Origin of the sequence: Chitinophaga solisilvae, from assembly GCF_009928525.1 — a bacterium.
GTDB classification, from domain to species: domain Bacteria; phylum Bacteroidota; class Bacteroidia; order Chitinophagales; family Chitinophagaceae; genus Chitinophaga; species Chitinophaga solisilvae.
The window spans coordinates 116,035-231,377 of the sequence record NZ_JAABOK010000005.1; the positions used below are offsets into that span (position 1 = coordinate 116,035).

Sequence of the window (115,343 nt, forward strand, 5' to 3'; positions counted from 1 at the left end):
ATCTCAAATAATAAAATAATAAAATAAACTGGTCTTCGCTTTTCATTCGTAATTCGTAATTCGTAATTAATTATTTCCGCTTTTCCTCATTCTCTTCTTTTCCATCTTCGCCTCCAGATGCTCTTTCTTCCTCATTTCCCAGTCGTTCCACTTTTTATATTGGGTGGCGGTCAGTACGCTTTTGAAACGCTGGCTGCGTTCGGAGTCCAGCGCCTTGAACTGCTGCATCCGTTCCTTTTTGGAGAGGGTGGTGTTGGTACGGATAGCATCTGTTCTGCGGATAATATCTTCGTTGATAGTATATATTTTTTTGTACTGATCTTTATTCAGGCCTACCTCACGGGAGATTTTATCGCTGATTTTATCGGCACGGCCTTCTACTCCCCATCTTCCTTTTACAATGGCGCTATCGGTGGCCTGGGCAAAGGTCTTTAACTGTAAACCGGTGGTCAGGCTCATCATCAGCAGAACGGTATATACGGAGAATATCTTCATAATCAGCAATTATAAAATGAAATATAGACAAACTTAACAGCTAAAGCTCTATTAAATTATCCCTTTTTCGTGTTAATGCAAAAACTTAATCTGCCTGCAGCCTGCTTACCACTCATAAAAAATCCTTGAATTTGCTTAGTGGTACTTCAATGATTTGCTACATTTAAGCTCAGCAACTAGAATCTGAATCGTAAAATAAAAAACTTTACATGAAAACAGCTTTTGAGAAACATGGGGCAGCCCTGCTGTCACGTGGTGTAGCCTATGCGCTGAGAAGACACCGCAGCAGCCTGCTGTTACTGTCTTTACTGATAGCCGGCTCCTATGCCCATGCACAGGAAACTTATCCTGTGAACGGAATTGCAGACCCTAAAGATGGCTGCTTTGCCTTCACCCATGCCACTATCGTAAAAGATGCGCAGACGACCCTGTCCAACGCCACCCTGGTGATCCGCGACGGTAAGGTAGTAGATGCCGGTCCTGCTGCCGCTATCCCTAAAGACGCCGTTGTGGTAGACTGCAAAGGAAAGTACATCTATCCCTCCTTTGTAGACATCTTCACTACCTATGGCCAGGCTGAAACCCGGCGTGGATCAGGCTCCTGGAATGCGCCGCCGCAGTTCCTCTCCAACACCAAAGGTGCATATGGCTGGAACCAGGCTATTAAAAGCGAAGTAAATGCCGCCGCCCTGTTCAGTACAGATGAAAGCAAAGCTGCCTCCCTGCGGGAAGCCGGCTTTGGTACCGTACTCACACAGCAGGCGGATGGCGTAGCACGCGGCACTGCTGCCGTGGTAACGCTGGCCGCTGCCAAAGAGAATAAGGTGATGATCCGCGAAAGAGCTGCCGCCGGCTACTCCTTTGATAAAGGTACTTCTACACAGAACTATCCTAATTCCGCTATGGGATATATCGCCCTGCTGCGCCAGACTTACCTGGACGCGCAATGGTATAAATCCCAGCCTGCCCGGGAAGGGGTAAACCTCAGCCTGCAGGCCTTTAATGCCAACCAGCAGCTGCCGCAGATATTTGAAGTGAAAGATAAATGGGATGCGCTGCGCGCAGATAAAATAGGCGATGAATTTGGCGTACAATACATCATCAAGGCTGGTGGTAACGAATACCAGCGTATTGCCGAAATGGCCGCCACCAAAGCTACTTTCATCCTGCCGCTCAGCTTCCCCGGCGCTATTGACGTGGAAGATCCTGCAGATGCCCGCTTCGTTTCCCTCGCTGAAATGAAACACTGGGAGCTGGCGCCCTCACAGCCCGGCGCTTTTGAAAAGGCTAATATCCCCTTCTGTATCACTGCTGCTGATCTGAAAGATGCAAAAACTTTTATGGGCAACCTCCGCAAAGCCATCGAATATGGCCTGTCTGAACAAAAAGCCCTGGAAGCACTCACCCGAACGCCAGCTACCACGCTGAAGATATATGATAAAGTAGGTAGCCTGGAAGCCGGCAAGCTGGCCAACTTCCTCATTACCTCCGGCCCGCTGTTCCAGGAAAATACCGTGCTGTTTCAGAACTGGGTACAAGGTAACCGCTATATCGTAAAACAGGATGGCTGGAATGATATCCGCGGCATATACACCATCACGCTCACACCAGGCAATAGTGTAACCGTGGAGGTGAAAGGATCTGTTACAGACCCTTCTCTGTCTGTGCTGGCAAAAGATACAGTTCCCGGTAAGATAGACATCAACGGTAAACTGGTGACGCTCTCCCTGTCAATGGCGAAGAACAGCAAAAAAACAGTGCGCCTGAGTGGTCTTATCGGCGTCAACAGCTGGAGCGGTACCGGTGTGGATACTGCCGGAGCAGTGGTAAGATGGGAAGCCGCCTTCTCCAGAGCTGCTACTGCAAAGGCTGATTCCGCGAAGAAGCCAGCCCCGCCAGCCCTCGGCCCCATTTACTTCCCCTTCAGCGGTTATGGTTGGGATAAACTGCCGCAACAGCAGGACATCCTGATTAAAAATGCTACCGTATGGACCAACGAAAAAGAAGGCAAACTGGAAAATACAGATGTGCTGATCCGTGCCGGTAAAATTGCACAGATAGGTAAAAGTATCGCTGCCGGTAATGCCCGCGTTATTGATGGTACCGGCAAACACTTATCTGCCGGCATTATCGATGAACATTCACATATCGCCATTTCCAACGGCGTCAACGAATCCTCACAGGCGGTTACCGCTGAAGTACGTATCGGCGATGTGCTCAACCCGGATGATGTGAATATCTACCGTCAGCTGAGCGGCGGCGTAACAGCTTCGCACCTGCTGCACGGCAGTGCCAACCCTATCGGCGGACAGTCGCAGCTGATTAAACTGCGCTGGGGACAATCAGCAGAAGATCTGAAAGTAACCAACTGGGATCCTTTCATCAAATTCGCACTCGGCGAAAACGTGAAGCAGTCCAACTGGGGCGATCGGAATACCGTACGCTTCCCGCAGACAAGAATGGGGGTAGAACAGGTGTATGTAGATGCGTTTACCCGTGCCCGTGACTATGAAAAACAAGGCCCCGGCAAACGCCGCGACCTGGAGCTGGACGCACTCGTGGAAATACTGAATGCCAAACGTTTCATCACTTGCCATTCCTATGTACAGAGTGAAATCAATATGCTCATGCATGTGGCAGACAGCTTCCACTTCCGCGTGAACACCTTCACCCACATCCTGGAAGGATATAAGGTAGCCGACAAAATGAAGGCTCATGGCGCCGGAGCAGGCACCTTCGCCGATTGGTGGGCATATAAAATGGAAGTACAGGATGCAATCCCTTATAATGCCGCCATCATGCATAAAGTGGGCGTAGTAACTGCCATCAACTCCGATGACGCCGAGATGGCCCGCCGCCTCAATCAGGAAGCCGCCAAAGTAGTGAAGTACGGTGGCGTGTCAGAAGAAGATGCACTGAAAATGGTAACCCTCAACCCGGCTAAACTGCTGCATGTGGATAACCGCGTCGGCAGCATCAAAGCAGGAAAGGATGCGGACCTCGTACTGTGGAGCGACCATCCGCTGAGCATCTATGCCAAAGCTGAGAAAACAATCGTTGACGGCATCGTGGAATTTGACCGTGATAACGACCTGCAGCTGCGTAAACGTATTGCCGACGAACGCACCAGACTTACACAGAAACTGCTGGGCGAAAAGAAAAAAGGTACGCCTACACAGAAAGCTGCTTTCACCAGGGAAGAAATGTATCACTGTGAAGACCTGCAGGGAGGCCATCAGGAAGGACTGGGCCTGTAGTTCATCTATCTAAACAAGCAATATCATGAAGAAACATATATTTTCAATGGTCCTCGTATTCGGCATTTATACCGCCCAGGCGCAGGAAACCATCTATCCGGCCAAGTCGCAGGAAAAGCCGGTATATCTTACCAACGCGGTGATCCACGTAGGTAACGGCCAGGTGATCGAAAATGGTACCCTCGCCTTTGCAAAAGGAAAAATTACCGCTGTAGGAGCTAATATCTCCGCCGGCAGCGACGGTACCGTGATTGATCTGAAGGGCCAGCATGTGTATCCCGGTATCATCGCACCTGAAACCAGCCTTGGCCTGGTGGAATTTGAGAGCGTACGCGCTACCATCGACGTGCGCGAAGTAGGAGAAATCAATCCTTCTATCCGCTCCATCATCTCTTATAATACAGATTCCAAGGTAATCAACACCCTGCGCTCCAATGGTGTGCTGCTGGCCGGCGTTACGCCCGAAGGCGGTATCATCAGCGGCTCCTCTTCCGTAGTACAGCTCGATGCCTGGAACTGGGAAGATGCTGCCTATAAAACAGATAACGCCCTCCACTTTTATATGCCCCGCCTCGTGGCCGTAAATAATGGCCGCGGATTTTCTTCCGGCCCGGCCAACGACCCGCTGAAAACCGGCCTGGAAAAGGTAGAAAACGTGAAAGCATTTTTCCGGGAAGCACAGGCTTATCTGCAGGAACCTAAACATGCCGCTACCAATATTAAGTTTGAATCTATGCGCAGACTGTTCAACAGAGAACAGAAACTGTTTATCCACTGCGAAGTGATAAAAGAAATGCTGATAGCCATTGATTTCGCCAAAGAATTCAAACTCGATGTAGCCATCGTAGGCGGCGCAGACTCCTGGCAGATTACAGACCTGCTCAAACAAAACAATATAGCCGTTATCCTGAATCAGCCGCACAGCCTTCCTGTCATGCAGGACGACGATATTGACCAGCCCTATAAAACCGCTGCCCAGCTGCAAAAGGCCGGCGTATTATACTGTCTGAGCAATGAAGGCTTCTGGCAACAGCGTAACCTGGGCTTTGAAGCCGGTACTGCCAGCACTTATGGCCTTACCAAAGAAGAAGCCCTGTCTGCCGTAACCTTAAATGCCGCTAAAATATTGGGCATTGACAAAATCACCGGCACCCTGGAAACCGGTAAAGACGCCAATATTGCCATTAGCGCCGGCGATATGCTGGATATGAAATCCAGTATCATCACGCGCGCTTATATACAGGGCAGGGAGATTAACCTGGATAATAAGCAGCACCAGTTGTTTGAGAGGTATGAGCGGAAATATGGTATAGCGCAATAGAATTACGAATTACAAATGATGAATGGCGAGTTGAGGCGAAGATCTAAGCAAATGATTATGTTGGTCATTTGCTTAGATCTTCGCCTCAACTCGCCATTCATCATTTGTAATTCGTAATTAATTCCTGATGATCGTCATTGCCATCTCTTTCGACATATTTCCACTGATCTGCACTATCCAGGTGCCTGCGGGAACGCGGCTGATGTCCATCTGTACGGTGTTCAGGCCGGCGTGGGAGGTAATGAACTGTTGCTGGGCCATGGGTTGCATGGTGGTGGTGTGTAGGAGGCGGAGGTATACTTTTTCTCCGGCTTTGGCATTGAATTGTACGTTCAGGGTGTTGCCGGATACCGGGTTAGGATATATCCGGAGGTCGGAGATGCTGTTGCTGGCGGCAATATTATCCTGGGCTGCCTGTCCGCAGTCGCGCAGGAAGGTCCAGGGTTTGCCTGCGCCGCTGTTAACATCGGGCGGATTGTTTTGTGTCCACCAGTTGGCTTTGTAGATTTTGGCTTTGTAAACAGCCTGTTCGTTGGTGCTGTATGCTTTGGAAGAAATCCATTCAGCGATGCCGTTGCAGCCGGTGTCTGTTCTGGGATTGCCGGTACATGCGCCGAGGAGTTCCCATGTATCGCTGCTGCCAGGTACGCTGGCGCTGCCTGCCCACCATTTATTGCGGTAGATATTGTTATTATGGAGTACAATATTGCCGGCAGCAGTGTAGTTCTGATTGGCCTGCCAGGCGGGGAGGTTGCTGCAGCCTTCGAAGGTGCTGCTGTTCCATACAGCGAAGGTGATGGTGGTGCTAACGGTATCCAGTCCGGTGCGCACACCCTTTGCCGTTGCTGTAAAGGATTTATATGCCGGTGGCGTCCAGAGGGCGGTGGAGTCGTTATATACCTGGCCGTTTACATTGATGATCACCCGGCTGATTTCTCCGCGGGGGTCGTTCTTTGCTACCCTGATGGCGATAGGGCTGAGGGATGTTACCGTCAGCAGCCCGTTGGCCGGTTGGGTAAAACGTACGGAGGTAAGGCTCGTACATTCTGTATTGTCTAACGTGAAACGGGCCATGTTAGCGCATCCGCAGTTAGCGGTGTTGTTGCCTCCGTTAAGTTCCAGGCTGACCTGTTTGATACCTGCATATCGCTGGAAGTGTGCAATACGGCTTAACACTTTGGTGTTTTCCTGTGCGCCGCCGCATTCAACGCCGCCGTTGATGATGTTGACAGTAGCGCCGAATCCGGGTTTGAGGTTACCTGCCAGCTGTGCGGCGGTGGGCGTCCATTTGCCGGGGATCATCACATCATGGCAGGAGGGTTTGGGGTACTGAGGTGTCATCCAGAACCACAAACCTGTCTGAAAAGCGATCACGCCGTCCTGTATTACCTTTTCGGGATTGGCAAGTAAAACATTCTTATCGCCGAAGAGCAGCTCGCTGGCTTGTCCGTAGTTATAGTTGTAGCTGAGCTGAATGGGGCCGCGGCCGTGGTAGGACTTTCCCGGTGCGGGTGGGTAGAGGGTATTGGTTTCATCGCGGTAGCCGACGTTGCTGGTGCCTTCATAGCCTTGTTCTTCGCGGAAGTAGAGGCCCCAGGAGTATTGTCCGCCGGGTGCGGTAGGCCAGCCACCGGTTGTTTCCTGGGAGATGTTGGCCAGGAATGCTACCAGCTCGCGCTTCCGGGCAGCGAGATCGCCTTCATTCGCAAAGGTGGCGTAGTCCATGTTTTGTGTGATGATGGCGTTGTTGCTCCAGGTGGGATCATTGAAGCCGGCATCATTGCGGATAACCGCAGACACGCCGGTGGTTTTATCAATCCTGGTGATCCTGTAATAATCGGTAGCACAGCGTCTTTCCATCACTATTTTAATGTTGGACATCCTTCTTACCGCCTCTACAAAATTATTGTAGGAATAAAAATCCTTGGCAGGCGTGGTAGGCAGCGTGCCTGCGCCGGTGCGGTCGTCGGGATTAAAACGGTGCGGGAACAATACATCCCATTCAGCGCTGCTGATAAGGGAGGTGACAGGCGTATCTGCTACAGCCGCTACAGTGGTCAGGATTCCTGATGAAGTAATTGTTGCATTTGCAAAAAGGAATGACAGGCAACAAAGAAGGCATACCAATGCCGGTTGATAAAGTTTTCGGGTTATCATATGTACAGCAATTATAGAGTGGGAAATGAAAGCGCAAGCTACAATTAGTCATTGCAGCATTGCCGCAGCCGAAAAAAATGCAGCGCTGCCAGCTGCTGCTGTTAAGGATTTGGAAGGAGGCTGCGGTGGTACGTGTATCGGAACAGCAGAAAAGTTAATTGCAACCGATAATTTTTGATGAGTAAAAAAAATATAGTGAAAACAGGAAGATGGATTTTTTTATGTTGACAGAATATAATAATTTAATGTGGATTTTTTTTAGCGTTCTACATTCTTCAACCTACAGGCACTTTCAGCTTTTCCGGCAATTAATCTATCGAAACAGTAAAGGGGCATCTGTCGTTAATCCGCGCCATATCAACATTTCATTGCTGTAAGCTGCCATTTTCATTGCGAACAAATCAGCAGGTCTTAGCTTGTATAAGTCCCGGGAAAACCTTTGTGTCAAAGGCTTTCCGGCACCTTCAGCAAAAGATACTGACCGGCAATTCCGGTTGCTGATGTAAGTAACATCAGCAGCTGTTTACATAAATACAATAGTGCTTCCCGTGAGTTATTGGGGGAAGGTACTGTGGAAATCTGTCTGGCACTGGACTTTACCGATTTATTGAAAACCTGGAGATCCATTTTGTAATCCATATAACCCGTATCAAACTAACGTCAAACAAAATCTAAAAGAAACATTTATGAAAACATCTTCTTTGTTGTTGCTATCACTGGCGGCAGTTTTTGCTATGTCCGCATGTCAGAAAAATAATAGTGTTAACCCATCCAACGATGACCCGTCTGCCCCTTCCGTTGTCAGCAAACATGGCATGGGTGCGAAACTGAATCCGGATGGATTTAAAAATATGCGGCGTATTAATTTTGATGAAATAAGAGCGCGTATGATACAGCAGGGATATGCTGATAAAATTCCCAATGGCAGAAGCAGCGGCCCGCTCGCACTTCCTGCCAGCATTATTCTGAATCACCCGCCGGTAGGCGATCAGGGCCAGACCGGCACCTGTGTTTCCTGGTCTTCCGGTTATGCATTGAGTGGTACATTAAACAATGAATTTCCCAAAGCCGGTGTTTCCAATCCCAGAAGCCCGTGGTATGTTTATCAGAAAGATCACTCCGCCAGCGGCAACTGTGATCCGAATGACGGCATGTATCTGGCTCCAGGCCTGGATATTCTGGTTAACAGCGGTGTGCCTACCTATGCTGCGGATCCTTACCTGGGCTCTCCCTGTACTCCGCCAACAGCGGCGCAGAACACCAGTGCTGCTACAGATAAAGTGGTAAACTATGCGGCCGTAACTACGGTGAATGAGGTGAAAACAGCGCTGAGCATGCATATGCCGGTAGAGCTGGGATTCAACGTATACAGCAGTTTTGAAACTGCTTTCAGCTATGGTACCGTATACAAAAGAGTGAGTGGTTCTTACCTGGGTGGCCATGCTGTTTGCATTATCGGTTACAGCGATGCTAAAAATGCGGTGCTGATACAGAACAGCTGGGGCACCGGCGGCGGCGATCCATCCAACCCCGGTTGCATGTGGCTCGACTACAGCACACTCACCAATCCTACTTTTGGCGCAGAAATGTATTCTGTGTGGAAATAGGTTAACCCGGAAGGATGCAGAATGGATAAAAACAAAGGGTGTGCTGCGGATAGCGGCACACCCTTTTATATTGTCTGTAAAGCGCTGTTATACGGCTTTTACAAGGAAGTGATTTTTTCCTTTCTGTAACAGCACATACTTATCTTTCAGTAAAGAAGAAGTATTGATAATAAAATCAACGCCTGGTACTTTTTCTTTATTCACGCTGATACCTCCGCCCTGCACCATTTTGCGGGCTTCGCCCTTGCTGGGAAGAAATCCGGATTCAGCCAGCAGGCTTACGATATCTTTACCTGCCGCAATATCCGCTTTGGAAATCTCCCAGGAAGGCAGTCCCTCCGTGAGGGTCAGCAGGTCTTCTTCATTGAGCGACAGCAGGAGAGAGGCCGTATCTTTATTGAACAGCACAGAAGATATTTCCAGTGCACGGTCATAATTTTCCTTTCCATGAATGAATAAGGTTACTTCTTCTGCCAGCCTCTTCTGCAGCAGGCGTTTTCCCGGATCCTGGCGGTGTTCCGCAATCAGTGTATCTACTTCCGGTTGTTCCATGAAAGTAAATATCCTGATGTAGCTCTCCGCATCCACATCGGTTGTGCGGAGCCAGAACTGGTAGAATGCATAGGGAGAAGTACGTGCAGGATCAAGCCAAACGGTGCCCTGTTCGGTTTTACCGAATTTGGTGCCATCCGCTTTTTTAATGAGCGGGCAGGTGAAGGCGAAGGCCTCACCACGAACCTTACGGCGGATCAGCTCTGTTCCGGTAACGATATTACCCCACTGGTCAGAGCCACCCATCTGCAGTTTACAGTTTTTGGCAGTATATAGATGATAGAAGTCGTATCCCTGAATCAGCTGATAAGTGAATTCTGTGAAAGACATACCGTTGTCGCCTTCGAGTCTTTTCTTCACAGAGTCTTTTGACATCATATAATTTACGGTGATGTGCTTGCCCGTATCGCGGATGAAATCCAGGAAGGAGATACCCTGAAACCAGTCGTAGTTATTCACCATCTCCGCGGCATTGGGTTTGGCAGGATCGAAGTCCAGAAAGCGTTCCAGCTGTTTTCTGATACCGGCAACATTTGTTTGCAGGGTTTCATCATCCAGCATTTTTCTTTCTTCTGCCTTGAATGAGGGGTCGCCAACCATACCGGTAGCGCCGCCCACCAGCGCCAGTGGCTTATGTCCTGCCTTTTGCAGGTGCACGAGCAGCAGGATAGGTACCAGGCTTCCAATGTGTAAAGACGCTGCAGTCGGGTCGAAACCAATATAAGCAGTGGTCATTTCTTTTTGCAGTTGTTCTTCCGTGCCAGGCATCATATCCTGTAGCATACCCCGCCAGCGCAGTTCTTCTATCAGATTCATGATTTTAATAACAATTTTTGCAAACCTACAGAAAAAATTGCGGACCTGGGGGAGATTATGGGCCCCCGGCCTTCCTGAAGGGCCAGGGCAGCCGGGGAACTGATTTTTACGGGAGATGGAAAAATCGTAATTTAGGTTTCCCCAAATTATATGATGTCATGAAGAATTTACTGCTACTGCTTTGTTTCTGTTGCTTCGCGGGTGCAGTGTCTGCCCAGCACTGCGAAGGATATTACTACCTGCTGAACAACGCTGAGGTAGAAATGAGCCTCTACGATGCCAAAGGCGGCGATGCCGGCAAAAACATCTACAAGATTACCAATGTACACAAGGAAGGTAATGGCACTGCTTCCGACTTCTCTTCTACCTTTTATGATAAAAATAATAAGGTGATTACCACCAGCACCGGGCATTTCAAATGCAGCGGCAATGGCGTGGCCATAGATATGAAGGTGGGTATGCCTTCCATGCCGCAGCTGAAAGACATGAAAATGGAAGCTAAGTCCTCAGAAACATTCCTGGACTATCCCGCCAATATGCACGAAGGACAGGAGCTGAAAGGCGGCTCCTTCGAAATGGCCGGCAACATGAACGGGATGGATATCAGCATCGGGTATGCGGTGACAGACCGCAAAGTGGCCGGCACTGAAAAAATTACCACACCCGCAGGCTCCTGGAACTGCATGAAAATTACCTATAACCTGGCATTCAAAATGAAGATGATGGGCGCCGGCGTTCCCATGAACATCAATGCGGTAGAATGGTTCGCCCCAGGCTTCGGCGTGGTAAAGTCCGCCTCCTTCAAGGATGGTAAACAAATGGGGAGTACGCTGATTACCGGATTGAAGAAATAACATATATTCTTATCTAGTATATTAGAATTAATGTTTATAATTCAGTGTATAGTTATAGCTTTAAATCTGCAATTATTTAAAGCTTATGAAAACACTATTACTGGCAGCAATGGGCGCCACGCTCTGTCTTGCTGCCTGCACCTCAAAAAAATCAGATGTTCAGCCGGACAACTCACAGGTTGAAATTGACCCGAAAAATACTGCCCAGCTTCAGGGAGCCATTAAAGTATATCACAGTTCCCTGGTAAAAGGCGAATTGCCTGCAGCCACCGGTGGCGCCACCCCGCTTGAACTTACCCTGGAAGCATATCCGGAATCATTACCCGGCCTTGCCGGCCGCTACGCCATGATACCGCTCATCACCGCAGAACCGATAGCCCTGAAAGGCGCCTATGTTAAAATTGCCGGCAGCGACAGCTACTTCAACGTAGATTTTACAAAGCCCAAGTACAACCGGCAAAGCAATAAAATCAGTAACGTCTTCTCCAGGAATGCCTATGCAAATGATTCTCTCATTGTCATTAAATTACCGGCCAACATTAAACCGGATACTATTCAGATGGACGTGGCAGCCTATTCAGATAACAACAGGGTGAGCAGAAGCATCAGGGTAAAGATAGTTATACAGAAGCCCGGAGGAGAAGGGGGCAGCCTGATGATGGGTACCTGGGATGCTGTGAGGTATAAGGATCCGGTAACCGGCTGGCATCCTATTACAGAAGTAACAGGTGATTCCGCCTACATCGGATGTGTAAACGGCGTACTCTCCTATGTAGCACCCGATGCTCCTGATGCGGTAAAGGTGCTGGATCATGAGGAAGGTATTCTTGGAAGTCAGCTGCTCATCAACGTTGACGGTACCGGCACATGGGTATTGCGCCGTAAGGAGAAAAACCTTGTTTTAAAGAATATGCCCTGTGGAACATGGGCCCATGATGAAGCCACTATGGTGGATAACTACGTATTCGGATGGGTATATAACAAAGCTGCAAAAACAGCTCTCTTCCTCTTTGATAATAATGGTTCTTCCGACCGGCTGGCATGGAGTATAGATATTATACCTGTTGAAATAGGGAATGGAAAAATGTTATTCAATAAGGAGACGCAGACTGAATGGAGTAAACAGTAGGATCATTTCCCCAAAACTGCTGCGCAGCCGGCTGTGCAGCAGTTTTTATTTCATACCGGGTTATCACCAGCATCTATCTGTTGTTCTATGAAAAAACTATTGCTTATGGCAGCTGTCGTATTGAGCTGCCTGTACGCCTGCAGGAAAAACGATGGCGCCTCACCTGATAGTGGTAACCCACCGGTAACCACGCCTGTGTTGCCGGATCCCCAGGATCCGGGCGCAATGACAAAGGCGGTAAAAGTAGCGCATGGTAAGCTCGTAAAAGGTGAGTATCCTACCGGTAGCGGCGCGTCCGCTCCCATGCTGAAGGAAGATGAGTACCTGGCAGTGCCGTCTGTTGCCGGCGGTCAGTATATCATTGTGCCGCTGATTACGCATACAGCCGCCGCCGTAAAAGGTGCCTATGTAAAAATAGCCGGCGCAGACAGCTATTTTGAAATCGACTTTTCCGCGCCATACAACGCCCGGAAGTCAGGTCAGCCATACCTTTCAGCCAGCGGCAATGCCACCGGGGTGGTAGCCGATTCTGCCATCTGTATCAGACTACCCGAACAGATAAAGCCGGCGCTCCTCACTATTGAATTCGCTGCCCGCTATAAGGATGATAAAATCAGTAATAAGGTGGTAGCTGGGTTTAATATTATTAAATAATTACGAATTACGAATTGCGAATTACGAATGTAAACGCGAAGAGCTAAACGTAGATTATCAGGGATATTTATTAAACATCACCTTTAATCTACGTTTAGCTCTTCGCGTTTACATTCGTAATTCGCAATTCGTAATTCGTAATTATTTCCTGAGGCATTGCGCCAGACTATCCCTCCAATATGGAATCGTTATTCCGAATGTGGATTTTATTTTTTCCTTGTTCAGAACGCTGTATGCCGGGCGGGTGGCGGCGGTTGGGTATTTGTCGGAAGTAACCGGCTGTATCTGTGTGGTAGCGCCGGTCAGTTCCTTGATAGCTACGGCGAAGTCGTACCAGCTGGTAACGCCTTCATTGCTGTAGTGGTAAATACCGCCGATAGCTGCGTCCGGGTTGGCGGATTTGTATTGCAGGATCCGGAAGATAGCATCGGCGAGGTCGCCGGCGTAGGTAGGTGTACCGGCCTGGTCGAATACTACGTTCAGTTCCTGTCTTTCCTGCATCAGTTCCTGCATGCGTTTGGCGAAGTTAATCGCGAATTCGGAGTACAGCCAGGAGGTGCGGAGTACAACGGTGTCGGCGTTGTAGCCGAGTGCTGCCGCTTCGCCGCGTAATTTGGAGGCGCCGTAAATGCCTTGCGGATCGGTATCGTCATCTTCCCGGTAGGGAACGTTCTGTTTGCCGCTGAATACATAGTCCGTAGAAATGTGAATCAGTTGGGCATTGGATGTGGCGCAGATTTCGGCCAGCAGCAGCACAGCCTGGAAGTTGAGCTGGAATGCCTTTTCTTCATCAGATTCCGCTTTATCCACTGCCGTATAGGCGGCACAGTTAATACAGGCATCTATCTGCTGTGCACCGAAAAAGGCGGCTACAGCGTCTGCATCGGTAATATCCAGTTCGCCGGAATCGGTGAATATCAGGTTAAACTCAGGATAGGCTGCTGCCTTTTGTCTGAGGGACTGTCCTAATTGTCCGTTTCCGCCGGTAATAAGAATATTCTTCATCATAGTAATCAGCTGTTAAAAACAAAGTTATGGGAGATGTCCGCCAGTTTGGGAAGTACGGCGTCTTTCTCCGAGATGAGTGCATCTTTCAGGTCTATGCCCCAGTCGATATTCAGCGCAGGGTCATTGTAGATAATGCCTCCTTCAGATGCTTTATGATAGAAGTTATCGCATTTATACATGACTTCGGCGGTTTCGCTGGTAACGGCATAGCCGTGTGCAAATCCTTTAGGGACCAGCAGTTGCAGCTTGTTCTCGGCAGTCAGTTCTATGGCAAAGGATTTACCGTATGTGGGAGAGCCCTGGCGGATATCTACCACTACATCGATGATACTGCCTTCCAGCACTCTTACCAGTTTGGTTTGTGCATATGGTTCCAGCTGATAGTGGAGGCCGCGTAAAACGCCATAGGTAGAACGTGCCTGGTTATCCTGTACAAATTTATATTCAACGCCTGCTGCCTGGAAAGCGGCAGCATTATAGCTCTCGAAAAAATATCCCCGGTGGTCGCCGAAAACCTTGGGCTGATAAACCAGCAGGCCAGGTATTCCTGTTTCAGAAAAGGACATATGTGTAATTATCTTTTTTGATATTGATCCTGGTAGTATGTCTTATAATCGCCGCTGGTAACATGTTCCAGCCATTCTTCATTAGCCAGGTACCAATCCACGGTTTTCTCAAGTCCTTCTTCGAATTGCAGGGAAGGCTCCCAGCCCAGTTCTTTCTGTAATTTGGTAGCATCGATAGCGTAGCGGAGATCGTGGCCGGCACGGTCTTTCACGTAAGTGATAAGTTGCGCGGAAGCGCCTTCTGCACGTCCCAGCTTTTTATCCATGATGCTGCACAACAGCTGTATGAGGTCAATGTTTTTCCATTCATTGAATCCGCCGACGTTGTAGGTTTCCCCGGTTTTGCCATGATGGAAAATAGTATCGATGGCACGGGCATGGTCATTTACGTATAGCCAGTCCCGTACGTTTTCTCCTTTACCGTATACCGGCACCGGCTTATTGTTTTTGATATTGTGGATAGCCAGTGGTATCAGCTTTTCCGGGAAGTGATGGGAACCGTAGTTGTTGGAACAGTTGGAAATCACAGCCGGCAGATGGTACGTATGGTAGTAAGCCATAACGAAGTGGTCTGAGCTGGCTTTGGATGCGGAATACGGGGACCGCGGATCATAGGCGGTGGTTTCATGGAAAAATCCTTCTTCTCCCAGTGAACCGTATACCTCATCGGTAGATACATGATAGAAGCGTTTTCCGTCCAGATTATCTTTCCAGTATTTACGGGCAACATTCAGCAGTACCGCAGTGCCTAATACATTGGTCTTGATAAAGGCCAGCGGTTCCATGATGGAGCGGTCCACATGGCTTTCAGCAGCGAGATGTATCACACCGTCAAACTGATATTTAGCAAAAAGCTGATCGATGAAGTGCTCATCTGTGATGTCACCTTTTTCGAAAATATAGTTTGGCTTATCTTTTATATCTGTCAGATTTTCCAGGTTACCGGCGTAGGTCAGCGCATCCAGGTTCACAATCTGGTAATCGGGGTATTTGTTTACAAACAGCCGTACCACGTGTGAACCGATAAAACCAGCTCCGCCTGTAATTAAGAGTTTACGCTTCATGAAAGAAATAATGAATGATTATGATAATAATGCTTTTTTAAAATATTCGTAGGTGATCCGTAGTCCTTCCTGCCGGTTCACTTTCGGCTCCCATCCAAGAATGGTGCGGGCCTTGGTGATGTCTGGCTGGCGTTGTTTCGGATCATCTTTCGGTAACGGATGATATACAATTTTCTGCTTGCTGCCTGTAAGCGCAATGATCTCTTCTGCAAACTGGTTGAGGGTAATCTCTTCCGGATTCCCCACATTAACCGGCAGATGATAATCGCTCAGCAATAAACGGTAAATACCTTCGATGAGGTCATCCACATAACAAAAGGAACGGGTTTGCGTACCATTTCCGAACACCGTCAGGTCCTGGCCACTCAATGCCTGTCCCATAAAGGCCGGCAGCGCGCGCCCGTCATTGAGGCGCATCCGCGGACCGTAAGTGTTAAAGATACGTACGATCCTGGTATCCACGCCATGAAAATTATGATATGCCATGGTGATGGACTCCAGGAAGCGTTTGGCTTCGTCATAAACGCCACGGGGACCTACCGGATTTACATTTCCCCAGTATTCTTCCGGCTGCGGATGAACCGTAGGGTCGCCATATACTTCTGAGGTAGAAGCAACCAGTATGCGCGCCTGCTTTTCTTTGGCAAGGCCCAGCAGGTTATGCGTACCCAGGGAGCCTACCTTCAGTGTCTGTATCGGCATCTTCAGATAGTCGATAGGACTGGCCGGCGATGCGAAGTTGAGTATATAATCCAGCTTACCCGGTACATGGATAAACTTGGTCACATCGTGATGATAGTATTCGAATTCGGGAAGTGGAAAAAGATGCTCTATATTTTTGATATTGCCGGTGAGCAGGTTATCCATGCCAATTACATGGTAGCCTTCTTTTATGAAACGGTCACACAGGTGCGACCCCAGGAAGCCGGCAGCTCCGGCAATCAGGATTCTCTTTTTTTCCATGCGTATTGGTTGTTGTAATCGTTAAGATATAACCGCAGTGCGGCCTACACTCTCGTAATGATATCCCAGCTCCCTCATACGCGATCCTTCAAACAGATTCCTGCCATCAAATATGGCATTATTCTTCAGGGCAGCAGAAATTTTATGAAAATCAGGTGTTCTGAATACACTCCATTCGGTAGCAATAATCAGTGCATCTGCATTTTCCAGGCAGGTATACTGATGTTCTGCATAATTGATTTTATCACCGAGCAGCTGTTTTACATTCTCCATCGCTTCCGGATCAAAAACCGTAACGGTAGCACCGGCAGCCAGCAATGCATCTATGATATACAAGGCGGGCGCTTCCCGGATATCGTCTGTATTGGGTTTGAAAGCCAGCCCCCACAACGCAAAATGTTTCCCTCTGATATCTCCTTTGAAATAGGCTTTTATTTTAGGAAGAAGAAAAAGTTTCTGTTTCTCATTCACATCCATGACAGCATTCAGTATTTTGAAATCATACTGTACATCTTCAGAAGATTTTACCAGGGCCTGCACATCTTTGGGAAAGCAGCTGCCGCCGTAACCGATGCCAGGGAACAGGAAACGCTTGCCTATACGGTCGTCGCTGCCGATGCCACGGCGTACCATGTCTACGTCTGCGCCCAGCTTTTCGCACAGGACGGCGATTTCGTTCATGAACGAAATCTTGGTAGCCAGGAAGGAGTTGGCTGCATATTTGGTCAGCTCAGCGGATTTTTCATCCATGAAAATGACAGGGTTTCCCTGTCTTACGAACGGGCCATACAGCTCTCCCATTATTTTGCGGGCACGTTCGGAATTGGTGCCGATCACTACCCGGTCAGGTTTCATGAAATCATCTACGGCAACGCCTTCCCGCAGGAATTCCGGATTGGACACTACATCGAACGGGGTACTGCAGTTTTTGGCGATGGCTGCCTGTACTTTTTCAGCGGTACCCACGGGTACGGTGCTCTTATCTACAATTACCTTATAGCTGGTGAGAAGTTTGCCCAGCTGATCTGCTACATTGAGTACAAAGGAGAGGTCTGCCGAACCGTCGGCTCCCGGTGGGGTCGGTAATGCGAGGAAAATCACTTCTGCATCCCTGATCCCGTCTTCCAGGCTGGTGGTGAAGAACAGGCGTTCTTCCTTGAGGTTACGTTCAAATAGTTTTTCCAGCCCCGGTTCGTAAATAGTGATCTGACCGGAGGATAGTTTCTTTACCTTATTGGCATCGATGTCTACGCAGGTTACTTCATTCCCTGTTTCGGCAAAACAGGTACCGGTTACGAGACCTACGTAACCGGTACCTACTACTGTAATCTTCATGCTGGGGGATTGTTTAGAAATGATTTGACGGATTGAATAATATGATCTAACTGATCATTGTCCATTTCAGTGTGTATCGGTAAGGAAATCACCCTTGTGGTGAGATTATCGGTTACGGGTAAATCGAATGCTGCGCCGCCGAAGTCTGCGAACATTTTCTGGCGGTGTGCAGGTACCGGATAATAAATCATGGCAGGTACATTTTTCTCCTGGAGGTACTGCTGTAATTTATTCCTGTCTGCATCGTGCAGCTGTAAAGTATACTGGTGAAATACGTGTGTGCTGTTGGCGGCACGGAATGGGGTGGTGATCTGCGGCATACCGGCAAATGCGGCATCGTAGGCATCAGCTACCGCGCGGCGGGCTTTGATATATTCGTCCAGCAGCGGCAGTTTGATACGTAAAACAGCTGCCTGGATGGTGTCGAGGCGGGAGTTGCAGCCTACCACATCATGGTAGTAGCGGGCAGACTGGCCATGGTTGGCTACCATTCTGAGCTGGGCGGCCAGGGCATCGTCGTTGGTGAAAATAGCGCCGCCATCTCCGTAACATCCCAGGTTTTTGGAAGGGAAGAAGGAGGTGCAGCCAATATGACCGATGGTACCGGCCTTTTTGGTGGTGCCGTCAGCAAAGGTATAATCAGCACCGATAGCCTGGGCATTATCTTCAATGACATACAGGTTGTGCCTGGCTGCCAGTGCCATCAGCGGTTCCATATCTGTAACATGACCATACAGGTGCACGGGCACGATGGCTTTGGTTTTTGGTGTAATGGCCTTTTCAATGGCGGCAACGTCCAGGCAGTAGGTCTGCGGATCAACATCTACAAATACAGGTTTCAGCTGCAGCATGGCTATTACCTCTGCGGTGGCAATAAAGGTAAAGGAAGGGGTAATCACCTCATCACCTGGCTGAAGGCCCAGGGCCATCATGGCTATCTGCAACGCGTCGGTACCATTGGCGCAGGGTATTACGTGCTTAATATCCAGATATTGTTGTAATTCTGCTGAGAACTTTTGTACTGCCCCTCCGTTGATAAATGCTGAGCTTTCCAGTACTTCCTGGATAGCAGCGTCTACCTGCGGTTTAATCTTATTGTACTGGCGTTTTAAATCAACCATCTGAATAGGCACCATATGAAATGTATATTTTTATTTTGTTTAAAGTGTGCAAATTTACAAATTTTGGGATTGGCGGGGGATTATCTTTGTACCGCCGATAAAATTCAGTAAAAGTACGGAGCCGGATGATAGCAACAGCAATTTATAATACAGGAATTCAATTATACCAGGCCGGCGTGCGGCTGGCTGCCGCCATGGGAAAGGAAAAGGCGGTTCGTTGGCTGAAAGGCAGACAGGACTGGCGTTTGCGGATGCAGGAGGCGGGCGTTGGCTCCGGGCCGGTGGTCTGGATACATGCTGCATCGCTGGGCGAATTTGAGCAGGGCAGGCCCGTACTGGAAGCTATCCGGGAGCAGTTTCCGGCATATAAAATTTTGTTAACTTTCTTTTCTCCCTCCGGGTACGAGGTCAGGAAAAATTATCCCGGTGCTGATTATATCTTTTACCTGCCCCTGGACACCGCCCGTAATGCCCGCGATTTCCTGGATATGGCAAAGCCTGCGCTGGCTATATTCATCAAATATGAATTCTGGTACCATTTCCTTACGGAACTGCATATACGAAAAATCCCTACCCTGCTGGTGTCGGGTATCTTCCGCCCCGGACAGGTCTTCTTTAAGGGCTATGGCGGTATGTTCCGCCGGTTGCTGCAGCAGCTGACGCATATTTTTGTACAGAATGAGGAGTCATTGCAGCTGCTGGAGCAAATAGGACTGCAGCAGGTGAGTATCAGCGGCGACACGCGGTTTGACCGGGTAGCGGCGCTGCTGCATGAAACGCGCACCCTGCCACAGGTAACACAGTTTGCCGGCGAGGCCCGCCTGCTGGTAGCCGGCAGCACCTGGCCGGAAGATGAGCAGCTGCTGGCCGACTGGTGGCTGAAAAACCGCCCTGCCGGCGTTAAGCTGATTATTGCGCCACATGAAATCCACGAAAGCCATATACGCAGCATCAGCAACCTGTTTCCGGATACCATCACCTGGTCGGCACTCAGCAAGGGGGCTGTCAGCGATGCGGGCGTGCTGATTATTGACAATGTAGGGATGCTCACCACACTGTACCGATATGCCCATATAGCCTATGTGGGCGGCGGTTTCGGAAAGGAGGGCATTCATAATATACTGGAACCGGCGGTATATGGAAAGCCGGTGCTGATAGGGCCGGAATACAGCCGCTATTTTGAAGCGGTTACGCTGGTAGCGCTGCAAGGTGCGCTGGTGGTAGCCGGCGCCGGAGATTTTACCCGCTATGTACAGGAGCTGCTGGGACAACCGGCATTTTACGGACATACCGCTGCGGTGGCAGGAGAATACGTAGCTGCCAGCAAAGGCGCTACAGATAAGGTTTTACATTATATTCAGGAGAATCGCTTTCTCAGCAGGGAATAGAAGTGTTTTACCAGGTGGTGGTCGTCCTGCCAGCCCTGGATGATTTTAATTTCCCGTTGTATCCAGTAGTCGGCTTCCTGCATAGAGCTGCACTCATTGATTGTTTTTACGGAACGCTCATACAGGTCAGTATCTCCGCGGAACAGCTCCTGGATGAACTGATACTTATCGTTGATGCCGATGGCGCTGCGCAGATCTTTTACAGGCATCTCACCCAGTTTCTGCGCTACTTCCAGTTGCTGCTGACGTAGCTTGTCATTGAGGGAAGTGCCGTAGCTGTGGGTTTTACCTACCAGTTCATTCAGATCTTTACGGATACCGTTGATTTCCGGTGTAGCGGTGGCCTGGCCGTTAGGCGGTGCGGGTATATGTTCCGGCTGATCAAAGAGGGTAGCCGGCGCAGGCGCTTTGGGCTTCTCTTTTTCAGGAGCGGGCGGTGGTGGTGTCGGTGGTGTGAAATGTTGTACCGGCGCGGGTGATGGCGGAGCCACCGGTTCCGGCGCAGCTGGTTGCGGAGCGGCCGCCGCTGGCGGGGCAGGAGTAGCTACCGGAGCTGGTTCCGGTTTTTCTGCCGGTATTGTTGTAGTTTGCGGCGCTATGGTAGTAACAGGCGCCTGCATCGGCATAATCACAGCAATCTGACTTTGCCTTTCCTGTACTTCCTGCTGATGTTGCCTGTTACGGGCATGCAATACCTCGGCCTGCAACAGCTGTACGTAGTACGAGATCGTTTGCAGGTCTGCACCGGAATTTTTCAATTCCTGCAATCTGTCAATTAATGCACTTATTTTATCCATGCCTTAATTGTTAACGCGTTATAAAAGAAATTATTTTATTTGCATAAAATTAGAATATTTTAATTAATTAATAATCAAAATAATACAATATGTTTATTGAACCTTCTCTTGCAGGAGGACGGAGAGGCTGGATCGAAGTAATATGCGGCTCTATGTTTTCCGGGAAAACCGAAGAGCTGATCCGCCGCCTGAAACGTGCACGTATTGCCAATTTAAAGGTAGAGATCTTTAAGCCCGCGGTAGACACACGTTACGAGGAAGGTAGCATTGTATCCCACGACGAAAACAAAATTGTCTCCACCCCGATAGAAAATTCTCAGCAAATATTGTTGCTGGCGCAGGAAGTAGACGTAGTAGGTATCGACGAGGCGCAGTTTTTTGATGAGGAACTGCCCAACGTCTGCGATCAGCTGGCGCTGCGCGGCATCCGGGTCATTGTAGCAGGGCTGGATATGGACTTCACCGGCAAGCCCTTCGGACAAATTCCCAACATGCTCGCGAAGGCAGACTATATCACCAAACTGCACGCCATCTGTGTAAAATGCGGCAACATCGCCAATTACTCCTACCGCAAATCCACCAGCAAGGAAACCCTTTTGTTAGGTGAAAAAGACCTGTATGAGCCGAGGTGCAGACAACACTATTATGAGAGTTAATTACGAATTGCGAATTGCGAATTACGAATTACGAATGTAGCCCGAAGATAAAAGCGAAGACCGAAGCGATAATACTATAAAGTATGCGCTTCGGTCTTCGCTTTTATCTTCGGGCTACATTCGTAATTCGCAATTCGTAATTCGTAATTACCCTGAATGCGTTACTTTAAACGTAAACTTCTTCTGCGTCAGGTAGCTGAAAGTGACTACCAATGCGGTGGTACATATCTTGCCTATGGTAGGGTAGAAGTGGAGTCTGTCTACAAAAAGTTTCATCAGGGCATAGTTCAGCAATACGCAGATGCCTACCAGTACGAAATAGCGGAACAGCTGCACGCGGCCGCGGAGGTTAGAGTCAGAAAATACTACGTATTTGCTCAGCAGGAACCCGGTGGGGAAGGTAACGGCCATAGACATGAACAGGGCCGCGATGTGGGCGCTGATGTTAATGACCGGGGTTACCACCATCTGCTGATGTAAAACAAAATTATAGCATATGAAGTACAGGAAGATATCCAATGCCGTATTGCCTCCGCCACACGCAAGGTAGCGGAAGGTTTGCCGGGGCATAAACCGGGCAAACGGCTGGTAGAAAAAGTCAATAATCTGTAGTATGATGCTGCGTATCATATAAAAAATTGGCGCAAAGTTACTTGAATTTCAGGTTTTCCGGAGCTACTTTAATCTTACCTTAACATATTCCTGTTTTTCCACGCGGATGCTTTACAGTTTTCGGAGTTGGCTTGTTGCTGTAAAGATAACTGTTGTTGCTGCCATACCTGCGCAGCCAGGATGGCGGCCAGTTTTTCCACATCAGGCTGCTCCTGTTGAAGCACCTGCGGCGTGAAATACTTACCGATAAAGTTAGTATCGAAATTTCCTTCAATAAATGCGGGCTGTTGCAGGGCCCAGCTGCCAAAGGGCAGCGTGGTGCGGATACCTTTCACCTGATACTCTTCAATGGCGCGCAGCAGCCGGTGACGCGCCTCTTCGCGGTTGCTGCCCCAGGCAATCAGTTTCGCAATCATCGGATCATAGAAAATAGGAATATCCATACCCTGTTCATAGCCGTCATCTACCCGTACGCCGTAGCCCTGCGGACGGATATAGGTTTCCAGTCTGCCGGTGTCGGGAAGGAAGTTATTGGCCGGATCTTCTGCACAGATACGCAGCTCTATGGCATGTCCGTTTATTTTCAGGGATTCCTGTGTGAAAGAGAGTTGTTCGCCGCGGGCCACCTTAATCTGTTCCTTTACCAGGTCAAGGCCGGTAATCAGTTCAGTAACCGGATGTTCCACCTGCAGGCGGGTATTCATTTCCAGGAAATAAAAATTCAGTTTTTCGTCTACCAGGAACTCTACAGTGCCCGCCCCGTAATAATTACAGGCTTTGGCCACGTCTACGGCGCATTTGCCCATCGCTTCCCGGATATCGGGTGTCAGCACGGATGATGGCGCTTCTTCTATCAGTTTCTGGTGACGGCGTTGAATGGAGCACTCCCTTTCAAAGAGATAAACGCAGTTCCCGTGACGGTCGCCCAGGATCTGTATTTCTATATGTCTGGGAGAGCCTACATATTTTTCAATGAAAACAGCATCATCGCCAAAGGCGCTCATCGCTTCACTTTTAGCCAGCCGGATCTGTTCTTCCAGCTCTTCGGAGGCATTTACCACCCGCATCCCTTTACCACCACCGCCGGCGGATGCCTTGATAAGAATAGGGAAGCCGGTTTTCTTCACTACTTCCCTGGCTTCTTCCAGGCTGCGCAGGGGCGTTTCTGTGCCCGGCACCATGGGTACCCCGAACTGCTGCGCTGCCTGCTTGGCCGCCAGCTTGCTGCCCATCACTTCTATGGAGGCGGCCGACGGACCTATAAATGTAATGCCTGCCGCAGTTACCTGCGCGGCGAAACGTGCATTCTCACTTAAAAAGCCATATCCGGGATGGATACCATCCGCTCCGGTGGCTTTTGCTACTTCAATGATCTTTTCTCCCAGCAGATAAGACTGGCTGGAGGGCGCCGGACCTATACACACCGCCTCATCAGCATACTGCACAAAAGGCATAGTACGGTCAGCTTCTGAAAATACTGCTACTGTCTTAATTCCCATCTCACGCGCCGAACGCATAATACGCAAGGCTATTTCTCCACGATTGGCAACCAGGATCTTTTTCATGCAAAAATTTTAACAAGCAGCTAATATAAAGAATAATAAATTACGAATTGCGAATTACGAATTGCGAATGGGGAACCCGCTTTGATCAGGCAGGAATAGGAATTAATTATGAATTAAGAATTATGAATGATGAGTTAAAGCGAAGAACGAAGCGGATAAGAAAAATATTTGCTCTGATCTTCGCTTTAACTCATCATTCATAATTCTTAATTCATAATTAATTCCTATTCCTGCCTGATCAAAGCGGGTTCCCCATTCGCAATTCGTAATTCGTAATTCGTAATTATTATCTTTGCTGCTTAATTATGAAAGAATCAGTTCATCAGACATTTACGCTGGTAAGGAAGGATCTGTTGCTGGAATTGCGCCAGCAGTATTCCTTCTATGGGGTGTTGCTGTATATTGTTTCCACTGTGTTTGTCATCAACCTGATGATGGGGCGGCCGGATGATAAGTTGTGGAATGCGCTGTTCTGGGTGGTACAGTTGTTTGTGGCGGTGAATGCTATTGCCAAGAGCTTTATGCAGGAGAGCCGGGGACGGCTGTTGTATTTTTACTCCCTGGTGCATCCGCGGGTGTTTATTGCGGCGAAGCTCATCTATAATGTGGTGCTGATGTTGCTGATGAGTGTGATTGCCCTGCTGTGCAGTATTGTGTTTCTGGGTAATCCGCTGACCAATGCCCCCTATTTCCTGGGGATTGTGCTGCTGGGAGGGGTCAGTTTATCCCTGTTATTTACGGTGCTGGCGGCTATTGCGGCCCAGGCCAACCATAATGCCGCGCTGATGGCGGTAATGGGTTTCCCTTTGATTATGCCGGTGCTGATGCTCCTGGCCAATATTTCTCTCTCTGCCTTTGTGACGGTATACCAGCCGGGGCTGCCTAAAATGTTCCTGCTGCTGGGCGGTATGGATGTGCTGGTGATTGCGCTTACCATGGTGCTTTTCCCTTTCCTGTGGAAGGATTAATTCGAAATATCGAAAGAAATCAGGCACTTATATAAATGAATTTTAACAGTATTTTAGGGATGTTTGATAAACTTAAAATCGCGTAAAATCTTTGTGATTAAGGATAAAACGTGTAGGTTTGCCCCCGAATATAGCTGTTAAAAAAATGGCCAGACATTGGTGGAAAGCATTAGCGATACTGCTGCTGATTTACGTAATTATCGCCGGGTTCACGATCAATATACCGATAATAGGAACCAATGGACAATCATCCCGTGGATTGTTTTTTCATGTGCCAATGTGGATATGCATGTATACCATGTTTACCATCTCCGTGGTAAATTCCCTGATTTTTCTGTCAAAATATGATCTGAAGAGAGATGTATATGCCTCCAGCGCTGCCGGAGTAGGCACTTTCTTTGGCGTATTGGGATTTGCTACCGGCTCCCTTTGGGCTACCTACACCTGGGGAGGTACGCTCACCAGCGATCCCAAACAGATGTGCACGGCTATCGCCATCCTCATTTACATGGCTTACCTGGTTCTTCGTTTATCCATTCACGATATAGACAAACGGGCGCGTATTTCGGCTGTTTTCAACATCTTTGCCTTTGCACTGCTGATTCCGCTCACCTATATCATCCCGCGCATGGTAGATTCTCTTCACCCCGGAAGCGCTACCACCCCGGGCTTTGCCTCCAATGATACGGAAGGTACCATGAAAATGGTGCTGTACCCGGCCTTTATAGGTTGGACACTGCTGAGTGTATGGATCTATACCCTCGTTGTACGCTACAAAAAACTAGAGCTTAAAAATATTTTCAGATGATCAACAAAGCATTGTCATGCTGCCTTACCCTGGCCCTGTTATTTATTTCTGTGCTCGCCAATGCACAGCAACAGGATACCGAGTCCGGCGCAGTGAATGAATTTTTCCGCAGTAATGGCAAAATATATGTGATTGTAGGGGTGCTGGTGATCATCTTCCTGGGAATAGTACTGTTTCTCATTAATCTGGATAGAAAAATCAGTAAACTGGAACAACGCGAAAAAACCAATCCGTAATAATCTAATCGTTATACCAAAACATACATATTATGTCGCAAGATCAGCATTATAGCTTTTTCCAGAGTGTGGAAAGAAGTTTCGACAAAGCAGCTGCATTCACCAAATGGGACAAGGGTATCCTGGAGCAGATCAAAGCCTGCAACGCGGTTTACCAGATCAAGTTTCCGGTGAGAATCGGTGATACAGTGCAGGTAATCGAAGCATACCGTGTGCAGCATTCCCATCACAAACTGCCTTGTAAAGGTGGTATACGCTTCAGTGATGAAGTAAATCAGGACGAAGTAATGGCACTGGCTTCCCTGATGACCTACAAATGCGCCATTGTAAATGTGCCTTTTGGTGGAGCTAAAGGTGGTCTGAAAATCAATCCCCGCAACTATACTCCCTTCCAGCTGGAAGCTATTACCCGCCGCTATACTGCGGAACTGGTAAAGAAAAACTTCATCGGCCCCGGTACCGACGTTCCTGCGCCGGATTACGGAACCGGTGAAAGAGAAATGAGCTGGATCCTCGACACATATATGAGCTTACGTCCGGGTGAAATCGACGGTTACGGTTGCGTTACCGGTAAACCCGTTTCCCAGGGTGGTGTACGCGGCCGTACAGAAGCTACCGGCCTCGGTGTATTCTATGGTCTGCGTGAACTGTGCAATATCAAGGAAGACATGGACCGTCTGGGCCTGACTACCGGTATTGAAGGTAAAAGAGTGATTGTACAGGGTATGGGTAACGTAGGTTATCATGCCGCCAAGTACTTCCACGAAGCAGGCGCTAAAGTGATCTGCCTCATCGAATGGGATGGCGCCATCTTCAACGAAAATGGCCTCAACCCTGATGAAGTACTGAAACATAAAAAAGCAACCGGTTCTATCAACAACTTCCCGGGTTCTGCCAACCTGAACAAAAACACAGACGGCCTGGAGCTGGAATGCGAAATCCTGATCCCTGCCGCGCTGGAAAATGTTATCGATAAACACAACGCACCCAATATCAAGGCTAAAATCATCGGTGAAGCAGCCAACGGTCCGCTGACGCCTGAAGCAGATGAAATCCTGAATAAGAAAGGTGTAATCGTTGTTCCGGATATGTTCCTGAACGCCGGCGGTGTAACCGTTTCCTACTTCGAATGGCTGAAGAACCTGAGCCACGTGCGTTATGGCCGTCTGGGCAAACGCTTCGATGAAAATATGAATATCCACATCTTACAGACTATCGAAGACCTGACCGGTAAAAAAGTGTCTGAGAAAGAAAGAAAATTCATCGCACATGGTGCGGATGAAGTGGATCTGGTATACTCCGGTCTGGAAGAAACCATGCACACTGCGCTCCACGAAGTACGCGACGTCATGATGGCTAATCCGCAGATCCATGATATGCGTACAGCTGCTTATGTTTGCGCTATCAACAAAGTGGGTGCTGCGTACGAGCAACTGGGTATTTTCCCTTGATCTGATCAGTACAGTTATTATTGTTATAAAGCTGATAAAACCTCTGCCTCCGGCAGGGGTTTTATTTTGGGGAGAGAAGTGCAGGCATCAGCCATAGGCAGGCATTTCGAACATAAATACCCATTGCTGCTGCTCCTGCCGGTACGTGCAGCAGAAGGTATTGACGCCGTTGGTCATCACCAGGTAGCGGGCGGGTATCACCATATTGTAACGCACCACCTGTTCCAGCGTCTGCTGCGTGATGGGCACATTCATTTCCTTGCATTCCACCAGCATCCAGGGCTCCATGCTGCGGTTATAAATCACAATGTCAAACCGCTTTTTCATCTCCCCCAGATATATCTCCCGCTCTATACCTATCAGCGCCTGCGGATACGATAACGTTTTCACGAGGTAGTTCAGGAAATTCTGCCTGACCCACTCTTCCGGTGTCAGCGTCACATATTTTTTCCGGAAACGGTCGAAAATGAATTCCCGGTTATTTTCCCGGGTGATCTTGAAGTCCGGTGCTGGGAAATTGATGATAATCAACAGTGTATGGTTTGATCTGTTGCGAAGATAGCGAGGATAATATTGAGAATAGCGAACAATTCCTTATATTTGCGTGTCAAAAGGCTATGAAGACAAAAGAAGAAATTGTAGCTAATTGGCTGCCCCGCTACACTGGTGAAAAATTAGAGCACTTTGGCTCCCATATTCTCCTCACCAATTTCAGTAACTACCTGACAATGTTTGCAGAATGGAACAACGTGGAAATTATAGGCGTTGGTAAACCTATGCAATGTGCTACTGCAGGCGATATTACCATTATTAACTTCGGTATGGGAAGCCCCGGTGCGGCTACTGTTATGGATCTGCTCACGGCGATCTCCCCGAAAGCGGTATTATTCCTGGGTAAATGCGGCGGGTTGAAAAAGAAAAACCAGATCGGCGACCTCATTCTGCCTATCGCGGCTATTCGCGGTGAAGGTACTTCCAATGACTACTTCCCGCCAGAAGTGCCGGCGTTACCCGCTTTCGCACTGCAGAAGGCTATCTCCACCACCATCCGCGATGCCGGGTATGATTACTGGACCGGTACCTGCTACACTACCAACCGCCGCGTATGGGAACATGATGCGGAATTCAAGCTGTACCTCGAACGCGTCAGAGCCATGGCGGTAGATATGGAAACAGCCACTATCTTCTCCGTAGGTTTCTACAATAAAATCCCTACCGGCGCACTGCTCCTGGTTTCCGACCAGCCCATGATTCCGGAAGGTGTGAAAACAGAGGAAAGCGACAGAAAAGTAACGACCAAATTTGTAGAACGTCACCTCAGAGTAGGTATTGACTCCCTGCAGAAACTGATAGAAAGCCACCAGACGGTGAAGCACCTGCGTTTTTAGAATTGTTGTATCTTCCCGGTATGCATTCCACGCGGGTAGAGATACAGAATATGGAAGTTGCCTTCCAGGCTCATAATACAACAGTAAAGGCTGTAAATCATCTCTCCTTGTCTATCGGCAAAGGAGAGATTGTCGGCGTAGTGGGGGAATCCGGTTCAGGCAAATCTGTTACCGCTCTCTCGCTCATGCGCCTGATACAGTCGCCGGGAAAAATTACCGGCGGCAGCATCCTCTACTATGGCGCAGATACCGCGCCGGTTAATCTCCTCCAGCTAACGGACAAGGATATGCGGGCTTACCGCGGCAACGAAATTGCCATGATCTTCCAGGAGCCTATGACCTCTCTCAATCCGTTGCATACCTGTGGCAACCAGGTGACAGAAGCCATCCGGCTGCATAGGCGCGTATCGCGCAAAGCTGCCAGGGAACAGGCTATAGCGCTATTTACAAAAGTAAGGCTACCCGATCCGGCTGCTATGATGCGCCGGTATCCGCATGAACTCTCCGGCGGACAAAAACAGCGCGTCATGATAGCGATGGCCATTTCCTGTGGCCCGCGGCTGCTCATAGCAGATGAACCCACCACTGCGCTGGATGTTACCGTTCAGAAAGCCATCCTGCAGTTGCTGAAGGAATTACAGCAACAGATGGATATGAGCGTACTGTTTATCACGCACGACCTCGGCGTGGTGGCGGAGATCGCCCAGCGGGTCGTCGTCATGTATAAAGGTAATATCGTGGAAGAAGGGCCGGTACAACAGGTGTTCCTGCATCCGCAGCACCCCTATACGAAAGGGCTGCTGGCTTGCAGGCCCCCGCTGGATAAGCGCCTGACAAGGCTCCCCGTTACGCGCGACTTCATGGAAACGGACGAACGGGGACAGATATACGAAAAGGCCGGAGCCGTGAAGGAAGTGACCGACAGGCTGATAATCAGCGAAGCCGCCCTGCAGGCAAGGCGGGACCTGCTGGCACAACGTACGCCCATACTGGAAGTACACAACCTGCAGACCTGGTTTCCTGTAAAGAAAAGTTTTACCGGCAAAGTGCTCCAATGGGCCAAAGCGGTAGATGATGTGAGCTTCAGCGTTACCGCCGGTGAAACACTTGGCCTGGTAGGTGAGTCGGGCTGCGGCAAAACTACACTCGGCCGCTCTGTTTTAAGATTAATAGAACCAACCGGCGGCAGTATTGTTTATAAAGGGCAGGAGCTGCGGAGTTTATCGCCTGCAGGCATGCGGGCACTGCGTAAGGATATGCAGCTCATCTTCCAGGATCCCTATGCTTCGCTGAATCCGAGGAAAACCGCCGGGGCGGCTATCCTGGAGCCGATGCAGGTACATGGCCTGTATGGCAGGGAAAGCGCACAGCGGGAGAAAGTGATGGAGCTGCTGGAAAAAGTGAACCTTTTACCGGAACATTTCCAGCGCTATCCGCATGAGTTTTCCGGCGGACAGCGGCAGCGGCTGGTGATAGCGCGCGCGCTGGCAGTGGATCCGTCCTTTATTATCTGCGATGAATCCGTAGCAGCACTGGATGTAAGTGTGCAGGCACAGGTGCTGAACCTGCTCATCCGCTTACGGGAAGAATTCGGGTTCAGCTGTATTTTCATCTCACATGACCTGTCTGTGGTGCGTTTCATCAGTGACCGTATGATGGTGATGCAACGGGGAAAAATAGTGGAAACAGGAGAGGCAGACCAGGTTTACCGGCATCCGCAGCATGCCTACACACAACAGCTGATAGCAGCTATTCCTAAGGGGATATAATATATAACTTGCTGGTTAATATTCATTTTTATCATTTTTTGATAGAAATGGTAATAATCAGTACCTTTGCACACTCTAAAAATTTTTATTCATACCGTAATATGAAACTATCACAGTTCAAATTCGATCTTCCTTTAAATCTGATCGCACAGCACCCTTCCAAGACAAGAGATGAATCACGCTTAATGGTGGTGAATCGTAATACCGGAAAAATTGAGCACAAGGTTTTCAAAGACATCCTGGGTTATTTCAATGACAAGGACGTTATGATTGTGAACAATACCAAGGTATTCCCTGCAAGGTTGTATGGCCGTAAGGAAAAGACAGGAGCAAAAATCGAGGTATTCCTGCTGCGTGAGCTGAACAAAGCTAACCGCCTGTGGGATGTAATCGTTGACCCGGCGCGTAAAATCCGCGTGGGTAACAAGTTGTATTTTGGTGATGACGAATCACTGGTAGCAGAGGTAATTGATAACACTACCTCCAGAGGCCGCACGATCCGTTTCTTATTCGAAGGTAATGACGATGAGTTCAAACAGGTACTGGATACCCTGGGAGAAACACCATTGCCTAAGTATATCAAGCGCAAGCCGGAAGAAGAAGATAAAGAGCGTTATCAGACCGTGTATGCAAAGTATGAAGGCGCAGTAGCTGCTCCTACAGCAGGTTTGCACTTCAGTCGCGAACTTATCAAGCGCCTGGAAATCAAAGGGGTGAAGTTTGCAGAAGTAACGCTGCATACAGGTTTGGGAACTTTCCGTCCTATCGAGGTGGAAGACCTGAGCAAACACAAAATGGATGCTGAGTATTTCCACATCGAAGAGCATGCCGTGAAAGTGGTGAACAAGGCGAAAGAAGAAAACCGCAGGATATGTGCCATCGGTACTACCTCCGTACGTGCGGTAGAATCTTCCGTAACTGCGCAGAACCACCTGAAAGCAGCTGAAGGCTGGACTAATACCTTCATTCATCCGCCTTATGATTTTGCTATTCCGAATGCGCTGGTAACCAACTTCCACCTGCCTAAAACCAGTCTGCTTATCATGACCTGCGCTTTTGCCGGTTATGATCTGATTATGGAAGCCTACCAGCAGGCTATTAAAGAAAAATACCGCTTTTTCAGTTATGGCGACGCCATGCTGATTATATAATTCAATTACGAATTACAAATTGCGAATTACGAATTACGAATGAAGAGCGAAGACATTAGCGGATAAAGAATTTACTTTTCCGCTAATGTCTTCGCTCTTCATTCGTAATTCGTAATTTGTAATTCGTAATTTTTTTTCCTTATGGGTGACAGAAAAAAGATAGCCATCATCGTTGCCGGAGGTTCCGGAACACGGATGCAGAGCGCCGTTCCAAAGCAGTTTCTGGACCTGGCAGGCAAACCGGTGCTGCATCATACAATAGCTGCCTTTGTGCAGGCGTACCCGGATATGGAGATTGTGCTGGTATTGCCGGAAATGCACTTCAGCCATGCTGAAAGTATCCTGCAGGCATTTGATACGTTGCCGGCGGTAACGATGGTCCAGGGAGGAGAAACCCGTTTCCATTCCGTAAAGAACGGGCTGGACACAGTTAGCGGCGATGCGGTGGTATTTGTGCATGATGGCGTACGGCCGCTGGTATCTGCTACGTTGATCCATACCTGTTATGAGGCTGCATTAAGCCATGGTAGCGCTATTCCGGTGATTGATATGAAAGACAGTATCCGGGAAATATCCGGGGAGAAGAATATGGCGGTAGACAGGGATCGTTATAAGATTATACAGACACCGCAGACATTTCTTTCTGAATTGATTCTGCCGGCCTTTGCGCTGCCCTATGATCCGTTGTTTACAGACGAAGCCACTGTAGTGGAGCGCCTGGGTCAGCCGGTGCACCTGGTGGCAGGAGAGGAGTCCAACATCAAAATTACCAAACCGCTGGACCTGACGGTGGCAGCCGCCCTCCTCTTTTAAAAGTGTATTTTATTATTTTATTATTTGAGATTTTGTTCCAAATAAAGAAGCCCTCCGGACTTTCCGGAGGGCTTCTTTATTTGGAACAAAATCTCAAATAATAAAATAATAAAATTATTTGTTGATTTTGGCGAGTATCTGGTGTGCTACATCCATGGCCTGGAGGCCGTCTATAGCATTTACGGTAACGGGTCTGTTGTGGAGAATGCTGTCGCGGAACATTTCCAGTTCCATTCTGATGGCGTTGGATTGTTTTACTTCCGGGTTATCGATGGCGATGGTTTTTTTGCCGTTGTTGGTGTCGATATCCAGGGTGAAGAGTCCTTCGTCTTCAGGTGTTTTGAGTTTAATGATTTCTGTTTTCTTATCCAGGAAGTCGATGCCGATGTAGGCGTCTTTCTGGAAGAGGCGCATTTTGCGCATCTTTTTCAGGGAGATGCGGCTGGAGGTAAGATTGGCTACGCAGCCGTTATGGAATTCGATACGTACGTTGGCGATATCCGGGGTGTCGCTCATTACTGCTACGCCGCTGGCGGAGATACGGCTGACGGTGGATTTCACGATACTGAGTACAATATCTATATCATGGATCATGAGATCGAGGATCACGCTGACATCGGTGCCGCGGGGATTGAATTCGGCGAGGCGGTGCACCTCGATGAACATGGGTTTCAGGTCATATCCTTTCAGTGCCAGGTAAGCGGGATTGAAGCGTTCCACATGCCCCACCTGGAATTTGATGTTGGCTTCATCCACCAGTTTCACCAGTGTTTTAGCTTCATCCATGGTGTTGGTCATGGGTTTTTCCACAAAGATATGTTTGCCGTTGCGGATGGCGAGTTCACATAGCTTAAAGTGGTGGGTGGTGGGAGCTACGATGTCTATGGCATCCACCAGCTGTATCAGCTCTTCCGCAGTGGTATACCGGGGGATGTTGTATAGCTCTGCCACGCTGGCCGCATTGGCATTGCTGGGATCATAAAAGCCTACTACTTCCACATCCTTCATGGATACCAGCTGAGAGAGATGGATTTTGCCTAGATGTCCGACCCCGAAGATTCCTATTTTGAGCATATTGGAACTGGATAAATAAATGCGAAAGTAATTAGATTTAGTGATTTAGCTATTTTGAAATTTAGTTATTTAAGCAGACCTTCTTCAGCGAGACTGTAGTATCCGGTTTCGGCTACGATAATGTGGTCCAGTATTTCCATATCGAAGAGGTGGCCGGCTTCTTTGAGTTTCTGGGTGATGCGGATATCCGCGGAGCTGGGGCGCAGGCTGCCGGAAGGGTGGTTATGGCACAGCAGCAGTTTGGAGGCGCCGGATTCCAGGGCTTCGCGGAAAATAATTTTTGCATCTACAACGGTGCCGGACATGCCGCCGTTGCTGAGGCAGCGGTAATGCAATACCTTGTTGGCATGATTGAGAAACATCACATAGAAGGTTTCGAAGCAGAGATCTGCCAGCAGGGGCTTGAAGAAGAGGGCGGCGTCTGAGCCGCAGCGGATAACGGTTTTTTTATCAATGCTGCCTGCCTGCCTGCGCCGGGCCAGTTCCATGGCCGCCATGATGGTAACGGCTTTGGCATGGCCTACGCCCCTGAGTTTCTGTAGTTTACGGAAATTTATCTTGCCCAGTTCCAGGAGGTTGTTATTGGCCAGCTGCATGATTTCTCTGGCCAGATCCAGTGCTGATTTGCGCTGGTGGCCGGTATGCAGTAGTATGGCCAGCAGTTCGGCATCGCTGAGGGCATGAGGACCTTTGGACATGAATTTTTCGCGCGGTTTTTCACTTTCCGGCCAGTTGCGGATGGCCAGATGGGGTACGGGCTGGGAGCTGACAAACATGGTTATTCTGTTTATCCAAATATACGATTCCCCTGCCGGAATATTTCAGTAGCAACCCTGCATTTTTTCCGCCCCGGTTGCAGCACTTCCTGTTAAAATGGTTATATTTATTAAGGATTGTTATGGAAAATTTTCCTCCCGGATTATCATCTGCATAAAATTGATTCAAAAATAATTACACTTTATTTTTGAATGATATATTTCCTGTCCGGGAAAAAAAAATCGTGCTGGTAGACTCAAAAATCATAGTTTTGCCACCTCTTTTCTCCAGTATACAAGTATGCAACCTTCAGTTAAAATCTTCACAGGTAACAGTAATCCGGCATTGGCCGAAAAAATTGCCAAAAGATATGGTAACGGACTTAATGGCCTTGGTAAATTAAAAATTCAGAAGTTCAGTGACGGCGAGTTTCAGCCCGTTTTCCTGGAAAGTATCCGTGGCGACTATGTTTTCCTTGTGCAGGGTACCAACGCCCCTTCAGATAACCTGATGGAGCTGTTGCTGATGATAGACGCAGCCAAGCGCGCATCGGCAGGGTATATCACCGCTGTGATCCCGTATTTCGGGTTTGCCCGCCAGGACAGAAAGGATAAACCACGTGTGGCCATCGGGTCTAAACTGGTAGCCAATCTGCTGACTTCGGCAGGGGCTAACAGGGTGATTACCATGGATTTACATGCTCCGCAGATCCAGGGTTTCTTCGATATTCCTGTGGATCACCTGGACAGCTCGGCTATTTTTATTCCCTACATTGAGAATTTAAAGCTGGAAAATCTTACCTTTGCGTCCCCGGACGTGGGTAGTACCAACAGGGTACGCGAAGTAGCCTCCTACTTTAATGCTGAAATGGTAATTTGTGACAAGCATCGCAAACGCGCCAATGAAATAGCCAGCATGGTAGTGATAGGTGATGTGAAAGACCGGGACATCGTGCTCATTGACGATATTTGCGATACTGCCGGCACACTTTCCAAAGCAGCCAACCTCCTGAAGGAGAAAGGCGCCAGAAGTGTAAGGGCTTTCTGTACGCACCCCGTTTTCAGCGGCAAAGCGTATGAGAATATCGAAAATTCCGTACTGGAAGAAATCGTGGTTTGTGATACTATTCCGATCAGACCGGAGAGTTCCAAAATTAAAGTGATCTCTGTGGCGGAACTGTTTGCAGTTGCCATCCGCAATATGCACGAAAACAAATCCATTACCAGCCTGTTTATACACAGTCAACGCAGGCAGGATTAACAACGTTTTTTTATCATTTATATAAATTGTTTAAGCAATGAAAACAATAACCATCGAAGGACAACTCAGGAGCGAATTCGGCAAAAAAGCCACCCGCCAGATCCGTTCTGAGGAAAAAGTGCCTTGCGTTATTTACGGGGGTGCAGAAACTGTTAATTTTTCAGCTCCTGCAAAAGCATTCAAAAACCTGGTGTACACTTCTGAATTCCAGATTGCAGAAGTTAAACTGGGCGCTAAAACTTACAGATGCGTACTGAAAGACCTGCAGTTTGACGTAGTAACTGACGAACTGTCTCACATCGATTTCATGGAACTCGTTGAAGACAAACAGGTTGCAGTTACCCTGCCCATTAAACTGGTTGGTTCTTCCGTAGGTGTTAAAGCCGGCGGTAAACTGGTAAGCAAACTGAAAGCACTGAAAGTAAAAGCATTACCTAAATTCCTGGTTGAGAACATCGAAGTAAACATCGAAAACCTGGAACTGAATGCTAACATCCGTGTTGAAGACGTGAAAGTAGAAGGTATCGAAATCACCAACTCTCCACGTATTCCTATCGCTTCTGTGGTAATGACCCGTCAGCTGCGTCAGGAAGAATCAGCTGCTGAAAAAGACGCTAAGAAGAAATAATCTTATCAGCAATATTTTTCCAGAAGGCCTCTCTTATATTAAGGGAGGCTTTTTTAATTTTGAGGCTCACCGGCTTTCTAAATAATCGTCATGAAATACTTAATTGCAGGCCTGGGTAACATAGGAGAAGAATACCGCAACACCCGCCATAACATTGGCTTTGATGTGGCAGATGCTTTTGTTGCCGCTCATAAGGCCACCTTTAACAATGACAGACTTGCTGAAGTAGCAGAATGTAAATGGAAAGGTAAAACCTTTATCGTCATTAAGCCCACCACCTATATGAACCTCAGCGGAAGGGCTATCAAGTACTGGCTGGATAAAGAGAAAATACCCATTGAAAACCTGCTCGTTATTATGGATGAACTGGCGTTACCGCTGGATGTAATCCGCTTACGCCCCGGTGGCAGCGATGCCGGCCATAACGGTCTGAAAAGCATCCAGGAATCCCTGGGTACCAATCAGTATCCCCGTTTGCGCTTCGGCATCGGTAATAATTATCCAAAAGGCAGACAGGTGGAGTTTGTACTCGGTAAATGGAAAAATACCGAAGCACCCATCGTACAGGAGAAAATAGAGAAATGCTCCGAGATCATCGAAAGCTTTGCCAGCATTGGCCTTGCACGTACCATGAACGAGTATAACAAACTTACTTTCCCTTCTGTAAAGTAAATTTGTAATTCTCCCTGTGATCTGCTTTATTTATCTTTTAAAACAAACGCATTATGAAAATTATTTGCGTAGGCAGGAATTATGCCGACCATGCCAAAGAACTGAAGAATGAAGTGCCGACAGAACCTGTACTGTTCATGAAACCCAAGAACGCTTTGTTACAGAACGGTCACCCGTTTTACTACCCTGAGTTTACCAGCAACCTGCATTACGAATGCGAACTGGTACTCCGTGTAAGTAAAAACGGCAAACATATCCAGGAGAAATTTGCAGACAAATATTACGACCAGATTGCCGTGGGTATTGATTTTACCGCACGCGACCTGCAGGATCAGCAGAAAGCAAAGGGACTGCCCTGGGAAATTGCCAAATCCTTCGATAACTCCGCCGTTGTAGGCAATTTTATACCTATCACCGCTGAAACAGATAAGAAGGATATTAACTTCTGCCTCTATAAAAACAAGCAACTGGCCCAGCAAGGCAATACCAAAGACCTGCTGTTTTCTTTCGACTACCTCGTTTCCTATATTTCAAAATTCTTTACCCTGAACATCGGCGACCTCATTTTCACCGGCACCCCCGCAGGCGTAGGACCTGCAGTTATCGGAGACAACTTTGAAGCATTCATTGAGGACGACTCGTTGCTGGAGTTTTCAGTAAAATAACGAGGAGGATAATTTAATTACGAATTACGAATTGCGAATTACGAATGTAGAAGCGAAGATTAAAACGAAGATTAAAGGAGATGTTTAATTGTTATCTCCTTTAATCTTCGTTTTAATCTTCGCTTCTACATTCGTAATTCGCAATTAAAACACCCCTCACGGTATATTCCCATAAATAGTATCCAATATCCTCGTCAGCTCCTTATAATCAGCTTCGGTCAGTGTTTTCCAGCCGATTTTGCGCATTTCGTGTACGAGTGGTTTCACTTCCCTGTATTTTTCCGCACCGGCGGGAGTTAGTTGCAGGTATACCTTGCGGCGGTCTGTGGTGTCGGCTTCTCTTCTTACCAGTCCTTTTTTTACCAGCAATTCTATAATGCGGGAGATGGTAGTAATATCCTTGGAGGTATTGCGGGCCAGCTCGTTATGGGTTGTTTTTTTGTGTTTGTACAGGTTTTCCACCAGCAGCCATTGATCCACGGTAATATCCATCTGGCGGGCATCAAACATTTTCTGCCAGTAATTGCGCAGTTTTTTGAGTGTCGCATCCAACTTAAAAAAAGAGGGATTACTGACAAAAGTATCAGTCATATTAATTAATTTGCAGTAGCAATAGTTGCAATAGCAACTAATTTGCTGAATCCACCATCATCACCAAAACAGTTTTACGTGTTTAAAGATAGTACAAGCGTTTCAACTTTAAAAGCGGCGCCCGGCCGGGAAGAGAAGAGGAGCGAACTGGCGGATCTGCTGACAGCCTACCGGCTGATGTGCTATGCCGGCAATATGGCCGCTACCTACGAGGCTAACCGGCCTGTCTGCAAGTATGTACATTCTACCTCCAGGGGGCATGAAGCCATTCAGATTGCCACCGGTATGCAGTTACAGCCCTGGGATTTTGTAAGCCCGTATTACCGTGATGAGAGTATGCTGCTGGCTATGGGTTTTGAACCATATGAACTGATGTTGCAGCTGCTGGCCAAGGCAGATGACCCCTTTTCCGGGGGACGGTCCTATTACAGCCACCCGAACAGCCGCCGGGAAGACCGGCCGCAGATTCCCCATCAGAGCAGTGCCACCGGCATGCAGGTAATTCCGACCACCGGCATGGCACAGGGCGTACAGTACCTGGAACAGACGGCTTCCTCCCTGCTGCGAACAGGCCCCGGCGGTGAACTGCCGGTAGTGGTATGTTCCCTCGGTGATGGCAGCGTTACGGAAGGAGAGGTGAGCGAAGCCCTGCAGTTTGCAGTACTCAAACAGCTGCCGGTCATTTACCTGGTGCAGGATAACGACTGGGGCATTTCTGTAACTGCCGCAGAAGCCCGCGCGATGGACGCATATGAGTATGCAGCCGGATTTAAAGGACTGGAACGGATGAGAGTAGATGGGAGCGACTTCACCGCCAGCTACGCAGCCATGGAAACAGCGATCGCATATGTACGGCAGGAACGCCGCCCGATACTGGTACAGGCGAAAGTGCCGCTGCTGGGGCACCACACTTCCGGCGTACGCAAGGAGTGGTACCGTACTGCAGAAGACCTGGAAAAACATGCAGCCAACGACCCGGTACCGAAGCTGAAAGCCCTGCTGCTGAAACATGGCGTTACGCCCGCCGACATACAGGAAATAGAAGAAAACGCCGCGGTATACATTACAGCAGCATTCGATAAAGCGGTGTATGCGCCGGAACCCGCTCCGGATACAGTACAGCAACATGTATTTGCACCTACGCCCGTAACAACGGAAACGGGTACACGTAATCCTGCCGGCGGCAGCAAGGTGGTGATGGTAGATGCAGCCCTGCACGCAGTGGAAGAAATTATGCAGGCCTTTCCGGAAGCAATTTTTTACGGACAGGATGTAGGAAAGCGCCTGGGAGGCGTGTTCCGCGAAGCCGCCACCCTCGGCGATAAATTCGGGGATCACCGGGTATATAATACCGCCATCCAGGAAGCCTATATTATAGGCGCTACAGCCGGTCTGTCGGCCACCGGTGTGAAACCCATCGTAGAAGTACAATTTGCAGATTACATCTATCCCGGCTTCAACCAGCTGGTGACAGAAATTTCGAAGTCCTGTTACCTGAGCCAGGGGAAATACCCGGTGCAGACGCTGATCAGGGTGCCTATCGGCGCTTACGGTGGTGGCGGTCCCTATCATTCCGGCAGTATAGAAAGTACGCTGCTCAGCATCAAGGGGATCAAGGTGGTTTACCCTTCCAACGCAGCGGATATGAAAGGATTGCTGAAGGCGGCTTTCCTGGACCCTAACCCTGTAGTGATGCTGGAACATAAAGGACTATACTGGAGCAAGGTGCCCGGTACACAGGACGCAATGGCCATAGAGCCGGCAGCAGATTACATACTGCCGCTGGGCAAAGGCGCTGTGGTACAGGCGGCGCATCCCCGCGATGTACAGGAAGGCAACTCCCTCTGCATCATCACTTACGGGATGGGGGTATACTGGGCAAAGGCTGCTGCCAGAGCTTTCCCCGGCAATGTGGAGATTATAGACCTGCGCACCCTGTTTCCGCTGGATGAGTCTCTCGTATATGATACTGTGAAGAAGCATGGTAAATGTCTGCTGCTTACAGAAGAACAATTGAATAACTCCTTTATACAGGCGCTTGCCGGCCGTATCCAGCAGCAATGCTTCAGGCACCTGGATGCACCGGTACTTACCGTTGGCGCAATGGATCTGCCGGCCGTTCCCCTGAATATGGGGCTGGAAGCCGCTATGATGCCCAATCCGGTAAAAGTAGAAGAAGCCATCCGCACGCTGTTAGCGTTTTAATCATGTAAGATTTTTTTATTTGAGATTTTCTATCTGAAAAAGGTGTCCTTTGGGTTTTCCGGAGGGCACCTTTTTCAGATAGAAAATCTCAAATAAAAAAATCTTACATGAATTCGAATTTTTTTGCAAAAACGTTTTAGTTATCTGGAAATAATTATATTTTTATGTTCAGGAGCTGTGGCGGGAATGTGAGAGAATTTATGCCAGCCCAAATTCAAATCTGATTTTTTACTGTAATTGAAAAAGTTAGGGGGAATTAAGAGAAACCAAAAAACGCCGGCCAAAATGCTAAATCGATTGTGCCAAAGCGTATTTCACGTTAGAGGTAAGCCATATTATTCACAAAAATTTTGCTGACAAATTGGAAACTGCGCAGATGACAGCGACAGATTTCTGAAAACTTAAAGCAGTAGATTAACACGTTATAGGTAAAGTAAAACAACAATGGTAACACGGCCATTGACTCAGGATTTTTCACCAATTATCCGGTAAAACAGTAAGGACTGCCACCGCGCATATTGTAACAAACAATAGCGCCCGTTGCGCCCGTCAGGTTTATCACGTGACCTGTTTCAAGACTTATTTTATGATTTCGTTCCATCCATCATACGGAGGGACCTTATATTCCTATTGCAAAATCGTTTTAGCATTGAGCCTTTATTAACCAAAAAACCAAAACGTATGAAGAGAAAATTATTATTTCTAAGGCGAACAGCCCTGCTCAGCAGCTTGTGGCTGCTGCTGGCAGCGCTGGTATTTGCCCAGGAGAGAAAAATTACGGGTAAAGTTTTCGACTCAAGAGACAACTCCCCGTTACCCGGCGTTACCATCCAGGTGAAAGGTACCAGCACCGGTACTTCCACCGGAGCAGACGGTAGCTATACCATCACCGTTCCGGGAAATACTTCCGTTATCCAGTTTTCCTTTATCGGATACGTACCGGCAGAAAGAGCAGTCGGTAACGGCGCTACGCTCAACATGGCGCTCAGCGCAGATGTGAAGTCCCTGCAGGACGTTGTGGTGGTAGGTTATGGTACGCAAAAAAGATCTGACCTCACCGGCGCAGTAGCTTCCGTAAAAGCGGCTACCCTCCAGGAAAGGCCCTCCGCTTCCGTGAACCAGGCACTGAGCGGCCGTATTGCCGGCGTACAGGTAAATACTAACTCTGGTCGCCCCGGCGGACAAACCAACATCCGCATCCGTGGTTTCAGCTCCATCAACACGACTAACAACCCGTTGTATGTGGTAGACGGAGTGGCGCTTCCGGTAGGCTCCCAGACGCAGAACAGTAACGCTATCGACTTCATTAACCCGAATGATATCGAATCTATCGAGGTGCTGAAAGATGCGTCTTCTACGGCTATCTATGGCGCAAGAGGTGCAAACGGCGTAATTATGGTCAGCACCAAAAAAGGATCTGCTTCCGGCAGCCGCGTTACCTATGATAACTACTTCAGCATGAATACCATCGGGCCGCACCGCGTGAAAATGCTGGATGCAAAAGAGTACCTGGCCCTGGAAGATCAGGCGTGGAAAAATGCCGCCATCTATGATAAATCCAGATGGGATACCGGCTACTATACGTCCAAAGCACCGGCGCTGAAAAGAACAGACGCGCGCCTGTTTGATAAAGACGGCAACCCGCTCTATAATACCGACTGGCTGAAAGAATCCGTACAGCATAAACTGACGCAAAGCCATCAGCTGGGCTTCACCGGCGGTAACCCGGATACGCAATATGGCCTGTTCCTCGGTTACCTGGACGATAACGGCCTGCTGCTGAACTCTTATCTCAAAAGATATTCGGCGCGTTTTACAATCGATACCAAAGTGAAAGAATGGCTGAGAGTGGGTGGCTCCCTGAGCTATAACAGCCAGCAGGAAAACCTGGTAGACATCGGCACCGGCGGTCTGAACTCTGTCCGTATGATTACAGAAGCGTTGCCTTTCCTGCCTGTGAAATTTGCGGACGGCACCTGGTCTAACAACAAGGTGTACCCCGGCGCTGAAGGCGGTTCTAACCCGGTACAGATTCTTACTGACAGGAAGTATATTCTCAACACGCAAACCACACTCGGGCACGCCTACGCCAACATCACCCTGGCCAAGGGGCTGGAGCTGCGCAGCGTGGTAGGCGCCAACATCGTTACCCGTGGCCGCAACGAATGGAACGGCCGCTCCCTGCTCGATATATCTGCTTCCCAGAAAGGTATTGCCATCATTGCCAATGACCGTGAAACATACTGGTCCTTCGAAAACTTCCTGACCTACACCAAACGTTTCGGTAAAGATCATTCCTTCACCGGATTGCTGGGTTTAAGCTCCCAGGAAAGCAACTGGTATACCTTCACTGTACGCGGCGAAAACTATTCTACCGACTACCTGGAAACCAACAGTCTGGGCTCCGGATCTGTAATACCGCCAAGCGGCGCTGGTTCTGCGCGGCTGCGTTTTGCATTCAACTCCTATTTTGCCAGACTGAACTATGCGTATAAAGACCGCTACCTGGTGACTTTAACAGGCCGTCGTGACGGATCTTCCCGTTTTGGCGCCAATAACAAATACGCATTCTTCCCCTCTGCAGGTCTTGCCTGGAGAGTATCTGAAGAAGACTGGCTGAAAAACAGCAAAGTGTTATCGCACCTAAAACTGCGTACCAGCTTTGGTCTGACAGGTAACTCCGAAATTCCTCCTTATCAGTCGCTGGAATCACTCAACGCCGGTCCTGACTACGCTGCCATCATGGGTGGTGCAAAAGTACAGGGCGTTGGTACCAACACACTGGCTAACCGCGACCTGAAATGGGAGAAAACCGCACAGTATGATTTCGGTGCGGAAATAGGCTTACTGAAAAACAGGATCAACCTCGAGGCAGACATCTACTACCGTAAAACCACAGATATGCTGCTCGATGCGCCGGTACCCAGCACCAGCGGCTACACCACCATCCGCAAGAACATCGGTTCCATGGAAAACAAAGGTCTGGAGCTGGGCATCAATGCGCTGGTGATCCAGAGCAAGAATTTCAGCTGGAATTCCACGTTTAATATATCCTTCAACAGGAATAAAATCCTCTCCCTCGCTACACCTGCCGATATATTTGGAGTAGGTGGTCCGAACTTCACCAACCAGACCAACATTCTTCGTGTAGGCGAGTCCGTTGGCTCCTTCTGGGGGCTGGTTCGGGAAGGTACCTGGAGTGAAGCGGAAAGAGCCGAAGCAGCTAAGTTCCAGAGCTACCGCGGTGGTAAAACCATGCTGCCGGGCGATATCAAGTACCGCGATGTCAATGGCGACTACATTATCAATGATGCGGACCGTATGATTATCGGTAATGGTAATCCCAAAGGCTGGGGTGGTTTTATCAACACCTTCAAGTATAAAAACTTTGACCTCACCCTGGAGCTGCAGTTCATGTATGGCAACGATGTGCTGAACATGACTCACCACTCCGGCGAAGACCGCACGGGGCTGGCTAACAGCTTCAGATCAGTACTGAATTACTGGACGCCTTCCAACCAGAACACACCGATTGCAGCCGTACGTCATCCTGATGCGCAGTATGTAACAAATGTGGATACACGCTGGGTAGAAGACGGCTCTTTCCTCCGTGGAAAGAACCTGCTGCTGGGCTACACCTTTGATGCAGCTACCGTTCAGCGCCTGCATCTGACAAAGCTGAGAATTTATGCTTCCGCACAAAACTTTTTCCTGAGAACAAAATTCAGTGGCAACGATCCGGAGGTAACTACCTACAGCAATGCATTTGCACAGGGACAGACCTTCTTTGACTATCCCAAACCAACGATCTACATGGTGGGATTAAATGTGGCGTTTTAATTTGTTCAGCACTCAAAAAGATCAATTATGAAGAGAAATATCATTAATAAAGTAGGACAGCTGGTGCTTTGCGGCGCATTGCTGATGGGAACGGGAACCGGATGTAAAAAATTCCTTGATGAAAAGGACCCGTCCAACCTGAGCCGGGAAACATATTTTACCTTGCCCGAACATGCGGATGCCGCCTTGATGGCAGCTTATGCCAGGCTGCGTATTATCGGCTCCGGGGCGGGTATCTTCTCCAACAACTTTGAAATGCTGGATGCGCCTACCGGTACCATGACTACCGCCACCGCACAGAACTCCGACCTGAACAACCTGCTCGGACTGGTGTACGACGGTGATAACCTGCATATCGGGCAGTGGTGGAAAGGGCTGTACCGTGTGGTAGCGCAAACCAACCTGGTACTGGATAATATAGACCGTATCAATCCCATGGATGAAAACCAGCGTAAACGTGTGAAGGGAGAAGCCCGTTTCCTGCGTGCGTGGGCCTATTTTTACGCAGTAAGATTATGGGGAGACGTACCGCTGATACTGAAGTCGCAGACGCCTGATTCGCCCGATTTCAGCCCCGGACGCACTAAAACGGAGGATGTATACAAGGCTATCGTTGACGATTTGCTGGCTGCAGAAGCTGCAGGACTGTCATGGACCAACACCAACGGCGGTGCAGGGCTGGCGGCAGTGAAGGCCCAGCTGTCAAAAGTATATCTTACGATGGCGGGCTATCCGCTGAGCAAAGGCGCCGCCTATTACAAGCTCGCGGCAGACAAGGCTAAGGAAGTAGTTGACTACGCCAATGCACATCCGCAGGAAATAGGATTGTTTCCAAAATATGATGACCTGCATGATGCCGGTAACAACAACAAGCTGGAACACCTGTTCCAGGTGCAATACCTGAACGGGGTAGAAGAGAACCCCCTGCAATCTATCATGCTGCCTAACAACTCCCTGCCAAAGGATATCTCTGCCAAAGGCAGCGGTGTGGGCAGTGAAGTGGTATCTCCTTCTTTCTATACTTCCTTCAAAAAGTTTGAACCTACCGATAAACGTACGGATGAACAGCAGTTCTTCTACACTTCCTACTTTGTGAAAGGCGACGGAGATCCCTTCCCGCTGGGTGCACCTTACATCTTCAAGCACTTTGACCGTGCCTGTCATGGTATGCCCGGTAAGAAAGGTACCGGTGTGAGTAACCTGAACGTACCGCAGATCCGCTATGCAGAAGTGTTGCTGATATATGCAGAAGCGCAGAACCGGGCAGACGGAACTGCTAACGCTGATGCATATACGTCATTAAATGCTGTCCGTAAAAGGGCCAATCTGAAAGACCTGGCAGGGCTGGGGCAGACAGCCTTTGAGCAGGCAGTATGGCGGGAACGCTGGCATGAACTGTGTTTCGAAGGCATCACCTGGTTCGATATGCTGCGCCTGCGCAAAGTATACAACGAAGACAACAACGGTTTCGATGAATTCATCGGCCACGTGAATAAAGGCTCCGGCGCCGTACTGGCAAAGAAACACCTCCTGTTCCCGCTACCCGTATTCGAAATGAAAAACAACCCTAACCTGAAGCCCCAGAACGAAGGCTATTAGTCATGTGGTTATTTGATTATTGGGTTATTTGAGATTTGATCGGAATTTGTTGGATGTATGGGGAGATAAGAACGTAGAATTGAAATAGAATAATAGATAAGCGAATGAACCACCTGATTTGAAAATTGGTTATTTGGTTATTAAGAAAAATGCGGCGGAGATTCTTCTTCGCTGCATTTTTTATTAACAAATACCAGGAAACCAATGTGGGCTAAATCTCAAATAAAAAAATAAAAAAATAACCCCATCTTAAATGCGCTCGAGTGTGAAATTGACCGCGGTGGTGAGTTTTTTCATGGCGATGGCGAGTTGATTTTCTACGGTTTTAACGGAGAGGTTGAGGACGGTGGCTACTTCCTTGTAGCGGAGGCCGTATTGCTTTACCATGATGTATACCATGCGGCATTTGGGTGGGAGCTGGCCGATGGTGAATTCCATTTTGCGGATCATTTCCGCGGAGATCATGAGTTGTTCAGGGTCGCTGTCGAAGGCAATGTCGAGGTGTTCATCTTCCGGAAGAGCCACCTGCCGGGATGCTGCCTGCTTGCGGATATGATCGATGGCTTTGTTTTTGGCAACCACAAAAAGATATACCTGCGGATTTTTTATGTCCGTCAGTGATTGCCGCTTCTGCCAGCAATGCATAAAAACATCGTTCGTTATTTCTTCTGCCACCTCTTTGGAGCGGGTGAGCGAGAAAGAAAAGCGCAGCAGTTTAATAAAAAAATGATTGTAGAAAGCTTTGAAGGCCGCCTGATCATTGTCCGCTGTGATGTTCTTAAATAATTCATTGATTGTACACTGATCCATCCCTGTAAGCCGCTGATAATGGTTGCAATATTAGATAACGCAGATTACGCTAAAGTTAACAAAATATTCTGTCCGCCCGATTTTTTTTAGCAGTGATATTTTTTTGCAGAAAGCTGATAATATCTGCACCTGTTAACTTTAAGATAATATACCGATGATAGACTTTTTTAGCTGAATTCTTTACCTGAACAGTGTTGTAATTTGTTTGTTTGTAGATATATAAATATTATTATTTTAATTATTTAATGTTTCAAAAAAATTATGGAAGTGTTTTGGGGGTTTTTAAAATTGTTTTCGTCCTACTATTGAAACACGGACTAAAAGCAACATGACTGAGCGCCATCGCGTATATATTTTAATGGCCAGGAAAATCTCCGGCGAGGCCACTGCACAGGAGCTGGATGAACTGGAATTGCTGCTGCAGCAGGATCCTGAGCTGCGTTATGCTTTTACGATAGTGGACGATGTCAGCGGAGTGAATGAGGCAGACGGGTTTACCGCAGCAGAAGAGGAGCAGTTGCTGAAAGACGGGATGGACCGAATGAATCTTTTCCTGCAGCAGGAGACTGCTGTAACACCGGTACGGAAAATGAGTCCGTGGAAAATAATAGCGGGCATGGCTGCCGCTGCAGCGGTACTGGTGAGCGCTGTTATCTGGTGGCCACGCGATGACAGGAAGCTGGCATACCGTAATGAAGTAGTGACCAAAACCGGCTCCAAAACAGCCGTGGTACTGCCCGATGGCACCAGCGTGGTACTCAACGCCTGCAGCCGCCTGCAGTATGATGCCAACCGGTTCCTCAGCGGAGAGCGGGAGGTGAGCCTTACCGGCGAAGCCTATTTTGATGTAAAACATGATCCTTCTCACCCGTTCATTATTCAGACGGGCAAGGTGAACATCCGGGTGCTGGGCACTGTATTTAACGTGAAAGCCTATACGGAAGACGCGACAGTGCAGACAACCCTGCTGAGCGGTAAGGTAGAGGTGAGCTTCCCTGAAGGGAGTGCTGCCGGAAGCCGCAAGGTGATTCAGTTACAGCCCGAACAGAAATTAGTGATCAATATAAGGAAAGATAAACCAGTAACCGAAACAAAGAAAACCAACTTTACAATTGCTCCGGTAAAAGCGATGATTACCCCGGGCAATGACGCTGCCCTGAAACCGGAAACGGCCTGGGTGAACGACCGCTTTGACTTTGACAATGTCACTTTTGAGGAACTGTCGCACGACCTGGAACGCTGGTACAACGTACGGCTGCGTTTTAAAAATGATAAATATAAAAAGGAAGTATTCACCGGCGCTTTCCGCAAGCAAAACATCGACGATATTTTGCAGGCTTTACAGCTGATGTCCGGCTTCCATTATGAAATGAATACCACAGAAAACATAATAGATATATGGTAATCATCTGCTTAACAATATCATCTATGGCTTGATAATCCACTGATTTTCTTTATCTGCCGGCTGGCATGAAAAAGGGAGAATGCGGCAACATCCCCCCTTTAAAAATGTCGGCTGAACAATGTAAACCACATCCTCACGATTTGGTAATGGCTCATTATTTAACCTAACGAAACAAATTTATGAAAAAAAGCTATTGGTGGCCTTCTGGTATTCCGGAGCGGAATATGAGGAAACTATTATTGCGTATGAAACTAACCTCCGTATTGCTTTGTGCTGGATTCTTACAGCTCAGTGCGCATGGGTTTTCACAGGAAAAAATCAGTGTTAATTATCGCAATATTAACATTGGAAAACTGCTGAACATCATCGGTCAGAAGAGTGATTATACCTTTGTGTACAAGAATGCCGTTATCCCGGAGAAAAAGATCTCCATTGCGATGACGGATGCTCCCGTGCGCGAAGTGCTGGATAAAGCGCTGGCAGGCACCTCCCTGGGCTATAAAGTGATGAAGGATAACCTGGTGGTGATACTCGAAGCAGGTGATAATGTGCAGAACTTTCCGGTGAAAGGAAAGGTGACGGATGAAGCAGGTAACCCGCTGATAGGGGTAACCGTACTGGTAAAAGGCACCACCAACGGTGCTAAAACCGATGCAGACGGCCGCTTTTCACTGGAAGTGCCGGAAGGCGCCGTGGTGGAATTCACCTATGTGGGATATGAAGCGCATCAGCTGAAAGCCAAAGAAGGCGTTACCCTGAACATAGCCATGAAAGCCAACTCCAGCGGACTGAACGAAGTGGTGGTAGTGGGTTACGGAAAGCAGAAGCGCGTAAACCTCAGCGGCGCTGTGGATGCTATTTCCGGCAAAGAACTGGAGAGCCGCCCGATTACCAATATAGGCACGGGTTTACAAGGTTTACTGCCCAACCTGAACATCACCAACTCCGACGGACGTATGTCTTCCGCAGCGAAGTTTAACCTGCGCGGCATGACCTCTATCAATGGTGGCGATCCCTTTATCCTGGTAGATAACATTCCCTTTACCAACGAAGAAGTTTCCCGCCTCAACCCCGCGGACGTAGAAAGCGTGACTACGCTGAAAGATGCAGCAGCTGCTGCTATCTACGGCGCCCGTGCGGCTTTCGGGGTTATCCTCATTACTACCAAATCAGGTAAAGACGGCCGCCTGGTGATGACTGCCAACAGCAACTATGCGGTACGTACCCTGGGTATGACACCTAAAGTAACCCTGGATCCACTTACCAACATGCAGTATAAACATGATGCGGCCTTCCCGTTGTATGACCTGTATCCCAAGCAGGACAGGGATTACGCAGCATTACTGAAGAACGATCCGTCCTTACCGGTGACTATCCTCAACCCATCCAATAAAAACAAATGGGTATCTTACGGTAGCACGGACTGGTTAAGGGAAGTATACCAGAAATCAGCGCCGGCCTACAATGCCAATTTCAGCATTTCCCGCGGCGATGAGAAACTCAACTACTATTTCTCCGGGGATTTTTATCAGCAGGATGGTATGCTCCGCTTCAATCCTGATAAATACAACCGCTACAACCTGCGCGCCAAAGCTACCTATACCATCAACGACCGCGTGAAGATAGGAAGCAATACCATGTACACCAATGCTACCTACGATCAGCCGGCCAATACCACCGACTATCTGTTCTTCCACAACGTGAACCGCTCTCCAGCCATGGCCGTACCTAAAAACCCGGATGGTACATGGACTGGTGACGGCGCCAAATTAATAGGGCTGTTACAGGAAGGCGGCCGCACCAAAGACACCTGGAGCGAATTCATGACCACCCTGAACGCAGAAGTAGGCATTATTAAAAACGTATGGACACTGAAAGGAGATATGACCTTCCGCCGCGGTTCAGACCTGGGCAGAAGCTATGTGCTTCCGGTAGGATTCCACGACGGTCCGAAAGAGCCCATGAAATACACAGACGGGGCCAGTACCGGCAACACTTTCGCGGAGCTGACCAGCGCCTCCAACATGAGCACAGATGTAAGATATAATGTATTCAACGTTTATTCCGATTTCCACAAAACCTTTAATAAAGTACACTCGGTAGGCGCGCTGGTGGGTTTCAACCAGGAATACCACTATAATAACTACCGTACAATGACCCGTAAAGGTCTGATCAGTCCTAACTATACCACTCCGAACCTGGCTACCGGCGTAATTGAGCAGCGGGAACAGATCCGTGACTGGGCCGTAAGAGGTATCTTCTATCGGCTGAATTATACATTCGATGATAAGTACATCCTGGAACTGAATGCGCGTAACGATGGTTCTTCCAGATTCCGTACAGAAGACCGCTGGGGCTTCTTCCCGTCTGCTTCGGCAGCCTGGGTGGTAACTAAGGAAAAATTCTTCAGCAATATTAAAAATGCAACAGGTATTGACCACCTGAAACTGCGCGGATCCTATGGCTCCCTGGGGGATCAGCAGTGGAGCGAATACGGTTACATGGAGCTGATGCCGTCAAGAAATGTCAACTCTGTATTGGAAGGCGCCCTGCCGATCTATGTAGGTATTCCTGAACCGGTAACGCCTACCTATACCTGGCAGACCGTAAAAACGCTCAACGGCGGTATCGATCTGACCATGCTGAAAGAGCGCTTAACGTTTAGCTATGACCGTTATACCCGCTATACCAACGGTATGTTTGCCAAGGCGCAGGAACTGCCCGCTGTATACGGCGCCAAGGTGCCACCGGTGAACTCTGCAGACCTGAAAACGCGCGGCTGGGAAATCACCCTCTTCTGGCGCGATCAGTTTAAACTGGGCAACAGCGATTTCAGCTATGGCGTAAAACTGCTCGTGGCAGACAGCCGCAGCTTCATTACCCGCTACAGCAATCCGACCGGTACCCTGAAAAATTACGACCATAGCGAGTTCCTGAAAAGAAACTACTATGTAGGCCAGGAAGTAGGCGATATCTGGGGGCTGGTAACAGAAGGATTCTTCCAGAATGCAGATGAAATTAAAAATCACGCCAAACAGGCGGAAGTTGGTTCCGATGACCAGAATTACCAGTTCTATCCAGGAGATCTGAAATTCAAAGACCTGAACGGTGACGGTAAAATCAACTATGGCGATAACACCATCTACAATCCCGGTGACAGAAAAATCATCGGTAACAACGCGCCCCGCTTCCCTTACAGCGTGGACCTGACAGCCTCATACAAGGGCTTCGATTTCCGCGCCCTGATTCAGGGTATCGGTAAAAGAGACTGGTATCCGAATCCGGGTAACCACTACTTCTGGGGTATCTATGCGCAGCCATGGGCCAACGTGCAGCTGCATAACATGGACCACTGGACACCGGAAAATCCTAACGGTTACTTCCCGCGCGTAAAGGCTTACATCGCGGAAGATGCCACAGAGCTGGGAGCACCGCAGACAAAGTACCTGCAGAATGCAGCCTATGCCCGCCTGAAAAACGTAACGCTGGGTTATACACTGCCTAAGCATCTGACAGAAAAAGCAAGAATCAATCGTCTGCGTTTCTATTTCAGCGCTGAAAACATTTTCACTGTTTCTCACCTGAAAGCCAATATAGATCCGGAAGGACTGGATGGTGCGCTTTATCCGTTCCAGAAAACATATTCGTTCGGTCTTAACCTGAACTTCTAATGATTATTAAAATGTGCAACATGAAAAATACGAGGCTTATCACTTCCCTGCTTATATCGGGTTGTATGGCAGTGTCCTGTAAAAAGGACTTCCTGCAGCGCAATCCACAGACTGAAATTATTGCTGCAGATTATTTCAACTCACCACAAGACCTGGAAACCTACCTGAATAAACTGTACGATAACCAGGCAGGTGCCCCCACCAATGATATTAATTCAGATAACGTCAACAGCGCCGGTACTGAACTGGAAAACCTGGTACACGGCAACATTTCACAGAACAACGTAGGTGGCTGGGATGACTGGGATCAGCTGCGTAATGCCAACTTTATGCTGGATAACGTATACCGCGTAAAGGGCGACGACAGACTGATCCGTCATTATACCGGTGTAGCCCGTTACTTCCGGGCGAGATTCTATGCCGGAAAGATTGCCGCTTATTCAGATGTGCCCTGGTATTCGACTGCTATGAGTAATGTGGACCAGGCGCTGTACAAAGGCCGCGATCCGCGCAAAGCCGTAGCAGACTCCGTGCTGGCCGACCTGGAGTATGCAGCCAATAACGTATTGCCTGCTGATTCCGCCAAAACAAATGGTACCCGTGTCAGCAAATATGCCGTACTGGCGCTGATGTCCCGCTTTTGCCTGTCTGAAGGTACTTTCAGAAAGTATCATCCGGAGCTGAGCCTGCAGGGTACTGCCAGCGCCTTCCTGCAAAAAGCAGCGGAAGCCTCCGAGAGAATCATGAACAGCGGTAAATACAGTGTCTACACCACCGGAAAAGGCGGAGAAGACTACCGTGCACTGTTTGTGAGCCCTACACTGAACGGTAACAGGGAGATTATCATGTGGAGAGAATCATCTCCGGCACTGGGTAAGGGTAATGATACCCATTCCGTACTGGGATGGACCTGGAGCCTCAGCCAGAGCCTCGTATACACTTATCTCATGAAAGATGGTACGCCATTCACTTCCCAGCCGGATTACGACAAGAAGGGGTTTGTAGCCACTTTTGCTGACAGGGATCCGCGTTTAGCCGAGACCGTATCTTTCCCGGGCTATTCTCCCAACAATAACAATATATACTATGTAGCGAAGCCTTCCCTCGGCGGTTATGACCAGCTGAAGTACTATCCCCGCGATCCGGCCATCCGCAACAGCTGGGGTACCAACTACACGGCGCTGCCTATCTACCGTTATGCAGAAGTACTGCTGAACTACGCAGAAGCCAAAGCTGAGCTGGATCAGCTGTCACAGGCAGATCTGGATAAATCCGTTAACCTGCTGCGCGACCGCGTACTGATGCCACGCCTGAATATGGGTACTGCCAATGGTACTCCTGATCCTGTATTGAAAAGCGCTTATAAGGACGTAAACTCCGCCAACACCGGCGTTATCCTGGAGATACGCCGCGAACGCAGGGTAGAACTGGCCTGCGAAGGATTACGCCAGAACGATGTTAACCGCTGGAAAGCCGGCAACCTCCTGAAAGAGGCGCCACAAGGCATGTATGTGCCTGCTCTCGGCGGCATCGATATGACCGGCGACGGTGTTGCTGACATGGCCATCCTGCCCAATGAAAACGATTCCTCTTCCATCATGGGCCTGCCCGCAGATGTAAGAGGCAGACTGGCCCGCTTCTATCTCGTTGAAAAAGGTAAGGAAAGCAATTTCTACCTCACCAACGGAACCAACGGCCACATTGCTTTTGGCAGCGACCGCACCGGCCGCGGATTCGAAGAACCGAAATATTATTACCGCCCGATTCCAAGACAACAGATCGTATTGAACGATAATCTGAAACAGATTTTTGGATGGGATAAATAGTTGGTCGGGAATTGCGAATTACGAATTGCGAATTACGAATGTAGAAGCGAAGAACTAAACGAAGATTAAAAGAGATATACAATAGTTATCCCCCTTTAATCTTCGTTTAGTTCTTCGCTTCTACATTCGTAATTCGCAATTCGTAATTCGTAATTCCCCTTTTAAATAATAACCATGATAAAAACAACAACATTCTTCCTCTGCAGCTTCCTCTGGCTGCAGGCTGCCATGGCGCAGGGGTATTCAGGAAAAGTATTCGCAGACAGCAATGCCAATGGTAAAGCGGATGCAGGAGAGCAGGGCCTTTCAGGCGTGAGGGTTTCCGATGGGCTGACAGTAGTGGAAACAGATAAATCCGGGAATTATCATCTGCCGGGGCATGCAAAAGCCAGGTTCGTGTTTATCACTACACCGGCAGGGTACAGGTTTACCAGGGAATTTTATCTGAAAACAGACAGTAGCACTACCGGATATGATTTCGGACTGGAACAGACGGGCAGAGCGCAGACAGCTGCTGCAAAGTTCGTTCGCCTCGCAGATACGGAAACCCATCAGTTCAACAGCTGGCTGCCGGATGCACGGGATTATGCCCGCAATGAAAACGCAGACTTTATCATTCATACCGGCGATATCTGTTACGAAAAAGGAATGCAGTTCCATGCGCAGCATGTAAATACCCGCACCATGGGCGTTCCCACGTATTACTGTATCGGTAACCATGACCTCGTGAAGGGCGCCTACGGAGAGGCTTTGTATGAGTCGTTGTTCGGCCCGGTGTTTTACTCCTTTGAGGCAGGGCCGGCACATTTTATCGTAACGCCCATGCGTTACGGCGATTATCAGCCTTCCTATACGGTGGATGAAGTAATAGCCTGGATGAAAAACGATCTGGCACACGCAGACCCGAAAAAGCCTGTCATCGTATTTAACCATGATCTGCTCACTTATGATACCCTGTTTACGATCCGCTCCGCAAAAGACAGTATCAATCTGAACGATCACAACCTGAAGGCATGGATCTACGGGCACTGGCATATCAACTTCGCGCGTACGCATGGCAACAGTGGTATCCGTTCCCTCTGTGCGGCTCCGCCGCCGGATGGAGGTATCGATAATTCTCCTTCCAACTTCGATGTAGTGGATGTGGATAAAAACGGTATTTCGTATGTGCAGCGCCGCTATACCTATGTACACAATCAGGTAGTACAGGTGTCGCCTTCCGCGGCTGGTGCGGCTTTTGACGGTAATAACCTGCTCGTCAGCGTAAACGCCTATCATACCACCTCTCCCGTTAAGAAAGTGTTGTTCAGCATGTACGATAAAAAAGGAAACCTGCTGAAACAGTTGTCCCTGCAACCACGTACCGACTGGACCTGGACTGCCGCCACACCCGTGCCGGCTGCCTGGTTCAATAACGTATATACGTCGGCGGTAGAAGCCGTTACCGGAACAGGACTGACATTGTTCCGCCGCGATACCTTTACGCTGGCTAAAACAGCTGCTCCGGCTGTAAAAGGACCGGAATGGCCGGAAGTGCTGCGGAACATTGAACGTACAGGTACTACCGGCTTATCCGCCACTGCACAGCTCCGCCTGCTCTGGACAGCCAGCACCGGCGGTAATATCTGGAAATCATCTCCTATCGGGGCAGAAGGGAAAATATTCATCGGTACTATCGATGATGAAGGAAACGGACATTGTAAAATTCTTGCGCTGGATGCGCAGACAGGTAAGCAGTTATGGCAGTTTCCTACCCGTAACTCCATCAAACATAGCCTGAGTTACAGCAAAGGGTTGATACTGGCTACAGATGCAGAAGGTATCACCTATGCCCTGGAAGCCGCCACCGGCAAGCTGAAGTGGCAACATGCCGGCGCATTGAAAGACCTGCCTTCCTATAATTCCGGCGGTGCTATCCGTGACGGCATCTATTATACCGGCGCCGGCAAGTATATGCAGGCACTCGATATACAAAGCGGACAGGTAAAATGGACCAACCAGGACTGGCAGGGAGGAGAAGGTACGCCCGCAGCGATGGCGTTGAAAGATGGTCTGCTGGTCACCTCCTCCAACTGGAATCACCTCTTCGCTCATGATGCCACCACCGGCCGGCTTAAATGGAAACGCAGCGATGAAGGTATCCGCTTCCGCAGCGGCACGCCTGCTTTCTATGACAACCTGTTATATGTGCATGGCATCAATAAACTGCATGTACTGGATCCGTTGACAGGCAAAACAGTAGACAGCATTCCTGTCACGGAAGCCCTGAAAACAATGACTGCTCCGGTGGTAACAGCTCAGTATATCATCACCTGCACCGCTGCCGGCGGCATGATAGCCTTCGATAAAACCACGCACCGGCAGGTATGGCAGTTTACTCCCGGAGAAGCGCTGTTCTATACCGCTCCCTATACCTCGCCTTCTTCCGCCACTATCGAGTCTACTCCGTTGCTGGCCGGAAACCGCCTGCTGACAGGCGCTTCAGACGGATATGTATATGTGCTGGATCTGCACACCGGTAAACCGGTTTCCCGCATTAACGTAGGCGCACCGGTTTTCGCCGATATGGCGGTTTATAACGGAACGTTGTATGTGGCGGATTTCGGGGGAAATGTGACGGGATATAAGTTGTAATTATGAATTAAGAATTATGAATTATGAGTTAGGGCGAAGATCTAAGCGGGTGATTGTGTTTTATCACTCGCTTAGATCTTCGCCCTAACTCATAATTCATAATTCTTAATTCATAATTCTTAATGCATAATTAGTCTCTGATTTCTGCTTTCGCTGCCTGCCCATCCCTCGTATTCTTCTGCACGGTAATAGCGCCGAAAATGCTCAGCAGGAAGGCGAATGCATAGAATCCTTTTTCGCTGGGAAGCAGCGTGGCATTCCATAACCCGATAATGAGCAGGAGGATGCAGAGCAGCATGGATACCCAGCTGATGCCGTAGTAAATATCTGTTACAGGAATACCTTCGAGTTTGTCGCGTACGCATTTTTGTACAGAAACAGCTGCAAAAAGGCCATACATCAGTACGGTAAAGTAATATCCTTTTTCATTCAGCTGCATGGTGGCGTTCCATAATCCGATGATGAAACCAAGGATACCTGCTAACAGTGCTATCCAGGAGGCTGCGATGAAGGCAATTGATGGTTTTTTCATGGTGATAATGATAGTTAAGGGATTTAAAAATAAAAGTTACGGCTGATAGGGGCCGCCGGGTACACCCCAGCCCCATTCAGGCATAGGAGCATTTTCGTTGATGGGATTTTCGGTGGCGTTGGAATTGATGACCGCAATACGGCTGCCCCATTCCAGATAGCCTACTAATGCGGATCTGAATTCCGGATCATCTGCCAACCCGATTTCATCCGCGCTTTCCAGTAATAATTTTATCCATTGCTTACGCTGGGGATCGTTCAGGGCTTTGCCGATGTGATGCGCTACCATTTTGGCGTGGCTGCCGTTATCCTCAGTAGTATATACCGGCGGTCCGCCAAAAACTTCTCCTATAAAATGCGCTACATGTTTGCTGTGTTCAGGACTCATATGCCTGAAAACCGGCTCCAGTAGCTCATCCTTTAATACTTTAGCGTAGAATGCCGTCGTCAGTTTTTCCAATGCTTCCTGCCCGCCGGCCCAGGTATACAGTGATGGGATTGTTGTCATAGCGTTACTGTGTGCAGTGTGGTTTGGTTTGTTCCGGATAAATGTATACTATTTTGCAAGAGGAGGTATTGCACTTTTTGTGGTTTAACATTTCTATATAATAAAAAAATCCCGGACCAGTGTCCGGGATTTTCTTTTGTAGCGAGGAGCGGATTCGAACCACTGACCTTCGGGTTATGAGCCCGACGAGCTACCTCTGCTCTACCTCGCAATGAGGTTGCAAATGTAGACAAATTAATTTAACCACAAAATTTATTTTTCATTTGAGATTTTTTCATTTGAGATTTGGTCATTTAAAATGCAGCGAAGAACTTAGCGGATCATTGATCTGAAGCCGATAGAAAAGAGTTCGCTTAATTCTTCGCTGCATTTCAAATAATCAAATCTTAAATAAATAAATCTCAAATATGGATCCGGTAATGCTGATAGAACAGGCTAACAATCGCGGTACGTTGTATGCCGTGGTAGAACAGGACGACAGGGTGGCTTACTTTTATCTTTATCCTTCTGAACTGTTTACGAATAAATATTCTCCGCGCCCGTGCTGGCTGCGTAATCTTAAAGCTGCTCCCCACAAGAAAGATGTGCAGGCAATGAGAGAAGGAATGGCGCCTATGCTGGAAGCCGCCTGGTGCAGCCATCCTGAAGGAAAGGAACCACTGGAAGCTGATCGCATAGAAATTGTATGGACAGAAGAAGGCGATGGCGCCGCGCTGTTGTATGACGGTGCTCTGCTCGGTGTTATCCCCGGCTGGACGCTTTACTCCGATGAACGTGCCGTAGCATATGCTACCGACTGCACCGGTGCAGATGACAACAGCATTGTATTCCCGCTGGGAACACCTGCTACCAATACCCTGCATGCCAAAGTGGAAAAGGCTGCCGCCTTCTGGAAGGAGTGGAGCGATGAAACCAACCAGGCATGGGGCATGCTGCAGCCGCAATACCTCCATGCCTATGAAGCTGTGCTGGGAGAAACCACAAAGTATTATGCCATTGATGGTGATCAGTGGCCGCCTATGGGGCTGGCCCGTTTCGAGAATAATGAAACAGTATACCTCATCACGCTGGGTATGAGCATACGGCCTATGCCGGTGATAGAAATATTTTACAATGATAATGCGCCTGCGTTCCGCAGGGCGGAGCTGGCGATGGCATTTCCTAAAAAAGATTTCCCGGAAGAACAGATCATGGAAGTTGCCGCTACGATCTCAGGGTTGGCAGACAGGCCGTGGAAAACACTTTCCTGGTTTGGCACCGGTCATACAGTAGGTGTGTCTGCACTGCCTGAGCCTTACAATAGCCTGCTGTTGTCGGCTCCTGCGGCCACCGATCCCGCTATTGCCATGCCGGTTGTTTACGGCGATCCGGTAAACCTCTACTGGTTAACGCCTGTTCAGCGCTAGAAAACGGATCATCTGTTCCGCTTCCCGGGGCGCCAGTATGTATACTCCTTCGCCGTAAGTAGCGGCAGAAAGGGCGTCCTGACGGTCGGGAAGCGGAATCAACGTATAGCCTGTACCGTTGGCGTTCAACGCTGCATTGATACTGCTTACCAGCAGATCGTTCCTGAACAGCTCTTCTTCCCCGGTGGCAGCAATCCGGTAAGGTTTGCCGTTGAAAGTATATTCCCAGATACCGGTATCGTTCATATCATCTTCTGTTATCACCCGGAATACTGTCTTACCGGCCGGGTGCACCCGCTGCAGTGCTTTCTGTGTTTGTGTGATGAGATCGTTGAAGTGAAACCTGCTGCTGAAATATCCCGCAGCAAAGGCAAGTACATCGTTTACATTCCGCGGATTCTGTTCCCTGACAACTGCCGGCAGATATACCGTATCGCCGGGAATAATATTATATGTCCGGCACCGGGCCAGGATAGTATCTATTTCACGCCTGCTCAGGCGCTCTTCCATAGAGAAATATTCCATGGGGTAAACGGCGTAGTCATAGTCGCCCGGGCTGCCATTGTAGCAACCTGCCAGCCGCGGGAAAAGATACCTGGACACTAACGCGTCCGCCTGTACGGAGTTTAGGAGCGCCAGATAAACGGTATCCGGCGCTGTTTCATAGCGCAGCAGGCTGTTGCCGGAAACAAAAAAGAAGCGGCGGTCATCGCCGGTGTCTTCCATATAATGATTCAGAAACTGAAAGTTTTCAGGACGTATCCAGGATTCAAATTCTTTCTCATCGATGGTTTCCTTGTACAGCCGGTTGTTCAGGCGCATGGTCAGCGAGGTGATTTTGGCTGACCTGCTGAGAGCCAGCTGCTCCTGGTAGGCATACAGGCCGTTGGCAGCCGGCCGCTGCTGATGCACCTGCAGGTCTGTAAGCTGCAGGGGGAGTACCTTTCGTGAAACTCTGCCAACAATCCGTTCCGTAAATCCTTTAAGGGAGGTATCCGGAATACGGCCGTAGTCGTTCCGGGGAATGTAGTCATAAGGCCTGATATCAGTAGCCATATATATCGGCACGGCGGTGGCGCAGTAGGGAAAAATATCTTCCGCCCCCAGCAGGGCATAGGGCTTCATCCCCGCTATGATGCGGGTTTTGGCCGATTCATTTATCACGCCTGTGAGCTGCAGCGTGTCCAGCACCTTTAGCTGTTGCTGTTTTATATAAGGATATTTATCCAGGAAGCTGAGCCGGTTAGTCAGCTCCTGCAGGAAGCGCAGGTGCGTGATGCCGGAGATAATATGGCTGCCATCACTGTAATACCGCTCCGGCAGGCTGTCTTCCACATGAACCAGCCCCGCCTGTCTGAAAACGTATAGCCATTGCAGATAGGGCCTGAATGCCTGTACCCGCGCACGTTGTGCTGCAGGCGTATCATCATCGGGGGATACATCAAAGGAAAGGGTGCTGTCCTGAAATACCGGCTGCATCGCAGGGCCGAAAAGTGTTCCCAGCCGCTTTACCAGCAAAGACCGGTTGTTGTCATAGCTGAGATCCTGTGTATGTTCGCCGGCATAATACTGCGCCATGCTGACAATGAAATTAACGAGCGCATAGCGGGAGGGAAACTGATCGTACAGGTAGTATTCCTCTGCAAACTCAGGGCCATGACCTGCCCAGGGGTATTTGTCCAGGGTAGAAAGAGAATCCAGTAATGCCTTGGGAATGCGCGACCGGCCCGGTACCTGTGCTATCATATCGGCATCTGCTATAAATACATTTTGCGTGATCTGCTGCAACGCCGCTTCAGGAATTCCTTCATAAATTTTCAAAGGCTCCTGGCGGGCGAAACGCAACAGCTCTGCTTTACCGGCGGCAGTAAGCACCTGTTGCGCCTCCAGGGAGGCAGCCGCTTTTTCAATGGCTGCTGGTGTGAGTTGCTGGGCACGGACGTGTATATATATAATAAGTAGTAGCAGTACTGATATGCAATATTTCATGAATGGCTGCAGTTTTCACGAAGATAAAGTATATACATCTCAGGATATGTACCGGGAAACCGGTAGTTCCGAAAGAATATTTTCTTTATAATATGTCCTGCTGTCAAGGGTTTTCATCTGCCAGGAGAAAAAAGAAAAAAATATTGCCGGAAAGTGTAACAAAATAACTCCGGCAGATACTAATGAAGTATAAAACTTTAAAACGATGAAAACTTTATTCAGAAAGATAGCAGCCATTACATTTACCATCTCCGGTTTGGTATACGGACAGACAAAAGCACAGGCCCCCAAAGATAATTCCCTGCTGTGGGAGATCAGCGGCAACGGGCTCGACAAACCTTCCTATCTCTATGGTACCATGCATTTGATGTGTAAAGGAGATTTTGAAATCAGAGAGAAAGTGAAGACAGCATTTAATAATACCAGTTCCGTTGTATTCGAAGCCAATCTTTTTGATCCGGCTGAACTGGCAGATGCAACGGCCGGATTCCGGGCCGGTACGCCGCTGCTGCAGCGTATTTCAGTAAAGGATTACCACGTGGTGGATTCTATCCTGAAAGCAGCATTGGATCCTGCTGCTTCCCTGAAGCAATATGATTCCTCCCGCCTGTCCGTTGTTCAGAGTGCTATTGCCACCAAAGGGTTTTCTTGCCAGGACCTTATGATGTATGAGTATGAGCTGCTGAAAATGGCGAAGAAAACAAATAAAACTGTCAATGTTTTTGAGAAACTAAAGGAACAGATTGTATATTTCAACAACGCTTACCCTGATTCTTTTGTAATAGCACAGTTGAAAAAACTGGACATAAAGAAAAATCAGCTGGAAACCGCCAAAATGGTAGGTTACTACAGGGCAGAAGGGCTGGATATGCTGTACAGGCACATTACCAATCCTGAATCCATGACACCGCAGGAAGCGTATTGGATACTGAACCTGAGAAATAATAACTGGATAGCCAAAATGCCGGCCATGATGCAAAAAGAAAGTAATTTCTTTGCAGTAGGCGCAGCGCACCTGGGAGGGGAGAAAGGGCTGATAGCGCAGCTCAGGGCCAAAGGTTACCAGGTAAAGCCTATTCTGAACTAAAGCAGATCCCACTTTGAAAAACAAGGAACAGGAATTTCTTGCACTGATTGAAGCAAATAAAGGAATCATTCATAAGATTTCCAGAATGTACATGGACACCCAGGATGATCAGCAGGATCTTTTCCAGGAGATAGTCTGCCAGCTCTGGAAATCTTATGACTCCTTTAAACACCAGAGTAGCTTTTCAACCTGGATGTACCGCGTGGCGCTGAATACCGCCATTGTATTCCTGAAAAAGGAAAAGCGCCAGCTCCGGACTTCCGATCAGATGCCGGAACACATACCGGCAGACGATCCGCAGGCAGCTATCCGGGAAACGCAGCTGCAGCACTTCTACAGAGCGGTGCAAAAGCTGGAAAGACTGGAAAAGGCACTGGTGTTCTATCATCTCGAAAATTACTCCCACAGAGAAATTGCAGAAAACCTGGGTATCTCCGAAGGTAATGCCAGGGTAAAACTGAACAGAGCAAAAGAAAAATTAAAAACACTGATCAAACAACAAGGTTATGAATTTTGATGATATAAAATCCGCCTGGAATAGTGAAGAAGACAATAGTAACATCATTGTTCCTGTTAAAATAGACAGCAAAAAGGCCGCCCTGCCTGTGGATAAGATCCGCTCAAATATGCGGCTGGAAGCTATTGTGCAGGTTGCTGCCCTGATGCTGATGTACTTTGTTCCGGCATATTATCATTTCGGTGTTGTGATGACTACCGCCTATTATTGTGTATATGGTATTGCAGTAGCTATCACCGCCTATTATTTCATCCGCTTTTATTTCTTTTACCGCCGCATCAGCAATACGGAACTGAACAGCAAAGATCATATATACGCCGTGTATTATGATATTAAGCTGAATATTGAAATGTACAGGTCTTTTACCTATGCTTTGCTGATGCTGGCGCTCGGACTGATTATTACAGCGGTATTCTTCATACCGTCCGCAGATGCCGCCGCTCTTTCAAATAAGCCCATCGGTTATCTCATCATGGTAATGACTGTATTTACCGCCCTGATTGCCATCGCCACTGAAATTGCGCTCCACAGGAATTACGGGAGATACCTGAAAGCTATAAAAGCTATACTGGATGAGTTCAGGGAAGGATAATACTTCCCTGTACTCACTTTCATCCGGAAAAAATACCACTCCACCCTTTTATCTGTCAGAATAATTTTCGCTTTATTATTTTGTCTCCCCTCAAAGCCTGATAACAACCTATATGCGAAAAGTTATACTGATTGTGCTGTGCGGCATAACCACCAACGTGTGTGCACAGAAAAAAGATTCTACCATTCGGGAACTAAAGGAAATATCCATTACCACCAGGAAAAAACCGGTTGAATTCAAAGACGGAAAGATTGTTTACAACGTCAGCAGCAGCGTGAATGCCATGGGCAGTAATGCGCTGGACCTGCTCAAAAGATCTCCGGGCGTCAGCATAGATCCTTCCAATAACATTTCTCTTAACGGCAGATCCGGCGTAACGGTGTATATAGACGGAAAACCCACCTATATGCAGGGAGAAGCCCTCACGGCATTGCTCCGCTCCCTGCAGTCCGCCAACATACAACGGATAGAAATGATGCCTGCCCCATCCAGTAAATACGATGCTGCCGGCAGCGGCGGTATTATCGATATCAGGCTGAAGAAGAACACGGCTTCCGGGTTAAACGGAGATATTGCCGCCGGTATTCACTTCGGACAAACACCTAAAACAGAAGCCGCGCTGAATCTGAACTACCGTACGGGTAAATTCAATGTATTCGGTAACTATAACCATTATTTCGGCTACCGCAATATGGAATATGATTACTACAGGGAACAGGTGGCGCAGCTGATAGACAACCGCACAAAAGATACAGATAAAAGAAACCCCGTTAACTTCAAAATAGGCGTGGATTATAATATCAACAGCCGGCATACGCTGGGGCTGATGATGAATGCCAATCTCTACTTCGGGCCGGGATTAACCAACACCGTTACCTATCTGGCAGACAGCGCCACAAAGCGCCTGCAGTCTGTATTACGGGCTACCAACGATTATTATTCGCAAAAGCAGAACTGGAAGAACTATAATTTCAACTATCAGTACAAGGATACTTCCGGCCGCCTTTTTACAACAGACCTGGATTACGGCTACTACCGCGCCCGTATTAAGAACCTGCTGACCAACCACTTCATTGCGGCAGACAGCATCACAGAAACGGGGCAGTATTCTATCCGTAATTTCAACTTCAGCGATATTAATATCTACGGTATCAAGGCGGACTATGAACAACCGTTTGCAAAAGGAAAACTGAGCGCCGGTATAAAAGGCAATGCCGTTATCAGTGACAACGAAGTGCAACTGTTTGATGTGATGGAGAAGAAAGATCAGCTGAACATAGCGCGCAGCAATACCTTCCGCTATGAAGAAAGCGTATATGCCGCTTATATCCTCGCCGATCAGCAGTGGGGCAACTGGAAACTGCGGGCCGGCGTACGCGGAGAGCAGACCGTTGCCAATGGCGCCTTGCATGCGAAAAGCATCGTCAGCGGACAGGATACCATTCAGGAAGTGAAGAACCGTTATTTTGACCTGTTTCCTTCTGTACACCTGTCGTACCAACCGTCTGCCACACATCAGTTTACGCTGGGGTACAACCGCAAGATAGACAGGCCCACCTATACAGACCTGAACCCTTTTGAATACCAGCTGGATGAACTGTCTAAATGGAAGGGGAATGCTTTCCTGCGCCCGCAATATGCCAGCAGCGTCTCCCTGGGGTATAATGCCAGCGGTATCTTATCAGCTGTGCTAACGTACACGCATAAACGCGACATGTTTGTGCCGGTTACCGACAGTACCGGCGGCAACAAAATGGTAATGATGCCGGAAAATGTGGGTACACAGCATATGATAGGGCTGAATCTGACCTCTTCCGTATCTCCCCTGGAATGGTGGAATATCACCGCTAATGTGAACATGTACCACCGGCAGCATCTTATCAGCTTTGATAAACTGCGCACAGCAACGCTCCGTATCAATACCATACAGATCAATATACAGCAGGTATTTAATATAGGTAAGAAAATGCAGGCGGAGCTGAGTGGCTACTATCAGGCGCCGGACCTGGCTGGCGGCTTTCAGCGCACAAAGCACGTATGGGTAGCCAACATCGGCGTACAGCGTAAAGTCATGAAAGATAACGGTACCCTTCGCATCGGTATCAGCGACCTGTTTCAGACATCGCGCTGGTACGGTATCCGTGATTTCGACGGATTATATTACCGCAATAACGGGTATGAAGACAGCCGGCAGCTGAAACTCGGATTCAGCTACCGTTTCGGCAATATGAAAATCGCCGGGAACAGGGAAAGACATTCCGGATTGGAATCTGAAAGCAGGCGAGTGAAATAAGTAGTAATTTTACCTTCTAAATGAGACTACCCATGAAATATCTGATGCTCCTGACGGCGCTGTGTTGTTCTGTTAATCTCTTTGCACAGTACGACGGCCCCGAATGGAAAACACCTTCGAAAGAAAGCCAGGCTTATAATGAATACCGTAATAAGTCTACCGTGCCGCCTTATGGATTGGCCAAAGTAAAGGCGCTGGTAAAAAGTATTCCCTGGGCTGATGATGAAACCGCCCGTATGGATAATAAAACTTACCTGGCATTATCGCTGCGCGAAAAGTTTACCTATGTGATGATTCATCCGGAAATATCCAGCCAGAACTGTGACCCCATTCCGCCTGTACAGGATGAGGACAAGAAAATTTTCGGCAGGCTGCCGGATGCCTTCTCTGAAGCCAACTGGAGCGAGCGCCAGATTAATTTCCTGAACAGCAACCGCGACTCCGTGATGGCTATCATCCGCGAATCTGTGATACGCAGCAAACGGATGGGCGTTAACTATAAAAATGCCATCCAGGAAATCAATGGCCGGGAGATGATCCCCTTTCTGATAGATACCTATAATACCGATAAAAAGGATCATGATATACTGAGCCTGCTGATGTTGCTGATGATGAAGTCAGAATATACGCCTTTCATGACATCTCAGTCTTACCGCAAACTGTATGGCCCTAACGCTGATTTCCGTGCCTATATTGACTTCAACGGGGCGAATGAAGAACTGATTCTCAAACGCGCTACTGATTTTTACAGCACTATCCGGAAATGAGTACACTGCTGAAATATCTGCCGGTATTATTAATGCTTACCGGAATACACAGCGTATATGCACAGGCTGATACCAGCTTTGTGCATATACCGGCAGGAGAATATATGCTTGGCAGTAAAGCAAGCATATTGAATCCAGCCCGCAAAGTACGTACAGCAGGCTATTACATGGCTGCAACCGAACTAACAAACGCCGCTTTCGATAAGTTTGTACAGGCTACCGGATATATCACTGAAGCAGAGAAAAGGAAGAATGCGCTGGTATTTGAACCGGGGCTGGAAGAATTCCGCTGGAAGGAAGACAGTACCGCTTACTGGCGTTATCCCAATGGCGTGAGCCATGGTGGTATTGAAGATAAAATGAATCATCCGGTCACCACTATCAGCTACCGGGATGCCATGGCTTACTGCCAGTGGGCGCATGTACGCCTGCCTACACTGGACGAATGGGAAATTGCTTCCCGTGCAGGCGCATCCTCGTTGTACAGCTGGGGCAATAACCGTGACAGCATAGGCAGGTATGCCAATATCTGGCACGGCCGTAATCACCTGGTGGCCGATACCAGCGACGGTTACATGTACACGTCGCCTGTGGCCAGTTTCCGCCCCAATGCCTGGGGATTGTATGATATGTATGGCAACCTATTTGAATTCTGTGAAGGCAGATTACCCACCGATAAAAAAGAATCGCGCATGGTACATGCCCGCGGTGGCTCCTGGTGGTGCAGTAAAAATTCCTGCAACTACTTTAACTCTGTGGATATTGGCCGGGTAAATCCCGTGGCATCTTTCAGCAATCAGGGTTTCAGGGTAGTAAAACCCTGACATGATAATTTACCCCAAAATTAACAGTAAAGTTAATTTCCCGCCTGTAACTTTTAAAAATCCTGCTGCGTTTAAATAGCAATACTGTGCACAGTTGCTTTTTTTTCAACTAAAATTTCCTTTAAGATGAAATTACCAAAATCGCTGTTAGGAGCCATTCTGATTGGCATTACAGTACAAACCACTACTTCTTCCTGTAAGAAGGAAAAAGAACTGACACCACAGGAAAAGAAAGAAGCAGAGAAGAAAGATGCACCTAAGCACCCTGAAGCCTGCATAGCCTGCGGCATGGGTTGATAATCTATTCTTACACAGCTAATTCCAAAAAGGTGCCTGAAATCCGCTCTGCAGTTGCCTGTAACCTGGATGCCAACATATTGGCCGCCTGTCTTCCGCTGATGGAAGCGTCAAAGATTGAAGCCATTGAATGGTCTTTCGATGCATTGTATAAAGTAAAAGATATTCCTGACTGGTTTGTGGAATTGTTAACTGCTTTCAGTAATGAAAACAGGTTAATAGGCCATGGTATTTTCTTCTCATTGTTCTCCGGCCGCTGGCGGCAGGAACAGGAACAATGGCTGCAGCACCTGCGCAAAACAAGTACGCACTTCCGCTTTGATCATATCACAGAACATTTCGGATTTATGACCGGTAAGGATTTTCATCATGGTGCGCCATTGAATATACCTTATACAAAAAGCACACTTAACATTGGTGTTGACAGGTTGAAAAGAATTCATGACGCCTGCAGATGTCCGGTAGGACTGGAAAACCTGGCCTTTTCCTATTCCATGGACGAAGTGAAGCGCCACGGCGCCTTTTTGGATGAACTGCTGGAACCTGTAAATGGTTTTATTATCCTTGATCTGCATAACCTCTACTGCCAGCTGCATAACTTTGATATTACTTTCGGGGAGATGATTATCTTGTATCCGCTGCATAAAGTAAGAGAAATACATATTTCCGGCGGTAGCTGGGAAGCCTCGCCAGCAGCGCCTGAGCGCATGGTACGAAGAGATACGCACGATGATGCCGTACCGGAAGAAGTTTTTCAGCTGCTGCAAAAAACAATTCCCCTGTGTCCGAACCTGCAGTATGTAGTGCTGGAACAATTAGGTACCGGACTTGATACAGATACCAGCAGAACCCTTTTCAGACAGGATTTTGGACGTATGCAGCGCATCGTGCATGAGCAACAGCCGCAGACGGGTTCTTGTTTTATAAATAGTTTTATGCCGGATAACCTGCTTATCTCAGCCGTACCGGCAGCAGATGAAACATTGTTTCAGCAGCAGCTGGAGCTCTCAGCCATATTGGAGTCCGCTTCTTCCTGCGAGGCTGCGGTACATGCGTTGCAGCACTCTTCTCTGGCACATTCAGACTGGCTCATTGAGCAATGGCAGCCTTATATGATTGAAACTGCTGTCAGCATTGCGCAGAAATGGAAAAAGATATAATAGTCAGCTGTTTTCGAGCGTAGTAATGTTCTGTGCAACTGCCGGAATCAGGTAACGCAGATCGGTGATGCGGTATCTTGCAGGCAGCAGCCGGTGATTGAGATAGATTGCTGGCGTAGCGGTGAGTTGCGCCGCTGCTGCCCAGGCAGCCTGCTCTTTCTGGAGAGGCATAGTATCGATGGGAACTTCTGTACGCCATTTCTTTAACCATTTGTCTGCCTGCAGACTGCAGAACCAGTCTGTCAGCATTTCCCTCCGCTGCGGATCATCTTCCGGCAACAGCAGATGTTGTTGCAGCAGGTGACATGCTGCCTGTGTATGCGGATCGTCCGGTTGATCCGGGTTGCATATGAAACGTACGCTCACGGCCAGCAGCTCCGGGTAGTTGGTCAGCAGGGCATCCAGCTCTTCAAAGGCGCGGGCGCACGGTCTGCAGTAAGGATTACAGGCAAGTGTTATCTGCAGCGGGGCATCGGGGTCGCCTATACGTAATTCATTTTTTATGGGAGAGCAGTCAACGCTTTCTGCGTACTGCATGGCTGTCATAAACATGGCGTCATCTTTTTTCCACTGCCGCAGCTCGTCTGCCGCCGCCATTTTAGCGCGCCAGTGTTCTGTTACCACCCTGGCAGCCTTTACTACCAGCGCAATACCTGCCTGCAGCATGAAGAAGGTGAGCAGGGTGAACCGGTTCAGGTCCGCTGCTGTAAAGGATAACAGGGCAAGGGATAAAAGACTCTGCCCCAGCAGGATACCAGTAATCAGCAAACATCGGGTACACCATTTTCTGGTAAGGAATTGCTGTGCCATCAGGCTGAAAACACTGACCAGCGTAACGGGAAGGGCTATACACATACCGGTGGAGATCCATAGCGGATCGCGGAGGGCTGCGATAGTAAAAATCAGTTGCGTCATGAAATAGGCGAAAGCCATATCGGAAAAGCTGAAGCCTGCCACACCCTGCGTATAGCTGGTATTGCGGAAAGTATTGCTGCTGCCGGGAGCCATCGCATCGCATAGCGCTTTAAATGCCTGGATGCGTATGCCCTGTTCCAGTGCCAGCGCAACGACGGCAATAAAAACGCCGGACAATGCAAGAACGCCCCAGGTGATGTTGGCCGCATTTAAAGTAATGATAGGAATGAAAACAGCCAGTAGGAAAGAGGAGAGGAGAGCTAATGCCAAAGCGCGGCTGTTTTGTTTGAACCTTGTGTCCTGGCTGTTTTCAGGGGTTTTCCAATGTGTATCTTCATCCGGTGTAATGACTACACCGGACCAGTTCTTCTTTAATGTGTCGTCAGATTTCCATTGGTTAGGATTGCTGACCAAATAAATATCTTCTGAATTTCCTTTTCTGAGATGCGCCAGCAATGGATAAGTCTGGATAACAACGTCCTCTTCGGCGATTTCCAGTGCGTGATAACGCATGCCGCCTGCGTCGAGCAGGTCTGTCAGCGCAGTAAGGGAGGGATAATCCGGGTGCGACCACAGCTCGCGCTGCAGATATTTTTTACCGACCGGTACGTGAAGCTGTTTCATCCAGGTATGTACAGCTTCATCAAAAGACATGGATGCAGAAGTCGTTTGCATGAAACGATTTTTAATTAGAAAACTGCTTTTAAAACTCCGGAACCGACCGGAACATAATCATGGCGACGGATGGACAAAAACCTTTACCGTATGGATGTATAGCTGATGTTGTTGTGTTGGAATCATCGACAGGTTAAAGTTATAGGATGATGATGCACCGGACACGCAGTAGGGATAATATCAGAAAAGGCACACCGGTACCGGTATGCCTTCTGTCAGGGTGAACCTGTTTTCATGGATAGTATATGTCTTTATTTCAGCCGAATACGATCGGGAAATTATAGAGTTGAGCGGCCACGAGCCCGTTGGCAGGCTTGAAAGGCGGCGCTATGATTTGTTTGGCGGCAAGGCTGCCCGGCAGCGCTCCGGCCAGATCCAGCTGATCGCCGTATTGCAGCATATCCGTTTCTATCAGGCGTTGCTGTATCAGTTCGGCGAACCAGGGATTGTCTGACGGGTTGGTATCCAGTACTATAGCGGCTCCTGCGAGCTGCAGGAGGGGCATATAAAGGAAATTTTCTTCTGTCAGCTCCGGTACTACCACCAGCGAGGCGCTGGCGTATAAGGCGGCTTCCTGATCGGCGCTGATATGTTGTATGAAGCTGATGCTGCTTTCCAGCGCGAGGTTCATAATACCGGCATAGGTAGATAATCCTGATTCATGCAGCAGGAATAGCCTGGCGGCCGGATAGGCCTCTTTCAGTTTTTTGAAGGATTCCAGCAGCGGCTGCATATCGTATCCCGGAGCCGCCAGCTGTTTGTTGAAGAGTATCAGCGGCGTATCTGCCGGCAGGCCCAGTACTGGCAGCAGGGAAGGCTGCGGCCGGTGGATATGGCTGGTCAGCCATTCGGGATAATTATATATGGTGGAGATTTTGTGTCTGAATGGCGGATATTGCTGCTGCAGAAAATGATGCGCCACAAAACTGGCGCAGATGATCTGGTCAGCAATGGTGAGCATATGGCGGAGGGTTTCTCCTACTGACAGGTAAGAGTATCCGTAAACAACTTTAGCCTGCAGGGACGTTTTCAGCTGATGTGCCAGATGCGCCCAGCTGTTATTTTCGAAATGAAATATCAGTCCGGTTATTCCGGCAAAACGCATTTCCAGCAGATCAGCCACGCGAAAACCGAACTGCTGTAGTTCTGCCAGGGAGAAGTCCTGCAGCGATTTGCGGGAATACGGCAGGGGAATATAAATATGCAGTTGATTATCAATCCATATCTCTTTGTATTCAGTATACCGGCTGCTGCCCAGGTGAACGGTATACAGTTGATACATATCATCGTTGCCGGTGGCAATATCCAGTTTGTGCAGCAGCGAAGTGCCGGTGGTGAGGTCGTCCAAAACTTTTATTACGTGCAGCATGTGATCTCTTTTTTCTTAACTGATTAAAATACTTTCATCCCAGTAGCATAGATCTCCGCGTATCCCCGACAGCAGCACCAGCCCTATGCCGGCCAGTCCTTCCCGTAACCCCAGGTGCTTGTTGTGGCTGTTGGCGGTCATGAGGTAAGACTGATCCACGAGGTGGTCTGTAGTCCGGTGATACATATTTTCCAGTGCATGATCCTTGTATTCCAGATGAAAACGGCGGAATATCTGCGCCATATTCATGGTTTTGCCTATATGGGCGCTATGTCGGAAGCCTGTGTCCACGGCAGGCATGTAGCCGTCTATGGCTAAAAACATTTTTTCCAGGGCAAAAATCCGCCACTCTTCGTTGCCGCTGTTTTTGCCGGCGGTATAGCAGGCGTGCAGCAATTCCACCAGCATACTGAAATACAGGAATGCTTCCGGCGCTGCCGGTGGGATATGTTGCAGCAGATATTCTGCAGCGGGAAGAAGCTGCTGCATCATATCAGACAGCAGCCGCATGGTAACAGCCGGATAGAGGTTGTATGAGAGGTTTTTCGATAGTACGATGATGTTGCCCGCATAATCAGTCACTTCATGATACTTTGCAGCCAGGCGGTGTTGCGGGGTGCGCGCCAGTGACAGCAGCAGGGTGGCATCTCCGCCATATTGCTGCTGAAAGCGCCTTTCGGATTTATCTGTCAGGTTGATATATACTTCATGTCTGACCAGTTTCTCCATATCTTTTTTGTCGTAGCCTGCCCGCGCAATGCGTGCCTGTACATAATGGAGATGGGCGGTCAGCTCTTCGGGGTAGCTGCGCGACAGGCAATGGTGCCAGCCGTATATGCGTTCATCCAGGCTGCTGAGCAGCGGTCCGGTTACGGTTTCTGTGGTAATCAGGTTGCGGGCGAGCAGATGTTCCAGCCCCCAGGCAATGCCGGTAACGCCTTTGGCGTAGTCGGGCTGCGGATAGCTGTCTATGGCGCCGGTAACATCCTGCAGTATCTCTTCGGCAAACTGCCGGTAGCGGTCGGACTGCCGGTGGGCAGCATAATGCAGCAGGAAGAAGGCCATGCCTGTCTTCCCGTGAAATAAGGAAATATCGTCTGTTAATGCGCCGTTGATAAGCAGGTACCTGGCTATCCTGTCCAGCTGCATTTCCCTGGCTGCTATCAGATTATATGTAGATAATAACTCCATTTTTCTCCTGAATAATTAAACTGGTTGCAAGGCCGCAGGCCGGTGCGCTGCAGTCTTCATTTTTTCGATATAGCCGAAAAGCTCGGCGGGCTGCATATTGCAGACTTTCAGATATTCCTGGCGGTTGTGCAGCATGAGCTTTTCGTTATGGAAACAGGGCTTGTTCCTGCCGGGATGATAGAGGTGGAACAATACGCCTTCGGTACGCTTTATTTTTTCTCCGGCAATCCGGAAGCGTTTATACCTTTCCTTATGTTCATGACCGGGGCCAACGAGATTGATGTTTTCGAGTCCCAGTTTACGGAAGGCAGACATGTTTATCAGGCAAACGCCTCCGAAAGACTCGCTGGAAACGGTATCAAAGCATTGCTGGTAGTGATGCAGCATACCGAAATCGGGCTGCCTGCGGAAAATATTGCTGAAGTTCCGGTTTACATAATGTTCGGTGCCATCATATGGATACACCAGGGTGGCGCCGGCGCGCAGATGTTCTGCTGCCCAGGCCAGTTGGTTGGGCGCCAGGATCACATCGGCGTCGTACAGTGCACCATAGGGCGTTTCACACAACTGCAGCAGCGTATTATGATGGTAGGTGCGGTAGTAAGGATCGGTGTCGCTGTGCAGGTAATGGTATTGCACATTTCCCGGCAGCGACACCGGATCTATAATTTGTTCACGGTCCATTTCTGAAACAATCACTGTTGTTTCAAAGTATTTATCTATGAATTGAAGGATGGTGTACAGGTTGGCGAGTTTATCCGCCGAATCTATTCTGACCGGAATAAGGATGGTAGTATCCCTCAGCGGGATGCGCGCGTGCTGGGTATACCGCCTGATAGCGGCGGCATACATGGCGCTGCAGCTGTCCTGATCCAGGTAATCCAGTTGTTCATAGTAAGGGAAGGTGATATTATATACAAATTTGCAGAAGTATTTCCGGCGCTGATCCCGGAGGATACCGGCGTTATGGTAAATTCTGCACTGATGCCAGCGGGCTATGTTATCGGATGGCCAGCAGAAATCCAGTTCCGGATGAATACTGATGGGGTGGCCGGAGCGCAGTCCGTTCCACATAACCGCCCACATATCTGCACACCAGTGCTGAATGGGCGTATAGTCGTTGATGTTATTACCGGTATTGACCGCCCAGGAAGCGGCATAATCTTCCTGGTTATCTTTTAGCCAGGTGTACAGGTTTTCGCTGTCTGTCTCCACTTTATCCCAGAAATGATAATCCGTATTTTTCAGCACATACTGCGCACCGCCGGTGTTGTCATTGGCGTTGATGACAGTCCGGGGCGGGATGTCCGCTATCCGGCACATATCTTTGAGTACCTGGGGGCCGTGCTGGCAGATATAATCAGCATTCAGGTAGGTGCGGGTGTCAGATACATACCAGGTGTTGCCGGGGATCAGCTGTGAAAAATCCGGCAGCTCCCGGAAGATGATGTCGCAGTCGTGATAGAAGATAGCGGTATCTTTCAGCCAGGTATGCCGGAGGAAGTGTTGTTTGATAATATGCGGCCTGACGCCGGAAGGGTACCGGCGTTGTGTTCTGTTATCGGGGTAGATAAAAAAGCAGGCCAGGTCCTGCCGGTTTACAAGTGATCTGTATTCAGGCCGGAGTCCGCTATGCGGGTTGACGGCCAGCAGAACATGTATGCCGGCAGGATCAATGCCCATCTCCCGGAAGTTGAGCAACTGTATTTCCAGTTGCCAAAGGAAGATAATATCATCTGGTTGTGCTGATAGAAAGATCATGTCAGCCTTCAGTTTACACGGTGAACGAAGTTGGCGGCACCACCAGCGAACCTGCCAGGGTGGGTATTCCGGCTGGCAGGTTACTGATGTCCTGTGTGCTGTGTATCTTTTGCATCACTGATTCATAATGCCCATGCGCAGACAATGCAAGGATGAAACGCGATTTCCGGGACCTGGAGGTCCGGATGTGCGGCAGCAACTGAAATCCAGGCTGGTGGCCGGCAGATGAGCCAGAGGCCCACGTGCCGCGGCTGCAAGGCAGCGATAGTGGCTTTGGAAGCCACCGGCGCCTGCTTTGCCGGACCGTTGGAAAATGGATACGTTGTTGTGCTTCGTTGATGTCGGTAAAAGCGGATGATGCCAGTATAAATGCTGAAGAGATGTTTCTGAGCTGAAGGTGCCGGGAGGCTGACAGCAACGGCTGCAGGATGCAGATGTGTTCCTGGGGAACTTTCACATCCTGCAGCGGCAGGTCCAGGCGGGGCGGCCGCTCCTGATCGGGCGCTGTGCCGTAAATTACGGGCAGCTGCTCATAGGCAGGGCGGGAGTCCCGGGGAAACTGGTCCTGTAGTTGCCCGGTCAGTGTGGTCATTTGTGTAATGAGGGAATCGAGGAAGCGGTTGTCAGGTATAGTCTTTACGGGTAACAACAATATGACAGCGCGGCTGCCGCTGGCAGGCGTTATCATCTCATTATACAAAAACTGCCGGCAGGCTGAGGGCGGCAACTGGTGGAAATAGCCGCCAGACAATATTTTCCGGTGAGTGCGGGCATGGCGTCCGGACCTCCTGCCGGTAACGGCAAGGATAGCATCCGGTACAGTACACCGGCGGATGGTTAATTCCTGTGAGTATGTAGATAGCTTTAACTGCATAAGAATACCCTTTAGAGTTGACCATGACCGGATTTTCGTGTAATCATCGGCGTAGTAAATGCTTTGGGGCTATGTTTTACGGAATTCAGCACAACATTCTCCGGGGAAACATTTACTATTTGGTTCAGATTCCGGTTGAAAAGGCAATAACCTGCCTGCTGCACAAAAAATGTATCAGTCGGTATCGGGAATATGTAAATGGTCATCTGCCGTTTCATAGAATCGTCTGTAATTGGTCTGTACTGCCTGCCTTTGAGACGCCCAAAGTTGGCGGCTGGCGCCTGCCTTTTAAAACTTATTAGACCAATGCACCTCTTTTCACGATGAAATACCGGCTCCGGCCAATTTGGGGCGCAGGGGAGGAACTATAGTATGGCCGGCCTGTCCTGACAAGTTGAAACAGGGAAATGCCATTGTAAAAATATTTTATTGTTAGGAATACTAACTTTTACTTTTTTGTTGAAGTAATTGATAATAAGTCGGTTGAAGTATTTTTGCAGCAGGTTGTCCTTTTTTTGCGTGCTGAAATGTGCAGGAAATTCCATCTTTCCGGTATGAAGTTTTGGTTAAATAAGCAGGGCTTCCTACCCGCGGCTGGGCAGGGTTTTTCCCCGGAATTCCGGTCGCAGCGAGTATGAGCCCCGTCCGTAACCGGGCTTGATTGGCTGTAATCCGCTCACCATAAGGAAAAGAGGGGAAAAAATACATTCAATTACATTTTTTTGCTATTTTGCGTAGTAAGCATGAAAAATTAGCAATAAGTGAATCAACAATTCGACCAATGTCATCTACTGCCAGAAATAAAGAAGTGGCAAGCCAAGTGGTAAAAGACAACAGATTAATAAGTTGGATAAGTTCTGGCGCCTTTGAGAAATTTTATACCCCCAGGGTTAGGGTAATTGTGCACCTATGCGTATGGGCCGCTTTTTATCTCTTCCATTTTTTACTGTACTATGTTGATCTTAAACAACCTGCTCCTGCAAGTATGGTGCTGACATTGAGAAACATGTTAGTGCTGGTTTTTGGTTTTTACTTCATCATGTACTTTGTACTACCGGAACTGATTCTGAAGGGCCACTATCTGGCCGGATTCTTTGGTATTATCTTTCCCTTCTTTGTAAATTCCCTCATCAATTATGGTGCATGCCTGATTGTATATGGGTTTTCGATGAAGGTAAAAGACCAGGAGACTGCGGATACAGTTATTAAAATCGCAAAAGGTGGTTTTATGGGAGTCATTCTCAGTACCTTGTCACCGAAAGCAATGTGGTTCTATGTTAGCGCAATGGGACCATTTGTGGTATTCAAGATGGTGCTGGATACTATCCGCAGCGCTACCCGCAGGCTCAGGATGTCGAGAGATAAACTGGACCTGGAACTGAGCTTTCTGAAATCACAGCTGAACCCACATTTTTTGTTCAATACGCTGAATAATATTTATACCCTGTCCCTGAAAGGGGCTCCGGAAGCGTCAGACCTTATTTTGCATCTTTCCGCTATGATGCGATATACTTTGTATGAATCTGATACACAACTGGTATATTTGCGTGACGAAGTGGAATTTATGCGCAATTATACGGAACTGGAACGTATCCGGTACGGTTCCAGGGCGGATATAACCTTTGAATATGATGAAGCAGAAATAGCTGATCAGAAAATAGGCCCGCTGCTGATGTTTCCGTTTATCGAAAATGCCTTTAAATACGGGCAGGTTACCAGCGATGGCCAATGTCACATTCATATAAAGATTCATGCCAACGGTCCGCTGCTGAAAATGAGCGTTTGTAACAGTAAAGGGGAAAGGCCGGAAAAGAAAGAAGTAGGGGGAATAGGCCAGAAAAATTCACGGAAACGGTTGGAATTATTGTATCCGGGTCGCCATTCATTGCTAATAGAAGATATTAGTGATAAATATAATGTTACTTTGTCAATCGCACTTTCTAACTAAAACAACGACATGGAGCAAAAAATAAGATGCCTGGTAGTTGACGACGAGCCTTTTGCCCGTGAGCTAATGAGTACCTATATCAGTAAAATTCCACATCTGGAATTGGTGCAGACCTGTGAAAATGCTTTCGATGCGATTGATGTAATGCAACAGGAGCCTATTGACCTCCTTTTTTCTGATATCCAGATGCCCAATATCAACGGGGTGGAAATGATCCGGTCGCTGCAACATACGCCACTGGTGATATTTACTACAGCCAGCCCGGACTATGCCGTACAGGGATTTGAACTGGACGTGGTGGATTACCTGTTAAAGCCTTTTGGTTTTGACCGGCTGCTGAAAGCGGTCAACAAGGCAAAAGTACAGCTGCAGCAACAAAAACAACCACCGCCGAAAGAAGCGCCGACCTTCATGTTCGTGAAGGACAGCCAGAAACTCAGTAAAGTCATCTTTGATGATATCTATTACGTGGAAGGCATGAAGGATTATATCAAAATTGTTACTGCACAGAAAACCTATATTATTTACCAGCGGATGAAGCACATGGAAGATACTTTACCTTCCAGACAGTTTATCCGGGTACACAAATCGTATATTGTACAACTGAACGCGATCAGAAATATTATCGGTAATACAGCCGAACTGTTGAATAATCACTCTATTGTTATCTCCAAACAGTATAAACCCGAATTAAACCGCCGCTTAGGCATTACCGGAGACAGCCAGGATGATGAAGCCTGATGCTTTCCTGATGGTCCGGAATTTGCTGTAACCCTCCCGCCATATCCTATCCGCCCTAGCAATAACCAGGGAAGATACGCACTTGAAAATCACCGACTGCTTAGCGCGATTACATTGGTCGTGTCAAAGGACACTTTTGTCTAAATTAATTTTTTAACCCGGAGGCAAGCCTCAATATTGTGATGTAATCACAATATTATTCAAACCTCCTAACCTAGCATCATGAAAAAACAAGCAGTATCCCAGCATGCCAGAATTACACTGAGTCTCGATAAAGAGATTGTTGCTAAAACTGACAGCCACATCATGCAAAACCTGAGCAGCACCAAAATGTACAACAGCGGTGAAAATACTACCGTAAGCACCGGGGATTTTGGCTGGACTTCATTCGCCCAGGCTACTATGGCAACTATGGGAACTGGTACATCTAATCTGTAATCAATTCCCAGCATCAGGACATGTCTTACCGTTGTGCCATAGTTGACGACGAGCCTTTGGCGGTTGAATTGCTGAGCGAATACCTTGGCAAAATTTCGCGTATGGAGCTGGTCGTTACTACAGATAAACTACAGGCTATAACGGATCTGATTACGGATGGGAAAGTAGATCTGATCCTGCTGGATATCAATCTGTATGGTATCCAGGTAGAACACATCAATCTGCTTTTAAGAAGAAAAGATTGTCGCATCATCATTGTTACGGCCTATCCTTTATCCCACCTAAAGGATCTGGCCCTTGAACCTGTTCATGGTTACCTGACTAAGCCGGTTAGTTTTATCCGGTTCCGGCACGAGCTGGAGAAGATACTTGGAATGGAATTATCTTTAATATGATCTCCTACAAGCATTTCATCTCGTAAAAATAAACCTTCGTCGAAAAAATATGGCCGGCAGCAGAATCATCGGCACCTTGCATATAGATTTAGAAACGATGGCCTGCAATTAAAAGACAGCTAGCAAAGGTCTCCGGTTTATCTGATAATTATCCGGCAATATATACAGGCTCTGCCGGAGAAAAGGGGGAAAAAGAAGAGAACCGGAACATTATCACCTGCTTCAGAGGAAACAGACGAATAATCACCCATAGCCTGATGAAAAGTATTTGGAAATGATGTATGAAAGCACAGATAGCCAACAACTGAAAACATTCGGATTTTACCTGTTGCGACTGCCATTGCTGCCCTACACAGCTATAACGTCGCTGCACGAAAAAGGCCCGGAGGATATTGCTGCATTATCCGCAGCAATCAGGGATATCTATGCTCAACCGCTGTTACAGGAAGCCATCTACCTGGCCAGCCCCGAATTACATCAACTGCTTTTACAATGGCTCTCAGAAAATACTGCCCTGAAACCGCATAAAGAACAGAAACTGCTGCTCACCCTGTATAAATACCTGCTCAGGATGAGTACCCGTTGCACGCCTTACGGCCTGTTCGCGGGATGTGCGGCCGGCGCCACCGGTACCGACGCTACAGCAATTACTTTTTCAGGTGATGACGCCGAAAAAGTAGCCAGGCTGGATATGCACTATTTAACCGGTATTGCCGGAGAATTACTGCAGGACAGCGAAATTGCCGACACACTGACCTATCTGCCCAACACCAGCATTTACCGCGTAGGCAACACCTACAGGTACTATGAGTCTCAGTGGAAAGATAACAGACGTCATTATTTTCTCAGCACTTTCTCTCATACACCATACCTGGAAGATCTTCTGGATACAGCCAGACACGGCGCGTCCATGCAGGAACTTACAGCAGTACTTACTGCCCTTGATGTGCCGGATCAGGACGCAGCGCGCTATATCAGCACACTGATTCAAAATCAGATACTCGTATCGGCCTTTCATCCAACAGTCACAGGCCCGGACTACCTGTCCCGCCTGTTGACAAAACTTGACAAATCGGCATTGCCCGGCGTTTACCCAGCTGTACTTCAGTCAGTACAGCACCTCCTTTCAACACCCGGAACCGGCATATCCCAATATAGCCGTATCCGTGAGCAAATTCAGGAACATTTTCCCGCCTTGTCAGCTAAAGACCTGATTCAAATCGATTTGTTCCACAGCACACAACGAAACCAGATTTCATCGGCTGCCATGACTGCGCTGACAGCCAATCTGCAACAACTGAGCTTCCTCAACACGGGCCGGCTGTCAGATGATCTGGTACAGTTTAAAAAGAAATTTACAGATCGCTATGAAAACCGGTTAATGCCGTTGATGGCCGTACTGGATACCGAAAGCGGTATTGGGTACGGACTCATCAGCGGAGACAAAACCAGTTACACCCCCCTGGTAGACGACCTCATGATCCCCGGCGCCAATGGCACCCCGCAAACCAGCTGGACCAGCTTCAACAAACTGGTGCTCGACAAATGCATGCAGGCCCTGTCTTCCCAGGCGTATACTGTCACCCTTACAGACAAAGACATTCAGCCTTTTGTCCCGGCAGACGGGCATGCTACCATGCCCGCTGCCGTGAGCATTCTCGGTACCCTGATAGCCTCAGGACCGGAAGCACTGGATAACGGCGATTTTCAGTTCATCCTGAAAGCATTCAACGGACCCGGCGCCCTGGCGCTGCTCGGAAGGTTTGCTGTTAATAACCCCGCACTGACTTCCCGGATGCAAGCCATCGCAGACTATGAAAGCGATTTACATCCGGATAGCATCATCGCCGAAATCGTACACCTCCCTGAAGGACGTATCGGTAACGTGCTGCTCAGACCGCAGCTCTACAAATATGAAATACCTTTCCTCGGCAACGCCAGCGTTGACAAGGAATTCAGAATACACACAGATGACCTGTACGTCACCGTAAAAGATGACCGTGTAGTACTCATCTCCCGTAGTCAGAACAAAGAAATTATACCGCGGCTTACCAGCGCCCATAACTATGCGGACGGTCAGCCTGTTTATAAGTTCCTCTGCGACCTGCAGCATCAGGATGCGCCGTTTAACGTTAACTGGGACTGGCTCGTTATGCAGCAGGCATCTTTCCTGCCCCGCGTAAGCTATAACCAGGTAATCCTGAAGCGCGCCCAATGGCATCTCTTCAGTAAAGAATTTACCAGCCTGCTGGAAATAACCACGCCGGCTGCAGCTTTACTCACGCTCCGGGATAAATATAAAATGCCCGCTGCCGTAGTAATGTCAGAAGGCGACAATGAACTGTTCCTCGACCTGTCCTGCGTACTGGCACAACAGCTGCTCGCAGACAAATTGCAGAAACATGATGTAATCCTGTTCGAATCCCTGATGGAAGAAGATCAGCTGATTACCAACAAAAAAGGTAGCTATTGCAACGAAATAATGATACCGTTGCAGAATACCGCCTACACAAGAGTCTCAGCCGCCACCGCTGCTGCACCAGACCACGCGTTATCGCTCACGCGTACGTTTGCACCCGGCAGCGAGTGGCTTTATGCTAAAATATATTGCGGCCCCCGCTGGATGGATAAGCTGCTCACCCGTGAACTGCAGCCCCTCATTGCTGAGCTGCAACACGATGGAATCATTGACAGCTGGTTCTTCATCCGCTTCCAGGACCCAGGCAACCACCTGCGCGTGCGCTTCCACCTGCCCGACAGCCGGCAGCACAGCCAGCACGTAATCAACAGGTTGCAGGAAGTATTCGAAGAATACCTGGATCAGGGAATTGTACACAGTATTCAGCTGGATTCCTATATACGGGAGATAGAACGCTATGGCGCCGCCACCATGCACCTGACTGAAACATTTTTTCATCAGGACAGTGAAATGGTTTTGCAGCTGCTGCCATTCATCCAATCAGCACCGGAAGATGCCCGCTGGATGTACGCGTTAAAAGGCGCTGATGGTATACTGGAAGATTTTGGTTTCAGCATGACCGCCCGGCAGCAATTGCTGCAAACAATGCAGCAAGGCTTTTTCCGCGAATTCAACGGAGACAGCAACCTGCAGTTTCAACTGAATAATAAATACCGTCAGCATAGCAGTACCATAGCGGCACTGCTGGGCAATACACCCGACGCAGCCCTGCTGCCGCCGGCAGCAATGGAAATTTTTCACCGTCGCGCAGTAAGCGGCAGGCCTGTATCCGGACAGTTACTGTCCTTGTCAGAAGTGCCTGTACAGCGACTGGTGGCAGATTACCTGCATATGTTCCTCAACAGGCTGTTCGTAGCCAACCAGCGCATGCATGAGCTGGTGATCTACCACTACCTGCTGAAATATTACACCAGCATACTGGCCAGGGAAAAAGCCCGGCCGGAAAAGCATCTGATTCCGTGACGGATCACCGGTGTGATCTCTCTGAAATTTCTACCATAAAATATTAATTAACAATGTCATTATTGAAAAACGATTAAAACATGTTAACCTAAAAATATTTATCTGAGAAAACCCTTTTGAGATACCGGTGCATGTACCAGATATTCCGGCAAGCGGATGTCTGGTATGCACCAGGTGTTTCAACGACGAAAGATTCTTATTGGAATACTGCTTCATATAACCAGGGCCGCCTTCTGGCAGCCCTGATCTTTAAATTTCAGACACAGTTTAAATAAAACGTTTCCTTTTGAATTTATCTTCATTAGCAGTTTTATTAACGTGTAACCTAACAGTCATAAGCATTAATCATGGTCATGTCCATGACCGTGGCCTTTTAAATTTTTTATTTTATTATTTGAGATTTTGTTTTCAATCGGGAGTGCTTCCCCACTTAAATATCCCAGAGGCAATTTTGATGAGTCACAAAATCTCAAATAAAAAAATAATAACGTCTTCACTCAAATACCCTGGCGGAAAGACAGCCCTGCCTGATCAGCCACAATATCTCAAATAAGAAAAAATAGGCAAATCCCAAATGTTCCGCATCGCGTAAAACAGTTTCCCAATCTCGTAAATGTTATCATGCTATAGCATTTTACATTTGCCGGGCAATTCACATTTACCTAAGATGTATAAATATTTATTACTGCTAACCTGCATAATGCGGGCAGGGGCTTCGTTTGCCCAAACTGATACCGCCGGCGCAAAAGCGCTGCAGGAAGTAGTGGTAACCGCTACCCGCAATGAACAGCTGGTTAATAAAGTCCCTATTCCTGTTACCATTATTAAGAAAGCACAGATTCAATCCATGGGCGCTGTATTGTTGCAGCAGGTGCTGGCAGAGCAGACAGGTTTGTTTATCACTTCCAACCACGGAACCGGCATACAGATGCAGGGACTGGAAGCAGAATATACCCTTATCCTGCTCGACGGCGAACCGCTGATAGGCCGTACCGCAGGCACGCTCGACCTTTCCCGGATTGTTGTCAGCAATATAGAAAGGATTGAAATCATTAAAGGGCCTGTGTCTTCCCTGTATGGCAGCGATGCGCTCGCCGGCGTAATCAATATTATCACCAGTACCAAACGTAAAGAAGGCGTTACCAGCGCTACTGCCAGACTGGCCACCAATAACACCTATAACCTGGACGCAGGTACGAAAATTCCCTTTTCCAAAGGCCTGTTTTCTGTCAATGCGAACTATTATAACACCAACGGCTATACGCTGGGAAAGGAGAATACATCACCTACCGTATCGCCGTTTCATGCCGTTACGCTGCAGTCGCGCTGGCAGCAGGACTGGAGCGATAAATGGCAGAGCGTTCTCTCTGCCCGCTACTTTGATCAGCGCTATAACAGCTTCTTTCAGGAGTCAAAAGGTATAGTAGACGACAAAGGAAAAGAACAGGATGCCAACGTATCCCTCAACATCAGGAATACGCCGGGCAAACGCTTCTCGCAGGTGCTGCGCCTGTACTATTCCCGCTACGCCACCCGCGAAGATATGCTGTACCGGCAGGATCAGCGCGTATACGACGCCTCCTGGTTTACGCAGCAATACCTGAAACCGGAATACCAGGCCGACTGGCAGCTGCATCCGCAACATCAGCTCACAGCAGGTATCGGGTATATCCATGAATCACTGGAAGCAACCCGCTACGACGAGAAGATGGCATTCAACACCGGTTATCTCTTTCTGCAGGAAAACTGGAAACCAGGCGATAAGTGGAATGTCTTGCTGGGCGGTCGTTTCGATACCCATAACCAGTATCCTTCCCAGTTCAGTCCTAAATTATCCGTATCCTATAATTTTCATCCCAACTGGCGCGTACTTGCTTCGGCAGGCCGCGGCTACCGGGCGCCCGACTTCCGCCAGCTATACCTGCACTTCAACAACGCAGCGGTAGGATATACCGTGGCAGGTACCAAACTGGCGGTGGATATACTGAAAGAGATGCAGGCCAGAGGAGAAATCAAACAGCTGAATATAGATGTCAGCCAGCTGAAAGATCTGGATGCTGAAAGCTCCTGGTCATACAATGCGGGTATTCAGGGTAAACCTTTCAGTACCACCGCCACCAAAGTGAATTTCTTCTATAATAAAGTCAATAACCTGATAGATACCCGGGCAATTGCCGAAAAAACAAACGGACAAAGGGTTTTCAGCTATGTAAATGTAAAAAGTATCACGACCTACGGCGCCGAAGCCGAAATCAGTCAGTCGCTCTTCAAATGCTGGCAGCTCTCCGGCGGCTATCAGTACCTGCGTACACTGGATAATGAACTGTATAATAAAGTGAAAAATAAAGAAGTATATACCGTTGACGAGCAAACGAAAGAAACCCGTGCATTGAAGCGCAGCGAGTATTTCGGGTTGTTCAACCGCTCACATCATACGGCAAATTTTAAAGTATCGTATATCCATTCCCGTTTGGGTATTGATGCTAATGCCCGTGTGGTATACCGCAGCAAATACGGATTCACGGATGAGAATGGCAACAACACCCCCGATACGAAAAATGAATTTGTTCCCGGCTATGCTACGGTGAATGTGGCTGCTGCCAAATCCCTGTTCCGCAACCAGTTACGTTTGCAGGGAACCATCGAAAATCTGTTTAATTACACGGATCCTCAGCATATTTCAACAATGCCCGGCAGACTGTATTCCGTTGGTCTTACCTGGAATTTTTATCACCTGAACAAGCACAATTAGTTTATATGAGAAAACAACTTACACTTTTATTATCTGTGGTACTGATTGCTTCCTGCAGCAAGAGCGATGATGATAAACCTGCCAACACCGGCGGCAACGGCCGTCCCGGTACTGTAAAGGTAATATCCAATACGGCTGTCAATGTAGATGCTGATGCCGGTAATAAAGGCACTTTTACTTTGTATAACCTCGCTGAAAATAAAGTTGTTCCCAACAGTGATTCCGCTACAGCCAAATGGGATATTGGTTTCAAGGCTACCACCATCATTATTAACGGTGGAGTGAGTGGTCCGGGAAAGGCATCCGCACAGGTAGTTTCCGGCATTTACAATGACATGGGTACGGCGCCGGAAGCTGGATACAAAGTTGATGAAGCCGCTGCAAAAGCTATCACCGGCTGGTATTCCTATAACATGGATACGCATATCATTTCACCAGTAGCAGGCAAGTTTTTTGTCCTGAAAACAGCTGACGGGAAATATGCCAAACTGGAAATATTCAGTTACTACAAAGATGCGCCCAACCCGCCGGTAGCTACTTCCGCCAGCAGATACTATCATTTCAGGTATGTGCTGCAACCCGATGGATCCGCTTACTTTAAATAATCTGCATCATATATAACCATTCAACTCATAAGTCATGAACAAGATACTGACACTCACACTTGCCGGCGCATGCCTCTCCCTGAGCGCATTTGCGCAGAAAAAACCGGCTGACAGGTTACAACAGGATAAAGCAGCTATTAAGAATATGTGCGGTTGCCATGATGTGACATTTGAATATACCGAAACATTTCCGGCAGACAGCTCCTATAAGCCCAAAGGGTATCATAAAATTATCGATGCCGTTGAATATATCACGGTAGCTGATGAAACACCCGGCCGCATTGTATTACAGCACCTGCTGATAGCCGGTGAAGATGTAATCAAGCACTGGACGGAAGACTGGCAGTATGAAAATCAGACGCTGCTTGCTTACGATAAGGATAACCAGTGGAAGAAAATACAGCTGCCCGCAGCACAGGTTAAAGGACAATGGACGCAGAAAGTATTCGGCGTGGATGATGAGCCGCGTTACGAAGGCTCCGCCACCTGGGTACATGCTGATGGCCGCCACTATTGGGAAGGCAGCAGTGATGCGCCTTTGCCACGCCGGGAGTACACCACCCGCAGCGACTACAACGTGCTGCACCGCATCAATCACCACGAAATCACCGCCAATGGCTCTGTTCATGAACAGGATAATCAGAAAATCCTGAGAGAAAACGGAAAGGATAAAGTACTGGTAGGAGAGAAAGGAGTAAATACCTACGCACGTATAGATGAGGGCAGATGTAAAGAAGCGAAGGACTGGTGGGAAAAGAACAAAGCCTTCTGGGCACTTGTCCGCAAAGGATGGGATAAAGTATATGGCAACAATACTACCATCAACCTGCAGAAAAAAGTTAACAATGAACCATTGTATAAAGTTATGATGGCGCTGGAAAAGAAAGCGCTGAACAAGGAACTGGGTGGCGAGGCACTGGAAAAGGAAATAGCAACAACCCTGCAACAGTTCGCTACCGGAAAGGATGTGAGTCTGAAGTGACTAACGAGTTGATTTGAAAACACCGCAGTTATTCCTGACTGCGGTTTTTTTATTTCCCGCCGGATGATAACCTGATGATTGTCCTGTTAAACCATTGCTTTGTCCTATCCTTCTCCTTCGCTTCCGGCTTAACTTTGCAGCAGTTAATCTCTCTCTTTAAATAAAAATATATCACTATGAGCCAGAAGTGGGACGAAAGATATAAAAGTACAGATTTTGCCTATGGTACCGAACCTAATGTATTCTTCAGGGAGTGGCTGCCAGCATTTACGCCCGGCTCTATATTAATGCCGGCAGACGGAGAAGGTCGCAACGGCATATTTGCAGCGCAGACAGGCTGGAAAGTAACTTCCTGCGATTTCAGTACGGAAGCGCGCAGCAAAGCCATGCTGCTGGCCCGTGAAAAGCAGGTAGCGCTGGAATACCTGGTAGGCGATTTCAGCCTGCTGTCATTTCAGCCGGCTTCCTTCGATGCCATCGGGCTCATCTACGCGCACCTGGATAGCCCCGACAAATCCGTATTCCACCGGCAGCTCAACGGGTATCTCCGGCCCGGCGGCATCATTATTCTGGAGGCCTTCAGCAAGCAGCACCTGCACTATAAACAGCTTAACCCTGGTGTTGGCGGCCCCGGCGACCTGCAGAGCCTGTACTCCAAAACCGAGATTACTGCCGATTTCCATAACTATGACATACTGCTGCTGGAAGAAGAAGTGATTTTTTTACAGGAAGGAAGTTTTCATGTGGGAGAAGGCGCTGTAGTAAGGTTTGTAGGAAGGAAGCGTGGAGACGATGTAACCAGATAAGTTGAGGTAAATGATAAACCGGAACTCCCGGATATGATCCCCCCCTGCCCCCCGCAGAAAGATTGTTACTGCCATAATTTTAGAGTAACTTGCCGCCCTGGAATAAACCAGGGCTGGTGGCAATTATGCCGGATCGGACTGATAAGCATCACCCGCCTGTATTCCGGACATGTGTTCAGTACAACACATATTTATACCTATGATGTCTGAATGCAACCATGTCCCGCACACTAAACATAAATACAACCGTCATACAGCATGCTTTTTAACTCGATAGGATTTGCCATATTCCTGCCCGTAGTATTTTTTCTTTATTGGTTTGCTACCAGCAGAAGTCTGAGAATGCAGAATCTGTTGTTGCTGGTGGCCAGTTATTTCTTTTATGCATGCTGGGACTGGCGTTTTCTCTTTTTGCTGGTGTTCTCCACTTCTCTGGATTATTATACGGGGCTGAAGATGTGTGAAGCCAGGAGTCAGCAGCACCGGAAAATCTGGTTCTGGCTGAGTGTAGTGATCAACCTGGGCTTTCTCTTCTTTTTCAAGTATTATAACTTCTTTATAGCATCCTTTCAGGAGGCCCTTGCCGGATCAGGGATACAGATCAACCCCTGGACGCTGAAAATAATTCTGCCCGTCGGCATCTCCTTTTACACTTTCCATGGGTTGTCTTATGTGATTGATATCTACAAGAACAGGATTAAGGCAGAACGCAATTTCGTGGACTATGCCGTATTCGTGAGCTTCTTTCCCTTGCTGGTAGCTGGCCCTATTGAAAGAGCCACGCACCTGTTGCCACAGATCAAGCAACCAAGAACATTTGATTACGGTAAAGCAGTAGACGGGGTGCGCCAGATCTTATGGGGGCTGTTTAAAAAGGTAGTGATCGCCGATAATTGTGCAGCCTTCGCAAACGAAGCATTTAATAACCCTGCCGGACAGTCCGGCAGCACCCTGGCGATTGGCGCCATTTTCTTTGCATTCCAGATTTACGGGGACTTTTCAGGGTATTCTGATATAGCGCTGGGTACCGCCAGGCTTTTTGGAATGGAACTGCTGCAGAACTTTTCGTTTCCCTATTTCTCGCGCGACATTGCAGAATTCTGGAGACGCTGGCATATCTCCCTCTCCACCTGGTTCCGCGATTACCTGTATATTCCCCTGGGAGGCAGCAAGGGCGGCACCTGGATGAAAATAAGGAATACGTTTATCATATTTATCGTCAGTGGCTTCTGGCATGGGGCCAACTGGACTTTCATCGCCTGGGGAGCGCTGAATGCACTCTATTTCCTGCCGCTCCTTCTCACCGATAAGAACAGGAATCACCTGGGCATCGTTGCGCAGGGAAAGATCTTCCCATCCTGGAGAGATGTACTGAACGTATCGCTGACCTTCGGACTCACCACCATCGCCTGGATATTTTTCAGGGCCAAAAGTATGCATGAGGCGTTTACTTATATATCAGGAATGTTCTCCTGGTCATTCTTCCGTAAGCCCGAATTTCATACCGGGCATGCGCTGGAAACACAGCTGATACTGGTAATCCTCTTTATGATGATAGAGTGGAAAGGCCGTGAAAGCAAGTATGCCATTGAATCCCTGGGCCTGAAATGGAAAGCGCCGGTGAGATACGCTTTTTATTATGTGCTCGTAATAGCCATTTTCTGGTTTGCCGGAAAAGAACAACAATTTATTTATTTCCAATTCTAAGGATAGATGAAAAAGTTTTTACAGAAGGTATGCCTGCTGGTACTTCCACTCCTCGCTTTAATGTATCCGTTGGATAAACTATTGTCTGCCGGCCTGAAAAGAGTGCACGGAGAAGGTGGCGGAGATATCGGAGAGCTTGAAGTAATGAGAGATATATACGACGGAAAGATAAACAGTGATATTGTTATTTACGGTTCCTCCAGGGCATGGATACAGATCAACTCTTCCATACTGGAAGATTCCCTGAAGAAGCAGGTATATAACCTGGGTATTGACGGCCATAATTTCCACCTGCAATACATGCGGCACCGCGAGCTGCTGAAGCACAACCGCAAACCGCAGATGATAGTATTATCAGTAGATATTTTCAGCCTGCAGCGAAGAGCAGACCTCTATGAATATTCGCAGTTTATGCCGTACATGCTATGGAATGAAAACATGTACAACTTTACTTCTACTTATCAGGGCTTTAATAAAACAGATTATTTTATTCCCTTAATGAGATATGCCGGCAAGACGGAAGTACTGGATGTGATCGTCAGAAATCTTACGCATGATATCCCGGATTACCGTACCAAAGGCTTCCGGGGAATGCATGCAGACTGGAATGATGATTTCGATAATGCGAGGAAGACCGGGGTGAAATACACGATTCATTATGATACCGCCAGTATCAGGTTGTTCGAACAATTTATCAGAGAGTGTAAAAAAGATAATATTCAACTGGTTACGATCTATGCACCGGAATATATTGAAGGCCAGCAATTCATTGCCGGACGGGCAGATCTTTTTAATTTATACCGCCGGTTCTTTGAAAAATATCATATTCCCTTCCTGGATTTTACTAATGATGAATTGTGTTTTGATAAGAAATACTTTTATAATTCCATGCACCTGAATTATATAGGCGCAGATTTGTTCACCTCCAAACTGGCACACCGGCTGAAAGCACTGCAAACTGATAATTAGAATTACGAATTGCAAATTACGAATTGCGAATGTAGAGCGAAGATATAAGCAAAGAAGTAAATTCCTTATCCGCTTATTTCTTCGCTCTACATTCGCAATTCGTAATTCGCAATTCGTAATTATCTTCCCATAACTATCTGTCCCTGTAAATTTAAAAATAGCAATTTTGAAGAAGTGACTATTAGCGTAGTTTTCGAGCTTTGTTTCAACAAAACAAACAAGCTATGATTACAAAAATGTCAATCGCCAATATTTATGTGCTGAACCAGGACAGCGCCCGTGATTTCTACGTAAACAAACTGGGATTCACGCTGGTAGATGATCTTCCCATGGGGCCTGATTCCCGCTGGCTGACTGTTTCTCCTCCTGAACAGCCAGATCTGCAGCTGGTACTTTTTCCGGTAAAGGTGGGTAAAATGTTCCCGCAGCAAACTGCTGAAACACTCATGGCCATGATAAAGGAAGGCGTATTTGGCTGCGGCGTGGTTACCTGTAAAGACATCCAGGTCACTTATGAAGCGCTTAAAAGCAAGGGCGTTGAATTTATTAAGCCGCCTACCGAGGAGTTCTATGGCACGGAAGCCCTTTTCAGAGACGATTCCGGGAATCACTTTTCATTACAGCCTGTAAACAACAATAGCCGTGAAAACAGTATTTGATTCAGCATTAAGAAATGAGCTGATTAGCAGAATTAACTCGCTTAGCAGTAACAGCAGTGCCAAATGGGGAAAGATGAATGTTTATCAGATGACTAAACATTGCACCCAATGGGATGAATGGATACAGGGCAAAAATAATCCGGCCTATAGGCAGGAATTCCTGGGTAAGATATTCGGAAAAATGGCTTTGAAAAGTAACACCAAAGATGACAGACCGCTGCAGAAGAATATGCCTGCCGGTAAACTGGCCGTGAAAAAGGGGCTGAATGGAGATGTAGAACAACAGAAGCAATCATGGCTCAGGAGTATGGAAGCCTATGGTAACTATTCCAACCCGGCTTTCATTCATGATTTCTTCGGAAAAATGAGCAGGGAGCAGATTGGTATTTTTGCATATAAACATGCGGATCATCACCTGAGACAATTCGGGGTGTAAGGTATACCACAGCGTACATTGCTGCTGCTGATGGCACGGGTGAGCCCCTGCTGCAAATGATCACGAATATTTATTAACATTGCAGGATGTCCGCCATCAACAATTACACAGATATCACCGCATTTCTGGTTGCGTCCGATGTTGATATCAGCATGCGGTTCGGTGATTTTGTCATCTTTCAGTGGGATAGCCTGAAAGTCTACAACTGTCTGGATACCATCCCCTTCAGAAAACATTTTTTTGAAATCACCTATCAGCAGGAAGGACATCCTGTAAAGCTTGATCATTATATTTTTTCGGGAGAAGGAGATAAGATCTTTTTTGTCAGTCCATACAGATTGCAGTCCTGCGAAACCGGCGGCACCCATTCTGTTAAGGGGTTCACCATTCTTTTTACACCTGAGTTCCTGCATCCTGCTACAGCAGAGAATTACAGACAGCGGGAACTGTATCTGTCCGATTATTTCAGCCATCCTGAACTGGTACTTTCAGAAAAGACAACGGCAGCATTCAGCGAGCTTTTCAGTAAGATACATGAAGAATACCAGCAGCGGGATAACCGTTTCAGCAGGGCCATCATCCGGCATTATCTGCAGATCCTGCTGCTGCTTGGCCGGCAATACGCTGAACCTGAACATACCAGCGAAACCGCTGTGAACAACCGGCCGCAGGAAATCTACAACCGCTTTATGAACCTGGTACAGCAACACTCGCTGCAACAGGCCGGCGTTAAATTCTATGCGGATCAGATGTTCCTGACAACGAAGCATCTATCCGCTACTATCAAAGCTATCAGCGGAACTACAGCGCTCCGGATCATTCATCATGCGCGTATTCATCATGCTAAATCACTGTTGCGGCAGACAGGATCCTCTATTACCGGGATTGCCGATGCCCTGAATTTTGAGAATCCCGATTACTTTTCTGCCTTCTTTAAGAAACATACTGGTATCACCCCGTTGAAATACCGGCAATCCTGATTCATTTTACGACATTCTCAAAGCTAATTCCGACAATCTCAATGCCCGGAGGAATGCCCCTGTTCTAATTTGCAGGATAAATACATCATTATGGAAAACAGACAGAAAGCATTGACCGTAATAGGACTTGGCCCTATGGGGTTTGCGATGGCTGCAGTCTACCTCAGCAAAGGGTATAAAGTAACCGTATGGAACCGCACTGCTTCAAAGGCGGCGCCATTGGTAGCGCAGGGAGCTGTACAGGCTCCGCATATTACGGACGCGGTAAAATCCAGTGAGTTATTGATTATCAGTCTGACGGAATACGCCGGTATGTATACTGTGCTGGAGCCCGCAGCAGCTGTTCTCAGCGGCAAAACTATTGTCAATATGAGTTCAGATTCGCCGGGAGCCGTAGCTGAGGCTGCCGCCTGGGCCGAAGGTCTTGGCGCCTCCTTTCTTTCGGGGGGTATCATGGTACCGCCGCCTTATATAGGTAAGGAGGGGCCGGAGATTTACACTTTCTACAGCGGCAAAAGGGAGGTGTTTGACAGGTGGCAGGCAGATTTGGCTATCATGACTGCCACTGATTTCCGTGGTGAAGATCCACGGCTGGCGATGATCTATTATCAGGCGTTGCTCGACTATATGTATACCGCCGTGGCTGGTATATTACATGCCATCGCCCTGGTACAGTCTGCCGGCATTAAGGCCGCAATATTCGAACCTTACCTGAATAATCTTCTGCAGTTCATGCCGGCGCTGGTAGCGGAATCTGCCACCATCAGGGAAGCGGATGACGGCATTTACAACGGAACCGGAAACAATATGCAGATGCTGAGAGCAGGTGTGCGCCATGTGCTGCATGCAAGCAGGGAGGCCGGTATTAACACCTCGCTTCCGGAAACTATTTTCAGTTTATATGATGCCGTGGTCGGTAAAGGGTTACCAAACGCGGGGATCAATAGTCTGATAGAAGTGCTGAGATAATGATGAATTACGAATGATGAATGGCGAGTGAGCAACGAAGATCTAAGCGAATAAGTAAATTTCATCTTCGTTTCAATCTTCGTTGCTCACTCGCCATTCATCATTCGTAATTCGTAATTTTAAACAGAATTTTTTCCTATGGTTTTTGAAGGACATTACTATCATATGACTTCAGCAGATGTGATGCGGTTTTCCCGTGATGGGAATGCGGTAGAATGGAAAGGCGCCGGTTGGCAGAAACTGGGAACCTGGTCGTTGATCACTGTTGCAGGAAAAACGTTGCTGGAATTCAGGTATAATTATGCGCGGGAGGAAAGGTATGTGGTTACGGTATTACAGCTGGAGGAGGGTATTGTTACAGCTTTCCTGCTGGAAGATGTTTCAGGACGCGGCTGGGAGTTCAGAAGGGAATTATAGACAGGTATTACTTCCTGAGGCTGATGATCAGTGAAATTAAGAGCGTTACAAAAATGATGACGAGCCCTGTTGACAATACAGTTAACCAGGTTGCTACATGGTGTATTCCGGTGAACAGATATGAGGTAATAGGTTCTGCCAGAAAGAAGTAGCTAAGCGATAGGAGTAGCCACAAGAAAAGATGTATAAGGATGCTGACTTTTTTCTTCATGCTGATATCTTATAGATAAAGTAACCTCTTTATATTTGTTTTATATCTCACAACACTATGGTTGCACAACATATGAATTTAAACATCAGATACGATGCGCCTGACGAAATCTGGGATAAAGTGCCGGTAATTTATCAACAGCTGAATGGCTGGATAGGCTTCTGTCCGAAAGGAGAACCTGGTCATGAAGGGTTACCTTACTGGTTTAGTTTTAATGAGCAGGAGAAACATATTTCAGCATCGGTAGAACCAAGCGGGCTTCAATTTACAGGACTAATGGATACCAATGAATGGGATATCTGGGTGCAGAAGATTAAAGAGGTTGCCACAAGAGAATTAGGATATAAAGTTGGAGAAATCGAATTGGGAGAAGTGGATTATTGATATTGAAAGTAGTGCTTTTAAGCTGAAGTAATCTTGGCTGTAATCATAAATATTTATCTTGAGATAAACTATCTATTGCTATGAGAAAACAATTTGGTGTAAGCATTGCAGTCCTGTTACTGCTAACATCTCTGGCCAAAGCTCAATCAGAAAAATCAGCCGTTCAGTTCATTAATCCACCCGGTGTAGCTAAGCCCAACGGATATTCACAAGCCGCTGTTATTAACCTGGGACAGGTTAAAATGATGATACTTTCAGGCCAGGTGCCGTTAGATGTCAATGGTGAACTTATCGGGAAGGATAATTTTGAGCAACAGGCCGGGCAGGTGTTTGTCAATATTCAAAAAATTATAGAGGCAGCCGGCGGCAAGATGTCTGATATCGTGAAGCTTTCCTATTTTATCCTGGATACAAAGAATCTTAAAACACTCCGTGCTGTCAGGGATAGATATATAGATGTACAACATCCGCCGGCGAGTACATTGGTACAGGTTAGTAAATTGTTCCGGGAGGATGTTTTACTGGAGATAGAGGCTACCGCGGTGATTCCGGCTAAGAAATAATTTTATCATGCAGTAAAAACAGCCCTATAAAATTGGACGGAAAACTATAGAGATAATGTGGGTATAAATTATCGGCAAGGCGTGTTAGTTTCAGGTAGTACTTGCGAAATCAGTTCCTGTTTGTTCCTTCCAAAGCGCTCTCATATAAGACTGATATTGAACATATCTTCAACATCACTGCTAAGAGAGTAGCACTAGTAGTAAATAGTATATTCATGTAAAGCGAAATGCGCAAAAAATCTTTCAGACAAATGCTTGATAATCTGTACATATTAATATATTTAACATTTGTGTGAGATGAGGCTCCATTCGTTATAATAACGATATTTTCCTTATATTCGTTATAACTATCCGATTAGATTATTTAACCCCCAAAAATTACAACATGAGTGTTAAGAAAGAAGATGGAAATAACCCGTACAGAGGTTCTTTAATTTTCACTAACACTACCCTTTCATTTGAAGGAACTACCATTCAACTAAAGAATGTTACCAGGTTTACTACTCATGAGGTGAAACGCTACCACAGAATATCGCCATTAGTACTTTTAGTATCTATTATAGTATTTTTTCTGTCTTTCTCGTGGAAAGGAACGGGCTATATTACGGTGATTAGTGGAGCAATTGCCGGATTTGGAATCTATGAGTATTTCCGACCTAAATTATATGCGCTTATCATTGAATTAAGTTCTGCTTCTAACTATACATTCAGTAGCGTTGATAAAGAAGGTATTTTTGAGATCTGCAGAAAGCTTACTTCTGCTATGACAAGTGAAACTCCGGTCAATACGACTGTAACTTTTAACAGTGACAAGATAATATTCGGAGACCATGTGGCCCGCGATAAATACGAAGTCAATAATTCAAATATTGCTAAAATGGGATCTTTCAACAATAATACTGAGACACCAATATGAGTAAGAATGATGAAGTTATGGGAGACAAAATAATTATAAACAACTCCGCAATCGGAGCTGTAGGAAGTAATGCTGTTAACTACGGTAGCGTGACTTCCTCCTCAGAAAATTATGATTACAGCATAATGCTTGCTGAAATTATTAAGCTTAAAGATACGATTAGCGCAATGCCAACAAGTGACGCACATATACTTGCCCTTTCAGCTCTTGTTCAGGCTGAAGAAGGTGCATCTACCCAAAATGGAGCGTTCATGACAGGTGCGTTGCGGAAATTAGGCTCCTGGGTATTTAATGTGGCGAGAGATATAGGGGTGAATGTTATAGCAAACTATATCGGGAAGTAAAAAGCGCTGGTGATATTCGTTATAGAGATCCGGGTAACTGTATTTGAGCTTATTAGCTGATGGAATTTTGTTAATCCGGATTTTTAAAGATATCTGACAAGAAAGGCTTTCAGCATTGCTGGAAGCCTTTTTTGTCGTAGTGGGAAGGGGAAAATTTTCTAACCAATTCGGGATAGATCAATTAATAACGCTTAGCAGTTTGTGGCAGAATGGTCACCGGATTGCGTCCAATCTTGCGTATGCCGATACCGCCCAAAACCAAGTGTATCAAATTCATCTTTATTATGATCCGCAATAACATCGAAGGTCCTTAAAACAATATTTATCGCCTCCTGTCCATACGCTAATTCAGCATTTCTTTTTCCATCTTTCCAAATTATCCCTGTTTGTCCACCTTCGCCTCCAAAATAGGTTACTTCTACATATGCCAGCGGTTTTTCTTTTATTGCGCCCAATACATTCATTTCTATAGTGACCGTTAAATATTCAAAACCGTCAACGCCTTCAGTGGCATCCAACTCATTTATCTGATCGAATAAATCCTCTGTAAGAGGAATTAATGAAATGTCCTGGTCCAGGTTTACTGGTATTGCCAGATTGTATGCTTTACAAATACAATTTATATCTCTTGATTTGCCGATAAAGGCGTTTAAATAATATCCCATTACAGTGAGTTATAAATATTAGAGTGCTTGTCCAATAATACCAGGTGAGAACTCTTATGGATTCAGATTATTGTCAACCAATTAGATGGAAGCTCTTTTTTAGAAGAAATTAAATGTTCATAATAAAATAAAGCTATTATAATCTCTTCTTTGTAATCACACTATAGATAGCTCTAAAATACTACCGGATTGCCATGCTAAAGCAAAAAAGGCTTTCAGCATTGCTGAAAGCCTTTTTATTCGTAGCGAGATCGGGAGTTGAACCCGAGACCTTTGGGTTATGAATCCAACGCTCTAACCACCTGAGCTACCTCGCCATGGCCGTTTTTCAGAGTATCTATCCTCAAAACGGGAGTGCAAAGATAACGGCTTATAAATGAAAATTCAAAATGTATGACTCATTTTTTTACAAATTTTTTTCTGCATCCCCGGAACGGCCTCCTGATCCCGGTTGCCGGACACGCGAAAGTATCCCTTCATCCACACTCCGGATATGCAGATCCCGCTGTGGAAACGGCAGTTCTATTCCCGCTTTGCTGAAAGCGTCATAGATATATGCCAGCACGGCGCTTTGTATGCTGCCGGCATTGCCCAGATCTGCTATCCAGAAGTACACCTGGAAATTAATGGAATTATCCGCAAACTGGGAAAGCAGTACCAGCGGCTCAGGAGCGGTCATCACCCCCTCCCGGTCCGGGAAAGCGCTTTTGATAATATCCGTTGCCTGCTGCACATTGGTGCCGTACGCAACGCCGATGGTGAAGGTAACCCGGCGTACCCGGTTGGTCACCGTCCAGTTGATGAGCTGTTGTGAGATAAGGTCGGCATTGGGAACAATAACGGTAGAACCATCATAGGCGGCTATCTTGCTAGAGCGGATCCCTATCTCCTTCACCACGCCTGAACGTGTGCCCAGCTCTATGACATCGCCTACTTCTATCGGCTTCTCAAATGCCAGTATGATCCCGGATACCAGGTTATTCACAATATTCTGCAGCCCGAAACCTATACCTACGCTCAATGCGCCGATAACGATCGTGAGCTTGTCCATGGGTATACCGGAGGCGGCAAAGGCCAGCAGTACACCGCCGGCCAGTACGGCCAGCCGCAGCAGCAACAGCGTGGAACCGAATTTCGTTTTCTGTGCCGGCGCAGTGCTCTGCCCGGTGTTGCCAAACATATAGGCGATCAGCTGCGAGGCTACAAATGATATCCAGATGACCAGTACAAAAATGATTACACTGCTGAATGTAAAATCTGAATTCCCCAGCCGGTGGCTGGTTGACAGGAAGTCACTGATAACCTCGTAGATGGCGTCATACAGGTAAAGATTGCGTGCTATGATAATCAGCCAGCCTACAAAGGCTACCACCGTCAGAAATGTTTTTAACTTCCTTTGCACATCCTGGTAGTCCATGAAGGAAATGAAGGTGCTGGAATTTTTATTGGATTCTACCTGCAAAAAAACTGCTTCCAGCAATATTTTAACGAGTATATAGAGATTCAGTGCCATCACCAGGTTTACTACCGCGCTGGACCCCATGATCTTGGCGGTGCTCACCCGCGCCATTACCACCAGTAACAGAGAAAGCGCACTGGTGAATGCAAATATCTTTATCACCGGGCCGGTAAACTTCGGATGGGCAAAGGTGCTCATAGCGGTTTCCCTTAACAGCCGCACCGCCAGCAGCAGGGATAATACAGCGCAGATGAATAACCCCCATTGTTCTGCATATGTTACTTCTATCAGCAGGTTATTCAGACAATACACCAGAAACAATCCGAGTAACAGTAACCAGTTCCGGAACAGGGTGGCAGGAAGATGATGGCGGAATACAACCGTCAGCGCTGCCATCGTCAGCATCCAGTTGATTTCTGTATAAAGAATAGGATACCGGATAGATAAAACTGAAGATAATGTGGTTACAAAGATGACGATAGATGCTACCGGAAACCTGTACAGATACTGGGCATGCTGCAATATGGCTTCTCCTTCCTGCTCCGGATGATTACGGCGGATACGCCGGATGTTGTTATATACCCAGATGGCAAAAATCCCTGCCAGCAGGATCCAGATGATAAATACCGGCCACTGTATGGAGAAAAATATCACCAGCACCTGCGCACTTTTATGCAATGAATTCCTGACTACCGGAATAAATTTCAGGGGATCAATACTGTCCCGGTGCGGATTCCACAAATACCGGTAATCGCGCCGGAACATATTGGCGGAGAAGGTCTTCAGCCGGTAATCCATATCCTCCAGCAGGTTGGATACTTCTATGTACCGGTTGGCAACTCTGTTCTGCAGCAACCCTATTTTAATCAGACTAACCTTATTGGCGCTGTCTACTGATCTGAATTTGATGATGAGCCGCGACAGCTGACCGATGTAAAATCCGTACAGTTCATCTTCCGCCGGAATGTTCCGCATGGAAGTATCCCGGCGCAGGGAGTGAATGGTGTCGTTAATACCTACCAGCTGATTATAATAGGAGAACAGGCTTTGCTGCCAGGTGCCCAGTTTCCGCTGCAGCTGTTCCAGCATTACCTTGTTGGTGTAGATGTCGTTGATATTAGGGGTGCGCCCCAATCCGGCAATATTCGATTTCACCAGGTCCAGGGAGGTATCTACCAGCGGTACTTCATTACTGATGCGCATGGTATCAAAGCCGCGCTTCAGAATACTCATCTGCTGGTTCAGCAGCAGGGTATATCCTTCTATCCGGTTAATCAGTACACCTACGGCTGTATCGGATTTGATGATGGTGGAATCCTTTTTCGCCAGCTTGCTGAGGTTTCTGCTGATGGTGGCGCTGTCTACCGCTACCATATGTATGGTATCCGGGCTGCTGCCTTTTTTCTGGGCGGTAGCCACGCCGGCGGTGGTTAACAACAGGCAAACTAATACGGCTAACCTGTATGGGTATGTCAAGATAACCTTCATGAACATATGTTTATAACAGCGGTCTTGTATGAGGAACATTTTTTGCAGCTAAAAGTTCCGTTTTGCAGAACTTTTAGTTAGCTGGACCGTTAACATTCTTGTAAACGTTTTATACGATGATGCAGTACGCCATTTCAAGGTAATTTAATTGTCTGAAATCTCCTGTATGAAAAGAGAAGTTATTGTTGCAGCCCTTAGAAAGAACCCCGAACCCTGGGATATTGTGGTGGTAGGCGGTGGTGCTACCGGTCTGGGAGCAGCCCTGGAAGCAGTTACCCGTGGATATCGCACCCTCCTGCTGGAGCAGACGGATTTTGCAAAATCCACTTCCAGCAAAAGCACCAAGTTGGTACACGGCGGGGTACGCTACCTCGCGCAGGGAGATGTATCCCTGGTCCGCGAAGCCAGCGTGGAACGCGGCAGGCTCGCGCATAACGCTCCTCACCTGGTACGTAATCTCAGCTTCGTGATACCCACCTTCAGCATATGGGAAAACCTGAAATATACAATCGGACTGAAAATGTACGACTGGCTGGCAGGAAGACTCAGCCTCGGCAGGTCGGTACATATTTCCAAAGCAGCTACACTGGAGAAGCTGTCTACCCTGAAAAAGGAACGGCTCGCCGGCGGTGTACTGTATCACGACGGCCAGTTCGACGACAGCCGCCTGGCAGTTAACCTCGCACAGTCTATCTCCGACAATGGCGGAACAGTACTGAACTATATGCAGGTAACAGGGCTGCGTAAAGATGAATTCGGAAATATCAGCGGACTAACGGTCAGGGATACACTAAATGGGGGAGAAGAGTTATATATCAATACCCGCGCTGTTATCAACGCTACGGGTGTGTTTGCAGACGGGCTCCTGGAAATGGATAATCCCGGTGCACCCAGATCTATCGCCGCCAGCCAGGGGGTGCATGTAGTGCTGGACAGCCGCTTCCTTCCCGGGCACAACGCCCTCATGATTCCCGCTACCAGCGATGGACGCGTGCTGTTCGTAGTACCCTGGCACGATAAGGTGGTGGTAGGAACCACCGATACGCCCGTAAATCATATCAGCCTGGAACCCCGTGCGCTGGAAGAAGAAATCAACTTTATCCTCACCACCGCCGGACAATACCTGGTGCACGCCCCGCAACGCAGCGACGTACGCAGCGTATGGGCTGGCCTCCGCCCGCTGGCAGCCGCCAAAGCAGAAGGACATAAGACAAAGGAAATATCACGCAGTCATAAAATTATCGTTGCCGCATCCGGACTTATCACCATCATAGGAGGGAAGTGGACAACCTACCGCCGCATGGCCGAAGACGTCATCCATCAGCTGGAAGTCTCCCTGCGCTGGAAACAAACGGAGTCGGTAACCCATGAAATGCCTGTCCACGGCGCCACCACAGCTACCAACTGGGATGATCCCTGGTATTTCTACGGCGCTGATGCCGCCGCCATCCGTGAACTCGCCGCCTCGCAACCCGATATGAACGAAACCCTCAGCGAACCCTATCACATCAAAAAAGCCCAGGTAGTATGGGCCGTCCGGGAAGAAATGGCCCGCAACATCGACGACTTCCTGGCCCGCCGCATCAGACTCCTCTTCCTCGACGCCCGTGAAGCCCTTCGTATAGCCCCCGCCGTAGCCGCCATCATGGCCACCGAACTCAACAAAGACAACCATTGGGCAGCTGCCCAGGTAAAAGCCTTCGAACAGGAAGCGGAAACTTACATCATATAAATTACGAATTACGAATTACGAATTGCGAATGAGGAACCCCATCTGAGCAGGCAGGAATCTGGAATTAATTATGAATTAAGAATTATGAATGATGAGTTAAAGCGAAGATCAAAGCGGATAATACCACAGTTATCCAACCGCTCTGATCTTCGCTTTAACTCATCATTCATAATTCTTAATTCATAATTAATTCCAGATTCCTGCCTGCTCAGATGGGGTTCCTCATTCGCAATTCGTAATTCGTAATTAACTCAAATTATCCATTTTACTTTTTCACTCAGCGGTTTCACGCGTTTTCCCGGCTGCATAGGCTCATCGGTATAGCCCAGGTAAAAGAAGCCAAGTACCTGATCGTCATCGCCGAGGCCGAGGTAGTTTTGCATGGCGGGGTGGAAGGTCATGCCGCCGGAGCCCCAGTAGGCGGCCAGCTGGTGGGCGGTAGCGCCGAGCCACATGTTTTGTACGGCGCAGGAAACGGCTGCAATTTCTTCAATCACCGGTATTTTGGGATTGCTGCCACGTTTCATGCAGATGGCTATGATGTGAGAGGCCAGGTTACCCTGGTTCTTCAGCTTGTCGTAGTTGCCGGCAATGTATTTATCTGCGGGGGTGTATTGTTTGTACAGGTCGGCGTGGTCGGTGCAGAACTGTTGTACTTTATCGCCACTGTATACGATGAAATACCAGGGCTCTGTATGGCCGTGGGTAGGCGCCCAGTCAGCCAGCTGCAGCAGCTCCTGCACGGTTTCATCGGCTATTTTACGCCCGTTCATGCTGGTCGGCTTTACGTTGCGGCGTGTTGCAATTATTTTGTCCAGGTAGCTGGTTGTCGTTGTCTGTTCCATAATCAGTCGTTTTTATAGTTCCAAAGCCGCTTTCATGGCTGCGGGTAGCTTCATGATCTTGCGGGTGTTATAGTCAAAGCATATCATGCCGGTTTTGGCTTCTGCAATCGTGATGGGTTGTTGGTCGCGGGTGGTAGTTATTTTATAAAACAGGTCAAACCCGAACGGCCCGAAGTCGCCGGCAGTAACGGCTACATTAAAAATGTCGCCATGAAAGCCTTCTCCTTTGTAGGTCATGGCTACATCCGCCATAATAAGACCGGTGTTGGCCACTTTATCCAGTTCCTTGTAGCCGAGGCTTTGCAGGTATTGAATGCGGGCTTCGTGCATGATGGATAATATGGCGTCGTTGCCTACATGGTTACCATAATTCACATCCTGTATACGTATGGGTATCTGTATGTTAAAGGAAAAGTGTTCCGGAAGATCGATTTTTATTCTCGCCATTTTTTTCTGTAGATATTAAGATAAGGTTTTCAGAAAGCTGACAAATTTTTCGAAGGCGCGTGCCCGGTGGCTGTACTGGTTTTTCTCGGCCAGCTCCATCTGTGCGAAAGAGCGGGTGGCTCCTTCCGGTATGAAGATGGGATCGTAGCCAAATCCTTTCTCGCCCGCAACGGCAGTGGTGATATGCCCTTTGCTGATACCTTCAAACTGGTATTCCCTGCCGTCCAGTATCAGGGAGATAACGGTACGGAACTGCGCACTGCGGTTGGTCAAGCCCTCCATTTCCTGCAATACTCGGGCGATGTTGTCGGCCGCCAGCTTCTGTTCGCCGGCATATCTGGCGCTCAGCACGCCGGGAGCGCCGTTCAGCGCGGCTATTTCCAGACCGGTATCTTCTGCGAAGCAGTTCTTTTGCGTCATCCGGTGTATGGTTTCGGATTTTTCCCGGGCATTGGCCTCCAGGGTGTCATGCGGTTCCGGAATATCAATGTCAATACCGGCTTCCTGCAGGGTGATAATCTCAAACTGGTTACCCAGCAGTGACCGGAATTCCTTTACTTTATTCTCATTGTTGGTGGCAAATATCAGTTGCGTCATCTTTGAATAATATTAATCTATATTCCCAATAATTGTTTTAATCCGGCCCAGAGCTTCGCTTTCAGCATTTTATCACTGCCAATCAGCCCCAGGTCATCTGATTGCAGCAGGGTAGTGCCGTTAACGGTCACCAACTGATAAGGAGGTATGTCCTGTAATCCCAGTGGCCCGTGAGCGCTGCCGAATACCACAATTCTTTCCATCCTTACGGCTTTCTGCCAGTCCGCAAAGCCCAGTTGCGGGTAGTGGAAGGTGTTAATAAGGCATACATCCTGCATGCCCAGTTTGCAGGCGTTTAATATATTGGTAAGGAGGTTAAATAATTCCTCGTTTAAGTACGCTTCATTTTCATTTTGTATGAATAGCGCAATGTTTTTTTGATTTTCTCCTAAATATTTGACTTTAGGCACTGTATTTTCCGCAGTGGCAACCGGCTCGCTTTTCCGGGGAATGATTGGCTGGGTAAAGATTTTAGCCAGAAAGTACGGATCCAGTTCCAATTGCTCAAGCGACATAATTATAATAATTTAATTTAATACGAAAGTTCCGCGTTGGGAAAAATCAGTTTATTTGCACTGCCAATCCCCGTCCGGGGGTGGCAAGGCACAGCGATTGAAAATGTAAAAATATTGAGATAAAATTGATTAACCATGATGGTAACTAAATCAACAGTTAAGGAAGAAGCATTACAGAAGATTAAAGTCACAAAAACTACGCACAGCAGGTTGAGTGAAGTGGATTTTAATAACCTGGCATTTGGGAAGATGTATGCTGACCATATGCTGGTAGCTGATTTTGACGGGAAAGAATGGAAAAATCCGGTGATAATGCCCTTCCAGAACTTCTCGGTAAGTCCTTCAAATGCCGCCTGGCACTACGGACAGGCCATTTTTGAAGGTATCAAGGCTTATAAGGATCCTCAGGATAACCCGATGATTTTCAGGCCATATGATAATTACAGACGCTTTAATGCCTCTGCCGAAAGAATGGGTATGCCCTCCGTTCCGGAATGGCTGTTCATCGGTGGTATGGACATGCTGATCGATATGGACCGTGACTGGGTACCTACAGGCCCGGGATGCTCCCTCTACCTGCGCCCTTTCATGATTGCCGCAGATGAATTCATCGGAGTACGCCCTTCCGATACCTACCGGTTTGCCATTATCAACTCGCCTTCCGGTCCTTATTTTAATAAGCCCATCAAACTGCTCGTGCAGGATAAATACGTACGCGCCTTCCCCGGCGGCGTAGGCTACGCCAAAGCTGCCGGTAACTACGGCGGTACCATGTATCCTACCATGCAGGCCCGGAAACAGGGGTATGACCAGATCCTCTGGGTGGATGGCTACGAACACAAATACCTGCAGGAATGCGGTACCATGAACGTATTTGCTATCATCGGAAATACCGCCGTTACTCCCGATCTTACCCAGGGTACCATCCTGGAAGGGGTTACCAGGGCCAGTGTAATTGATGTGCTGAGCGATATGGGCCTCACCGTGGAAGAAAGACCGGTTTCCATCGATGAAATCGTAGACGCCTATAAAACAGGCGCCCTCCGCGAAGTTTTCGGTACCGGTACCGCTGCCAGCGTTGCCTACGTGGAAGAACTGGACTACCAGGATGTACAGATCCGCCTCGATACTACAAAGTATACCACCGGTGCAGAAGTGATCGCCCGTCTGGACGGAATCCGTACCGGCCGTGCAGCAGATCCAAGAGGCTGGAACTATATAGTAGGTGAAAAATAATGAGTTATATATTAATAATATCATGAAGAATAGGGTCATGGAATTGACCCTATTTTTTTATGGTAGTTTCTGAGGGAAATCATACCTTTGCAATCCGGATTTTGGTAACCTTCATTATACATATAGTATAAACCAGCTTTTCCGCCGACGGAAATATATACCGGCAAAAAATATTCGAAACAATTTTGTTATTAACACATATAGTTTTACCTTTGCCCTCCCAAAATCCCTTATGGGAAATTTGGATGTCATTGTAAACCGACATAAAAAACTAGGTAAAGAATGCCTACTATACAACAATTAGTAAGAAAAGGAAGAGAAATTATCCGGGCTAAGTCTAAGTCCAGGGCATTAGATAGCTGCCCTCAGCGTCGTGGTGTTTGTACACGTGTGTACACAACTACGCCTAAAAAACCTAACTCCGCTTTGCGTAAAGTTGCAAAGGTGCGTTTGACCAATAAAGTTGAGGTGATTGCTTACATCCCCGGTGAAGGTCACAACCTGCAGGAGCACTCCATCGTACTGATCCGTGGTGGAAGGGTAAAAGATTTGCCTGGTGTTCGTTACCACATCGTTCGCGGTTCCCTGGATACTGCTGGTGTGAAAGACAGAAAGCAGAGCCGTTCCAAATATGGTACTAAGAAGGAAAAGGCTAAAAAATAATAATTAACTAGTCGTAATTTTCAATAAATGAGAAAGCAAGCTGCAAAAAAATTGCCTCTGGCTCCGGATCCTAAGTTTAATGATAAGCTGGTTACCCGCTTCGTTAATAACGTTATGGAACAAGGAAAAAAGAGCATTGCCTATAAAATTTTCTACGATGCTGTGGATAAGGTAAGCCAGATGACCGGCGAAAACGGTTACGAGGTTTGGAGAAAAGCATTAAACAATGTTACTCCTGCTGTAGAAGTTAGAAGCCGCCGTATTGGTGGTGCTACCTTCCAGATTCCTGCTGAAGTTCGTCCCGATAGAAAAGTATCCCTGAGCATCAAATGGTTGGTTCGCTTCGCTGGCGAAAGAAACGGTAAGAGCATGGCTGATAAGCTGGCGAATGAAATCGTGGCAGCAAGCAAAGGTGAAGGCGCAGCATTCAAGAAGAAAGAAGATACTCACCGTATGGCTGAAGCTAACAAAGCTTTCTCTCACTTCAGAGTATAGTTATAGCCCTAACAGGCAACTCAATATATTTGGCAAACAGTTCCTCTACGGAACTGTTTGCCTTTTTATGTTTGAACGCCTGCACTGCTATTTTATATTCACCAACACCTTAATCACACCTGCCTCTCCGGCAAATTCCTGCAAAGCCTTACCAATCACCTGCCCCGGCTTCACCCTATCCACATCCGCTCTCATCGCATAACCCGCTTTCCCCGAAGTAACCAGCAAATCTCCCCGGTGAACAGGGCCATTTTCATTGCATACCTTCGTTGGAATCACTCCTACCATACCCATGGGCACTTCGCCGGAAAGATCCGTTTCAATATCATGCTCGGTTAACAACAGCCCCGGTTGCGTGGCATAAACACCTGCAACCAGCGATGAATACGGCACGGAACATTTTTCTACCATCCTATCCGTATGCGTGGCTATCACCAGCACATCTCCCGGTTCATAAGCAGCCCGGTTACCGCTGACAGCAAAAGATTCCGCTACGTCTGCCCCGGAGTTCTGGGTGCCTCCGTTAAAGAATCCCCGGCCAGCCTTATTAATCCTGGCTACGTTAGTCCCCAGGCTCTGATAAACAGCAATGCTGCCGGATGCTCCCCGGTGATCCACCACCAGCACACTACCTGTCCCGTCATTTCTCATCGCTACCGCCGGATTGCTATTCGCCGTGTTGAAATTCACAAACCTGGCCGCTCTGCCCGTTCCGAAATTTGGCACCCAGCCAAAGATGGCATTACCGGAACCACTGACGGTGGCTTCTACACCATCTCCGATATTGGTTGCACTGGCAGTAACGCCATTGCCATTACCCTGTGCTATGGCTACCAGGGCTGGCCCGTTTCCTGCCGGGTTAGACTGGTAAAATAAGCCACCAAATCCACCCGTACCGGATGACTCCCCGAATACGCCTGCCGTCCCGAAATTGGCAAACTGCGAAGTCACTACGCCATGTACGGCCGGAGAGGTGCCCGTGGTTTTATCCACTATAAAGTAACCGGCAGTACCATTACCCACCGTTCTGCTGGTTAATACATTATTGGTATTGGATTCGTTAAATACCTGGAATACCGCGGCCTTACCGGTTCCCAGCGTAGGTACCCAGCCATATACAGCCCGGCCGGTACCCATTACGGTAGATTCTACTCCATCACCGTCTTTGTCTACACTGGCATTAATGGCATTGCCGTTTCCTTTATTGACAGCTACCAGCGCCTTGCCATTACCCGCTGTATTACCGGCATAGAAAAACCCCGCCATACCCCCCGTTCCGGCTGATTCCCCGAAAATGGCACTGGCGCCGAAATTGCCGAAAATGGTATTAACCTTTGCCCTGACCGCTGCGGATACGCTGTTGGTACCGGTTACTTCAAAGTAGCCGGCGCTTGCCTTCTGATAATCGCCGGGATCTCCGTTACTGGCAGTAATCGCCTCCAGTGTATTGACATCATTCGCGGTATTGAAATTTTCGAAACGTCCGGCACGTCCGGTACTGTTGTTAAGCCCTATCTGGCCTAAAACAGCTATAGCATTACCACTGGTGTTGGTAGCTACAAAACCTCGTACGCCATAGCCGCCGCCGTCATTACGGCCCACCACAGCTCCTGCTATATCGCTGGTGGTACGGCCTACCACAGCCTCGCCTCCTCCGGAATGATCGCCTATCACGCCTGCCGCACTTATAGCTGCCGTAATACCGTGTACACCGGTATTACCGGTACTGTTCCCGAAAACCGCCTTTCCCGTACCGGTAGTGGTAGCATTTACTACTGTTCCGTTACCGGTGGTGGAGGCATTGATCACTGCGTTGTTGTTAGCACTGTTGAAAATGGCTGCCGCCATAGGTATTCCGTTGTTACTGGTAGCATTCAGTCCTGTTCCGGTATTGCTGTTGGCATATACGCCAAAGCCGTTACCGCTCGCATTACCATACACGCCCAGTCCGTTGGGGGTAGAACCATAAACTCCCCAGCCGCTGCCATTCTGAGATCCCCACACGCCTATTCCCAGCCCGCCGGTACCATTGTTAACTCCTTTTACTGCGGCGGAAAACCCTCCGGGTGTGGCGGAGCTCACGATTCCCCTGACAGCGGCAATGTTGCTGGTAGTTACATTGGAAACCCCTTCCAGGGAGGTTCCATCACCGTTATTGGCAATGGAAAACAAGGTGGCGGCATTGTTATCAGTGGCGGAATAAGGAAGCGTTAATCCACCACCTACATTTCCGGGAGTCCATTGGGCGCCGTCAAATTTTAATACCTGGTTCAGGGCAGGAGCTACGTTGGTAACAGCTTTTCCCTGAATACCGGTTACTGTCGGACCAGGGTAGGTGCCCCCAAGATCTCCGCTGGCAGCTACACCATTGATGTTGCCCGCAGGTCCTGCCGGTCCGATAGGCCCAACTGGTCCTACTGGTCCTGCTGGTCCTGCTACGCCTGCCAGTCCCGCTGGTCCAACCGGTCCCACTGGTCCCGCTATACCTGGAGCACCTGCTGGCCCCACTGGTCCAACCGGTCCCACTGCACCAGCCGGCCCTATTGGTCCAATCGGCCCCACTGGTCCTACTGCGCCCGCGGGTCCTATTGGTCCCACAGGTCCAGCTGCTCCTGCCGGACCAGCAATTCCTGCGGGCCCTACTGCACCAGCCGGTCCTATTGGTCCCACCGGTCCAACAGCTCCTGCTGGCCCTGCAGGCCCAACAGCTCCCGGAGGACCAACCGGACCTGCTGCACCAGCTACGCCAGCCGGCCCGATTGGACCAACAGGCCCCGCAGGTCCCACTGGTCCGATCGTACCCGCTGGCCCTACCGGTCCAACCGGCCCTGCAGCACCGGTTGGACCCGCAGGACCTGCAGGCCCCGCCGGTCCGGGATTGCCGTTAGCGGCATAAAGGGCAAAGGGGACGCTTGCCAGTGGTGATATCCCCAATACCTGATAACTGTCCGATCCCGTTGCTGCTTCTACTTTAATGAATTGATTGGCATTCGCCCACGGAACTGCACTGAAAGTACCGCTGGTAGGCGTGCCATTACCAATCTGCAGATTGAAAAGCCCCAGCTGATTGGTAACTGCATCATGCGTTTCCTGGTATTGTACAGGACCGGTAGCACTACCGCCAAGTACGGATATCCGGACTTTAATGCCCTGGTTCGCCAGCACAGTACCGTTGCTGTTTCTAGCTACTGCCTGATAGTTGATGCTCTTCAGCCCGTTCTGCGCATGCAGGGAAAGCGCCATGGTTAAAAAGCAGATAAGAAGCAAGTATCTTTTTTTCATAGTAGATGTTTTTATGGTACTGTTATGGTTTTTGTTTTACAGAGGCTTGTTTTTCAGGAAGCGTGGCCTGCTCTATGGTATGCTTTTCAGGGCCGGGTACAGGTGGTTGCTTGGCCGCCGCTTCCGCCTGGGAAAAATCTGAAGGAGCCTGCTGTCTGCCGCCGGCAGCAGCTGCACGTTGCATTTTTCCTGCTACGGCAGTGGAATGCGCTTTATAGCCAGGGAAAAAATATTCCATCAGAGATTTACCCCGGAATTGCGCCGCCGCCTCACTGGCTGGCTTTTGCTGTTCATTGTTCTTCAGCTGCTGATATTCCTGCTGGAGATTGGGAAACAATACCCGGCCCTCTTTTTCCTGTGCGCGGGCTGCAAGGGTACACAGCACCAGGGTGACAGATAGCATGATTAGTTTCATATAGTTGATTTAAGGAGAGGTAAAGAATAGGCCATGCCGGCCGTTTTATCTGAATAGCTGTTATTCTTCCGGCCTGTTTTCGGTATTGCCGCCTATGTTGAAAACGAGCGAGAATTTCAGGGTGCGTCGTTGACGTAAGCTGCCATCAGTAGGGCTTACAAAGGCTACATCCAGCTCCATACCGGAAAACCGGACACCCATACCTGCGGAAAAATGTTGCCGGTAGCCCTTATTGGGATGCTCGTAGAAATAACCGGTTCTCAGGAAAAAGGCCTGCTTGTAGGCATATTCTATTCCTACGCCGGCAGTAAATTCCCGTATCTCTTCCTGAAAGCCATCCGGGGCATCTCCAAAAGAAGAAAAGATGGCCGCCACCACCCCCCGGTTGGGATCTTTCCCTTTCAGTATCCGGTTGGTTTCTATGCCGTTGGAATCCAGCGCATAAACAGGAGGAGTGGGTACGAGCAGTTTGTTGATATCTGCAGAAATGGTGAACTCATGTTCGTTGGTATGAACAAACGTATAACCGCCGCCGATACGCAGGCTCATAGGCAGAAAACTCTTGCGGGTATTATCATCCGTGTATTGCAGCTTGGTGCCTATATTCGTCAGGCTGACGCCAAAGCAATACCTGTTGCCGAAATCCAGTTTATCTGCCGAATTCTGGTAATAATAACCCACATCTCCCGCTACTGCAGATGCCGGCTTCTGCTGAAGGCCGTTGAAGGAGCCTTCTCCCAGCTGACTGCGGATATACCGCATGGAAATGGCCAGCGACATATGGTTCCCCAGCTTACGCGCATAAGAGGCGTCTACGGCAAATTCTTTCGGTGTGTAATCCTGCAGAATAGTACCGTTGTCATCCCTGAAGGTAACCTGCCCGTATTTGAAGTATTTCATGGAAATACCCACGCCCTCCCTGCTGTTCCAGTTTTTGTAGGCAGATACATACGCCATGTTGGATTGGTTGCTGTTGAGTTCCCACATCCAGGGAGAATAATTGGCGCTGACGCCCCAGTCGCCGGCAAAAACTATTTTGGCGGCATTGGAAAACAAAGCGTTCGGATCAGGCGCCAGCCCCGTGGTGGCGTCGCCTGTACCGCTGCTCCTGGCGTCCGGATTAATCAGCAGAAAACTGGCGCCGATGTTAGGCGCTTTCTGCCCGGCTTTCTGGCCGTACAGCGGGCGCTCACAGAGCAGTAAACCAGTAAGTAGTAAAAGTGTGTAACCGTGTTTCATGTTTTCGGCATTTAAGAGGTGAGAGGGCAGCTACGGCTATTGTACAATGAGCTTTTCATAATAAATGCTGGAACCGACTTTCAACATGACCGTGTAAATGCCTGCTGCGAAATGATTGACAGGAAGTACTACCGTAGTTTTACCCACACCCAGCCGGATAACCTGGGAGTGCAGCGTTTGCCCTGCCGTATTAATTACCTGGATAGTGGTGGTTGCCTCCAGCAACAGATCAAACTGAATCTTTGCATTGGATACCGCCGGATTGGGGAAAATGAGGTAACTCTTTACCGGACTGGCTCCGGGAGCCAGCGGCGGCAGTTCTTCCGGCTGCTGAAAGCCCTGCGTCAGCAATAAACGGCCATCGGAAATGGTCTGTACAACGCTTTCTCCGATGGTGTACTGAATGCGGGTGCCATTGACGACCCCGCTGCCGCCATTGCTGGCTGTTACCTGCCGGTTGAGAATCAGTTGTGCATGCGCTGTAAGGCACAGCAAGGTGAGCGCACATAGCGCCAGGATGCACTTGGGGAGAATGCACTTCATAAAAGATAGGTTGATTTGATATGTTAATACACTATTTCGCTACAATTAGTCGTGATATGTAGTCAGGTAGTAAACAATAAGATGAGTGGGAGCGTATTATTGTTTCATGCATGCTCTGTCTGTATTTTCAGAAGATCGCGCTACCGTAGATTTTCAATCAGGCTATGGTGTCCTACACGGGGCTGATACATCAATAACAATATCAAAGTAATTTAGGTTGGGTAGTGCGCTCAGATTTACTTATTACCACTAATTTGAAGGATTTGAAAACAAAAGAAAAAGGATATTTAGCTATCGGCAGTATTTGATGAAAAAACGGCTGATACAGCGCCAAAACTGGTTATGAGCACCATTATTCATGCAGTAATAGTTTAATGTGAAAAAGGGCGCTGTTTGTTAAAAAGAAATAACATAATGGCAATCTGAACTCGTTTTATTTATTGTAATAAAAAGATTACCTTTGCCCCCCAAATTGCATTATTTAGTCATTTTAATATTATGGCAGACTTAAAATTTCAAAGGAACTTTGGTATTGCGGCGCACATTGATGCGGGTAAAACCACTACCACAGAGCGTATCCTGTATTACACAGGTAAATCCCACAAAATTGGTGAGGTACACGAGGGTGCTGCTACCATGGACTGGATGGCACAGGAGCAGGAAAGAGGTATTACCATCACATCTGCTGCTACCACTTGTTTTTGGAATTTCCCAACTTTACAGGGTAAAGCTCAACCTGATACAAAACAATATAAATTTAACATCATCGATACCCCGGGTCACGTGGACTTTACCGTTGAGGTAGAGCGTTCCCTCCGTGTACTCGATGGTCTGGTGGCCCTGTTCTGCGCCGTATCCGGTGTTGAACCTCAGTCTGAAACCGTTTGGCGCCAGGCTAACCGCTACCGTGTACCACGTATCGGTTTCGTAAATAAAATGGACCGTTCCGGTGCTGACTTCCTGAACGTAGTTAAACAGGTGAAAGAAATGCTGGGTGCTAACCCCGTTCCTCTGACCCTGCCAATCGGTGCGGAAGATTCTTTCAAAGGTGTGGTTGATCTGATCACCATGAAAGGTATCATCTGGGACGAAGAAGGTAAAGGTGCTACTTACCAGGAAATCGACATTCCTGCCGATATGAAAGAAGAGGCAGAAGAATGGAGAGCTAAACTGGTAGAAGCAGTTGCTGAATACGACGATACCCTGATGGAGAAATTCTTCGAAGATCCTAACTCTATCTCCGAAGCAGAAATCCACGAAGCTATCCGTAAAGCTACCATCGATATCGCTATCATCCCGATGATGTGCGGTTCTTCCTTCAAAAACAAAGGTGTTCAGAAAATGCTGGATGCGGTTTGCCGTTACCTGCCTTCTCCAATGGACATCGAAGCGGTAAAAGGTACCAATCCTGACACCGGTGATGAAATTCTCCGTAAACCAGATGCAAAAGAACCATTTGCTGCACTGGCTTTCAAAATCATGACTGATCCTTTCGTAGGTCGTCTGGCGTTCTTCCGGGCCTATTCCGGTCACCTGGATTCAGGTTCTTATGTACTGAACACCCGTACCGGTAAAAACGAGCGTATCAGCCGTATCATGCAGATGCACGCTAACAAGCAGAACCCTATCGATTTCATCGAAGCTGGTGATATCGGTGCTGCTGTTGGTTTTAAAGATATCAAAACAGGTGACACCCTGTGCGATGAAAACCACCCGATCATCCTGGAAGTAATGACTTTCCCGGAGCCGGTTATCAGTATCGCCATCGAGCCTAAAACTCAGGCAGACGTTGATAAAATGGGTATGGCCATCGCTAAACTGGTAGAAGAAGATCCTACCCTGAAAGCGAAAACTGACGAAGAAACCGGTCAGACTATCCTCAGCGGTATGGGTGAGCTTCACCTCGAAATCATCGTTGACCGTATGCGTCGCGAATTCAAGGTAGAAGTTAACCAGGGTGCTCCGCAAGTTGCTTACAAAGAAGCACTGACTACCAAAGTTGAACACCGTGAGGTATTCAAGAAACAAACCGGTGGTCGTGGTAAATTCGCGGATATCCAGGTTGAAATCGGACCTGCTGAAGCAGAATGGTTGAAAGAGAACGAAGGTAAATCCCTGCAGTTCATCAACGATATCTTCGGTGGTGCTATTCCGAAAGAGTTCATTCCTTCCGTACAGAAAGGTTTCGAACAGTCCCTCAGCCAGGGTGTACTCGCTAACTTCCCGCTGGTGAACCTGAGAGTTCGTCTGTTTGACGGATCTTTCCACCAGGTGGATTCCGACGCAATGTCCTTCGAGCTTTGCGCCAAACAAGCCTTCCGTGAAGCTGCCCGTAAAGCTAAACCAGTACTGCTGGAGCCAATCATGAAAGTAGAAGTACAAACTCCGGATCAATACATGGGTGATGTTACAGGTGACCTGAACCGTCGTCGTGGTATGCTGGAAGGTATGGATGCTAAGAATGGTGTACAGGTAATCAAAGCTAAAGTTCCGCTGAGCGAAATGTTCGGTTACGTAACACAGCTGCGTTCACTGTCTTCCGGCCGTGCAAGCTCCATCATGGAATTCTCTCACTACGCTCCGGCTCCGAACAACGTTGCTGAAGAAGTGATAGCGAAAGTAAAAGGTAAAGTAAACGCCTAATACAGATTCTTCCAAATAACTAAAGGGTTGTTCTGATAAACAGAACAACCCTTTTTTCTTACATGAACATGCTATTGCCGGTATGCCGATTTTCTATAAATTGAGTACAGATAACCTATAACTGAAATGTACTTTTGCCAATGCCGGGGTCCTGATTTTCAGGGCCTTTTTTATGTCTCGTTAATAATTGTTACAACACCTATATTTTTTTCATATTAACTAGGGGGTGGCCGCCCTTTTCCCGTCAATACTATAGAAATGCGAACTGTAGATTTTTTTGCTCTATACTGATAGCCGCATTAAACCAGACATGTGTTTGAATTTATACACACCTCCTGCAACTGTTATAATTAGACGGGAATACAGGTTATACCTGCTTCCGGCACTGATGTGATTCTGCCCCGAAGGAACCCTTTGTTCCCGGGTAGAATCACTGACAAAAAACACATGATGGAACAGGCAGCAACAGGTATAGGCAACATATCCGGCCTGGAAATGTAGTATATATAAATGGCCAAAGACCTTATGAATTTTTTATTTGCTGAGTTTAAGATCTTTAAAAGTTGGAAAATTTCTATACCGGTATTACTGTGGTTTTTATTGGCATTTATTGCCGGATTGGCTGAAGTACTGCACCATTCCTTTAATAATTACCTCATTTTCCGGCAGGTGTTCTGGCACACCCTGGCACAAACGAACCTGTATTCACCATATCCTGCTGAATATGCAGATATTAATCATTACGGCCCCGTTTTCAGCGTTGTCATAGCTCCTTTTGCAGTATTACCCGACTGGCTGGGCGTTATCGCCTGGAACCTCGTGAATGCTGCCGTTTTACTGCTGGCTATTAAAATGTTACCGCTGTCACGCAAGAACATTTTAATCATCCTGCTCATCAGCCTCGTGGATATGATGTCCGCGGCTCATAACGTGCAATTCAACGCAATGACCGCTGCCTTCATCATCCTGGCTTTTGTTTTTGTTGAAAGAGAAAGGGATATCTGGGCAACCTTCTTTATAGTACTGGGTTTCCTGATAAAATTATATCCGATCGCCGCTATTGTATTCTTCCTGTTCTCAAAACACCGGGTCAGGTTTATATGCTACGGCTTCATGTGGCTGGCAGTGCTCTTTTGTCTGCCGATGATCTTTTCCTCGCCGGATTTCATTATCCGGTCTTATGCCGACTGGTATCACGCTCTCAGTGATAAGGTCGTGGAAAACGTCAGCAGCCTGAGCCATACCCATATGCAGGATATATGTGTGATGGGAATCATCCGCCGCACCTTTCAGACAACGTCGTTTAACGACCTGTATGTACTGGTGCCGGCAGTTGCCATTTTCGCGTGGCCGCTGTTACGGATTTCCCAGTACGCCAACACGGCCTACCGCCTCCGTTACCTGGCCCTCGTGCTCATTTCGGTGGTCATTTTCAGCGACTCGGCAGAATCTGCCACCTATGTGATCGCAATGACAGGAGTAGGTATCTGGTATGTGCTGGAACAACAAAAAACACCCTGGG

The 115,343-nt window shown here is 48.1% G+C and carries 98 protein-coding genes and 2 tRNA genes (1 of these 100 running past the window's edge); 63 read left to right on the forward strand and 37 right to left on the reverse strand.

The features are described from left to right. Positions 1–66: 66 nt before the first annotated feature. Positions 67–495, reverse strand: a complete 429-nt coding sequence (locus GWG06_RS11310) for a hypothetical protein (RefSeq protein ID WP_160713375.1) — start codon at positions 493–495, stop codon at positions 67–69. Positions 496–704: 209 nt separating this feature from the next. Between GWG06_RS11310 and GWG06_RS11315 the strand changes: the two genes are divergently transcribed. Both GWG06_RS11315 and GWG06_RS11320 read left to right on the forward strand, forming a co-directional pair. Further along, complete coding sequence (locus GWG06_RS11315; RefSeq protein WP_160713377.1) at positions 705–3,752, forward strand: amidohydrolase family protein; 3,048 nt, start codon at positions 705–707, stop codon at positions 3,750–3,752. 25 nt (positions 3,753–3,777) lie between these two features. After that, positions 3,778–5,073, forward strand: coding sequence for an amidohydrolase family protein (locus GWG06_RS11320; RefSeq protein ID WP_160713379.1), 1,296 nt, complete (start codon positions 3,778–3,780; stop codon positions 5,071–5,073). Between the two features lie 117 nt (positions 5,074–5,190). Here the strand turns inward: GWG06_RS11320 and GWG06_RS11325 are convergent, their stop codons facing one another. Next, positions 5,191–7,230: a glycoside hydrolase family 19 protein gene (locus GWG06_RS11325; RefSeq protein WP_235938291.1), complete on the reverse strand. Its 2,040-nt coding sequence runs from the start codon at positions 7,228–7,230 to the stop codon at positions 5,191–5,193. A 25-nt stretch (positions 7,231–7,255) separates the two neighbouring features. On the opposite strand from GWG06_RS11325, the gene GWG06_RS11330 reads away from it, so the two are divergent. Together GWG06_RS11330 and GWG06_RS11335 are read left to right on the forward strand one after the other, a co-directional pair. Then, entirely contained in the window at positions 7,256–7,408 is a 153-nt protein-coding gene (locus GWG06_RS11330) for a hypothetical protein (protein ID WP_158631633.1), read from the forward strand. 508 nt (positions 7,409–7,916) lie between these two features. After that, complete coding sequence (locus GWG06_RS11335; protein WP_160713381.1) at positions 7,917–8,837, forward strand: C1 family peptidase; 921 nt, start codon at positions 7,917–7,919, stop codon at positions 8,835–8,837. A gap of 87 nt (positions 8,838–8,924) precedes the next feature. Here GWG06_RS11335 and tyrS read toward each other — a convergent pair whose 3' ends face one another. Further along, on the reverse strand, positions 8,925–10,205 hold the full coding sequence (tyrS, locus tag GWG06_RS11340) for a tyrosine--tRNA ligase (RefSeq protein WP_127043619.1): 1,281 nt from the start codon (positions 10,203–10,205) through the stop codon (positions 8,925–8,927). Between the two features lie 158 nt (positions 10,206–10,363). On the opposite strand from tyrS, the gene GWG06_RS11345 reads away from it, so the two are divergent. The 3 genes from GWG06_RS11345 to GWG06_RS11355 all read left to right on the forward strand — a co-directional run bounded on the left by GWG06_RS11345 (position 10,364) and on the right by GWG06_RS11355 (position 12,842). Then, the gene (locus tag GWG06_RS11345; protein ID WP_160713383.1) at positions 10,364–11,059 is read left to right on the forward strand and encodes a TapB family protein; all 696 of its coding nucleotides are present in this window, start codon (positions 10,364–10,366) and stop codon (positions 11,057–11,059) included. 85 nt (positions 11,060–11,144) lie between these two features. After that, on the forward strand, positions 11,145–12,188 hold the full coding sequence (locus GWG06_RS11350; RefSeq protein ID WP_160713385.1) for a hypothetical protein: 1,044 nt from the start codon (positions 11,145–11,147) through the stop codon (positions 12,186–12,188). Positions 12,189–12,275: 87 nt separating this feature from the next. Beyond that, on the forward strand, positions 12,276–12,842 hold the full coding sequence (locus tag GWG06_RS11355; protein ID WP_160713387.1) for a hypothetical protein: 567 nt from the start codon (positions 12,276–12,278) through the stop codon (positions 12,840–12,842). A 141-nt stretch (positions 12,843–12,983) separates the two neighbouring features. On the opposite strand, the gene rfbD is transcribed toward GWG06_RS11355, so the two are convergent. Genes rfbD through GWG06_RS11385 form a run of 6 tightly spaced genes read right to left on the reverse strand, consistent with a single transcriptional unit; the run spans position 12,984 to position 18,914 of the window. Continuing rightward, positions 12,984–13,850 (reverse strand): dTDP-4-dehydrorhamnose reductase, encoded by an 867-nt coding sequence (gene rfbD, locus GWG06_RS11360; RefSeq protein ID WP_235938292.1) that lies wholly within the window; start codon positions 13,848–13,850, stop codon positions 12,984–12,986. A gap of 5 nt (positions 13,851–13,855) precedes the next feature. Next, a complete protein-coding gene (rfbC, locus tag GWG06_RS11365; protein ID WP_127043818.1) occupies positions 13,856–14,416 on the reverse strand; it encodes a dTDP-4-dehydrorhamnose 3,5-epimerase in 561 nt (186 codons plus the stop codon). Positions 14,417–14,424: 8 nt separating this feature from the next. Then, the gene (gene rfbB, locus GWG06_RS11370; protein ID WP_127043817.1) at positions 14,425–15,480 is read right to left on the reverse strand and encodes a dTDP-glucose 4,6-dehydratase; all 1,056 of its coding nucleotides are present in this window, start codon (positions 15,478–15,480) and stop codon (positions 14,425–14,427) included. Positions 15,481–15,498: 18 nt separating this feature from the next. Continuing rightward, complete coding sequence (locus GWG06_RS11375) at positions 15,499–16,443, reverse strand: UDP-glucuronic acid decarboxylase family protein (protein ID WP_127043816.1); 945 nt, start codon at positions 16,441–16,443, stop codon at positions 15,499–15,501. Between the two features lie 21 nt (positions 16,444–16,464). After that, a complete protein-coding gene (locus GWG06_RS11380) occupies positions 16,465–17,778 on the reverse strand; it encodes a UDP-glucose dehydrogenase family protein (RefSeq protein ID WP_127043815.1) in 1,314 nt (437 codons plus the stop codon). Then, positions 17,775–18,914 (reverse strand): DegT/DnrJ/EryC1/StrS family aminotransferase, encoded by a 1,140-nt coding sequence (locus GWG06_RS11385; RefSeq protein WP_127043814.1) that lies wholly within the window; start codon positions 18,912–18,914, stop codon positions 17,775–17,777. Before GWG06_RS11385 ends, GWG06_RS11380 begins: the two co-directional genes overlap by 4 nt. 110 nt (positions 18,915–19,024) lie before the next feature. Here GWG06_RS11385 and GWG06_RS11390 point away from each other — a divergent pair, with 110 nt between their 5' ends. Then, a complete protein-coding gene (locus tag GWG06_RS11390) occupies positions 19,025–20,287 on the forward strand; it encodes a 3-deoxy-D-manno-octulosonic acid transferase (RefSeq protein WP_235938293.1) in 1,263 nt (420 codons plus the stop codon). On the opposite strand, the gene GWG06_RS11395 is transcribed toward GWG06_RS11390, so the two are convergent. Continuing rightward, complete coding sequence (locus tag GWG06_RS11395; RefSeq protein WP_160713389.1) at positions 20,257–21,084, reverse strand: hypothetical protein; 828 nt, start codon at positions 21,082–21,084, stop codon at positions 20,257–20,259. The genes GWG06_RS11390 and GWG06_RS11395 overlap by 31 nt on opposite strands. A gap of 89 nt (positions 21,085–21,173) precedes the next feature. Here GWG06_RS11395 and GWG06_RS11400 point away from each other — a divergent pair, with 89 nt between their 5' ends. Then, the gene (locus GWG06_RS11400) at positions 21,174–21,740 is read left to right on the forward strand and encodes a thymidine kinase (protein ID WP_127043812.1); all 567 of its coding nucleotides are present in this window, start codon (positions 21,174–21,176) and stop codon (positions 21,738–21,740) included. A gap of 147 nt (positions 21,741–21,887) precedes the next feature. Here the strand turns inward: GWG06_RS11400 and GWG06_RS11405 are convergent, their stop codons facing one another. Then, complete coding sequence (locus GWG06_RS11405; protein WP_235938297.1) at positions 21,888–22,370, reverse strand: GtrA family protein; 483 nt, start codon at positions 22,368–22,370, stop codon at positions 21,888–21,890. A 56-nt stretch (positions 22,371–22,426) separates the two neighbouring features. After that, positions 22,427–23,917, reverse strand: a complete 1,491-nt coding sequence (accC, locus tag GWG06_RS11410; protein WP_160713391.1) for an acetyl-CoA carboxylase biotin carboxylase subunit — start codon at positions 23,915–23,917, stop codon at positions 22,427–22,429. Between the two features lie 305 nt (positions 23,918–24,222). Here accC and GWG06_RS11415 point away from each other — a divergent pair, with 305 nt between their 5' ends. From GWG06_RS11415 to GWG06_RS11430, 4 genes are all read left to right on the forward strand, one after another. Further along, the gene (locus GWG06_RS11415) at positions 24,223–24,885 is read left to right on the forward strand and encodes a heme exporter protein CcmB (RefSeq protein ID WP_160713393.1); all 663 of its coding nucleotides are present in this window, start codon (positions 24,223–24,225) and stop codon (positions 24,883–24,885) included. Between the two features lie 145 nt (positions 24,886–25,030). Continuing rightward, positions 25,031–25,693: a cytochrome c biogenesis protein CcsA gene (gene ccsA, locus GWG06_RS11420; RefSeq protein WP_127044270.1), complete on the forward strand. Its 663-nt coding sequence runs from the start codon at positions 25,031–25,033 to the stop codon at positions 25,691–25,693. Next, entirely contained in the window at positions 25,690–25,929 is a 240-nt protein-coding gene (locus tag GWG06_RS11425) for a CcmD family protein (RefSeq protein ID WP_127044271.1), read from the forward strand. The genes ccsA and GWG06_RS11425 overlap by 4 nt, the downstream gene beginning before the upstream one ends. A 32-nt stretch (positions 25,930–25,961) precedes the next feature. Continuing rightward, on the forward strand, positions 25,962–27,380 hold the full coding sequence (locus GWG06_RS11430; protein WP_127044272.1) for a Glu/Leu/Phe/Val family dehydrogenase: 1,419 nt from the start codon (positions 25,962–25,964) through the stop codon (positions 27,378–27,380). Positions 27,381–27,467: 87 nt separating this feature from the next. Here the strand turns inward: GWG06_RS11430 and GWG06_RS11435 are convergent, their stop codons facing one another. Then, complete coding sequence (locus tag GWG06_RS11435; RefSeq protein WP_160713395.1) at positions 27,468–27,911, reverse strand: type I restriction enzyme HsdR N-terminal domain-containing protein; 444 nt, start codon at positions 27,909–27,911, stop codon at positions 27,468–27,470. An 86-nt stretch (positions 27,912–27,997) separates the two neighbouring features. Between GWG06_RS11435 and GWG06_RS11440 the strand changes: the two genes are divergently transcribed. The 4 genes from GWG06_RS11440 to GWG06_RS11455 all read left to right on the forward strand — a co-directional run bounded on the left by GWG06_RS11440 (position 27,998) and on the right by GWG06_RS11455 (position 32,501). After that, positions 27,998–28,768, forward strand: a complete 771-nt coding sequence (locus tag GWG06_RS11440; RefSeq protein WP_127044274.1) for an AMP nucleosidase — start codon at positions 27,998–28,000, stop codon at positions 28,766–28,768. 20 nt (positions 28,769–28,788) lie between these two features. After that, entirely contained in the window at positions 28,789–30,537 is a 1,749-nt protein-coding gene (locus GWG06_RS11445) for an ABC transporter ATP-binding protein (RefSeq protein ID WP_160713397.1), read from the forward strand. A 101-nt stretch (positions 30,538–30,638) separates the two neighbouring features. Next, positions 30,639–31,688 carry a tRNA preQ1(34) S-adenosylmethionine ribosyltransferase-isomerase QueA gene (gene queA, locus GWG06_RS11450; RefSeq protein WP_127044622.1) on the forward strand — a complete coding sequence of 350 codons (1,050 nt, stop codon included), beginning with the start codon at positions 30,639–30,641 and terminating at the stop codon, positions 31,686–31,688. A gap of 141 nt (positions 31,689–31,829) precedes the next feature. After that, positions 31,830–32,501 (forward strand): 2-C-methyl-D-erythritol 4-phosphate cytidylyltransferase, encoded by a 672-nt coding sequence (locus GWG06_RS11455; RefSeq protein WP_160713399.1) that lies wholly within the window; start codon positions 31,830–31,832, stop codon positions 32,499–32,501. A 114-nt stretch (positions 32,502–32,615) separates the two neighbouring features. On the opposite strand, the gene GWG06_RS11460 is transcribed toward GWG06_RS11455, so the two are convergent. Both GWG06_RS11460 and radC read right to left on the reverse strand, forming a co-directional pair. After that, positions 32,616–33,575, reverse strand: a complete 960-nt coding sequence (locus tag GWG06_RS11460) for a Gfo/Idh/MocA family protein (RefSeq protein WP_127044158.1) — start codon at positions 33,573–33,575, stop codon at positions 32,616–32,618. Between the two features lie 65 nt (positions 33,576–33,640). Next, positions 33,641–34,351: a RadC family protein gene (gene radC, locus GWG06_RS11465; protein ID WP_160713401.1), complete on the reverse strand. Its 711-nt coding sequence runs from the start codon at positions 34,349–34,351 to the stop codon at positions 33,641–33,643. 280 nt (positions 34,352–34,631) lie between these two features. Between radC and GWG06_RS11470 the strand changes: the two genes are divergently transcribed. The 4 genes from GWG06_RS11470 (at position 34,632) to GWG06_RS11485 (ending at position 37,556) form a co-directional block, all read left to right on the forward strand. After that, the gene (locus GWG06_RS11470) at positions 34,632–35,591 is read left to right on the forward strand and encodes a ribose-phosphate pyrophosphokinase (RefSeq protein WP_127044156.1); all 960 of its coding nucleotides are present in this window, start codon (positions 34,632–34,634) and stop codon (positions 35,589–35,591) included. Between the two features lie 37 nt (positions 35,592–35,628). Further along, the gene (locus tag GWG06_RS11475; protein WP_127044155.1) at positions 35,629–36,219 is read left to right on the forward strand and encodes a 50S ribosomal protein L25; all 591 of its coding nucleotides are present in this window, start codon (positions 35,629–35,631) and stop codon (positions 36,217–36,219) included. 90 nt (positions 36,220–36,309) lie between these two features. Next, positions 36,310–36,891: an aminoacyl-tRNA hydrolase gene (pth, locus tag GWG06_RS11480; RefSeq protein ID WP_127044154.1), complete on the forward strand. Its 582-nt coding sequence runs from the start codon at positions 36,310–36,312 to the stop codon at positions 36,889–36,891. Positions 36,892–36,944: 53 nt separating this feature from the next. Next, on the forward strand, positions 36,945–37,556 hold the full coding sequence (locus GWG06_RS11485) for a fumarylacetoacetate hydrolase family protein (RefSeq protein ID WP_127044153.1): 612 nt from the start codon (positions 36,945–36,947) through the stop codon (positions 37,554–37,556). Positions 37,557–37,712: 156 nt separating this feature from the next. Here GWG06_RS11485 and GWG06_RS11490 read toward each other — a convergent pair whose 3' ends face one another. Beyond that, a complete protein-coding gene (locus GWG06_RS11490) occupies positions 37,713–38,147 on the reverse strand; it encodes a MarR family winged helix-turn-helix transcriptional regulator (RefSeq protein ID WP_127044152.1) in 435 nt (144 codons plus the stop codon). A 78-nt stretch (positions 38,148–38,225) separates the two neighbouring features. Between GWG06_RS11490 and GWG06_RS11495 the strand changes: the two genes are divergently transcribed. From GWG06_RS11495 to GWG06_RS11505, 3 genes are all read left to right on the forward strand, one after another. Further along, entirely contained in the window at positions 38,226–40,352 is a 2,127-nt protein-coding gene (locus GWG06_RS11495; RefSeq protein ID WP_235938298.1) for an alpha-ketoacid dehydrogenase subunit alpha/beta, read from the forward strand. Between the two features lie 681 nt (positions 40,353–41,033). Then, entirely contained in the window at positions 41,034–44,192 is a 3,159-nt protein-coding gene (locus tag GWG06_RS11500; RefSeq protein ID WP_127043299.1) for a SusC/RagA family TonB-linked outer membrane protein, read from the forward strand. A gap of 27 nt (positions 44,193–44,219) precedes the next feature. Next, positions 44,220–45,791 carry a RagB/SusD family nutrient uptake outer membrane protein gene (locus GWG06_RS11505; protein WP_127043298.1) on the forward strand — a complete coding sequence of 524 codons (1,572 nt, stop codon included), beginning with the start codon at positions 44,220–44,222 and terminating at the stop codon, positions 45,789–45,791. A gap of 249 nt (positions 45,792–46,040) precedes the next feature. Here the strand turns inward: GWG06_RS11505 and GWG06_RS11510 are convergent, their stop codons facing one another. Further along, a complete protein-coding gene (locus tag GWG06_RS11510) occupies positions 46,041–46,601 on the reverse strand; it encodes an RNA polymerase sigma-70 factor (protein WP_127043297.1) in 561 nt (186 codons plus the stop codon). A 328-nt stretch (positions 46,602–46,929) separates the two neighbouring features. Here GWG06_RS11510 and GWG06_RS11515 point away from each other — a divergent pair, with 328 nt between their 5' ends. The 4 genes from GWG06_RS11515 to GWG06_RS11530 all read left to right on the forward strand — a co-directional run bounded on the left by GWG06_RS11515 (position 46,930) and on the right by GWG06_RS11530 (position 56,137). Next, positions 46,930–48,006, forward strand: coding sequence for a FecR family protein (locus tag GWG06_RS11515; RefSeq protein WP_160713403.1), 1,077 nt, complete (start codon positions 46,930–46,932; stop codon positions 48,004–48,006). 245 nt (positions 48,007–48,251) lie between these two features. Continuing rightward, the gene (locus GWG06_RS11520; protein WP_202183001.1) at positions 48,252–51,677 is read left to right on the forward strand and encodes a SusC/RagA family TonB-linked outer membrane protein; all 3,426 of its coding nucleotides are present in this window, start codon (positions 48,252–48,254) and stop codon (positions 51,675–51,677) included. A 20-nt stretch (positions 51,678–51,697) separates the two neighbouring features. Further along, on the forward strand, positions 51,698–53,503 hold the full coding sequence (locus GWG06_RS11525) for a RagB/SusD family nutrient uptake outer membrane protein (RefSeq protein WP_160713405.1): 1,806 nt from the start codon (positions 51,698–51,700) through the stop codon (positions 53,501–53,503). A gap of 174 nt (positions 53,504–53,677) precedes the next feature. Further along, on the forward strand, positions 53,678–56,137 hold the full coding sequence (locus GWG06_RS11530; protein WP_160713407.1) for an outer membrane protein assembly factor BamB family protein: 2,460 nt from the start codon (positions 53,678–53,680) through the stop codon (positions 56,135–56,137). A gap of 130 nt (positions 56,138–56,267) precedes the next feature. Here GWG06_RS11530 and yiaA read toward each other — a convergent pair whose 3' ends face one another. The 3 genes from yiaA to GWG06_RS11545 form a co-directional block, all read right to left on the reverse strand. After that, a complete protein-coding gene (yiaA, locus tag GWG06_RS11535) occupies positions 56,268–56,669 on the reverse strand; it encodes an inner membrane protein YiaA (RefSeq protein WP_127044665.1) in 402 nt (133 codons plus the stop codon). Between the two features lie 36 nt (positions 56,670–56,705). Beyond that, the gene (locus GWG06_RS11540) at positions 56,706–57,176 is read right to left on the reverse strand and encodes a group II truncated hemoglobin (RefSeq protein ID WP_160713409.1); all 471 of its coding nucleotides are present in this window, start codon (positions 57,174–57,176) and stop codon (positions 56,706–56,708) included. 139 nt (positions 57,177–57,315) lie between these two features. After that, positions 57,316–57,387, reverse strand: a tRNA-Met gene (locus tag GWG06_RS11545). Positions 57,388–57,583: 196 nt separating this feature from the next. Between GWG06_RS11545 and GWG06_RS11550 the strand changes: the two genes are divergently transcribed. After that, positions 57,584–58,582 (forward strand): suppressor of fused domain protein, encoded by a 999-nt coding sequence (locus tag GWG06_RS11550; RefSeq protein ID WP_160713411.1) that lies wholly within the window; start codon positions 57,584–57,586, stop codon positions 58,580–58,582. Here the strand turns inward: GWG06_RS11550 and GWG06_RS11555 are convergent. After that, the gene (locus tag GWG06_RS11555; RefSeq protein ID WP_160713413.1) at positions 58,562–60,571 is read right to left on the reverse strand and encodes a hypothetical protein; all 2,010 of its coding nucleotides are present in this window, start codon (positions 60,569–60,571) and stop codon (positions 58,562–58,564) included. The two genes, GWG06_RS11550 and GWG06_RS11555, sit on opposite strands and share 21 nt — an antisense overlap. 205 nt (positions 60,572–60,776) lie before the next feature. Here GWG06_RS11555 and GWG06_RS11560 point away from each other — a divergent pair, with 205 nt between their 5' ends. The 8 genes from GWG06_RS11560 (at position 60,777) to GWG06_RS11595 (ending at position 68,108) form a co-directional block, all read left to right on the forward strand. Continuing rightward, positions 60,777–61,658, forward strand: a complete 882-nt coding sequence (locus GWG06_RS11560; protein ID WP_127036676.1) for a TraB/GumN family protein — start codon at positions 60,777–60,779, stop codon at positions 61,656–61,658. Between the two features lie 13 nt (positions 61,659–61,671). Then, positions 61,672–62,175, forward strand: a complete 504-nt coding sequence (locus GWG06_RS11565) for an RNA polymerase sigma factor (RefSeq protein ID WP_127036675.1) — start codon at positions 61,672–61,674, stop codon at positions 62,173–62,175. Further along, entirely contained in the window at positions 62,165–62,767 is a 603-nt protein-coding gene (locus GWG06_RS11570) for a hypothetical protein (protein ID WP_160713415.1), read from the forward strand. Before GWG06_RS11565 ends, GWG06_RS11570 begins: the two co-directional genes overlap by 11 nt. A 112-nt stretch (positions 62,768–62,879) precedes the next feature. Next, positions 62,880–65,060: an outer membrane beta-barrel family protein gene (locus GWG06_RS11575; protein WP_160713417.1), complete on the forward strand. Its 2,181-nt coding sequence runs from the start codon at positions 62,880–62,882 to the stop codon at positions 65,058–65,060. A 32-nt stretch (positions 65,061–65,092) separates the two neighbouring features. Beyond that, complete coding sequence (locus GWG06_RS11580; RefSeq protein ID WP_160713419.1) at positions 65,093–65,827, forward strand: hypothetical protein; 735 nt, start codon at positions 65,093–65,095, stop codon at positions 65,825–65,827. Then, on the forward strand, positions 65,824–66,651 hold the full coding sequence (locus tag GWG06_RS11585) for an SUMF1/EgtB/PvdO family nonheme iron enzyme (protein WP_235938300.1): 828 nt from the start codon (positions 65,824–65,826) through the stop codon (positions 66,649–66,651). The genes GWG06_RS11580 and GWG06_RS11585 overlap by 4 nt, the downstream gene beginning before the upstream one ends. 126 nt (positions 66,652–66,777) lie before the next feature. Beyond that, positions 66,778–66,948, forward strand: a complete 171-nt coding sequence (locus tag GWG06_RS11590) for a chryseobasin-related MNIO class RiPP peptide (RefSeq protein ID WP_158631393.1) — start codon at positions 66,778–66,780, stop codon at positions 66,946–66,948. A 32-nt stretch (positions 66,949–66,980) separates the two neighbouring features. Beyond that, on the forward strand, positions 66,981–68,108 hold the full coding sequence (locus tag GWG06_RS11595; RefSeq protein WP_235938302.1) for a multinuclear nonheme iron-dependent oxidase: 1,128 nt from the start codon (positions 66,981–66,983) through the stop codon (positions 68,106–68,108). Between the two features lie 3 nt (positions 68,109–68,111). On the opposite strand, the gene GWG06_RS11600 is transcribed toward GWG06_RS11595, so the two are convergent. The 5 genes from GWG06_RS11600 to GWG06_RS11620 form a co-directional block, all read right to left on the reverse strand. Further along, on the reverse strand, positions 68,112–69,698 hold the full coding sequence (locus GWG06_RS11600; protein WP_160713421.1) for a vitamin K epoxide reductase family protein: 1,587 nt from the start codon (positions 69,696–69,698) through the stop codon (positions 68,112–68,114). Positions 69,699–69,954: 256 nt separating this feature from the next. Further along, positions 69,955–71,067, reverse strand: a complete 1,113-nt coding sequence (locus GWG06_RS11605; RefSeq protein WP_160713423.1) for a glycosyltransferase family protein — start codon at positions 71,065–71,067, stop codon at positions 69,955–69,957. A 15-nt stretch (positions 71,068–71,082) separates the two neighbouring features. Continuing rightward, positions 71,083–72,258: a lanthionine synthetase LanC family protein gene (locus GWG06_RS11610; protein WP_160713425.1), complete on the reverse strand. Its 1,176-nt coding sequence runs from the start codon at positions 72,256–72,258 to the stop codon at positions 71,083–71,085. 15 nt (positions 72,259–72,273) lie between these two features. Beyond that, a complete protein-coding gene (locus GWG06_RS11615) occupies positions 72,274–74,019 on the reverse strand; it encodes a hypothetical protein (protein ID WP_160713427.1) in 1,746 nt (581 codons plus the stop codon). Between the two features lie 13 nt (positions 74,020–74,032). Continuing rightward, positions 74,033–74,893 carry a hypothetical protein gene (locus GWG06_RS11620; RefSeq protein WP_127036659.1) on the reverse strand — a complete coding sequence of 287 codons (861 nt, stop codon included), beginning with the start codon at positions 74,891–74,893 and terminating at the stop codon, positions 74,033–74,035. A 1,006-nt stretch (positions 74,894–75,899) separates the two neighbouring features. Between GWG06_RS11620 and GWG06_RS11625 the strand changes: the two genes are divergently transcribed. The 20 genes from GWG06_RS11625 to GWG06_RS11720 all read left to right on the forward strand — a co-directional run bounded on the left by GWG06_RS11625 (position 75,900) and on the right by GWG06_RS11720 (position 95,557). Next, positions 75,900–76,841, forward strand: coding sequence for a sensor histidine kinase (locus tag GWG06_RS11625; protein ID WP_158631392.1), 942 nt, complete (start codon positions 75,900–75,902; stop codon positions 76,839–76,841). A 9-nt stretch (positions 76,842–76,850) separates the two neighbouring features. Beyond that, positions 76,851–77,582 (forward strand): LytR/AlgR family response regulator transcription factor, encoded by a 732-nt coding sequence (locus tag GWG06_RS11630; protein ID WP_127036655.1) that lies wholly within the window; start codon positions 76,851–76,853, stop codon positions 77,580–77,582. Positions 77,583–77,804: 222 nt separating this feature from the next. Further along, positions 77,805–78,020, forward strand: a complete 216-nt coding sequence (locus GWG06_RS11635) for a hypothetical protein (RefSeq protein ID WP_127036654.1) — start codon at positions 77,805–77,807, stop codon at positions 78,018–78,020. A gap of 20 nt (positions 78,021–78,040) precedes the next feature. After that, a complete protein-coding gene (locus tag GWG06_RS11640; protein WP_127036652.1) occupies positions 78,041–78,415 on the forward strand; it encodes a LytR/AlgR family response regulator transcription factor in 375 nt (124 codons plus the stop codon). Between the two features lie 274 nt (positions 78,416–78,689). Then, on the forward strand, positions 78,690–81,857 hold the full coding sequence (locus GWG06_RS11645) for a lantibiotic dehydratase (RefSeq protein ID WP_160713429.1): 3,168 nt from the start codon (positions 78,690–78,692) through the stop codon (positions 81,855–81,857). 700 nt (positions 81,858–82,557) lie between these two features. Further along, positions 82,558–84,609 carry a TonB-dependent receptor plug domain-containing protein gene (locus GWG06_RS11650; RefSeq protein WP_160713431.1) on the forward strand — a complete coding sequence of 684 codons (2,052 nt, stop codon included), beginning with the start codon at positions 82,558–82,560 and terminating at the stop codon, positions 84,607–84,609. A gap of 5 nt (positions 84,610–84,614) precedes the next feature. Beyond that, the gene (locus GWG06_RS11655; protein WP_160713433.1) at positions 84,615–85,214 is read left to right on the forward strand and encodes an HmuY family protein; all 600 of its coding nucleotides are present in this window, start codon (positions 84,615–84,617) and stop codon (positions 85,212–85,214) included. Between the two features lie 34 nt (positions 85,215–85,248). Then, positions 85,249–86,196: a DUF6607 family protein gene (locus GWG06_RS11660; RefSeq protein WP_127036644.1), complete on the forward strand. Its 948-nt coding sequence runs from the start codon at positions 85,249–85,251 to the stop codon at positions 86,194–86,196. A gap of 176 nt (positions 86,197–86,372) precedes the next feature. After that, positions 86,373–87,002, forward strand: a complete 630-nt coding sequence (locus tag GWG06_RS11665; RefSeq protein WP_160713435.1) for a class I SAM-dependent methyltransferase — start codon at positions 86,373–86,375, stop codon at positions 87,000–87,002. Between the two features lie 258 nt (positions 87,003–87,260). Beyond that, positions 87,261–88,709: an MBOAT family O-acyltransferase gene (locus GWG06_RS11670; RefSeq protein ID WP_160713437.1), complete on the forward strand. Its 1,449-nt coding sequence runs from the start codon at positions 87,261–87,263 to the stop codon at positions 88,707–88,709. Positions 88,710–88,715: 6 nt separating this feature from the next. Beyond that, entirely contained in the window at positions 88,716–89,678 is a 963-nt protein-coding gene (locus GWG06_RS11675; RefSeq protein WP_160713439.1) for a hypothetical protein, read from the forward strand. A gap of 224 nt (positions 89,679–89,902) precedes the next feature. Further along, entirely contained in the window at positions 89,903–90,337 is a 435-nt protein-coding gene (locus GWG06_RS11680; RefSeq protein WP_160713441.1) for a VOC family protein, read from the forward strand. Continuing rightward, positions 90,321–90,773 (forward strand): DUF1569 domain-containing protein, encoded by a 453-nt coding sequence (locus GWG06_RS11685; protein ID WP_160713443.1) that lies wholly within the window; start codon positions 90,321–90,323, stop codon positions 90,771–90,773. Before GWG06_RS11680 ends, GWG06_RS11685 begins: the two co-directional genes overlap by 17 nt. Positions 90,774–90,859: 86 nt before the next feature. Beyond that, the gene (locus GWG06_RS11690) at positions 90,860–91,753 is read left to right on the forward strand and encodes an AraC family transcriptional regulator (protein WP_160713445.1); all 894 of its coding nucleotides are present in this window, start codon (positions 90,860–90,862) and stop codon (positions 91,751–91,753) included. Positions 91,754–91,843: 90 nt separating this feature from the next. After that, positions 91,844–92,722, forward strand: coding sequence for an NAD(P)-dependent oxidoreductase (locus tag GWG06_RS11695; RefSeq protein WP_160713447.1), 879 nt, complete (start codon positions 91,844–91,846; stop codon positions 92,720–92,722). Positions 92,723–92,860: 138 nt separating this feature from the next. After that, positions 92,861–93,139, forward strand: coding sequence for a hypothetical protein (locus GWG06_RS11700; RefSeq protein ID WP_160713449.1), 279 nt, complete (start codon positions 92,861–92,863; stop codon positions 93,137–93,139). 268 nt (positions 93,140–93,407) lie between these two features. Continuing rightward, complete coding sequence (locus tag GWG06_RS11705; protein WP_160713451.1) at positions 93,408–93,734, forward strand: hypothetical protein; 327 nt, start codon at positions 93,408–93,410, stop codon at positions 93,732–93,734. Between the two features lie 80 nt (positions 93,735–93,814). Further along, a complete protein-coding gene (locus tag GWG06_RS11710) occupies positions 93,815–94,297 on the forward strand; it encodes a RidA family protein (protein ID WP_160713453.1) in 483 nt (160 codons plus the stop codon). A 385-nt stretch (positions 94,298–94,682) separates the two neighbouring features. After that, positions 94,683–95,213 (forward strand): DUF6232 family protein, encoded by a 531-nt coding sequence (locus tag GWG06_RS11715; RefSeq protein WP_160713455.1) that lies wholly within the window; start codon positions 94,683–94,685, stop codon positions 95,211–95,213. Further along, positions 95,210–95,557 (forward strand): hypothetical protein, encoded by a 348-nt coding sequence (locus tag GWG06_RS11720; protein ID WP_160713457.1) that lies wholly within the window; start codon positions 95,210–95,212, stop codon positions 95,555–95,557. The genes GWG06_RS11715 and GWG06_RS11720 overlap by 4 nt, the downstream gene beginning before the upstream one ends. 191 nt (positions 95,558–95,748) lie before the next feature. On the opposite strand, the gene GWG06_RS11725 is transcribed toward GWG06_RS11720, so the two are convergent. The 3 genes from GWG06_RS11725 to GWG06_RS11735 all read right to left on the reverse strand — a co-directional run bounded on the left by GWG06_RS11725 (position 95,749) and on the right by GWG06_RS11735 (position 99,169). Then, positions 95,749–96,222 (reverse strand): hypothetical protein, encoded by a 474-nt coding sequence (locus GWG06_RS11725; RefSeq protein WP_160713459.1) that lies wholly within the window; start codon positions 96,220–96,222, stop codon positions 95,749–95,751. 243 nt (positions 96,223–96,465) lie between these two features. Continuing rightward, positions 96,466–96,539, reverse strand: a tRNA-Met gene (locus GWG06_RS11730). An 89-nt stretch (positions 96,540–96,628) separates the two neighbouring features. Next, positions 96,629–99,169 (reverse strand): mechanosensitive ion channel family protein, encoded by a 2,541-nt coding sequence (locus GWG06_RS11735; protein WP_160713461.1) that lies wholly within the window; start codon positions 99,167–99,169, stop codon positions 96,629–96,631. 166 nt (positions 99,170–99,335) lie between these two features. Here GWG06_RS11735 and GWG06_RS11740 point away from each other — a divergent pair, with 166 nt between their 5' ends. Next, positions 99,336–100,901: a glycerol-3-phosphate dehydrogenase/oxidase gene (locus GWG06_RS11740; RefSeq protein WP_160713463.1), complete on the forward strand. Its 1,566-nt coding sequence runs from the start codon at positions 99,336–99,338 to the stop codon at positions 100,899–100,901. A gap of 251 nt (positions 100,902–101,152) precedes the next feature. Here GWG06_RS11740 and GWG06_RS11745 read toward each other — a convergent pair whose 3' ends face one another. Genes GWG06_RS11745 through GWG06_RS11760 form a run of 4 tightly spaced genes read right to left on the reverse strand, consistent with a single transcriptional unit; the run spans position 101,153 to position 103,305 of the window. After that, positions 101,153–101,746, reverse strand: coding sequence for a nitroreductase family protein (locus GWG06_RS11745; RefSeq protein ID WP_202183002.1), 594 nt, complete (start codon positions 101,744–101,746; stop codon positions 101,153–101,155). Positions 101,747–101,758: 12 nt separating this feature from the next. Further along, the gene (locus GWG06_RS11750; RefSeq protein WP_160713465.1) at positions 101,759–102,193 is read right to left on the reverse strand and encodes an acyl-CoA thioesterase; all 435 of its coding nucleotides are present in this window, start codon (positions 102,191–102,193) and stop codon (positions 101,759–101,761) included. Between the two features lie 15 nt (positions 102,194–102,208). Further along, positions 102,209–102,790 (reverse strand): RdgB/HAM1 family non-canonical purine NTP pyrophosphatase, encoded by a 582-nt coding sequence (gene rdgB, locus GWG06_RS11755; RefSeq protein ID WP_127042323.1) that lies wholly within the window; start codon positions 102,788–102,790, stop codon positions 102,209–102,211. 17 nt (positions 102,791–102,807) lie between these two features. After that, positions 102,808–103,305, reverse strand: coding sequence for a hypothetical protein (locus tag GWG06_RS11760; protein ID WP_127042325.1), 498 nt, complete (start codon positions 103,303–103,305; stop codon positions 102,808–102,810). 135 nt (positions 103,306–103,440) lie between these two features. Here GWG06_RS11760 and GWG06_RS11765 point away from each other — a divergent pair, with 135 nt between their 5' ends. From GWG06_RS11765 to rpsG, 3 genes are all read left to right on the forward strand, one after another. Further along, the gene (locus GWG06_RS11765) at positions 103,441–104,541 is read left to right on the forward strand and encodes a branched-chain amino acid aminotransferase (protein ID WP_235938303.1); all 1,101 of its coding nucleotides are present in this window, start codon (positions 103,441–103,443) and stop codon (positions 104,539–104,541) included. A gap of 282 nt (positions 104,542–104,823) precedes the next feature. Further along, positions 104,824–105,204 (forward strand): 30S ribosomal protein S12, encoded by a 381-nt coding sequence (gene rpsL, locus GWG06_RS11770; RefSeq protein WP_012789278.1) that lies wholly within the window; start codon positions 104,824–104,826, stop codon positions 105,202–105,204. A 27-nt stretch (positions 105,205–105,231) separates the two neighbouring features. Beyond that, complete coding sequence (gene rpsG / locus GWG06_RS11775) at positions 105,232–105,699, forward strand: 30S ribosomal protein S7 (RefSeq protein ID WP_127042327.1); 468 nt, start codon at positions 105,232–105,234, stop codon at positions 105,697–105,699. An 87-nt stretch (positions 105,700–105,786) separates the two neighbouring features. On the opposite strand, the gene GWG06_RS11780 is transcribed toward rpsG, so the two are convergent. The 4 genes from GWG06_RS11780 to GWG06_RS11795 are packed head-to-tail and all read right to left on the reverse strand — an operon-like array spanning position 105,787 to position 111,178. Further along, positions 105,787–108,981, reverse strand: a complete 3,195-nt coding sequence (locus tag GWG06_RS11780) for a collagen-like domain-containing protein (RefSeq protein ID WP_202183003.1) — start codon at positions 108,979–108,981, stop codon at positions 105,787–105,789. Between the two features lie 22 nt (positions 108,982–109,003). Then, entirely contained in the window at positions 109,004–109,396 is a 393-nt protein-coding gene (locus GWG06_RS11785; RefSeq protein WP_160713467.1) for a hypothetical protein, read from the reverse strand. Between the two features lie 60 nt (positions 109,397–109,456). Then, a complete protein-coding gene (porV, locus tag GWG06_RS11790) occupies positions 109,457–110,635 on the reverse strand; it encodes a type IX secretion system outer membrane channel protein PorV (protein WP_160713469.1) in 1,179 nt (392 codons plus the stop codon). 36 nt (positions 110,636–110,671) lie between these two features. Continuing rightward, positions 110,672–111,178, reverse strand: coding sequence for a T9SS type A sorting domain-containing protein (locus GWG06_RS11795; protein WP_127042335.1), 507 nt, complete (start codon positions 111,176–111,178; stop codon positions 110,672–110,674). Between the two features lie 498 nt (positions 111,179–111,676). Between GWG06_RS11795 and fusA the strand changes: the two genes are divergently transcribed. Both fusA and GWG06_RS11805 read left to right on the forward strand, forming a co-directional pair. After that, positions 111,677–113,821, forward strand: a complete 2,145-nt coding sequence (gene fusA / locus GWG06_RS11800) for an elongation factor G (RefSeq protein ID WP_202183004.1) — start codon at positions 111,677–111,679, stop codon at positions 113,819–113,821. 618 nt (positions 113,822–114,439) lie between these two features. Next, positions 114,440–115,343, forward strand: partial view of a glycosyltransferase family 87 protein gene (locus tag GWG06_RS11805; RefSeq protein ID WP_160713471.1) — the 5' portion only. The gene runs 182 nt beyond the window's last position; the window shows 904 of its 1,086 coding nt (coding positions 1–904); it begins with the start codon at positions 114,440–114,442; its stop codon lies beyond the right edge, outside the window.

Coding starts and splice junctions, on each gene's coding strand:
- GWG06_RS11580 (WP_160713419.1), top strand. CDS start 65,093: ATGAAATATCTGATGCTCCTGACGGCGCTGTGTTGTTCTGTTAATCTC.
- GWG06_RS11590 (WP_158631393.1), top strand. CDS start 66,778: ATGAAATTACCAAAATCGCTGTTAGGAGCCATTCTGATTGGCATTACA.
- tyrS (WP_127043619.1), bottom strand. CDS start 10,205: ATGAATCTGATAGAAGAACTGCGCTGGCGGGGTATGCTACAGGATATG.
- GWG06_RS11350 (WP_160713385.1), top strand. CDS start 11,145: ATGAAAACACTATTACTGGCAGCAATGGGCGCCACGCTCTGTCTTGCT.
- rfbC (WP_127043818.1), bottom strand. CDS start 14,416: ATGTCCTTTTCTGAAACAGGAATACCTGGCCTGCTGGTTTATCAGCCC.
- accC (WP_160713391.1), bottom strand. CDS start 23,917: ATGAAAAAGATCCTGGTTGCCAATCGTGGAGAAATAGCCTTGCGTATT.
- GWG06_RS11695 (WP_160713447.1), top strand. CDS start 91,844: ATGGAAAACAGACAGAAAGCATTGACCGTAATAGGACTTGGCCCTATG.
- GWG06_RS11710 (WP_160713453.1), top strand. CDS start 93,815: ATGAGAAAACAATTTGGTGTAAGCATTGCAGTCCTGTTACTGCTAACA.
- yiaA (WP_127044665.1), bottom strand. CDS start 56,669: ATGAAAAAACCATCAATTGCCTTCATCGCAGCCTCCTGGATAGCACTG.
- GWG06_RS11395 (WP_160713389.1), bottom strand. CDS start 21,084: ATGGATAAAATAAGTGCATTAATTGACAGATTGCAGGAATTGAAAAAT.
- GWG06_RS11675 (WP_160713439.1), top strand. CDS start 88,716: ATGAAAAAGTTTTTACAGAAGGTATGCCTGCTGGTACTTCCACTCCTC.
- rfbD (WP_235938292.1), bottom strand. CDS start 13,850: ATGATGAAGAATATTCTTATTACCGGCGGAAACGGACAATTAGGACAG.
- GWG06_RS11320 (WP_160713379.1), top strand. CDS start 3,778: ATGAAGAAACATATATTTTCAATGGTCCTCGTATTCGGCATTTATACC.
- GWG06_RS11780 (WP_202183003.1), bottom strand. CDS start 108,981: ATGAAAAAAAGATACTTGCTTCTTATCTGCTTTTTAACCATGGCGCTT.
- GWG06_RS11605 (WP_160713423.1), bottom strand. CDS start 71,067: ATGCTGCACGTAATAAAAGTTTTGGACGACCTCACCACCGGCACTTCG.
- GWG06_RS11500 (WP_127043299.1), top strand. CDS start 41,034: ATGAAGAGAAAATTATTATTTCTAAGGCGAACAGCCCTGCTCAGCAGC.
- GWG06_RS11610 (WP_160713425.1), bottom strand. CDS start 72,258: ATGGAGTTATTATCTACATATAATCTGATAGCAGCCAGGGAAATGCAG.
- GWG06_RS11310 (WP_160713375.1), bottom strand. CDS start 495: ATGAAGATATTCTCCGTATATACCGTTCTGCTGATGATGAGCCTGACC.
- GWG06_RS11440 (WP_127044274.1), top strand. CDS start 27,998: ATGAAGACAAAAGAAGAAATTGTAGCTAATTGGCTGCCCCGCTACACT.
- rpsL (WP_012789278.1), top strand. CDS start 104,824: ATGCCTACTATACAACAATTAGTAAGAAAAGGAAGAGAAATTATCCGG.
- GWG06_RS11600 (WP_160713421.1), bottom strand. CDS start 69,698: ATGCAAACGACTTCTGCATCCATGTCTTTTGATGAAGCTGTACATACC.
- GWG06_RS11430 (WP_127044272.1), top strand. CDS start 25,962: ATGTCGCAAGATCAGCATTATAGCTTTTTCCAGAGTGTGGAAAGAAGT.
- GWG06_RS11715 (WP_160713455.1), top strand. CDS start 94,683: ATGAGTGTTAAGAAAGAAGATGGAAATAACCCGTACAGAGGTTCTTTA.
- queA (WP_127044622.1), top strand. CDS start 30,639: ATGAAACTATCACAGTTCAAATTCGATCTTCCTTTAAATCTGATCGCA.
- GWG06_RS11705 (WP_160713451.1), top strand. CDS start 93,408: ATGGTTGCACAACATATGAATTTAAACATCAGATACGATGCGCCTGAC.
- GWG06_RS11660 (WP_127036644.1), top strand. CDS start 85,249: ATGAACAAGATACTGACACTCACACTTGCCGGCGCATGCCTCTCCCTG.
- rpsG (WP_127042327.1), top strand. CDS start 105,232: ATGAGAAAGCAAGCTGCAAAAAAATTGCCTCTGGCTCCGGATCCTAAG.
- GWG06_RS11470 (WP_127044156.1), top strand. CDS start 34,632: ATGCAACCTTCAGTTAAAATCTTCACAGGTAACAGTAATCCGGCATTG.
- GWG06_RS11345 (WP_160713383.1), top strand. CDS start 10,364: ATGAAGAATTTACTGCTACTGCTTTGTTTCTGTTGCTTCGCGGGTGCA.
- GWG06_RS11585 (WP_235938300.1), top strand. CDS start 65,824: ATGAGTACACTGCTGAAATATCTGCCGGTATTATTAATGCTTACCGGA.
- fusA (WP_202183004.1), top strand. CDS start 111,677: ATGGCAGACTTAAAATTTCAAAGGAACTTTGGTATTGCGGCGCACATT.
- GWG06_RS11760 (WP_127042325.1), bottom strand. CDS start 103,305: ATGTCGCTTGAGCAATTGGAACTGGATCCGTACTTTCTGGCTAAAATC.
- GWG06_RS11745 (WP_202183002.1), bottom strand. CDS start 101,746: ATGGAACAGACAACGACAACCAGCTACCTGGACAAAATAATTGCAACA.
- GWG06_RS11415 (WP_160713393.1), top strand. CDS start 24,223: ATGAAAGAATCAGTTCATCAGACATTTACGCTGGTAAGGAAGGATCTG.
- GWG06_RS11485 (WP_127044153.1), top strand. CDS start 36,945: ATGAAAATTATTTGCGTAGGCAGGAATTATGCCGACCATGCCAAAGAA.
- GWG06_RS11690 (WP_160713445.1), top strand. CDS start 90,860: ATGTCCGCCATCAACAATTACACAGATATCACCGCATTTCTGGTTGCG.
- GWG06_RS11525 (WP_160713405.1), top strand. CDS start 51,698: ATGAAAAATACGAGGCTTATCACTTCCCTGCTTATATCGGGTTGTATG.
- GWG06_RS11700 (WP_160713449.1), top strand. CDS start 92,861: ATGGTTTTTGAAGGACATTACTATCATATGACTTCAGCAGATGTGATG.
- GWG06_RS11425 (WP_127044271.1), top strand. CDS start 25,690: ATGATCAACAAAGCATTGTCATGCTGCCTTACCCTGGCCCTGTTATTT.
- GWG06_RS11640 (WP_127036652.1), top strand. CDS start 78,041: ATGTCTTACCGTTGTGCCATAGTTGACGACGAGCCTTTGGCGGTTGAA.
- GWG06_RS11550 (WP_160713411.1), top strand. CDS start 57,584: ATGGATCCGGTAATGCTGATAGAACAGGCTAACAATCGCGGTACGTTG.
- GWG06_RS11445 (WP_160713397.1), top strand. CDS start 28,789: ATGCATTCCACGCGGGTAGAGATACAGAATATGGAAGTTGCCTTCCAG.
- GWG06_RS11510 (WP_127043297.1), bottom strand. CDS start 46,601: ATGGATCAGTGTACAATCAATGAATTATTTAAGAACATCACAGCGGAC.
- GWG06_RS11740 (WP_160713463.1), top strand. CDS start 99,336: ATGAAAAGAGAAGTTATTGTTGCAGCCCTTAGAAAGAACCCCGAACCC.
- GWG06_RS11625 (WP_158631392.1), top strand. CDS start 75,900: ATGTTAGTGCTGGTTTTTGGTTTTTACTTCATCATGTACTTTGTACTA.
- GWG06_RS11390 (WP_235938293.1), top strand. CDS start 19,025: ATGATAGCAACAGCAATTTATAATACAGGAATTCAATTATACCAGGCC.
- GWG06_RS11515 (WP_160713403.1), top strand. CDS start 46,930: ATGACTGAGCGCCATCGCGTATATATTTTAATGGCCAGGAAAATCTCC.
- GWG06_RS11680 (WP_160713441.1), top strand. CDS start 89,903: ATGATTACAAAAATGTCAATCGCCAATATTTATGTGCTGAACCAGGAC.
- GWG06_RS11505 (WP_127043298.1), top strand. CDS start 44,220: ATGAAGAGAAATATCATTAATAAAGTAGGACAGCTGGTGCTTTGCGGC.
- radC (WP_160713401.1), bottom strand. CDS start 34,351: ATGTTTGTCAGCTCCCAGCCCGTACCCCATCTGGCCATCCGCAACTGG.
- GWG06_RS11380 (WP_127043815.1), bottom strand. CDS start 17,778: ATGAAGATTACAGTAGTAGGTACCGGTTACGTAGGTCTCGTAACCGGT.
- GWG06_RS11520 (WP_202183001.1), top strand. CDS start 48,252: ATGAAACTAACCTCCGTATTGCTTTGTGCTGGATTCTTACAGCTCAGT.
- GWG06_RS11490 (WP_127044152.1), bottom strand. CDS start 38,147: ATGACTGATACTTTTGTCAGTAATCCCTCTTTTTTTAAGTTGGATGCG.
- rdgB (WP_127042323.1), bottom strand. CDS start 102,790: ATGACGCAACTGATATTTGCCACCAACAATGAGAATAAAGTAAAGGAA.
- GWG06_RS11570 (WP_160713415.1), top strand. CDS start 62,165: ATGAATTTTGATGATATAAAATCCGCCTGGAATAGTGAAGAAGACAAT.
- GWG06_RS11670 (WP_160713437.1), top strand. CDS start 87,261: ATGCTTTTTAACTCGATAGGATTTGCCATATTCCTGCCCGTAGTATTT.
- GWG06_RS11575 (WP_160713417.1), top strand. CDS start 62,880: ATGCGAAAAGTTATACTGATTGTGCTGTGCGGCATAACCACCAACGTG.
- rfbB (WP_127043817.1), bottom strand. CDS start 15,480: ATGAAGCGTAAACTCTTAATTACAGGCGGAGCTGGTTTTATCGGTTCA.
- GWG06_RS11385 (WP_127043814.1), bottom strand. CDS start 18,914: ATGGTGCCTATTCAGATGGTTGATTTAAAACGCCAGTACAATAAGATT.
- pth (WP_127044154.1), top strand. CDS start 36,310: ATGAAATACTTAATTGCAGGCCTGGGTAACATAGGAGAAGAATACCGC.
- GWG06_RS11330 (WP_158631633.1), top strand. CDS start 7,256: ATGAAAGCGCAAGCTACAATTAGTCATTGCAGCATTGCCGCAGCCGAA.
- GWG06_RS11355 (WP_160713387.1), top strand. CDS start 12,276: ATGAAAAAACTATTGCTTATGGCAGCTGTCGTATTGAGCTGCCTGTAC.
- GWG06_RS11765 (WP_235938303.1), top strand. CDS start 103,441: ATGATGGTAACTAAATCAACAGTTAAGGAAGAAGCATTACAGAAGATT.
- GWG06_RS11555 (WP_160713413.1), bottom strand. CDS start 60,571: ATGAAATATTGCATATCAGTACTGCTACTACTTATTATATATATACAC.
- GWG06_RS11455 (WP_160713399.1), top strand. CDS start 31,830: ATGGGTGACAGAAAAAAGATAGCCATCATCGTTGCCGGAGGTTCCGGA.
- GWG06_RS11560 (WP_127036676.1), top strand. CDS start 60,777: ATGAAAACTTTATTCAGAAAGATAGCAGCCATTACATTTACCATCTCC.
- GWG06_RS11540 (WP_160713409.1), bottom strand. CDS start 57,176: ATGACAACAATCCCATCACTGTATACCTGGGCCGGCGGGCAGGAAGCA.
- GWG06_RS11630 (WP_127036655.1), top strand. CDS start 76,851: ATGGAGCAAAAAATAAGATGCCTGGTAGTTGACGACGAGCCTTTTGCC.
- GWG06_RS11620 (WP_127036659.1), bottom strand. CDS start 74,893: ATGCAGTTAAAGCTATCTACATACTCACAGGAATTAACCATCCGCCGG.
- GWG06_RS11650 (WP_160713431.1), top strand. CDS start 82,558: ATGCGGGCAGGGGCTTCGTTTGCCCAAACTGATACCGCCGGCGCAAAA.
- GWG06_RS11615 (WP_160713427.1), bottom strand. CDS start 74,019: ATGATCTTTCTATCAGCACAACCAGATGATATTATCTTCCTTTGGCAA.
- GWG06_RS11405 (WP_235938297.1), bottom strand. CDS start 22,370: ATGATACGCAGCATCATACTACAGATTATTGACTTTTTCTACCAGCCG.
- GWG06_RS11735 (WP_160713461.1), bottom strand. CDS start 99,169: ATGAAGGTTATCTTGACATACCCATACAGGTTAGCCGTATTAGTTTGC.
- GWG06_RS11530 (WP_160713407.1), top strand. CDS start 53,678: ATGATAAAAACAACAACATTCTTCCTCTGCAGCTTCCTCTGGCTGCAG.
- GWG06_RS11400 (WP_127043812.1), top strand. CDS start 21,174: ATGTTTATTGAACCTTCTCTTGCAGGAGGACGGAGAGGCTGGATCGAA.
- GWG06_RS11325 (WP_235938291.1), bottom strand. CDS start 7,230: ATGATAACCCGAAAACTTTATCAACCGGCATTGGTATGCCTTCTTTGT.
- GWG06_RS11375 (WP_127043816.1), bottom strand. CDS start 16,443: ATGGAAAAAAAGAGAATCCTGATTGCCGGAGCTGCCGGCTTCCTGGGG.
- GWG06_RS11645 (WP_160713429.1), top strand. CDS start 78,690: ATGATGTATGAAAGCACAGATAGCCAACAACTGAAAACATTCGGATTT.
- GWG06_RS11635 (WP_127036654.1), top strand. CDS start 77,805: ATGAAAAAACAAGCAGTATCCCAGCATGCCAGAATTACACTGAGTCTC.
- GWG06_RS11750 (WP_160713465.1), bottom strand. CDS start 102,193: ATGGCGAGAATAAAAATCGATCTTCCGGAACACTTTTCCTTTAACATA.
- GWG06_RS11655 (WP_160713433.1), top strand. CDS start 84,615: ATGAGAAAACAACTTACACTTTTATTATCTGTGGTACTGATTGCTTCC.
- GWG06_RS11335 (WP_160713381.1), top strand. CDS start 7,917: ATGAAAACATCTTCTTTGTTGTTGCTATCACTGGCGGCAGTTTTTGCT.
- GWG06_RS11720 (WP_160713457.1), top strand. CDS start 95,210: ATGAGTAAGAATGATGAAGTTATGGGAGACAAAATAATTATAAACAAC.
- GWG06_RS11725 (WP_160713459.1), bottom strand. CDS start 96,222: ATGGGATATTATTTAAACGCCTTTATCGGCAAATCAAGAGATATAAAT.
- GWG06_RS11785 (WP_160713467.1), bottom strand. CDS start 109,396: ATGAAACTAATCATGCTATCTGTCACCCTGGTGCTGTGTACCCTTGCA.
- GWG06_RS11460 (WP_127044158.1), bottom strand. CDS start 33,575: ATGCTCAAAATAGGAATCTTCGGGGTCGGACATCTAGGCAAAATCCAT.
- porV (WP_160713469.1), bottom strand. CDS start 110,635: ATGAAACACGGTTACACACTTTTACTACTTACTGGTTTACTGCTCTGT.
- GWG06_RS11475 (WP_127044155.1), top strand. CDS start 35,629: ATGAAAACAATAACCATCGAAGGACAACTCAGGAGCGAATTCGGCAAA.
- GWG06_RS11315 (WP_160713377.1), top strand. CDS start 705: ATGAAAACAGCTTTTGAGAAACATGGGGCAGCCCTGCTGTCACGTGGT.
- GWG06_RS11665 (WP_160713435.1), top strand. CDS start 86,373: ATGAGCCAGAAGTGGGACGAAAGATATAAAAGTACAGATTTTGCCTAT.
- GWG06_RS11795 (WP_127042335.1), bottom strand. CDS start 111,178: ATGAAGTGCATTCTCCCCAAGTGCATCCTGGCGCTATGTGCGCTCACC.
- ccsA (WP_127044270.1), top strand. CDS start 25,031: ATGGCCAGACATTGGTGGAAAGCATTAGCGATACTGCTGCTGATTTAC.